Origin of the sequence: Streptacidiphilus sp. EB103A (assembly GCF_041261405.1) — a bacterium.
GTDB lineage: Bacteria > Actinomycetota > Actinomycetes > Streptomycetales > Streptomycetaceae > Streptacidiphilus.
The window spans coordinates 225,337-317,970 of the sequence record NZ_JBGCAQ010000010.1; the positions used below are offsets into that span (position 1 = coordinate 225,337).

Here is a 92,634-nt window from a genome sequence, read left to right on the forward strand (position 1 = left end):
CCTTTCTGGCACAGCTCGGACCGTCTCCGTACCCCGTGGGTGGGACCGGAGCGGCCTCGGCACTCGACTCAGTCACTGCTAGGTCACTGCTACGTCACCGCAAGCGGCGGTTTCTTTGTCCAGTGTACCGGTGCGACTGACACTCATGGGCCTTTGGCGGCCTCTGGCTTCCCCCGTGCCGCACGAAATCCGGGCGGATTGTCTCCTCCACACGCCCGGGGGGCGAGATGGGCTCACATGGGCACTCAGCCGGTCCAGTCGGTGACCCGCCGCTCACCCCCAGGTGTCACCCGGACCCTTGCTCCCCGGGGCCCTCAGCCGACCGTAGGAACGCGTGGGCCCCGCAGGCCCCTGCACCTTGATCAGTTTCACCGTGCCGTGGCCCAGCTCCTCGTTCAGCTTGCGCACCAACTGGGGTGCCAGCAACCGGATCTGAGTCGCCCAGGCAGTGGAACTGCAGCGCACCGACAGCACCCGGTCGTCCTCGGAGTAGTGCTCCGGCTCGCAGTGCGCCGCCAGATCCCGCCCGACGATCTGCGGCCAGCGGCCCATCACCCCGCCCACCGCCGCCGGGGCCTCCCAGCCGCGCTCGGCCACCAGCCGGCTGATCGCGGCGCCCAGCGGCTGGGGGTCGCGCCCGTCCGCGCGCGCGCCGGAGCGCAGCCCGGTCCGCCGGGCCTCCTTCTTCTGCCGCACATTGTCGCCGCGCAGCCGCGCCTGCTCCTTGGCGTTGCGCAGCGCCACCCGGGCCAGGTCCACGCCGGACAGCTGCGGCTCGCCCGCCCCACTGCCTTCTTCGGTCGAATCGCTCACAGCAGACTCACTCTCCCCAGCTTGGGGAAGCAAGCCTACGAGGCATCACCGACATCAGCGGACACCAACGGGTATCAGCGGACACCAGTCGGCATCAGGAGATCCGCTCGACCTCACCGTTCGCGACCGAGTACCGGCTCCCCGCCAGCGCCTCCGGCACGTCCTCCGGCACCGCGGCGGTGACCAGCACCTGCTCGCCGTTGGCCACCAGCTCCGCCAGCCGCTCCCGGCGCCGGGTGTCCAGCTCGGCGAAGACGTCGTCCAGGATCAGCACAGGCTCGCCGCCGTCGGCCCGGAGCAGCTCGTACGAGGCCAGCCGCAGCGCCAGCGCGTACGACCAGGACTCGCCGTGGCTGGCGTAGCCCTTGGCGGGCAGCTCGCCCAGCTGCAGCCCCAGCTCGTCGCGGTGCGGGCCGACCAGGGTCACCCCGCGCTCCAGCTCCTGCTTGCGAGCCACTCCCAGCGCCCCCAGCATCGCCGCGTACAGGGGGTCGCGGCCCCCGCCCAGCGGCACGCCCTCCCCCATCGAGCTGCGGTACTCCAGACGGGTCGGACCACCGCCCGGCGCCAGCTCCTCATAGGCGCTGCGGACCAGCGGCTGCAGCGCGGTGACCAGGTCGAGCCGCTGCGCCAGCAGCTCCGCGCCGGCCCTGGCCAGATGCTCGTCCCAGACGTCCAGGGTCGACAGCTGCGCCTTGGCGCCCGCTCTGCGCGCCATCGCGGCGCTCTTCAGCAGCGCGTTGCGCTGCTTCAGCACCCGCTCGTAGTCCTGGCGCACGCCCGCGAGCCGGGGTGCGCGGGCCACCAGCAGCTCGTCCAGAAAGCGCCTGCGCTCCCCCGGATCGCCCTTCACCAGGCTCAGGTCCTCCGGGGCGAACAGCACGGTCCGCAGCAGGCCGAGGACGTCACGGGGGCGCACGTTGTCGGAGCGGTTGATCCTGGCCCGGTTCGCCCGGCCCGGGTTCAGCTCCAGCTCGACCAGGGTCGGCCGCTGCTCGCGCACCACACTGGCGCGGATCACCGCCCGCTCGGCGCCCAGGCGCACCAGCGGGGCGTCACCGGCGACCCGGTGGCTGGCCAGGGTGGCGACATAGCCGACCGCCTCGACCAGATTGGTCTTGCCCTGGCCGTTGGGCCCGGTGAACGCGGTGACGCCCGGATCGAGCGGAACCTCGACCCGGGCGTAGGAGCGGAAGTCGGCCAACGACAGATGCGCGACGTGCATGCTCTGGACTCGTCAGCCTTCTTCTCGTCAATTCTGCTGTTTACAGGGGGTGTTACTTGCTCTCGACCGCGTGGCCGCCGAACTGGTTGCGCAGTGCGGCGATCATCTTCATCTGCGGGGAGTCGTCCTGCCGCGAGGCGAAGCGGGCGAACAGGCTCGCGGTGATCGCCGGCAGCGGCACGGCGTTGTCGATCGCGGCCTCCACGGTCCAGCGGCCCTCGCCGGAGTCGGCGGCGTAGCCCTTGAGCTTGTCCAGGTGCTCGTCGCTGTCCAGGGCGTTGACGGCCAGGTCCAGCAGCCAGGAGCGGATGACCGTGCCCTCCTGCCAGGACCGGAAGACCTCGCGGACGTCGGTGACGCTGTCCACGGCCTCCAGCAGCTCCCAGCCCTCGGCGTAGGCCTGCATCATGGCGTACTCGATGCCGTTGTGGACCATCTTGGCGAAGTGCCCGGCGCCGATCTTGCCGGCGTGGACGGATCCGAAGTCGCCCTCGGGCTTGAGCGCGTCGAAGATCGGCTGGACCCGGGCGATGTCCTCGTCCTTGCCGCCGTACATCAGGGCGTAGCCGTTCTGCAGGCCCCAGACGCCGCCGGAGACGCCGCAGTCGACGAAGCCGATGCCCTTGGCGGCCAGTTCGGCTCCGTGCTTCTCGTCGTCGGTCCAGCGGGAGTTGCCGCCGTCGACGACGATGTCGCCGGGCTCCAGCAGCTCGCCCAGCTGGTCCACGGTGTCCTGGGTCGGGCCGCCGGCCGGGACCATCACCCATACGACGCGCGGCGCGGGCAGGGCCGCGACCAGGTCCTTGAGGCTGGAGACGTCGGCAAGGTCGGGGTTGCGGTCGTATCCGACCACGGTGTGGCCCGCGCGGCGGATGCGCTCGCGCATGTTTCCGCCCATCTTGCCGAGACCGATGAGTCCGAGCTCCATCGCGAAGTCCTTCGTTTCGAGGTGACTGCACAGCGCGCGGCGCCCTTGCCGCCAGACGTGAGCCTACGCCCGATGCCCTGAGGGCACCGGGCGCAGGGACCCATCCGCGTGAGCTGCCACCTGCCCGCGGGGGTACGGGGGTCGTCCCCCGGGAGGCTGGAGTCAGCCGGACAACCGCACCGGCATGATGAGGTACTTGTACGCCTCGTCGGCCTCGGCGTCCGGCGCGTGCTTTCCGCTGAGCAGCGCGGGCTTGGTCGAGGTGGTGAAGCTCAACTGGGCGACGGCGGCGTCGATGGCCGCCAGGCCGTCCAGCAGGTAGGCCGGGTTGAAGGCGATCGAGATGTCGTCGCCCTCGAGGTCGGCGTCGACCCGCTCGGTGGCCTGGGCGTCGTCGCCGGAGCCGGCCTCCAGGGTGAGCACGCCCTGCTCGAAGCTCAGGCGCACCGGGGTGTTCCGCTCGGCGACCAGCGAGACGCGCTTGACGGCCTCCACGAACGCCGGAGTGGCCACGGTCGCCACCGAGTTGAACTCGGTCGGGAACAGCGCCCGGAACTTGGGGAACTCGCCCTCCAGCAGCCGGGTGGTGGTGCGGCGCCCGGCGCCCTCGAAGCCGATCAGCCCCTCACCCTTGCCGCTGCCCGCCAGGGCGATGCTGACGACGTCGCCGGCGCTGAGGGACTTGGCGGTGTCCAGGAGCGTCTTGGCGGGCACCAGGGCGACCGCGGAGAGGCCCTCCTGCTCGGGCTTCCACATGAGGTCGCGGACGGCGAAGCGGTAGCGGTCGGTGGCGGCCAGGGTGACCCGATCCCCCTCGATCTCCACCCGGACGCCGGTCAGCACCGGCAGGGTGTCGTCGCGCCCGGCGGCGGTGGCCACCTGGGCGACCGCGGCGGCGAATGCCTCGCCGGGGACGGTGCCGGAGACGGTGGGCATCTGCGGCAGCGCGGGGTACTCGTCCACAGGAAGCGTGGGGAGTGTGAATCGCGAGCTGCCGCAGACCACGATGACACGCACACCGTCGGTGGAGATCTCCACAGGCCTGTTGGGAAGCGAACGCGAGATGTCGGCCAGCAGCCGACCGGAGACCAGGACGGTGCCCGGCTCCTCGACGTCCGCCTCGGTCTCGACCCGCGCCGAGACCTCGTAGTCGAAACCGGACAGGCTCAGCTTGCCCTCGTCGGCCGCCAGCAGCAGCCCGGCGAGCACAGGCACCGGAGGCCGTGCCGGGAGGCTGCGCGCGGCCCAGGCCACGGCCTCCGCGAGGACGTCACGCTCGACCCGGAACTTCACCGGTAACCGCCTCCTGTGTGCTGCTTGTTCATCGCGTCTTCGTCATGTCTGCGGGTGGGTCTCGGTTTGAGCCCGTCCCCAGGGTGGGGACCATCCCTGTGGGTGCGGAGTCCGGTGCGAGTGGCCCCGGCCGCTCCCTGTTGCTGAAGACAGTCTGACGCACTCCACCGACAGGCGAGGCAGATGGGGGGAAGACGGCTCGAACCCGTGTCGGGTCGCCGTCATCCACAGATCCAGCGCCCACCTGCTTTTCGATCATCCCCGAGCTCTATACGTGGGGTAGTAGTAGTAGGGGTTGTGGAAACCGTGGATAACCCCATTCCACCCAGCTCAGACCCGCTTTTCTGTCCACATTGGACCTGTGGGGAACCGGTGGAAAAACTACCCGGGCTGTGGACGCAGCACCCTTCCCCCACAGGGCAGTTGAGTTGTCCCCAGGTTTTCCCCAGCTGCGTCCCCAGGATTGTGCCCGGTTCTCCCCAGCCCCTCTGACAACATCGTGTGTCGTCTTTCACTCGGAGAAGTGAAATGTGGATTGATGTTGCCGAACTGTGGACATTGCTGTGGAGAACCCGGCGAAATCTGGGGACAACCGGCCTGGTCCTGGGGACGGCGGGTGGATAACCCTGGCGCCGTGTTGACGGCCCTTCAGTTGTCCACACCCTGTGGACGACATCTTCCCACAAGCCCACAGGCAGGTGAGCTGCGCGGACAGCTCCATGATGGCCCAGCCTGTGGAGGGATTCTGGATAACTCCGCTCTCCCCAGGGTGTGGACGGGGAAAACCCGGCCCTCCTGTGGACCGGGGCTGGTCGGACTGTTCCTGTTCGAATCAGAGGCACTCCCGTACGGGCCGCCGGAGACGGCAGAAGGGCCCCGGAGGCGTCCTCCGGGGCCCTTCTGCGGTGGTTCTACGGCGGCGGTTCTACGGCGCCGGCGCCGCGGTGTCAGCTCTTGATGCGGTTGGTGAGCTCGGTGACCTGGTTGTAGATGGAGCGCCGCTCGGCCATCATCGTGCGGATCTTCCGGTCGGCGTGCATCACCGTGGTGTGGTCCCGGCCGCCGAACTGCGCCCCGATCTTGGGCAGGGACAGATCGGTGAGCTCCCGGCACAGGTACATGGCGATCTGCCGGGCGGTGACCAGGACCCTGCTCCGCGAGGAGCCGCACAGGTCGTCCACGCTCAGACCGAAGTAGGCGGCGGTCTGCTGCATGATGACCTGCGCGGTGATCTCCGGGCCGGCCTCCTCGCCGCCCGGGACCAGGTCCTTGAGCACGATCTCGGCCAACTGCAGGTCCACCGGCGCCCGGTTGAGGCTGGCGAAGGCCGTCACCCGGATCAGCGCGCCCTCCAACTCCCGGATGTTGCGCGAGATCCGGGAGGCGATGAACTCCAACACCTCGGGCGGGGCGTTCAGTTGCTCCTGGAGCGCCTTCTTGCGGAGGATCGCGATCCGGGTCTCCAGCTCGGGCGGCTGGACGTCCGTGGTCAGTCCCCACTCGAAGCGGTTGCGGAGCCGGTCCTCCAGGGTGACCAGCTGCTTGGGCGGCCGGTCGGAGGAGATCACGATCTGCTTGTTGGCGTTGTGCAGGGTGTTGAAGGTGTGGAAGAACTCCTCCTGGGTCGACTCCTTGCTCTGCAGGAACTGGATGTCGTCGACCAGCAGGATGTCCATGTCGCGGTAGCGCTGCCGGAACCCGTCGCCCTTGTCGTCCCGGATCGAGTTGATGAACTCGTTGGTGAACTCCTCCGAGCTCACGTAGCGCACCCGGGTCCCCGGGTAGAGGCTCCGGGCGTAGTGCCCGATGGCGTGCAGCAGATGGGTCTTGCCCAGGCCGGACTCGCCGTAGATGAAGAGCGGGTTGTACGCCTTCGCGGGGGCCTCGGCGACGGCGACGGCGGCCGCGTGGGCGAAGCGGTTGCTGGAGCCGATGACGAACGTCTCGAACAGGTACTTGGGGTTCAGCCGCGCGGCCGGCTCGTCCTTGCGCGGGAGCGCGGGCGCGCCGCTGGAACCGCCGCCGGGACGGTTCCTGGGGTGCTCCGGCGGGGTCGGCTCGGTGCGCAGCGAGGGGAGGTGATCGCCGCCGTCCTCGCGGGACTGCTCGATCTGGTGGCGGGGGTCGCCCTGCCGGGAGTCGTTCTGACGGGGATCGGCGTGCCGGGGGTCGCCGTGGCGGGGGGATCCGTGCCGCGGGTCGCGCTCGTCCCGGCCGTCCCGCCCGCTCTGGGGCTCGTTCGAGTGGCCGGCCAGGGGCGGGAAGGGCTCCTCCGTGGCGCGGTGCTGCCCCCAGGGGCGTTGCTGCGGCGGCTGCTGAGCGGCCGGGGGCCACTCGTCCTCGGGGTCGTGCGGTGCCCGGCCGGGGAACGCGCCCTGGTAGCCGCCGCCGGGTCCGCCGGCCGGGACGCCGTAGTAGTGGCCGCGCTCCTGGTAGGGGGGAACGGGGCGATCGCCGCGGCGGTCGTAGCCGTAGTCGGGGCTGAAGTCGCGCTGCTGGGGATAGGGGTACTCGTCCGGCTGCGGGAGCTGCTGCTCGGACTCGCGAGGCGGCGGGGGCTGCGGCGCCGGGGCGAGCGGGGCGGCGTTGGCGTCGACGATCACGGCGATCCGCATCGGGCGGCCGTACTCCCGGCTCAGCTGCTCGGTGATCGCCGGCAGGAGCCTGCCCTCAAGCACCCCCTTGGCGTAGTCGTTGGGAGTGGCCAGCAGCGCGGTGTCCTGCATCAGGCCCATCGGCTGGGTGCTCCGCAGCCACTGGGCGTCCATGGTCTTGACGTCCTGGTCGTTGCCCAGTCGCTCGACGACCCGCGCCCACACGGTCGCAAGGTCGCTGCTGTTATCAGCCACTGGTGCACGCTTTCTCGTTCCACCGGGGCAGGTGGTGGGGGCCAGGTGGGGAGGACGGGCGGGAGGAGTTTGCCAACGGTAGTCAGCCGGGGGCCCGCATTCAAGTTCTTGTCCACAGGCTGTGTACAGCAGTGTCGCAGACCGGGAGGGGGCGACTGGGCAGGCCAGGTCCGGCGCGGTCTCCGGAACAGGCTGGTTTGACCCGTGGACCGGCTTCCGCGTACCGTAACGAGGTCGAGTTGTCGATGGCCGCTGCCGCATGCCCGCGGAAAATCCGCACACCACGGCGCGCAGCTACGGGCGTCGTGGATCACCGTACATAACGGTTATGGGGATCGCGCGGACGCACGGTGACGGCTAACGACGCCCCGCGACCCTTCGATTCATCCTGGAGTCCCCCCGTGAGCAAGCGCACTTTCCAGCCGAACAACCGTCGTCGTGCGAAGACCCATGGCTTCCGCCTGCGGATGCGCACCCGTGCCGGCCGTGCGATCCTCGCGGCTCGCCGCGAAAAGGGTCGCGCTCGCCTGTCCGCCTGATCTATCAGGTCATGTCGTGCTGCCTTCCGAACATCGGTTGAGGCGGCGCCAGGACTTCGCGACCGCGGTGCGGCGGGGCCGTCGCGCCGGACGACCGCTCCTGGTCGTGCATCTCAGCGAGAGCGGGGATGTCGCGACCGGGGCGCCGTACGGCGAGAGCGACCCCGTGGCCACCACGGACTTGTCGTCAACGGACCCGCACAGCGCCGGGGAGAGCCACTCTCCGGCGCGTGCGGGTTTTGTCGTCAGCAAGGCCGTGGGACCGGCTGTGGTCCGCAACCGTGTGAAGCGTCGCCTGCGTCACCTGATGGCCACGCGTATCGCCGGGCTGCCCGCAGGTAGCCTGATAGTGGTACGCGCGCTGCCCCCTGCCGGGACGGCGGAATTCGCGGACCTGGAACGTGACCTGGATTCCGCACTGCGGAAGCTGTCCACCCCCCGGGGTGGGCGCTCCCGTGGGACCGGTACCGCACCTCCTGATGCATCCTCGCCGATGGGAGCAGGGCAGTGACGTACCTGCTGGTGGCGGCTGTCTGCCTGGCCGGACTTCTGGCGGGCCGATACCTGCTGCTGGGCCTGATCAGGCTCTACCAGTGGACGATCAGCCCGCTGCTGGGGCCGGTCTGCCGCTACCACCCCTCGTGCTCGCGCTACGGGTTCGAGGCGATCAGGGTCCACGGCGCCGTCAAGGGCACGGCCCTGACCGCCTGGCGCATCCTGCGGTGCAATCCGTGGAGTGCGGGCGGCGTCGACTACGTTCCTGCCCGCAAGCACCCCGTCTGGTACCGGCGGATGCTCAACGTTCTGTCCCGGGACATCCCCGTCTCCCCTAAGACCGACGACTTGGGACCCCACACCTCTAGCCGGGCCGATGTGCCGGCTCCCTCGACCAACGCCCAAGGAGCATGACCGTGGGGTTTCTCGACCCGATCCTAGGCCCGCTGTACACAGCCGTCTCGTGGATCATCGTCCAGTTCCACTCGCTGTACAGCCAGGTCTTCACGCCTACCGGCGGCTGGGCCTGGGGTCTGGCGATCGTCTCGCTGGTGATCCTCGTCCGCGCCTGCATGATCCCGCTGACGATCAAGCAGACCAAGTCGATGCGGGCGATGCAGGCGCTGCAGCCCCGTCTGAAGGTCATCCAGGACCGCTACAAGGGTGACCGGCAGAAGCTCGCCGAAGAGCAGATGAAGCTCTACAAGGAGGCGGGCGCCAACCCGGCCTCCAGCTGCCTTCCGCTGCTGATCCAGTCGCCGTTCTTCATGTCGCTGTACGGCGTGCTCAGCAATGTCGCGCACAACAAGCCCGTCGGCGTCATCAAGGGCAACCTGCTGGCCAGCGCCCAGCTGGCGCACATCTTCGGCGCACCGCTGTCGGCCTCGTTCGTGCACTCCACGCTCACCAGCGTCAAGGTCGTCACCGCGATCATGATTCTGACGATGTGCTTCACGCAGTTCCTGACCACGCGCCAGCTCATGACGAAGAACGTCGACCTCACGGTCAAGACGCCGTACATGCAGCAGCAGAAGATGATGATGTACGTCTTCCCGGTCATCTACATCTTCTTCGGCATCAACATGCCGGTCGGCGTGCTGATCTACATGGTCACCTCCAACATGTGGACCCTGGGTCAGCAGCTGGTGATCATCCGGCAGAACCCGACGCCGGGCTCGGTGGCCTTCAAGCAGCGCCAGGATCGGCTGAAGGCCGCGGGCAAGCTGAACGCCGACGGCACCCCGGTCAAGGCCGGGCTGGCCTCGCTGGTGAAGGGCGGCAGTGCCCCGGTCGAGGAGGTTCCCGAGGACACCGCCCCGGTGCGCCGGCAGCAGCCGAAGCGGCAGACCAAGGCGCAGCGCCAGAGCGGCGCCGCGGGCGCCGCTGGGACGGCTCCGGTCGATGCCGTGGTCGAGGCGGCCGAGGCTGAGACAACCGCGAACAGCACGGCGAAGAACGGCACCCCGAAGGCGACCACGCCCAGCAAGCAGACGCCCAGCAAGCAGACGCCCAGCCAGGCCCGCGGGCGGGCCAAGACCGGCGGCGGTGGCGGCGCTGCCGCCGGGCGCACCAACCAGCCGGGCAAGCGCAACCCCCAGCCGGCCGGTCGGCCGAAGAAGAAGTCCTAGGCACGTCCTGGCGACGACTTCCGCACTGATTTCCCCTGTCAGCATCAAAGAACCCAAAAGGAGTCCACCCGTGACGGAAGGAACCGTGGCACCCGTCCCCAGCGACGAGTCGAAGAGTGCCGCGACGGCCACCGACGTGCTCGGCCACCTGGAGCAGGAGGGTGAGATCGCCGCGGACTACCTGGAGGCCCTTCTCGACATCGCGGACCTCGACGGTGACATCGACATGGATGTGGAGGGCGACCGTGCCTCCGTGTCGATCATCGGCGAGGGGCCCGGAGCCGACCGCTCGCTGCTGCGTCTGGTCGGCCAGGACGGCGAGGTGTTGGAGGCTCTGCAGGAGCTGACCCGGCTTGCCGTGCACCGGGAGACCGGGGAGCGCAGCAGGCTGATGCTGGACATCGCCGGGTTCCGGGCGCGCAAGCGAGCCGAGCTGGCCGAGCTCGGTGCTCAGGCGGCCAAGGAGGCCAAGGAGAGCGGTGAGCCGGTGAAGCTGCGGGCGATGACGCCGTTCGAGCGCAAGGTCGTCCATGACGCCGTCGCGGCCGCCGGGCTGCGGAGCGAGTCCGAGGGCGAGGAGCCGCAGCGTCGCGTCGTGGTGCTGCCGGCGTAGTCGGGCTGTTCCACACTGGGACAGGGTGATGTGAACGAGTGACGGCCCCGTCTGCGATGTGCAGACGGGGCCGTGCTGCCGCGGTGAGGGAGAGGTTCGGCAATGTCGGAGGCGGACGGGCGTTTGGTGGCCGAGGAGTTCTCGAGGGAACTCCCGGAAGCCCCTGCGGCGGCGCGGGCGGTGTTCGGGGACCGCTTCGGGCTGGCGGTGCGCTACGCCGAGTTGCTGGCGGACGCGGGGGTGCGGCGTGGGCTCATCGGTCCGCGTGAGGTGCCGCGACTGTGGGAGCGGCATGTGCTGAACTGCGCCGTGCTGGGCGAGCTGCTGCCGCAGGACGCCTCACTGTGCGACGTGGGCTCGGGAGCCGGGCTGCCGGGTATTCCGGTCGCGCTGGCGCGCCCGGACGTTCGGATCACTTTGCTGGAGCCGCTGCTGCGGCGGACCACCTTCCTGGAGGAGGTGGTGAAGGAGCTCGGTCTGGAGAATGTGACGGTGCTGCGGGGGCGGGCCGAGGAGATGGTCGGCAAGCTGGCGGTGGATGTGGTGACCGCGCGCGCGGTCGCTCCGCTGGACCGGCTGGCGGGATGGGGACTGCCGCTGCTGCGCCCCTTCGGGGAGATGCTGGCGCTCAAGGGTGATTCGGCTGCCCAGGAATTGGTGGACCACAAGGGCGCCCTGGTGAAGCTGGGGGCCACCGAGTGGTCGGTGGACGTGGCCGGCGAGGGCGTGGTGGAGACCCCTACCCATGTGGTGCGCGTCAAGGTCGGGGAGAGCCCCGGCGGCGTCCGGGCGGCGACCCGTCGGGCCAGGGCGGCCCGCAAGGGCGGTCGCGCCCCGGGGCAGTCGGCGGGCGGTGCGAGCCGCGGAAGTTCCAAGCGCCGCCGCTAGAATTCGTTCCCAGTGACCTGAAGGGCCCCTGTTTCACGTGAAACAGGGGCCCTTTCTCTTTCCGGAGTGTCGTTCCGTCATATATCACCTATAACGGGCATCGTGTTTCACGTGAAACGTCGCTCTCTGCTTCCCGGGATCCTGAGCCGCAGTCGTGGAGCCGCTCAGTTCAGTCGTCGTTTGGGTGAAGATCGGCTATCAGTGGGCCCAGAAGGGCCACAACCGTCCCCGCATGTCACTGGGCTGCGCGATGATTTCATCGACAGCCGTGACGGAGAGGGGGGCGATCCCTTGCCCAGCGAGACTCACACCGTAGAGGGGCCACTGCCAGGGCCGCGGGTCCGGAGTGGACAGATGGGGACCGCTGTTTCACGTGAAACAGCGACGCATGAAACACTGGCGCCCATGCATCCCATGCAGGAGTCGGAAGCACCGCCGCTGATTGACGACACACCCATCGGACGGGCCGCCCAGGCCGCCGTCGATGCGATGGGACGGGTCGGGGAGGCGCTGCCGCGCCCCGCGGCCACTCGAGTGATGGTGGTCGCCAACCAGAAGGGCGGAGTGGGGAAGACCACCACGACCGTCAATCTAGCGGCCTCTCTGGCCATGCACGGAGCCAGAGTTCTGGTGATCGACCTGGACCCGCAGGGGAACGCCTCCACGGCTCTCGGCATCGACCATCATGCCGACGTCCCTTCGATCTATGACGTCCTGGTCGAGGGCAAGCCGCTCGCCGATGTCGTACAGCCGGTGGTGGATGTGGAGGGCCTCTTCTGCTGCCCGGCTACCATCGACCTGGCCGGCGCGGAGATCGAACTGGTCTCACTGGTGGCCAGGGAGAGCCGGCTGCAGCGCGCCATCGAGGCATATGAACAGCCGCTGGATTATGTGCTGATCGACTGCCCACCGTCGCTGGGCCTGCTGACGGTCAATGCGATGGTGGCCGGCCGCGAGGTGCTCATCCCGATCCAGTGCGAGTACTACGCACTGGAGGGGCTGGGGCAGCTGCTGCGCAATGTGGACTTGGTACGCGCGCACCTCAATCCTCATCTCCATGTGTCCACGATCCTGCTCACCATGTACGACGCCCGCACCCGACTGGCCTCGCAGGTCGCGGACGAGGTCCGCAGCCACTTCGCGGACGAGGTGCTGAGGACCAGCATTCCCCGCTCGGTGCGCGTCTCGGAGGCGCCGAGCTATGGGCAGACTGTTCTCACCTATGACCCCGGGTCGACGGGGGCGCTCTCCTATCTGGAGGCGGCGAAGGAGATCGCGCTGCGCGGGGCCGAGAAGGACCAGCGGGCCGCGGACGAGCGCTTCGCCGCATCGCCGGGGAACCCGGGTGTCTATCAGCAGCAGCCCCGCCGTATGGCGGAGCAGGACAGTGCGGGGCAGGACACTGCGGGACAGGACAGTACAGGACAGCACGCCGCAGGACAGCACGGCACGATGGAGGGGCAGCGGTGAGTGAGCGTCGTAGAGGTCTGGGTCGTGGTCTCGGGGCACTGATCCCGGCGGCCACCGGTCCGGAGAGCAGGCCGGCCCCCGCCGCGATCGGGGGTACCCGGTCTCCGGGCGAGGTTCCCTCGCTGAACGGGGGGACGGAATCCGGCTCGGGTGGTGGGGGGGTCGGCACCCTGGAACGCACCGTCGAGAGCGCTGTTTCACGTGAAACGGCGGTGACGGCCCCTGAGCTTCAGGCGGTGGAGGGGGCGTACTTCGCCGAGATCCCCCTGGATGCGATCACCCCGAACCCGCGCCAGCCGCGCGAAGTCTTCGACGAGGACGCCCTCAAGGAACTGGTCCACTCGATCCAGGAGGTGGGCCTGCTGCAGCCGGTGGTGGTCCGGCAGATGTCTCCGGACCGCTATGAGCTGATCATGGGCGAGCGCCGCTGGCGCGCCTCGCGCAAGGCCGGATTGGAGACCATTCCGGCGATCGTCAGGGCCACCGAGGACGACAAGCTCCTCCTTGACGCTCTGTTGGAGAACCTGCACCGCTCGCAGCTCAACCCGCTGGAAGAGGCGGCGGCCTATGACCAGTTGCTGCGTGACTTCTCCTGCAGCCATGAGGAGCTGGCCGACCGGATCGGACGTTCGCGTCCGCAGGTCTCCAATACGCTGCGTCTGCTCAAGCTCTCGCCCCGGGTTCAGCGCAGGGTCGCAGCGGGTGTGCTGTCCGCGGGCCATGCCCGGGCTCTGCTGGCTCTGGACGACGCCACCGAGCAGGACAAGCTGGCGCATCGCATCAACGCCGAGGGACTCTCGGTGCGTGCGGTGGAGGAGATCGTCAAGCTGATGTCGGAGGAGCGGAACCCCGAGCGTCGTCCGCGGGGCCCTCGGGCCGGAAAGCTGGTGTCCCCCGCCCTCGCCAGTCTGGCGAGTCGGCTCTCCGATCGCTTCGACACCCGGGTGAAGGTCGAGCTGGGCCAGAAGCGCGGAAAGATCGTGGTGGAGTTCGCCTCGGTGGAGGACCTGGACCGCATCCTCGGCTCCTTCGCTCCCGGCGAGGGCCAGCTGCTGAAGCAGGGGATGGACAGCGAGACCGCGGAGCCCGGCGCCTGATTCGGCTGGCACAGCTGCGGAAGGGCCCTTGTTTCACGTGAAACAAGGGCCCTTCTGGTTGCCCGGACCGATGACTACGATGGCGCCGAAGGCTCTCGGCAGCGCTGTCGAGCCCATGGAGGGGCCATGCATGAGCACAGACGAGCGGTGTTCCTGACGGCGGAACTGGTGGCCGGCGTACTCGGCGGCTTTGTCTCCGGGATGATCCTGGACCGGTCCCGACATGGTGCTGCCGGCCCCAATCCCACGCAGCGTGTGGCGGACCTATCGTGGAACCAGGATGCAGTGCGGCTGACGGCCGCCGAGCCCGAAGGTGTGGTGCATGGGACGCAGGCTGGTACCGCTGACTCTCGACTCTCTCGCTGAAGTTCCGCTCAGCTGTCGCTCCTGCGTGTTCTGGGAGCTGGACCCGGTGAACGGGGAAGCCGCGATCAAGGCGGGGCAGGCGGAGTTGGAGAAGGAGTCCTGGATCTCTGCGGTGCTGCTGGAGTGGGGCTCCTGCGGCCGGATCGCCTACGTCGACGACGCACCGGTGGGCTTTGTGCTCTATGCGCCGGCTGCCTATGTCCCCCGGTCGCTGGCCTTTCCCACCAGTCCGCTCTCCCCAGACGCGGTGCAGTTGATCACGGCTCGGATCCTGCCGGACTATCAGGGGCAGGGCATCGGACGCACCCTGGTACAGGCGGTCGCCAAGGATCTGGTGCGGCGCGGCTTCAAGGCGATCGAGGCCTTCGGTGATGCCAGGTGGTCAGGGCCGGGCTGTGTGCTGCCGGCGGACCACCTGCTGGCTGTCGGCTTCAAGACGGTGCGGCCGCATCCGCGCTATCCGCGGCTGCGTCTGGAGCTCCGCTCGGCCATCTCCTGGAAGGGGGAGATGGAGGTGGCCCTGGAGCGGCTGCTCGGCGCCGTCCAGAAGGAGCCCTCACTGCGCCCGCTCTGATGTACCCCGGCGCCCGCGTGAACTGTGTTTCACGTGAAACGGGCGGTGGCTGCGCGACGGCTCAGTTGCTGCGGAGATCGGCGGGCAGGTGCAGGACGCCGGTGGGGGCGTCCTCCTCCGGGGGGAGATAGAGGCGCTGCACGGCCACTGCGATGGCCTCCACGGCCTGCGCGCGCACCTGGGGGGAGACCAGGCGCATGGCGTCCTCGGGATTGGTCAGATAGCCCAGCTCCAGGCGTACCGCGGTCATCCGGGTGGACCGCAGCAGGGTCCAGGTTCGGGCATGGCTGCGGTTGTCGCCGAGGCCGCAGCGGGCGACCAGCTCGCGCTGGAGCAGACCGGCGAACTGCTTGCCGGTGTGAGACCAGCGGCCCCGGCTCTCGTCCCCGTAGTAGTAGCTGGAGGCGCCGGCTGCCTGAGGGTTGTGGTGCCCGTCGAGGTGGAGCGAGAGCATCAGATTGGCATCGGTGGCATTGGCGAACTGGGCGCGCTGGGCCTCGTCCCCGCCTTGCTCCGCATTGCGGGTGAGGTAGGTGCGGACCCCCAGGGCGGTGAGCCTGCCCTCCAGCCGGGTGGCGATGTCCCAGACGATGGCCGCCTCGGTGTGGCCGTGCGCGGTGACCCCAGGGTCGTCGCCGCCGTGGCCGGGATCAATGACGATCACCTTGCCCGGCAGGGCCGCGCCGGAGCGCAGCAGCATCTCGGTCTCCCGCATCACATGAGGTGCGCCGCCGACCACGGTGCGGGCCAGCCGGGCCAGGACGGTGTAGGTGGCGGGGCCCAGGGTGCCGTCAGGATAGATGCCCATATTGCGCTGGAACTCGCTGAGGGCCTGCGCGGTGGTGGCTCCGAAGATTCCGTCGATCCGACCCGGGGTGAAGCCCATGTCGAGCAGCCGCTGCTGGAGCTGGGCGACGTCGTCACCGACCTGGAGGTTGCCGACGACATGGGTGAGGACGCGATCGCCGAGCTGCCAGCGGGCCTCGTTGAGATGCCGATAGGTCTCCGGTCCGACGATGCCGTCGGCGGTGAGTCCGCGCTGCTGCTGGAAGTAGCGCACGGCGGCGTCGACCAGGGTGTCGAAGAGTGAGCTCGCGGAAGGCGGCGAGCTGCCCACGGTGCTGTCCACGGCGGGCAGGAGTCCCAACAGGCCGAGCTTGAACCGGATCTCTGCCACTACCGGTCCGGTGTCACCGAGCTGCCATCGGTAGGCGTGCGTTGGTTGCTGCTGGGTCATGACGTGAGGGTCCCCTCCTCATCGGCTGCCATGATCGTACGCGCCGTTCCGGGTAGTTCGATGCCTTCGGGGCCGACCCCTCGGGGCCCTCGCAAAACCCCCACCGTTTCACGTGAAACATGCGAACGCCGGGACTGCCACGGTGTGGTGGCGGTCCCGGCGTCGGCGTCTGTGGACCTAGGCGAGGAACTCGGCGAGGTCGCGGACCAGAGCGCTCTTGGGCTTGGCGCCGACGATGGTCTTCACGACCTCGCCGCCCTGGTAGACGTTCATAGTGGGGATGGAGAGAACGCCGTAGGTCGCGGGGACATTGGGGTTGGCGTCGATGTCGAGCTTGGCGATGGTGATCTTGTCCGCGTATTCGGCGGCGATCTCCTCGAGCGCGGGGGCGACCTGGCGGCACGGGCCGCACCAGGTGGCCCAGAAGTCGACGAGCACGGGCTTGTCGCTCTTGAGTACCTCGGTCTCGAAGGTGTCGTCGGTCACGGTGATGGTGGCGCCGGCCACGGGGGCTCCTTGGGGGTGCTGGGGTGATGACTGGGTTGGCTCAGTGGTGATTCAGAGGTGGCTCAGACCGCGACTGCGGCGTGGCTCTCGGCGTGCGCGAGGGCGGCCAGGTAGCGCTCGGCGTCCAGGGCGGCGGCACAGCCGGTCCCGGCCGCGGTGATCGCCTGACGGTAGGTGTGGTCGACGACGTCACCGGCGCCGAAGACACCCTCCAGGTTGGTGCGCGTGGAGGGCGCCTGGACCCGCAGGTAGCCCTCGTCGTCCAGCTCCAGCTGGCCCTTGAAGAGCTCGGTGCGCGGGTCGTGGCCGACGGCGATGAACAGTCCGGTGACGGGCAGCTCACGCAGCTCCCCGGTGACGGTGTCGCGGAGCGTGAGTCCGCTCAGCTTGACATCGCCCTGGATCTCGGCAACCTCGCTGTTCCAGGCGAAGCTGATCTTCGGGTCGGCGAAGGCGCGCTCCTGCATGGTCTTGCTGGCGCGGAGCTCGCTGCGGCGGTGCACCACGGTGACCGACTTGGCGAAGCGCGACAGGAAGGTCGCCTCCTCCATGGCCGTGTCCCCGCCGCCGACCACGACGATGTCCTGGTCGCGGAAGAAGAACCCGTCGCAGGTGGCACACCAGGAGACGCCGCGGCCGGACAGCTGGTCCTCGCGGGGCAGTCCGAGCTTGCGGTGCTGGGAACCGGTGGTGACGATGACGGCCTTGGCCCGGTGCACCGTGCCCTCGGAGTCGGTGACGGTCTTGATGTCACCGCTGAGGTCCACCGCGATGATGTCGTCCGGGATCAGCTCGGCGCCGAAGCGCTCGGCCTGACCGCGCATGTTGTCCATCAGCTCCGGGCCCATGATGCCGTCCTGGAAACCGGGGAAGTTCTCCACCTCGGTGGTGTTCATCAGCGCGCCGCCGGCGGAGACCGCACCCTCGAAAACCAGAGGCTTCAGCGAGGCACGTGCCGTGTAGAGCGCGGCCGTGTAGCCGGCCGGGCCGGAGCCGATGATGATCACGTTACGGACGTCGCTCACTGAACATCTCCTGAATCGCTTCGCAAGCCTGGGGCTGACGCGTGGGCGGGTCGCTGCCCACCCCGCTCAACGGTTACCCAGTGTCTCGCATTCCCGGAGGGTTCAGTCGCGCGGCACGGTGCGCTGGAGCAGGACCTGGCCGGGCTGGGCGGGCGTAGCGGTGGCGGCAGTGGCGCAGGAGGAGGCGACCAGATAGACGTCCACGGTGTGAGCCGGGTCTTTGGTGTCGCCGTAGAAGAGGGCGAAGACGGGGATGCCCTGGTAAGTGCCCTGGGCGGAAGCCAGCAACTGTTCGGTGCCGCGGTGTGCCGCCAGAGTGACGCAGTCGGGCACGGCGACGCTCGTCAGGGCCGGGGACTCCTGCGTCTCGGTGGTCCCAGCGGCGGCTTTGGGAGAGTTTGCGGGCAGCAACTGCCGTGCCTGCTCGGCCAGCGTGGCTTCGGTGAAGACCAGGCCTGTCCTGGCGCCGCCCTCGACCTGCCCTGCAGCGTCACGGGGGGCCGAGGCCGCGGTAGAAGTGCCGCTGGAGCTGCTCTGCGGGTGGAGCTGGAGCACTGAGGCGGTGACGACTCCGACGACGGCGAGGGCCGCCAGGCCGAGGGCCGCGCGGCGCAGTCCTCGTGCCGACGGGCGCCGGCGTTTGCGTCCCGGCCCGCGGCTGGCGCCGGAGGGCCCGGACGGGCCGTGTGCGGCGCTGGGGGAGGTCTCGGTGCCACGGGAGCCGCCGAGGGGCCGCGGGGGCGCTGCGACCGTCTCAGGGGCCGCGGCGGGCTCGGTCGAGCTGAGCAGGGCTTCGGCGGCGAGCGCCGCGTCGATGCGAATCGCGATGTCTTCGGGGAGCTGGACCGGCTCGGCCTCTCCGAGCAGCGACCGGATCTCCTCGATGGCCGCGTGCGTGTCCAGGCATTCGGGACAGCCTGCGAGGTGCTCGCTCAGTTCGGCCGCTGCCTCGGCCGGGAGCAGGTCCTCCAGGTAGTCGGAGATGGCCTCGACCGGGGGGTGGCCGGAGGAGGAGTCGAGACCGAAGGGCGGGGTGGCCTGGCTCATGTCGGCTGCTCACCTCCTGCCTCGGGTCGTTGCTTGGCCAGTAGTGGGACGGTCGGTCCCTGGTTCGGGTTCCCTTCCCGTCTGGGTGGTGCGGTACCCGCCCCGCCAGGGGCGTGCGGAAGCACTGATCCGCCCGTCCCCTTCGGATCCTCTGTTTCACGTGAAACATCAGGCGATGCGTCCGGGGCGTGGCTGCGCCGGAGGTGGGCGATCTGGGGGAGCAGCCGGGCCCGGCCGCGGGCGCAGCGGCTCTTCACTGTGCCGACGGGGACGTCGAGGATCAGTGCGGCCTCGGCGACCGGGTAGCCCTGGACGTCGACCAGGACCAGCGCCGCACGCTGCTCCGCCGGGAGCGAGGCGAGTGCGGTGCCCAGCTCGCGGCGCAGCTCTCCGCGCTCCGCCGAGATGTCGGCGCCTTCGCCGTGGCCCAGGAGGTCGTCGGGCGTGGACTGCTCGTCGAGCGGTCGGGTGGGCCGGCTGGCGTTGCGGCGGACCCGGTCCAGGCAGGCGTTGACCACGATCCGGTGCAGCCAGGTGGTCACCGCCGAGCGACCCTGGAAGGTGTGCGCGGACCGGAAGGCGGAGACGAGGGCGTCCTGGAGGGCGTCGGCGGCTTCCTCGCGGTCGCCCAGGGTGCGCAGCGCCACCGCCCAGAGCCGGTCGCGATGGCGCCGGACCAGCTCGCCGAACGCGTCGTGGTCTCCCGCGACATGGCGCGCCAGCAGTTCGGCATCGCTGTCTTCCTGCGGCGTACCGGCCACGTGTGTGCTTCCCCCCTCGGAGATCGGGCACCAGAGTGTCACCCAGGACCGGCTCTGTCAGCCGGAGCGGTGTCATCCGACGATCTGGATCTCCGAGATTCCCCCGCGGTACGCGGCGGAGTTGCTGGGCTCCGGCGGGAGGCTGGTGATGTGGATGAGGATGTAACGGGTGCGGACCGGCGTGGCGAGCAGGGCGCTGTCGAAGGTGGTGCCCACCGTCTTCAGGTTGGCGATCCGCTGGGTGTAGGCGGAGCTGGCGGAGGTGGGCGCGCTGGTGGCGTCGGCGGGCGCCGCCAGGACCTCCAGGGTCTGTCCGGCCACGGGCAGGGTGAGTCTGACCCCGGAGACGCTCTGGGCGCTGCCGAGGTCGACGATGATGCCGCTGCCGTCGGCGCGGCTGCTGAGGTTCCCGAAGTTCGGGTAGTTCTGGTACTCCGAGGTGGTCCAGGCGGTGCTCGCCTTGCCGTCTATGGCCAGCGGTACCTGATCGGCCTGTATCGGCGCGCCGAGCGGGGAGAACTCGGCCGCTCCGGTGATCTTCAGCAGGTGCTGCGCCGCCGAGCTCGACGAGGTCTGGGGCTTCGCGGAGGTGGCGCCGCCGACGCCGGCGTTCACCGGGAGCTGGCTGTTGCCGGTGCCGGGCTTGTCCATCAGGGCCTGGGCGGTCGCCCAGCTGCCTAGGCCGACGGCGGCCAGCAGAACCAGGGAGATGCCCCACTTGAGCGCCTTCCCGGTACGTCCGGGCAGGGCGGGCGGAGGCGTGGGCGGCAGTGGTGCGGTGGGGCGTCGCGGCGGGAGGGGCACCGTGGTGCCCTGGTCCCGGCGGGGGTAGACGGTGGCCGGGTACTCGGGCAGCACCAGCGGTTCGGGCTCGGGCTGCTTGATCCTGGGGAGCTGGGCGATCGCCTTGGCGAGCTCCTGAGGGGACGTCAGCGGCTCCAGGTGGCGCACCGGGTGCTCGCACAGGACCCGGGAGCACAGGTCGGACAGACCCCGGTGGATACCGGCCTTGACCTGCTCGGGCGGCACTACGCCGACTGTCCTGGGGATGCCCTGCAGGCCGTGCCGGTCCTCCGGGTAGGGCCAGCGATGGGTGAGCGAGGCGAAGAGGAGCGTGCCGATGGCCCGGGTGTCGTCGAGTTCGGCCGACGCGCGGTCCTCGGGTACCAGTCCGTGCAGCGCGGCGTCCATGGCCAGGCCGTTGATCCGGTACTGGCCGCTGTCGCTGCGCAGCACGCAGGAGGGCGTGAGCCGCAGGTGCGACATTCCCCTGCGGTGTGCGGCCGCGATGGCGTCGGTGACCTGACGGACCATCTGGTAGGTCTCGTACGCCTCCAGCGGTCCCTCGGCGAGCATGGTGCCGAGGTCGGTGGCGTCCGGGAGCCATTCGCGGATGATGTAGACCAGCTCGCCCTCCTCGACGGCGTCGAGGACCTGGACGAATCGCGGGTCGCCGAGGAGCGCCGCCTGCCGGGCGGCGGCGACGGCGTCCTTGGAGCGCTGGTGGCCCGAGGCGAGCAGATGGATGCCGACGGCGCGGCGCAGCTTCTCGTCGACGGCGCGCCAGCTGGTGAAGACGCCGGCCTGGGTCAGGCACTCCTCCAGCCGGTACCGGTCGGCGATGCGGTCGCCGCTGTGGCGCACCGGGGCGGGCAGCAGCGGAGCCGTCTCGACGGTCGCGGCGGGCTCGATGGTCTCAGTGGGCTCGGCGGCCCCGGCGGGCTCAGCTGAGGATTCGCTGTCCTCCGGGGTTTCCGGGGCTGTCGGGGCTTCCGGGGCCAGTGCGACCGTGGCGTCGTCGCCCGGGGTGTCGGGGACAGTTGTGTCCTCGACACCCTCCTGGTCATCTCCCGCCTGCTGCTCCCCGGATGAGCCGTCGTCAGCGCTGATGTCGCCGACGATCTCCTCCGCGGTGAGTTCGGCTGTCAACTCCGCGGTGGGCTCGGCGGGACAGGCGTCCGCGCTGCTCTCCGCGATCGTCTCGACCGGAGCCTTGCTGCGATCCGCCACCTTCGTCCTGCCTCCCCTGTGCTGTGCCCTCGATCATTCCGGGCCGCGGTCAATTGTGCCAATGCCCGCTCCTCGACTACGACCCACGATCCCCCTCGGAGGTTGCCCCGGGGAGGTGCCCTCTTCGCCAAACTGAGGACGAGTCGGTCTCAGCGGCCCAGTTTTGTGCGAACCATGCCGATCAGACCGGTCAGTTCCTCGATGCGCATCCGCTGGGCGATCACGACGAACAGTCCGATCTGCAGTACTGCGCCGACCACCAGGGCGGCGATGTCCGGGAGCAGGCCCCCGCCGAGGGAGTCGACGATCAGCTTGGAGACCGTGAAGCCGATCGCGGCCGGGATGATGCTGGCGCCGATCAGCCGCCCGTAGGTGCGCTTGCACCTGGGCCCGTCCAGGTCTCCGATCCGGCGCTTCAGACGGGGCAGTGCGACCAGTAGTCCGACCAGGTAGGAGAAGCCGTAGGCGAAGGCCATGCCGGTCACCGCCCAGTCCGCGGGGAGCACCAGGTAGCAGAAGCCGGACAGCAGCGCGTTGCTCGCGGCGACCCAGACGGTGTTGTAGAAGGGTGTCCTGGTGTCCTCGTAGGCGTAGAAGCCGCGCAGCAGGACGTACTGGGCCGAGTAGGGGATCAGTCCGAGTGCGAAGGCGGAGAGCATCCAGCCGATGGAGGCGCCTCCTTGTGAGGAGTTGCCGAAGCCGTAGAGCACCGAGCCGATGACCGGGCCCAGGGAGAGGAACAGGAAGGCGGCGGGAACGATGGCCACCGCCGAGGTGCGCAGCCCGTAGGAGAGGTCGTCGCGGACGGCCGTCGCCTGGCCGTCGGCGGCGGAGCGGGAGATCCTGGGCAGCACCGCGCTCATGACGGAGACGGTGATGACGGCCTGGGGCAGCTGCCAGATCAGCAGGGCGTTGGAGTAGGCGGACAGGCCCGCTCCGTTGCGGCCGGAGGCGTTGCCCGCCGCGGTGGCCAGCTGGGTGACCACCAGGTAGCCGGCCTGGTTGGCGAGCACGAACAGGAAGGTCCACTTGGCGAGTTTCGCGGCGTGGCCGAGGCCGTGGCCGCGCCAGTCGAAGCGGGGGCGGAACCTGAATCCCGCGACCCGCAGGTAGGGGATCATCGACAGGGACTGGACGACGAGGCCGAGCAGGGTGCCGATGCCCAGCAGCCGTACGCCCTCGGGCGAGATGCTGTGCGGGGTGACGCCGGTCTTGGTGAACGAGCCGTACACCCAGGCGTACATGCCGAAGGTGAAGATGACCACGATGTTGTTGAGCACCGGGGTCCACATCATCGCGCCGAACCGGCCGCGGGCGTTGAGGATCTGACCCATCACCACATGGACGCCCATGAAGAAGATGGTGGGCAGGCAGTAGCGGGCGAGAGCGACGGTGACCTCGGCGCTCTGCGGATCCCTCATGATCGACGCGGAGACCAGGCGCACCAGCAGGGGCGCGGCGAGCACGGTGACGAAGACCACGCCGCCGAGCCCGACCACGATCAGTGTCAGCAGCCGGTTGGCGTAGGCCTCGCCGCCGTCCTCGTCGTTCTTCATGCTGCGGACCAGCTGGGGGACGAACACGGCGTTCAGCGCGCCGCCGCCGACCAGGATGTACAGCAGGGTGGGAAGGGTGTTGGCGACGTTGTAGGAGTCGCCCATGATGCCGACGCCGATGGCGAAGGTGATGACCATGGTGCGGATGAAGCCGGTGCCCCGGGAGACCAGGGTGCCGGCCGCCATGATGGCGCTGGAGCCCAGGATGCCGCCGGCCTTGCCGCCCTGCTTTTCGCTGGGCGGGGCGCCGGGCACTCCGGCGACGGCGCCGGGGGGCGGCGGGGCCATGGGGTTGAAGCGCAGCAGCGGGATGGTGCCGGTCGCCTCCGCGTCGCCGCCGCCGGCCTCCCCGTACCAGCCGGGGGCGTAGGAGGCCTGGTCGCTCTCGCGGAAGAGATAGGCGTAGGGGTCGCTGTCGGCGTCCTGATTGCTGCTGTCCTGCTTGCTGCTGTCCTGCTTGCTGCGGGTGGCGTGGGTGAGCAGTTCGTCGACGCCGACCTCGGCGGCGGGCGGCTGGGCGGGCTGCGGCACCGACTGGCCGTAGGCCGGCGAGAAGCCCTGGGGCGGCCCGAAGCCGGGGACGGTGGCCCCGTCGGGCGCCGCGGGACCGCCGTACTGCTGCTGTTGCTGCTCGTACGGCTGCTCGTACTGGGGCGCGCCGTATCCGGGCTGCTGGTAGCCCTGCTGGGGGTAGGGCTGCTGCGGGTACGGGGGTTGGGCGTACTGCTGCTCCTGGACGTACTGCTGCTCCTGGACGTACGGCTGGTCCGGGGCGTAAGGCGGATCCTGGCTGTACTGCTGGTCCTGGGCGTACGGCTGGGCCTGCGGGTACGCCTGCTGCTCCGGATACGGCTGCTGGTTCTGGGGGTACGGATCCTGGGTGTAGGGGTCCTGCCCGTACGGGTCCTGGGCGTAGGGGTCGCGCGCGTAGGTCTCGTCCAAGTAGGGGTCGGTGCCCTGGCTCTGCTGGTCCGGGCCGGGGGCGGCGGGGGGCGTACCTCGGTTGGGGCCGCGTCCACCGCGTCCCTGCTGGGTTCTGCCGTCACGCGGCGCGCTCATGCCACCTCTCCGGATCCTTGGACTAGGCGGCCGGGGGTGACTCGGCCGTCCATGGGGTCCACCCTCTCATCCGGTGGCTCACAGCCAGTGTTTCAGGTTGCGTTTTTCTGATCCTGACGTGCGCCTTTCTCCGGCGCGCCGCCGACGCTGCCGGTGTCCTCGCCGTCGCCCACCGCAGTGTCGTCGTCCTCGTCGACGCCTTCCCCGACCTGGGCGTGCTTACGCTTCGAATACAGTCGGACCCCCGCCAACAGCACCAGCAGCACGCCGCCGGCCACGACGGCGATGACGCCGTTGCGCAGTTGTTTGATGTCGACGGTGAAGACCACTGGGCCGCCATATGCCTTCATGTCCGTGGTGTAGAGCTGGGCGGTCATCTCGACCGGTCCGTTGGCGGTGGCCTTCACCGGGAATCTCAGGGTCTCCACGGTGTCGCCGTTGGCGCGCACGTCCATGAGCCTGACGCTGGGGGTTTCCTTGCCCAGGCTCAGCCGGGTCGGGCTGAAGGAGGTGAGCTCGATCTTCAGGTTGAGGACCGCCTGCGGCAGGTCGTTCTGGACCGTGATGGGGATGGTGGCCGACCCGCTGCCGGACAGGGTGATCGAGTTGTTGGGTTTGGGCAGGATCGAGACCGCGCCGTACAGGTTGTCGAGGTAGGCGGTCGCGTTCTGGCGGTAGGCCGCCCCCTTCGCGGACTCGTCCCGCCACTGGGTGGACACCGACCGCAGCACGGCGGAGCTGAAGGCGGTGCGGATCGGCGCCGAGTTCGACATGATCTTGCCGAGGTCGGTCAGCTTGTCCTGAGTGCCCGTCACCGCGGTCAGGTCGTCGCTGGTGAGCTCGTTCTTCCTGGCGGCGGACGGGTAGTCGGAGACCGACGGCACGGTGGTGCCCGCCTGCGGGGTCGGGGTCGCCGAGGCCACCTCGCCGTACGAGGCGGCCTTGGCCCACTTGGCGGTCACGGCCGCGCCCAGGGAGTTCGCCAGGGTCTGGGCGGTGCTCGCGGTCATGTCGCGCGGCGGCATCACCAGGATGCTGCGCTGGTTGTTCGGCTGCTCCAGGGTGATCGCCAGGGTCTCGGCGAGGAAGCGCTGCTCGGCGAGTACCTGGGCGCTCTGCGTGGACAGGTCGCCGGCGAAGATGTCGGCGATGGTGGCGTCGGCGACCACGGCCGTGGTGCCGTTGCCCAGGGAGCGCGCGGCGTTGGGGGTGTAGATCAGACTGCGGGAGTCCGGCAGGCTGCTGCTGTTGGTGATGATCTGGGTGCTGCCGATGCTGCGGGCCAGCGAGACCACCGAGCTGTCGATGTACCCCTGGTAGGGCCAGGCCACCGTGCGGGAGGCGCTGACCTGGAGCGGATTCAGGCCGACCTGCCCGAGGTCGCTGGTGGCGACCTTCAGGGTGTCCTTGAGGGACTGGGAGTTGCCGCCGTTGTGCGCGATGGAGGCCAGGTCGGGGTCGGCGGCGGGCAGCGAGAGCACCTGCTGGCTGCTCAGGCCGGCCAGGTTGCCCTGCATGGCGCTGAGCCAGCTCTTGGCGGCGTTCTGGCCGGTGCCGGCCGTGGTGCAGTGGCAGGACGAGGTGGCGCCCTTGGTGTCGCCGGCCGAGCCGGCGACCTGGTAGTTCGACTCCATGTCCAGCACGCTGGTGATCAGGTCCGGGTCGATCACCCAGGTCGGCTTGAGGTTGGCGATGCTGGCGCCGCGCGACGCGAGCTGGCCCAGCCGTCCGTCCGCGCCCAGGTCGTCGGCCAGGGTGTCGTCGCTGAGCACGGCCTGGTCCGACGCCTTGGAGTCGCTGTAGGTCTGCGGCTGCACCCGGGGCGTCTCCACGACCGGCCACAGGGTGGCGATCTTCGTGGGCTGGGCTCCGCTGGCTGTGTCGTACAGCGGCAGATAGGTGCGGGCGACGCCCAGCGGGTGCACCGCGGAGCCGGAGGTGCTGCCCTGGGCGTCCACCGCCAGCTCGAACACACCGTGGCTGGAGTTGAGGCCGAGGTCGCTGATCTTCACGGTGAGCGTGAACGGGGCGCTGGTCGCGCCGGGCGCCAGGGTGCCCAGCTTCGGCTGCAGACCGCTCTTGTCCAGCTCCGCCGGGTCCTGGTCGGTGGGGCCGGTGAGCGAGGCCACCGAGGCGATCGCCGAGCGGCTGTCCAGCGCCTGGGTGTCCGCCCACACTCCCACGTGCAGGGAACTGATCGAGGTGCTGCCCCGGTTGGTCACCGTGCCGGTCAGCGTGACGCTGCCGTTGGCCTGGGGCGTCTGCGGGGTGATCGTGTCCAGCGTCACCACGGCCGCGCTGCCGCTGCTCGCCTTCGGGGCGCTGCTGGTGGCGGACGCCAGGACGGCACCGGAGCCGACCGCGTGGACATCGCTGACGGTGTACGGGGCCTGCGCCGCGAACGCGGCGGCCGGCGCCAGGGTGGTGCCGGTGCCCAGCACCAGCCCCGAGGCCAGCGTCACCGCACCCGCCCGGCGCGCCCGCCGCAGTGCTGCCCCGCCGTGGGCCGTGCTCCTGCGCCGACCGTCGCCGCGCCCCGCCTGCCGTGCCGCCACGTCCACGCGCCCTCGCCGTTCTCGTCGCTTACGGTGTCTCGGCCGCTGCCGCCGTCACTGCCCGCTCCCGGGATGCCACCCAGCCCCCCGGCATCGTAACGACGTTGCCTGGCAACGGGTGCAGCAGGACCGTCCAGGCGTGCCCGGATGGCCGCACGCCTTCCTACGCGTTCCTACGAGCTATAACGAGGCGCGGCCGGTGCGTCACGGCACGTACCCTTGTCTGTCGTGCCGTACGACAATGATCCCAGCGATTTCCCCCCGGACGCCGAGCCCCTGGGCGGGGCCGCGCCGGGCGCTCCCGCCGCCGCGCTCAGCGCCGTTCAGCTCTCCGCCGCTCAGCTCTCCGCCGTCAGCGAGGTACTGGGGGCCTACCCGGTCGCCGAGGAGCTGGGACGCCGCTTCCAGCGGGCCGGTTTCCGCCTCGCTCTGGTCGGCGGCTCCGTGCGGGACGCGCTGCTGGGCCGTCTTGGCAACGACCTCGACTTCACCACCGACGCCCGCCCCGAGCAGATCCTGGCGCTGCTGAAGCCGTGGGCGGACGCCATCTGGGACGTCGGCATCGCTTTCGGCACCGTGGGCGCCCGCAAGAAGGCCAGGCCGACGGCCGACCCGGAGCACGGGGAGCTGTTCGACTTCCAGATCGAGATCACCACCTACCGCTCCGAGGCCTACGACCGGGACTCGCGCAAGCCCGAGGTCTCCTACGGCGACACCATCGAGGAGGACCTGGTCCGCCGGGACTTCACGGTGAACGCCATGGCGGTGGCGCTGCCGGAGGTCGCGTTCATCGATCCGCACCACGGCCTGGCCGACCTCGCGGCGAAGGTGCTGCGCACCCCGGGCACCCCCGAGGCGTCGTTCTCCGACGACCCGCTGCGGATGCTGCGGGCCGCCCGCTTCGCCGCGCAGCTGGACTTCGAGGTCGCCCCCGAGGTCGTCACCGCGATGACGGAGATGGCCCGGCGGATCGACATCGTCTCCGCGGAGCGGGTCCAGGCCGAGCTCAACAAACTGCTGCTGTCCGCGCACCCGCGCAAGGGTCTGCTGCTGCTGGTCGACACCGGACTGGCGGAGCGGGTGCTGCCGGAACTGCCCGCGCTGCAGTTGGAGCGCGACGAGCACCACCGCCACAAGGACGTCTACGACCACTCGCTGACCGTGCTGGAGCAGGCGATCGCCCTGGAGGACGAGGGCCCTGACCTGACGCTGCGTCTGGCCGCGCTGCTGCACGACATCGGCAAGCCGCGCACCCGGCGCTTCGAGGACGGCGGCGGGGTCTCCTTCCACCACCACGAGCTGGTCGGCGCGAAGATGACCAAGAAGCGGCTGCGCGATCTCAAGTACTCCAACGAGCTGATCGACGACGTGTCCCGGCTGGTGGAGCTGCATCTGCGGTTCCACGGCTACGGCAGCGGCGAGTGGACCGACTCGGCGGTGCGCCGCTATGTCCGGGACGCCGGTCCGCTGCTCTCCCGGCTGCACAAGCTGACCCGCTCCGACTGCACCACCCGCAACAAGAAGAAGGCCGCCGCGCTCTCGCGCTCCTACGACGGACTGGAGCAGCGCATCGCCGAGCTCCAGGAGAAGGAGGAGCTGGGCGCGATCCGGCCCGACCTCAACGGACACGAGATCATGGCGATCCTGGGCGTGAAGGGGCGGGACGTGGGCGCTGCCTACGACTTCCTGCTGGAACTGCGGCTGGAGCACGGTCCGTTGGGGCCGGAGGCTGCCGAGGCGGCGCTGCGGGAATGGTGGGCCGGCCGGGAGCAGTAGGGGTTTCTTTTTCGCCGGAAAACTGAATTGATACCAACAACAAATGCGTCGCCCATAATCCCGGATTCATGGGTGATGTAACTGTCATGCCCGATTCTCGTTACTCCATTTCGGGGAGGCGCGGAACCTCCCGGAAACGGAGGGAATGCGATGACAGGCGATGACGTCCTCTTGGAATCCCGGACCATGCGCGCGGCCCTCGCCGGGCGGATCGAAGCCCTGGAACGGGTCAAACCCCTGGGCGCGCTCACCCTGCCCAATGGACTGCACCTGCTCACCGAGGCCGTCGCCGACTATTTCGCCGTGCCGACCAGGGCGGTCCACTCGCTGGTGCTCGACCACCGCGAGGAATTGGAGGCGTACGGATATCAGGTGCTGACCGGGCAGCGGCTGACCGCGTTCAAGAATGCCAGCGGAATCCAGTCCAGGGCCCGGCAGCTCGCGCTGTTCAACCGGCGCACCGTGCTCTGCGCCGCCATGCTGCTCAGGGAGAGCGACATCGCCCGGCAGGTGCGTTCCCGGCTGCTGGACCTGGAGGCGGGGGCGCGCTTCCTGCCGGTCGACAACCCGCTGCGGCAGCCGGCCGGCGGGGTGGAGCCGGATCCGGTCGAGGTCGCCTCGACGGCGCTGCGCGCGGTGATCGGCAGCACGGTGGTGCCGTTGCTGAACGCACTGTTGGAGCAGGCCGGCACGCAGGAGCTGGCGCTGGGCGAGGTCCGCTGCCGGCTGGAGCAGCTGGAACTCATGATCGTGGAGGAGGACGGTTCGGCGCGGCTGGGGCGCCGGTTCCACCTGGTGCACGGGGTGGAACCGGCGGCCCCTGAAGACGGTGGCGGCCCGTGAGCCGTCAGTTGGCGACGAAGACGTCCGCGGTCAGGATGACGATGAACAGCAGGACCAGGCAGGCGGGCACCAGGAGCCCCAGCGCCTGGGGGCGTTTGAACAGCGGCAGGCCCGGGTCCAGCTGCTGGGCGCCGGCTGCGGGGGCCGCCTCCGGCAGTGCCTTGATCTTGTTGAAGCCGATGGAGTTGCGGATCAGGGCGATGCTGCTGAAGACCCAGGAGCCGTAGCCCCACCAGCCGCGGACCATGGTCCGCGCGGACATGTCCCGCATCACCGCGGTGCCGCAGGTCCGGCAGAACGGGCCCCGGGTCTTCAGGAACTGCATGACGATGATCATGCCCCGGTGGCCGTGGAAGCTGACGTCGGCAGCGGGGAAGCCGCCGCAGAAGCGGCAGGTCGGCGCGTTGGGGTCGTACTGCTGAGGGACCTGTCCCGGACCCGGCCCGCCGTACGGGGACTGCTGGGGCGGGGCGTAACCCTGCGGCGGCGGTGGGGCGTAGCCCTGCTGGGGCGGAGCGGCGTAGCCCGGTGCGGGCGGCGGGCAGCCCTGTGGCGGTGCATAGCCCTGCGGGGGCGCATAACCCTGGGGCGGTGCGTAGTTCTGGGGCGGTGCGTAGTTCTGGGGTGGTGCGTAGCCCTGGGGCGGCGGTGCGTAACCCTGGGGCGGGGGGACGGCACCGGGCGCGCCGCCGTAGGGGTTGGGCTGCTGGGGGGCCTGTGGCGGCTGCGGGGCATAGGGGTTGCCCGGCTTCGCGTAGGGGTTGCCAGGCATGGGCGGAGGAGGGGAGGCCATAGGGATCCTCTGAGGAGGGAGGGCTGACAGGTATGACAGGGAACGTTGGCACGCTATCCGTCCAGGGAGGCCCACGGGACAGGAGCGGGTGAATCCACAGTGCCGGATGGACTCCTGGTCACCTGTCAGAAGGTACCGGCGTGCCCAGGCAGGGTGAAACCGGCGGTTTGTGGCGCAGCGTCAGCCCGTACCCCACGGCCGCTGCGGCATAGAGCACCGAGGAGCCCAGCACCACCGCCACCGAGCGGCCGCTCGGGGACATCACCAGGGCGGCGACGGCGGCGGCCGCCACCAGCGACGCGTTGAACAGGACGTCGTAGACGGCGAAGACCCGGCCCCGGTAGTCGTCCGCCACCTCGGTCTGCACCACGGTGTCCGTGCTGATCTTGATGCCCTGGGAGACCAGGCCAAGCAGGAAGGCGGCGGTCATGATCGGGACCGGGGCGAAGGACAGGCCCAGCACCGGAGTGAGCACCGCGGCCGCCGCCGCGCAGCCGACCAGCCACTGGGCCACCCCGATCCGCCGGGTCGCCCAGGGGGTCAGCAGCGCGGAGGCGAAGAAGCCGAAGGCGGAGGCGGTCAGTGCCAGCCCCAGCCAGCGGATGCCGGCCGCCTGGTCGTCGGGGGTGGCGAAGGTGTTGCGGCAGAGCATCAGCAGCAGCACCAGCAGCAGCCCGTAGCAGAAGCGGCAGACCGTGACGGCGCCCAGCGCCCATGCGGCCGGGCGGCAGTCGCGGACCAGGTGGCGCAGCCCGGCGAGCAGTCCGCGCAGGGTGGCGGCGACCACGGTCGTCAGCGGCTCCCGGGCCCGACCGGCCCGGCCCCGGTTCGAGAACTGTGGGCCCAGCAGGTCCGGTTCCATGGTGGCGGCCGCCAGGGCGGCGCTGCCGTACCCCAGTGCTGCCAGCACCAGCAGGGAGGCGTTGGCCCCGGGACCGCCGGGGAGGACCAGCCGCACCAGGAATCCGGATCCGCCGCCGACGGTGGTGGCGATGGTGCCCAGCGTGGGCGCGATCGCGTTGGCCCCGATGAGCAGGGCGGCCGGGACGACCTGCGGCAGTGCGGCCGAGAGGCCGGCCAGCACGAACCGGTTGGCGCCGGTGACCAAGAGGGCGGCCGCGAAGAAGACCGGGGTGGGGACGCGCAGCAGGACCAGCACGGCGGTGCCGAGGCAGAGCAGCAGCCGGACCAGGTTCCCGTACAGCAGGATCTGCCGCCGCCGCCAGCGGTCCAGCAGCGGTCCGGCGAACGGGCCGACGACGCAGAACGGCAGCAGCATCACCGCGAAGGCGGAGGCGATGGCTCCCGGGGTGGGCTGGCGTTCCGGCGAGAAGACCACATAGGACGCCAGCGACACCTGGAAGACGCCATCGCTGAGCTGGGAGAGCAGCCGGGTGCGCAGCAGGCGGCGGAAGTCGTGCAGTCGCAGCAGGGCCGCGGCGCGGCCCTGGGGGGCGGGCGCACCGCGGATGATCGACACCTGCACAGCGTGCCACGTCGCGGCGGAGATGTGCATGCTCAAACGCCTGCGGGCGGCCCCCATTCCCGTTCCACGGTTTCACGTGAAACAAGGAGAGGGGACCGCCCGCAGGCTCAGAAGTGAGCGGTCAGCGCTCGACCTCGCCGCGAATGAACTTCTCGACGTTGTCGCGGGCCTCGTCGTCGAAGTACTGGACCGGCGGGCTCTTCATCAGGTAGCTGGACGCAGAGAGGATGGGGCCGCCGATGCCGCGGTCCTTGGCGATCTTCGCGGCCCGGACGGCGTCGATGATGACACCGGCCGAGTTCGGGGAGTCCCAGACCTCGAGCTTGTACTCCAGGTTCAGCGGGACGTCGCCAAAGGCGCGGCCCTCAAGGCGGACGTACGCCCACTTGCGGTCGTCCAGCCAGGCCACGTAGTCGGACGGGCCGATGTGGACGTTCTTGGCGCCCAGGTCGCGGTCCACGATCTGCGAGGTGACGGCCTGCGTCTTGGAGATCTTCTTGGACTCCAGCCGGTCGCGCTCCAGCATGTTCTTGAAGTCCATGTTGCCGCCGACGTTCAGCTGCATGGTGCGCTCCAGCAGGACACCGCGGTCCTCGAAGAGCTTGGCCATCACACGGTGCGTGATGGTCGCGCCGACCTGCGACTTGATGTCGTCGCCGACGATCGGGACGCCGGCCTCGGTGAACTTGTCGGCCCACTCCTTGGTGCCGGCGATGAAGACCGGGAGGGCGTTGACGAAGGCGACCTTGGCGTCGATGGCGCACTGGGCGTAGTGCTTGGCCGCGATCTCCGAGCCGACCGGGAGGTAGCAGACCAGCACGTCGACCTGGCGGTCCTTCAGGACCTGGACGACGTCGACGGGCTCCTCGGAGGATTCCTCGATGGTCTCGCGGTAGTACTTGCCGAGGCCGTCGTTGGTCGGGCCGCGCTGGACCTGGACACCGGTGGTCGGCACGTCGCAGATCTTGATGGTGTTGTTCTCGCTGGCGCCGATGGCGTCCGCGAGGTCCAGCCCGACCTTCTTGGCGTCCACGTCGAACGCGGCGACGAACTCGACGTCGCGGACGTGGTACTCACCGAACTGCACGTGCATAAGTCCCGGCACGCGGCTGTTCGGGTCGGCGTCCTTGTAGTACTCGACGCCCTGGACAAGCGAGGCGGCGCAGTTGCCCACACCTACGATGGCTACGCGAACCGAACTCATTTCGGCTGCTCCCTGTTGTGATCGATTTGGACTGATGTGCTCATCTGAAAAAGATGGTCAGTGCGGTACTTCGGCGGTACATGCAGTGCCACCCGTCAACCCGGTCCGCTCCGGGGTCAGCGCTCCTCGGGGGAGCGCGCCGGGCGGTCGGGGGGCGGAGCGGCATTGGCTGCCGGCCGTTCCCTGCCGTCCGAAATCTGTGGGGCCGTCCCGCCGTTGCGGTTGGCGCGTTCGGTCTCGATGAGCTCGTTGAGCCAGCGGACCTCGCGCTCCACCGACTCCAGGCCATGGCGCTGGAGTTCGAGGGTGTAGCCGTCGAGACGCTCCCGGGTGCGCGCCAGTGAGGTGCGCATCCGTTCCATCCGCTCCTCCAGGCGACTGCGGCGGCCCTCCAGGACCCGCATCCGCACAGCCCGGTCGGTCTGACCGAAGAAGGCGAAATGGACGCCGAAGTGCTCGTCCTCCCAGGCGTCGGGCCCGGAGTCGGCGAGCAGCTCCTCGAAGCGCTGCTTGCCCTCCGGGGTGAGCCGGTAGACGATCTTCGACCGCTTGCCGTTGAGTGCGGTGGCCGGGATGTACTCGGTGCCGGGGTTGTCCTCGACCAGGAAGCCCTGGGCGACGAGCCCCTTGAGGCACGGATAGAGCGTGCCGTAGGAGAAGGCACGGAAGGAACCAAGCAGCACGTTCAGGCGTTTGCGCAGTTCGTAGCCGTGCATCGGGGCATCGTGGAGCAGCCCGAGGACGGCGAACTCAAGGATGCCGGAGCGCCTGCTCACGCTGTCCCTCACCTCTCGGTCGCTGCCACTATGCCGTCTCGATGTATCGAGTCGATACATCGAGACGATAGGCCGCGATCGCCGTTCGGGCAAGAGGCGACTCCGTGAAGGTGATCACAGCGGTGCTTCCGAGGGGCCGTTCCTGGCTGCCGCCTATCCCTCCGCCGTGCGTTCCAGGTGGGGAAGGGCTGAGGCTTTCGTAAGTATCTGCGGGCAGTTTGCCCTGATTGATGGTGACTGCCCGTTTAGCTGCCTTGAACCCCTGCGTACTCTGTCGCCTATGCAGGAAGCCGGGAACCGAAGTGACACCTGTGGCGCCGACGCCGCCCTTGGTGCCGTGCGGCGGCCCCGGCCGGTGCCCCGGGGGACTCGCGCGCAGGCCGGCCGGGCCGCGACGAATCGGAAGTGGACCACCGCCTTCAGGCCGCGCGGCCTGTTCGAGGAGCAGCTGGAAGCATGAGCGAACATCGGCGCAAACAGTCGAATCCGGATGGCGCCCCTTCCGGGCGGCGCGGCCAGCAGCCGCCGCCCGCCAGAGGCGGCCACCCGCAGGGCCAGCCCCAGGGCCAGACGCAGAGCGGCAACGGCTCGGGGCCGGGATCGACCGCGCCGCGCCGGACCGCTCGCCCGCAGGGCCAGCCCGCGCGCAACGGCATGACGGGCCAGCAGCCCCGACTGACCCGCGCCGAGATGCGCAAGGCCGCCCAGGGCAAGGGCCGCAAGGCCGGGGCCGCAGCCCCCGCCGGGCCCCGGCCGAAGCGTTTCATCGACTACCCGCGCTGGGGCAAGGCCGGCGTCCGGCACTGGCTGCCCTCGTTCAAGCAGTTGCTCAGCGGCGCCCTGCTGTTCTTCGCCGTCTCCGTGGGCGTGGTGGGCTACGCCTACGCCAACACCACGGTCCCCCCGATCAACCCGAGCACCCAGCAGCAGAACAACATCTTCTACTGGGCCGACGGCTCGGTGATGGCGACCACCGGCACGGTGAACCGCCAGAACGTCTCGCTGCAGGACGTCCCCGTGAAGGTCCAGGACGACTTCATGGCGGCTGAGGACGAGACCTTCATGACCAACTCGGGCATCGACGCCACCAGCATCCTGCGTGCGGTCAAGAACATGGTGACGGGCGGTCAGATCCAGTCGGGGTCGACCATCACCCAGCAGTGGGTGAAGACCAGCATCCTGTCGAACTCCAACCAGACGGTCTCCCGCAAGTTCAGCGAGATCATGATCTCGATAAAGATCGGGAACGGCCACTACACCAAGAGCCAGGTGATGGAGGGCTACCTCAACAGCAACTACTACGGCCGGGGCGCCAACGGCATCGAGGCCGCGGCCGAGGCCTACTACGGCATCCACGCCTCCCAGCTGAACGTCTCCCAGGGCGCCTTCATCGCCGCAACCGTCAACCAGCCCAGCTTCTACCAGAACGTCACCAGCGACGCCGCGGTCAAGACCGCCGCGGTGAACCGCTGGACCTATGTGCTGGACCGGATGGCCAAGAACGGCTGGCTGACGGCGACCGAGCGGGCCGCGTACACCCCGGCCCAGTTCCCCATGCCGAAGAAGTGGACCCTGAACTCCACGCTGAGCGGCCAGATCGGCTACCTGGTGGCGACGGCCACGAACTACGCCGAGGAGCACACCACTCCCAAGCTGACGGACGCCGACTTCGCCAAGGGCGGCTACCAGGTACACACGACCTTCGACAAGACGCAGACCGCCGAGATGACCACCGCCGTCAACAAGATGACGAGCGCGCACATCGACGCCAAGAAGCGGCCGCAGTACGACACCAACATCCAGACCGGCTCGGCGACGGTCGATCCGGCCACGGGCGCGGTGAAGGCGCTCTACGGCGGCCCGGGTATGGACAAGGGCTACTTCATCAACAACGCCAACACCACCAGCGTCCCGGTGGGCTCGACCTTCAAGCCCATCGTGATGGCGGCGGCCCTGGAGAAGGGCGCGATGCTGACACCGGGCGCCGCGTACTCGGCGATCACCCCGGACAGCAAGTTCAACGGTGACAACGGCATCACCATCAGAACGCAGGCGGGGACGCTGATCACCGACACCGATCCCAAGGACAAGTCACCGGACGGCCTGCTCCATCAGCAGAACGACAACACCAACATGCCGGGGTACGTCACCCTGCGGACCGCGATGGACAACTCGATCAACACCCCGTTCGTCCAGCTCGGCGAGTACGTCGGCTACAGCAACGTCACGGCGATGGCCACCAGCCTGGGGCTGGACAAGAACATCTTCGCGAGCGACACCCCCGGCTTCTTCATCGGCACCTCCACCCCGAGTGCGATCCGGATGGCCAACGTCTATGCGACCTTCGCCGACGGCGGGGTCTACCACGACCCCTACACGGTCAGCAAGGTCACCCAGAACGGGGTCGCCACCGCGGACCAACCGGTGCTGGCCAAGCCCAAGTCGGCGTCGGTGATGTCGGCCTCCACCGCCAACACCATCAACAGCATGCTGCAGGAGGTCGTCCAGAAGGGCACCGCCACCAGCGTGAAGGCGCTGGGCCGCCCGGTGGCCGGCAAGACCGGTACCACCGACTCCTTCAAGTCGGCCTGGTTCATCGGCTACACCCCGCAGCTGTCGACAGCGGTCACGATGTTCCGTGAGGACCCCACCAAGGGGGTCCTGGAGAGCATGCAGGGCAGCGGTGACTCCGGGACCGGCAAGTTCTTCGGTGGCCGGCTGCCCGCCGAAGCCTGGCTGAACTTCATGGAGGCGGCCCTCAACGGCACGCCGACGGTCTCCTTCCCGGCCGCTCCCACGCTGGGCAAGGGCGCCAATGAGTCGGGGGCGCCCTCGCCCTCCGCCTCGGCCAGCAACAGCCCCTCGGCCGCTGCCTCCTCCAGCCAGCCGGCGGTGCAGTCGCAGAGCCCGACGCCGACGGTCTCGCTGTCGCCGACGCTGTCGACCAGCCCCTCCGCGACGAACACCTGCGGCGCGTTCTCATTCGGCTGCACCGGCGGTTCGACCTCGGCCTCGGCCTCGGCGAGCGCGAGCCGCACCAAGCCGGGCCACTCGGCCTCGGCCTCGGCGTCGACTTCGTCGATCTTCGGCGGAGGCTGACCGTCCGCACGGCCGCTCCCCGGTGCCCCAGGACGCCGTCGGCCCCGGTACGAGCCACCCCCGGGTGGCCCGCGCCGGGGCCGGCGGCCGTTCCGGAGCACCCGGTCCGGAAAAACTGGACAGTTAGCCCGTTCCGGGCTCCGGCCCATGTCCAACTGCCGGGTGCCCGGTGCTCGGACAGGAAGGTGCGGCAGGATGTCCGGCATGACGTCGAGCGAGCGTGACGAGGCAGCGGCGCCCGAGCCGGACAGCATCCCCGACAGCGCCTCCGTGCGCGCGGCCGAGCGGGGCACCCTGACGATGCCTGCGCCGCCGCCCGAGGACACCGTGGTAGTGCCCGCCGACGAGGATCCGGTCGCGGCCGCCGGGAGCGAGCTGTTCGGCGGCGCGCCCGGGCGGCGCGCCCTGCTCGGCGTCGGCTGGTGGACGGCGGCCCGGGTCCTGGCGATCTGCACGATCGTCGTCTTCGCCCTCGGGATGGTGCAGAAGATCCCCTGCTACAACACCGGCTGGTTCTACGGGGCGACCGCCCAGTACGACCACGCCTGCTACAGCGACATCCCGCACCTGTTCACCCTGCGCGGCTTCTCCATCGGGAACATCCCCTATCTGGACAAGATCCCCAGCGCGACCCCCGACATGCAGTACCTGGAGTACCCGGTCCTCACCGGGCTGTTCATGTGGCTGGCCGCGTGGCTGACCCCCTCGGGCGGCGGTGACGTGCACCGCGAGCAGGTCTTCTGGCTGCTGAACGCCGGGATGCTGATGGTCTGCGCGGTGATCGCGGTCGTCGCCGTGATGCGCACCCACCGGCGCCGCCCCTGGGACGCGCTGCTGTTCGCGCTGGCGCCGGTGCTGGCGCTGGACTCGACGATCAACTGGGATCTGCTGGCCGTCGCCCTCACCGCCGTCGCCATGGCGCTGTGGGCGGGCAGGCGCACCCTGTGGTGCGGGGTGTTCCTCGGCCTGGCCACCGCGGCCAAGCTCTACCCGGTCTTCCTGCTGGGTCCGCTGCTGGTGCTGTGCTGGCGGGCCGGGCGGATGCGCGCCTTCGGCGAGACGCTGGCCACCGCGGTGGCCGCCTGGCTGGCCGTGGACCTGCCGTTCATGCTGCTCAACTTCAAGGGCTGGGCCACCTTCTACACCTTCAGCCAGACCAGGACCATCGACTACGGCTCGTTCTGGCTGATCCTCAGCCAGAACGGGATCATCAACTGGTCGGTCAACACCGTCAACACGGTGATCACGATGCTGCTGGCGCTGTGCTGCCTCGGTATCGCCTGGCTGGCCCTGGCCGCCCCGCGGCGGCCGCGCTTCGCCCAGCTGGCGTTCCTGATCATCGCGGCGTTCACGGTCACCAACAAGGTCTACTCGCCGCAGTACGTGCTCTGGCTGCTGCCGCTGGCCGCGCTGGCCCGCCCGCGCTGGCGGGACTTCCTGGTGTGGCAGACCTGCGAGGTCCTGTACTTCCTTGCTATTTGGTACAACTTCGCCTACACCTCCAGCTCCGCGCAGAAGGGGCTGCCCACGGACTGGTACCACGGGGCGATCGTTGTCCACATCCTGGGGACGCTCTACCTGTGCGTCATGGTCATCCGCGACATCCTCGTACCGGAGTACGACGTGGTGCGCTGGGACGGCAGTGACGATCCGTCAGGTGGTGTCCTGGACAGGGCAGTTGACATTTTTGCCAACCCCGGGAGGCGCGGCGGCGCGGCCAAGTACCCGGACACCGTGCCGGATTGAGAAAATGCGCCCCTGTGGATAACTCACCCCGCCCCTGTGGACAACGAATTGTCCACAGGGGCGGTCGGCTGTTCGTCAACCTGGCGTCGAAAAGCACCAGTTGGGCGCACGGCCGTGCGATCGTTCGGGAAGGTCCCGAACATCGACCTGACCGCCCGGCCGGGGCTCAGCCCTGGTCCACGATCCGGTCGAAGAGCGTCGTGGTGTGCCGCAGCGTCGCCTTCAGCTCCTCGCCCACCTGCGGGGGCTGGACCTCGCCCGGCAGCCACAGCAGTGAGACCTGCATGTGCGGTGGCTCGGCGAAGGCGACCTTGGAGCCGTTCCAGCTGAACGGGGAGGCCGTGCGGTTGAGGGTGGCCAGGCCGGCCCGGGCCAGGCTCTTGGCGCGCGGGGTGAGGCCGGAGAGGTTCTTCGGGGCCTCCAGGCCCACCCCGTGGGCGGTGCCCCCGGCGACCACCAGCAGATGGCCGTCGCCGGCGGCGCGGTGCTGGCGGTAGCCGAACCGGTCGCCCTTGGCGAGCGCGTGCACGTCCATCACGGTGCCGCGGCTGTCGATCGCCCCGTGGTCGCCGAGCCACAGCTGGGTGCCGATCCTGGGCCGGAAGTGCACGTCCGGGTAGCGGCGCCCCAGCTCGACGACCTCCTCCATGCGGAGGTGGCTGACGAACATCCGCCGCAGCGGCAGCCCGGCCGCCCGCAGCCGGTCCACCCACTGCGCGGTCTCGGCCAGCGGGTCCACGCCCTCGGGCCGGTCCATCGGCAGATGCACGGCGAAGCCCTCGACCCGGACGTCGTCGACGGCCGAACGCAGCTTGGCCAGGTCCTCGGGGAGCACCCCGTGCCGCCGCATGCTGGTCATGCACTCGATGATCACGCGCCCGCCGACCAGGCCGCGTACGCCCTCGATGGTGCCGACGGTGCGGATGACCCGCTGCGGCAGCGGCACCGTGTCCTCGCGGATCCGGTAGGGGGTGAGCACGATCAGGTCCTTGCCGAACCAGTCCTTCAGCTCGGCTGCCTCGTAGGCGGTGCCGACGGCGAGCACGTCGGCACCCATCCGCGCGGCCTCCTCGGCCAGGCGGATGTTGCGGAAGCCGTAGCCGTTGCCCTTGGCGACCGGGACCAGCCCGGGGAAGGCGTCCACGACGGAGCGCTGGTGGGCACGCCAGCGGGGGGTGTCCACGTACAGAGAGAGCGCCATGGGGTGGGGGATACCTTCCGGGGACAGAGGATCGAAAGACAGAGGATCGAACGAGATCGACGAACTGGTCTTCTAACGTCGCTGCATATACATGTCGAGCGCCTTGTGCAGCAGCTTGTTGAGCGGGAAGTCCCACTCGCCCAGGTACTCCGCGGCCTGCCCGCCGGTGCCGACCTTGAACCGGATCAGCCCGAACAGGTGGTCGCTCTCGTCCAGGGTGTCACTGATGCCGCGCAGGTCGTAGACGGTGGCGCCGAGCGCGTAGGCGTCGCGCATCATCCGCCACTGGATCGCGTTGTTGGGCTGGACCTCGCGCTTGTGCACGGTGGAGGCGCCGTAGGAGTACCAGACGTGCTCGCCGACCGTGATCATGGTCGTCCCGGCCAGTGCGTCGCCCTCGTGGTAGGCCAGGTACAGCCGCATCCGGTTCGGGTCCTCGGCGGTCAGGGCCTTCCACTGGCGCTGGAAGTAGGAGAGCGGGCGCGGGATGAACTGGTCGCGCTCGGCCGTCTCCAGATAGAGCTGGTGGAACACCGGCAGGTCGTCGTAGCCGCCCTGGACGATCTCCACCCCGGCCTTCTCGGCCTTCTTGATGTTGCGGCGCCACAGCTGGTTGAAGCCCTTGAGGACGTCGTCCAGCGAGCGGTTGGCCAGCGGCACCTGGTAGACGTAGCGGGGCTGGACGTCGCCGAAGCCGGCGCCGCCGTCCTCGCCCTGCTGCCAGCCCATCCGGCGCAGCCGGTCGGCGGTGTCGATGGCCCGCGGCTCGTACCAGTCGGCCTCGACGTCGCGCAGCCGCTTGGCCTCCTTGCCGGCGATGGCGCTCTTGATCGTCTCGGCCTGCCAGCGGCGGATTATCACCGGCGGGCCCATCTTCACGGTGAAGGCGCCCTGCGACTTGAGGTGGTCCAGCATCGGCTGCAGCCAGCGGTCCAGGTTCGGGTCGAACCAGTCGATGACCGGGCCCTCGGGCAGATAGGCGAGGTAGCGCTTGAGCTTGGGGATCTGACGGTAGAGCACCAGGCCGGCGCCGACGACGGCGCCGCGGTCGTCGAACCAGCCGATGCTCTCGGAGCGCCACTCGCCCTTGACGTCGCCCCAGGAGGGGACCTGCATATGGCTCGCGGAGGGCAGACTCCTGATGAAGGCCAGGTGCTCCTCCCGGCTGATGGTCCTCAGGCGCAGGCTCATATGGGGGTGCTCCTCGGGCTTCAGTTCGCGTCAATCGCGAAGCCTACTGCCCAGGTGGGGCACCCCCATAGGGGCGCTGCTGAGAGTCGGGTCAGTAGAGCCCGCCGTGGGCCAGACCGATGCCGAAGCCGGCCGCGGCCGCGACCCCGGCGCAGACCAGGACGAAGCGTTCCATGGTGGTGACGGAGATGTACTGGCCCACGGCCGCGGTGCCGATGCCGACCAGGCCGGTCCAGGAGGCGACCAGGTGCAGACCGCGGAACATGCAGGTGGCGATGGCGATGGCGGCGAGGATCAGGGTGACCCCGGCCAGGGTGTCCGCCAGTGGATGCGCCTTGCCGTCGCCGGTGTGGAGCCGTGAGCCGGGCCCGTAGGGGGACATCGGCGCGAGCGAGGGCAGCGAAGAGGACGGCTGGTTCTGCTGCGGCTGTGAGGGACCGATCGAATGTGCCATGGGACCCGCCTCCTTGGGGAGGTTGCCTGGACCGTCGGCCGGGGGCGGCCGTACGGCCACGGGTGAGGATGGCGCACTGTAGCGCGCCCCCTACCCGATGTATACAGATTGCGGCGATTCGGGGGTGGATTTCAAGACCCCATTCGGGTGCCTGTAGGCTGGACCGTCTGCACCGGTGTGGCGCGGCTTGTTGCCGCGACCCGTGCGCTGTCGTTGCGGTTCTCCGCCTCGTTGTCAGTGCCGACCACTACTGTTGCGACGCGTTCAAAAACCCTCCTGCCACGGAAAGACCGTGGCCGCTGAGTCCAGAGGAGGTGGGTTCCACATGCGTCATTACGAGGTCATGGTGATCCTCGACCCCGATGTCGAGGAGCGCGCTGTCTCCCCCCTGATCGAGAACTTCCTCAATGTCGTCCGCACCGGCGGCGGCAATGTGGAGAAGGTCGACACCTGGGGTCGTCGTCGTCTGTCGTACGAGATCAACAAGAAGTCCGAGGGCATCTACTCGGTGATCGACCTCAAGGCTGAGCCTGCGGTCGTCAAGGAGCTCGACCGGCAGCTCAACCTGAGCGAGCAGGTCCTCCGCACCAAGGTGCTCCGCCCGGACACCCACTGAGGTTTTTCCCAAGTGCCCCGTTCGTCCGAGCATCAGCTCGGCGGAGCAATGAGGCACTGCACCGCACGGCCGTCCGTACGGCCGGCGCGGTGAGCACTGCTTGAACGGAACCGCTCCCACCGAGAGGTCGTAAACCACCATGGCAGGCGAGACCGTCATCACCCTCGTCGGCAACCTCGTCGACGACCCCGAGCTGCGTTTCACGCCGTCGGGTGCGGCCGTCGCGAAGTTCCGCCTCGCGTCAACCCCCCGCACCTTCGACCGTCAGACGAACGAGTGGAAGGACGGCGAGAGCCTCTTCCTCACGTGCAACGTCTGGCGTCAGCCGGCGGAGAACTGCGCGGAGTCGCTTCAGCGCGGTATGCGCGTCATCGTCCAGGGGCGTCTGCGTCAGCGTACGTACGACACCAAAGAGGGCGAGAAGCGCACCGTCTACGAGGTCGAGGTCGACGAGGTCGGCCCGTCGCTGCGCTCCGCCACCGCGAAGGTCACCAAGGCCCAGCGGACCGGCGGTCAGGGCGGCGGTGGCTTCGGCGGCGGCAACGGCGGCGGCGGTGGCTTCGGCGGCCAGCAGGGCGGCAACGGCGGTGGCTGGGGTTCGCAGAACTCCGGCGGCGGTCAGTCCGCTCCGTCCGACGACCCCTGGGCGTCCAGCGCCCCGGCGGGCGGCGGACAGCAGTCCGGCGGCAGCGGCGGCGGCTGGGGTGCCCCGGCCGGCGGCGGCTTCTCGGACGAGCCTCCGTTCTAGTCCTCATCGGACGACAGCAGTGTGCTGGGCTGCCCTTCCCCGGATGGCAGCCCGCTCAGACTTGATCCCGTGCGACCCGGGCGTCGTTCTCGCAACCGCGAGGGCAACGACCGGATCGTGAACACCAGTTGGAGTACATGATGGCGAAGCCGCCTGTACGCAAGCCGAAGAAGAAGGTTTGCGTTTTCTGCAAGGACAAGATCACCTACGTCGACTACAAGGACACGAACCTGCTTCGCAAGTTCATCTCCGACCGTGGGAAGATCCGCGCCCGCCGGGTCACCGGCAACTGCACCCAGCACCAGCGCGACGTGGCCACGGCTGTGAAGAACAGCCGCGAGGTCGCTCTGCTGCCCTACACCTCGACCGCTCGCTGAATAGGAGGGTGACCGAACAATGAAGATCATCCTCACGAACGAGGTCTCCGGCCTCGGTACCGCCGGCGACATCGTCGAGGTCAAGGACGGATACGCCCGCAACTACCTGGTCCCGCGTGGCTTCGCCATCCGCTGGACCAAGGGCGGCCAGAAGGATGTGGACGCGATCCGTCGCGCCCGCAAGATCCACGAGATCCAGACCCTGGAGCAGGCCAACGAGGTCAAGGCCAAGCTCGAGGCCGTCGCCGTGAAGCTCGCCGTGCGTGCGGGCGACGCGGGCCGGCTCTTCGGCTCGGTGACCCCGAGCGACGTCGTCGAGGCCATCAAGGCCGTCGACGGCCCGCTGGTCGACAAGCGCCGCGTCGAGATCGGTTCGCCGATCAAGACCACCGGTGCCCACCAGGTCACCGTCAAGCTGCACTCCGACGTGGTCGCCAAGATCAACGTCAACGTGGTCGCTGCCTGACGCACGCCGTACCGGGCTCTGCGGTTTCGCCGAGCCCTTGGAAAGGCCGGTCCCCTCTGCGGGGGACCGGCCTTTCCGGCGTTCCCGCGCGTACTCAGAGGCGGACGGCAGTCTTTTGAGTACCGGTTTTGAGTACCGGTCTGAGTAGCTCCACGGATTCCAAGCCCTGCGACGGCCCGCACGATGAAGTGGTACTGACCAGTAACTTATCAGGGAGAGGTCATGGCCATCGAGGTCACCAAGGTGACCGACCGGGCGGCACTGCGGGAGTTCTGCGAACTGCCGCTGCGCCTCCATACGCAGTCCCGCTACGTGCCCGTGCCGGAACGCCGGATCAGGGCCTGGTACGAGGGGACGGGACCGCAGCGTCGCTACGGACCCGTCGACCTCTATCTGGCCCGCGACCGCGGCGGCCGGGTGGTGGGGCGCACCTGCCTGCACCGCAACAGCGCGCTGGACGCCCGGGTCGGACGGCAGGTCCAGCTGTTCGGCCTCACCGAGTTCGCCGACGCGCGCAGCGATCCGGCGCTGGTGGTCGGCGGCGGCGACCCGGCCAAGGAACTGCTGGACCTGGCCGAGCAGGCGGCCACCGTGAGCGGCTGCGACCTGCTGCTCGGCCCGGTCGAGCTGCTGCCGGACCAGTCCCCCGGGGTGCTGGTCTCCGGCTTCGCCGAGCGCGGCTTCAGCGGCGGCGGCTGGAGCCCGGCCTACTACCCGGCCGCCTACGAGCGGCTGGGGTTCAGGCGGCGCTGGCCCGGCCGGACCTGGATCGTCGAGGGCCTGGACGACCCCGGGCGGCTGCGCCCCGAGAAGGCCTTCGTGGTGGACGAGCAGCGGATGCGGGACGAGGAGCTCCGGGTGCACCGGGGGAGCCGGCGCTCGCTGCGGCGGATTCTCCCCGTGCTGCGGCACATCCTCAACGCCTCCGCGGAGCAGGTGGAGCAGCGGACCGAGATCTCCGCCGCGGACTTCGCCGAGCGGGCGGCTGGGCTGAGCCGGGTGCTGGACGAGCGGCTGCCGCTCTACCTGACCAGGGCGGGTGAGCCGGTGGCCTTCCTGCTGGCTGTCCCGGACGTCTCCCCGTTCCTGGTGGCCACCCGGGGGCGGCCCTCGGAGTGGCAGCGGCTGGCGCTGCGCGCGGCGGCGTGGCGCGGGAACCACCCGGACGAGGCGGCGCTGGTCGCCTCGGGCACCCTGCCGCAGTGGCAGGGGCGGGGCTACCTCACCCTGCTGGCGCGCGAGCTCTACCGGGCGCTGGGGGAGGCGGGCTACCGGACCCTGCGCGGCTACCGGGTGCCGGAGGGGGACCGGGCCGCGGAGGCGCCGTACCGGGGGATGGGCGGGAGGCCGCTGCACCGGACGACCTTCTACGAGCGCAGGCTGCGCTAGGAGGGCTCCTGTGTTGGGGTGTGCGCGGGCTGGGCTGGAAGGTGCAGCGGGTTGCGTTCGGGGCACGGGCACGGGCGCAGGCGCAGGCAGAGGCGCAGTCGCAGGGCCTCAGGCCCGTACCGCACCGGTGACCAGCCAGGCCCCGGTGCGGGCCCGCAGGGTCAGGAAGAGCAGCCGGACGGTCATGCACAGGGCGATGGCGCCCCAGAGCGCGACCAGGCTGCCGCTGCCGACGGTCAGCGCGACCGGCGCGTACGCCGCCAGCGTGCCCAGCATGGCCCAGGCCAGGTAGGGGCCGTCGCCGGCGCCCATCAGCACGCCGTCCAGGACGAAGACGACGCCGCACACGGGCTGGGAGGCCGCGGCGATCAGCAGAACGGTGCCGAGCTGCTGCCTGACCGCGGGGTCGTCGGTGAACAGCGGCAGATAGAGGGGGCGCGCGAGCAGCAGCAGCGCGCCCAGCAGGACCCCGGTGCCAATACCCCACTCCACCATCCGCCGGGTCGCGGCGCGGGCTCCCCCGGTGTCGTCGGCGCCCAGGTAGCGGCCGATGATGGCCTGCCCGGCGATGGCGATCGCGTCCAGGGCGAAGGCCAGGAAGTTCCACAGTGACATGGCGATCTGCTGGGAGGCCATCGCCGTGTTGCCGAGCCTGGCGGCGACGGCGGTGGCGATGAGCAGGATGGCGCGCAGGCTGAGCGTGCGTACCAGCAGCGGCGCTCCGGCGGTGGCGCAGGCGCGGATGCCGGGCAGGTCGGGGCGCAGGTCGGCGCGGGTCCTGAGCAGTCCGAGCCGGCGCGCTCCCCTGGCGACGACGGCGAGATAGGTCGCGGCCATGCCCCACTGGGCGATCACCGTGCCGAGGGCGGAGCCGGCGATCCCGAGCCCGGCGCCGTAGACCAGGCCGAGGTTGAGCAGCAGATTGACGGTGAAGCCCGCCACGGCCACCGCCAGCGGGGTGCGGGTGTCCTGGAGACCGCGCAGCACGCCGGTGGCAGCCATGACGATCAGCATGGCGGGGATTCCGGCGGCGCTGATGCGCAGGTAGTCGACGGCGTAGGGGGTGGCGGTGGGGGAGGCGCCGAAGACCCGGATCAGCTCGGGGGCCAGTCCCACGGCCAGGGCGACGACGGGCACGGACAGGAAGACCGCCAGCCAGATGCCGTCGATGCCCTGCCGGACGGCGGCGCTGCGGTCGCCGGAGCCGACCCGGCGGGCGACGGCCGCCGTGGTGGCGTAGGCGAGGAAGACGAAGACCCCCACCAGGGTCGAGAGCAGCGAGGCGGCCACGCCCAGGCCGGCCAGCTGGGCGGTGCCGAGGTGGCCGACGATGGCGGAGTCCGCCATCAGGAACAGCGGTTCGGCGATGAGGGCGCCGAAGGCGGGTACCGCCAGGGTGAGGATCTCCCGGTTGTGCCCGGTCCGGCGGACGGGCGGCGGGGAGAGGGCGGGGGACATCGGTCGCATGGTCCTACCGTACTCATCCACAGGTAATATTCGCATGCCAGTTTCAGGTATTACGCCTGAGTGCTCCGAGTAGCGGTTCGCGCACCCCTGGTCGTGATCTTCATGCTCTGCGTGAAATTTTTCTCCTGCACAAGGGGTGATGGGTGTTATTCCAGGTCAGCGTGTTGACGGTGGAAAGATCTTCGGGTTATCCACAGGTTGTCCCCCGGACCGTGCACAGCTTGGGGTCGGTTCTCCACAGTCCGGGGCCCTTCATCCACATGGCCTGTGGATAACCATCTTGGCCGATGGGCTGATCCCCCCTTAGCGTGAGCGTTCCGCCGACGCGCCGCAGAGGGTGCAGGTGCCCCGGTGTCAGTGGGGTGCCGTATAGAAGAGAGTGACGGCGGGACGGCCGGGCACGGGGCGGAAACATCAGGAGGCGCGGCATGCAGCAGGGACGCGAAGGGGCCTCCGGCGGGGGTGCCCGGTGAGCGACGTGCCGTACGACGACCATGACGAGGTACCGCCCCCGGACGAGGAGTGGCCGCCGCCGCCGAGCCAGAGCCCGGGCGACCGGATGCCTTTCAAGGTCTTCAAGGGGAAGGGCGGCTCCGGCGGCAACCAGGCGGACCGCTCGTCCTACGACAACGCCGGAAGCAAGGGCGACTCGCGCGGCGACTCCGCCGCCTACGAGCGGGTCCCCCCGCAGGACCTCGCGGCCGAGCAGTCGGTGCTGGGTGGCATGCTGCTGTCCAAGGACGCGATCGCCGACGTCGTCGAGGTGCTGAAGCCGGTCGACTACTACCGCCCCGCGCACGAGCTGATCCACAGCGCCATTCTCGACCTCTACGCACGCGGCGAACCGGCCGACCCGATCACCGTCGCCAGCGAACTGGTCAAGCGCGGCGAGATCACCCGCGTCGGCGGCCCCTCCTACCTGCACACCCTGGTCAACTCGGTCCCCACCGCCGCCAACGCCGAGTACTACGCCGAGATCGTCCACGAGCGCGCGGTGCTGCGCCGCCTGGTCGAGGCCGGCACCCGCATCGCGCAGATGGGCTACGCCGCCGAGGGCGACGTCGACGAGATCGTCAACGCCGCCCAGGCCGAGATCTACGCCGTCACCGAGCAGCGCACCAACGAGGACTACGCCCCCCTGGGCGAGATCATGGAGGGTGCCCTCGACGAGATCGAGTCCATCGGCTCCCGCAGCGGCCAGATGTCCGGCGTCCCCACCGGCTTCGCCGACCTGGACTCCCTCACCAACGGCCTGCACCCGGGCCAGATGATCGTCGTGGCGGCGAGGCCCGCGATGGGTAAATGCGTCGTGTCCACGACAGTCATTGTCGAGGCCGACAGCGGCGAGCGCATTACGGTCGAGGATTTTGTACGGCGAGGTCGGGCCGGTGAGCGGCTGACCGTGCACACCCTTCGGGATGACTGGAAGTTGGCCCCGATCAGGCCGTCCGACTTCATCCCGAACGGTCGCCGGGCGACCTTCAAACTTACGACCCAGCTCGGCCGGAGCATCGTGGCCACAGCGAACCATCCCTTCCGCACGCTGCGCGGTTGGGTTTCCCTGGAGGAATTGCGTCCAGGTGATCGCATCGCGGTGGCTCGCTCCTTGCCGTGTCTGCCTTCGGTCGAGTTGCCCAGCTCCCTGGTGGCGCTTACGGGCTACCTTCTGGGAGACGGCTCCCTGACGAGCGCTACGCCGCAGTTGACCGCCTGTTCCGAAGCGATCCGCACGGACGCCGCGCGATGGGCAAAGGACTCCCTGCTTCGGGTGCATCATGCAGTACCTCGGGGATGCAGTGACGCAGACTGCTCCCTCCTCGGTGTCCGCGAGCACGAGCACCCCTCCCGGCTGGGCTTCTCTGCTGCGACGCTGGGACAGAACCCGCTGACGGCCCGGTTGGCGGAATGGGGCCTGATGGGGGCGAGCAGCCACACCAAGTTCGTTCCCGAGGCTTTCTTCCGGCTCCCTGAGCACCAGATCGCCCTCTTCCTGTCCCGTCTCTACGCCACTGATGGCTGGGCCTCGGTTTCCAAGCCTGCGAACCAACCGCAGATCGGCTACTGCTCCGTCAGCAAGCGGCTGGCCGACGATGTCGCTCATCTGCTGCTCCGCCTCGGCATCGTGGCCAAGGTGGTCCGCCGTACCGTCGCCTATCAGGGCGAACGGCGGGTCGCGTTCCAGGTGCTCATCCATGACATCGACCAGATCCGCACGTTCGCGGCGCGGGTCGGCATCTTCTCGAAGGAGCGCCAGGTCGAGGAGGTCCTCGCGGCCTGCGGCGACCGGGTTGGTCAGCCCAACCTCGATCTGATCCCCTCTGAGGTGTGGGACCTGATCAAGGCGGAGAAGGGTGACCGCAGTTGGGCCGAGATCAGCGCCCGCACAGGGCGCTCCCGCACGCACAACTGGCATGTCGGACAGCAGGTCAGTCGCCACCGGCTGCTGGAACTTGCGAAGGCCCTGAACTCTCAGATGCTGGCGGACATTGCCACCTCTGATGTCCAGTGGGACCGGGTCGAATCCGTGGTTCCGGACGGAGAAGCCGAGGTCTACGACCTCACGGTGGACGGTACGCACAACTTCGTCGCCAACGACATCGTCGTCCACAACTCCACGTTGGCTCTGGACTTTGCCCGTTCCTGTTCGGTGAAGCACAAGATTCCGAGCGTTTTCTTCTCCCTGGAAATGGGGCGCAACGAGATCGCCATGCGTCTGCTCTCGGCGGAGGCCAGGGTCGCGCTGCACCATATGCGCTCCGGGAACATGACCGACGAGGACTGGACCCGATTGGCGCGGCGGATGCCGGAGTTGAACGATTCTCCGCTCTTCATCGACGACTCCCCCAACCTGTCGATGATGGAGATCCGGGCCAAGTGCCGGCGGCTGAAGCAGCGCAACGACCTGCGGCTGGTGGTGATCGACTACCTCCAGCTGATGCAGAACGGCGGCTCGCGGCGGCCCGAGAGCCGGCAGCAGGAGGTCTCCGAGATGTCGCGAAACCTCAAGCTGCTCGCCAAGGAGCTCGAGCTGCCAGTCATCGCGCTGTCGCAGCTGAACCGTGGTCCCGAACAGCGAACGGACAAAAGGCCGATGGTTTCAGACCTTCGCGAAAGTGGATCTATCGAACAAGATGCCGACATGGTCATTTTGTTGCATCGCGAGGACGCATATGAAAAGGAATCACCCCGCGCCGGCGAGGCTGACCTGATCGTGGCCAAGCACCGCAACGGGCCCACCGCGACGATCACCGTGGCCTTCCAGGGTCACTACTCCCGCTTCGTGGACATGGCCCAGAGCTGAGCAAGTGGATCCGGGCCAGGCAGGCTGCTTCTCGGAGCACTGGCTAGTTCTTGGCAGCCAGCAGTTGCAGCTCCTGGAATTGCCGCTTGTCGGTGGGCTTCGGCTCGCACAGAACCCGGGCGACCTGGCTCACGCCGACGTCGCGCAGCAGCCCCGTCAGGTGGTCCGGCGACCAACGGTAGGCCGTTACCACCGAGTGGTCGAAGGACTGCGTCGGGATCGCAGGGTCGTCGGTGGCGAAACAGCTGATCAGCAACTGGCCGCCGGGGGCCAGGACCCGGGCAATCTCTGCGACCACGGACGGCAGGTCCTGCGGCGGGGTGTGGATGATCGAGTACCGCGAGAGCACCCCGCTCAGCGCACCGTCCGCGATGTCGAGCGATGCCATCGAGCCCACCTCGAATCGCAGATCCGGGTTGGCCTCCCGGGCCAGCCCGATCATTGCGGGCGACGCGTCGACGCCGAAGGCACGCAGCCCCAACCCCCGCAGATGGGCGGTGACATGCCCCGGCCCGCACCCCAGATCTGCGACCTCGCCGTCACCACCCGCACGCACGGACTCGGCGAACGCGGCGAGCAGTGCCCGCTCCAACGGTCGGTCGAGCAGGGTGTCGGCGAACTGCTGCGCGTAGAGCGCAGCGACGGCGTCGTAGGCGTCGCGGGTGGCGTGGAGGGAGTCGGGTTCGATCATTCGGGGACTGTAGCGGACGCCACTGACACGTTGACGGTGCGCGGATCGACGTGAGCCGCAGCGTATCGGGAAGGTCTGATTGCGTGCCAACATCGTCGGCTGGGGCGGCCGTTGTGGGTGGGTCGGTCACCAGGGCAGCGGGCCGTCGGCGTCGGTGTAGGTGCCGGTGGGGCCGTCCGGGGTGAGCTGGGCCATGCGGACGATGATCTCGGCGCCCTGTTCGACGGTCTGGATGCCGGTGTTGCCGTTGAGGTCCGTCTTGGTGAAGCCGGGCTCGACGGCGTTGATGCGCATGTTCGGGAACGCCTTGGCGTACTGCACGGTGACCATGTTGACGGCGGTCTTGGAGGCCGGGTAGGCGACGCCGGGGTAGGCGTAGGTGGGGGTGTCGGCGGTGGTGACGCGAGTGAGCGAGGCCAGGCCGCTGCTGAGGTTGACGATGACCGGGGCGGCGGAGCGCTGCAGCAGCGGGAGGAACGCGTGGGTGACGCGTACCGTCCCGAAGACGTTGGTTTCGAATGTGCTCCGCATCAGGTCGGCGGTGAGGTCCGCGGCACCGATGATGCCGTTGTCCTCGGCCCGCTCCTCCACGCCGGCGTTGTTGACCAGCACGTCCAGGCCGCCGTCGGCCTCGATGGTCTTCGCCGCCGCGGCGACCGAGGCGTCGTCGGTGATGTCGATGACGACCAGCCGCGCGCCCAACTGCTCGGCGGCGCGACGGCCGCGCTCCGGGTCCCGGCTGCCGATGTACACGGTGTGGCCTGCGGCGATGAGTTGACGGGCGGCCTCGAAGCCGAGCCCCTTGTTCGCTCCGGTGATCAGTGTCGTTGTCATGCCTCCACGATGCTGCGCGGCGATGCCGTCAGCCAGGCGTCCGGTCTTCCTGGGACTGCCAGTACCAGGCACCCGCGGGCGGGGCGGTGCACAGTGGTGGCATGGCGACCACGGAGTTCGGGCGAACGGTGCGGCGCTGGCGTGACCGGGTCCCGCCGGAGGCGGCCGGGCTGCCGGTCGGCGGCCATCGGCGCGCGGCCGGACTGCGCCGGGAGGAGCTGGCGTTGCTGGCCGGGATCTCGGTCGACTATGTCACCCGCCTCGAACAGGGCCGGGCGGCCAACCCGTCGGAGCAGGTCGTGGAAGCGCTGGGGCGGGCGCTGCGACTGAACGGGGACGAGCGTGAGCATCTGTTCCGGGTCGCCGGGCTGGTTGCGCCGGGACGGGGCACGGTGCCCGCCTACATCACGCCCAGCGTGCAGCGGATGCTGGACCGGCTGACCGGGACGCCGGTCGCGGTCTCCGACGCGGCGTGGACGCTGCTGCTGGCCAATCCGCTCTACACCGCGTTGATGGGTGAACGGCACGGCAAGGAGCGCAACGGGGCGTGGCGGAACTTCCTCGGCTCGGGCAGCCGGGTCCGCCACACGCCGGAGTCCCGGCGGGCGTTGGAGACCGCGGTCGTCTCCGACCTGCGTGCGACGGCCGGCCGCTACCCGGCGGACCTGCGTCTGCGGCGCCTGATCGCTGACCTGCGCGGCAACAGCGAGCGGTTCGCCGAGCTGTGGGACTCCGGCGCGGTGGGACACCAGGAGGCGTCGCGCAAGACCATCGACCACCCGCAGGTGGGATCGCTGACGCTGGACTGCGACGTGCTCAGCGTCGCGGGCAGCGATCTGCGGATCATGGTCTACACGGCCGAACCCGGCACCGAGGACGCCGAGCGGCTGGCGCTGCTGGCGGTGATCGGCACGCAGGCACTCGTGAAAGCTGCTGCTGAAGGCCCCACGTGAAACCGCCGGAGTGGGTCAGCCGTCGAGCTCGGCGGCGCGGCGGGTGCGGCGGGCGAAGACGGCCTCGCGGCGTTCGGCGGTCTGGCGGAGCGCGTCCTTGCGGTCGCGCTTGGACAGCCGGTCCAGGTAGAGCCGCCCTTCGAGGTGGTCGGTCTCGTGCTGCAGGCACCGGGCGAAGTAGCCCTTGCCCTCGATGACCAGCGGGTTCCCGTCCTTGTCGAAGCCGCGGGCGGTGGTGCGCGCGGTGCGCGGGACGACCATGTCGGCGCCGGGCACCGAGAGGCAGCCCTCGGCGTCGTCGATCAGCCGGCGGGTGGCCGGGTCGGGCTGGTCCAGGACCGGGTTGGCGATGTGGCCGACATGGCGGACGCCGTCCTCGTCCAGGCAGTCGAAGACGAACAGCCGCAGGTCGACGTCGACCTGGTTGGCGGCCAGTCCCGCGCCCTCGGCGACATGCATGGTCCGGAACATGTCGTCGACCAGCCGGGACAGTTCCGGGCTGCCGAACTCGGCGCCGGTCACCTGGCGGCAGCGCCGCTGCAGGATCTCCTCGCCGACCTCGGTGATCCGCAGCACCGACCCGCGCCGCGCCTCCGGCGGCAGCGCCGGGTAGGAGTCGACCGGCTCGCCCTGGACGCGGACGCGGCGGTCCACCGTGCTGCGGGAGGTGTGCCGGCTGTGGATCAGGGGCGTCTCGGACATCGATTCCTCGCTCGGGGCGTGGGGACGCTTGTGGAGTGCTTTGCAAAGTAGCAGACTTTGCAAAGTGACCGAGGAAGATCTGCGGAACGACGCCGGGGTGCTGCCGCACCATCCGGTGCGCGAGGGGCTGCTTGAACTGCTCGCCGGGGGCGGCACGCTCACCTCCACCGAGGCGGCGGCGCGGCTCGGGTACAGCTCGGGCCTGTGCTCGTTCCATCTGCGGCAGTTGGCACGCTACGGGCTGATCGAGGAGGCCCCGCACAGCGGCGGCCGGGCGCGGCCGTGGCGGCTGCGCGTGGAGGAGCCGGAACCAAAGGCGCTGCCGACTGAGGGCTTCGGTGAGCTGGCGCGCGGGCTGGAGGACGAGAGCTACCAGCGTTGGCTGGACCAGCGGGACCATGCGCCGGAGCAGTGGCAGGGCAGGGACGAGGCGTTCAGCGCCGTCGTCTACCTCACCCCGGAGGAGCTGAACGGGGTGGCCGAGGCGGTGCGGCAGGTGCTGGCCGGTTACCGGCAGCGCGAGCAGCGGCCGGAGAGCCGTCCGGACGGGGCCCTGCCGGTGGCCCTGATCGCCCGGCTGTTCCCGTTGCTGCCCGGTGGGCCGGACAGCAACAGGCCGGACAGCAACGGGTCGGGCGGTGGCGGTACCGGCTGATCAGCCCGTGGGGGAGGCACTGCTGACCGCTGGTCAGGGCAGCAGGACGATCTTTCCGCGGCCGCCGCCCTGCTCGCCGAGCCGGTGGGCGGCGGGGGCGTCCGCCAGCGGGAAGGTGGCGCGGACCGGGGCCGACAGCGTGCCCGCCGCGTGCAGGGCGAGCGCCCGGGCCAGGCCCTCGGTGGCGGTGTCGGCGCTCCCACCGCTGGTGAAGGCGACCCCGAGCGGGCCCGCCTCCTGGGGATCGGCGATGGTGATGACCCGTTCGGGGCCGCCCACCAGCGCCACGGAGTCCGCCAGGACCCCGGCGCCGCTGGTGTGCAGCACCGCGGTCACCGGCTCGCCGGCCGCTGCCTCGCGGACCCGGTCGATCACCCCGTCCCCGTAGCGCACCGGGGTGGCGCCCAGCGAACGCAGCGCCTCCTGGTCCCGCTCCCCCGCCGTGCCGATCACCCGGACGCCGTCCGCGACCGCGAACTGGACGGCCAGGGTGCCGACCGATCCGGCGGCGCCGTGGATCAGCAGGGTCTCCCCCGGCTTCAGGTTCAGCAGCCCCAGGCCCCGTACCGACGTCTCGGCGGCGACCGGAAGTGCCGCCGCGGTCGCCACCGGGAGGTCGGCGGGCCGGGCGGCCAGGGTGGCGGCCTCCGCGAGGGCGTACTCGGCGTAGGCGGCGACAGCCGAACCGAACACCTCGTCGCCGATCTGCCAGGAGTCGACGCCCGGACCGGTGGCGACCACCGTTCCGGCCGCCTCCAGGCCCAGGACGTGCGGGAAGTTCACCGGGAAGACCCCCTGCATGAATCCGCGCCGGATCTTCCAGTCGAGCGGGTTGACGGCCGCGGCGGTGACGCGGAGCAGGACCTGCCCGGGGCCGGGCCGCGGGACGGCCTCCTCGGTGAGCCGCAGTTCGTCGGGTTCGCCGTACGCGCTGAAGGAGACGGCCTTGGCGCTGGTGGGGAGGGTCAGGTCGGACATCGTGATCGCCTTCGTCCTGGGGTAGTGGGGCAGTGGGGTCGTGAAGCGGTGACGCCGTGTGCGGGGCGGGGGTTCCGCTCCCAGGACGAGAGTTCCACGGGACGGCCGGAGCGACGAGCGGAGCGCTTTCCCTAGGACCGGAAATCCTGGGATCCGGTCAGACGGCGGTGCCGACGCCGTTCGGGCGGGACTGACAGCCGGCCGACTGCTCCTCGGCACGGCCCCGGCGGAGCAGGGAGAGAGCCAGCGGGCCGAAGGCGGCGCTGTAGAGCAGGGCGCCGACCGGCATCAGGTCCAGGCTCGCCGCCATGACCAGGGTGCCGAGCAGGACGCAGAGGGGTGCGTGCAGGCCGATGCGGCGGGGGCGGCCGAGGGCGAGTGCGCCGGTGAGCAGGAGCAGTCCGAGGTAGAAGAACGCCGGGACGACCGAGTAGAGCAGCGGGGTGACCCCCGGGTGGCTCTGGAAGTGGTCGTAGCGGGTGTTCATGGCGGCCCGGTCGGCGGAGACGGCCCCCACGTAGAGGTCGACGGCGGCCTGGCCGAGGACCGCGCCGATGCCCAGCAGGCCGAGGACGGTGCCTGCCGTGGCGGTCGCCCGGCGGGCGGGTCCGGAACCGGCGGCAGTCCGACGGAGCGTGAGCATGGCGGGGACGAAACAGAGGAGGCCCAGGACCAGCAGGATGTGGCCTGCCGTCCACCCCGGCCCCGGGCCGTGGTGTCCGTCGAGCAGCCGGACCACCCCGTAGCCGAGCAGCAGCAGCGGTCCGGCCAGGAGGGCGGTGCCTGTGGTGGTCAACTCGCCTGCGGAGATGGAGTTCTGGGTGCTGCTCTGCGTCGTCGGGGTCATGGGGGAAGCATCTCGGGGGCCGCAGCCCGGGCACATCGGTCATGTCCCTGAGCCGCCCCTGAGCCGACCCCGACGCGATACTGGGGTCGTGTACCAGGAAAGGGCGGCGGTCGCGGTGCCCGGCGCGGTGCTGTGGACGCGCTGGACCGGGCCGGACGACGAGCGGTTCAGGGTGCTCCCTGACGGCTGCATGGACCTGCTCTGGATGGGCGGGGTGCTGGCAGTCGCGGGGCCGGACACCGTGGCGCATGTGGGGGAAAGCAGGGCCGGGGACACCATCACGGGTCTGCGGTTCGCCCCGGGGACGGCGGCATCGGTGCTCGGCGTGCCGGCCTGGGAGCTGCGGGACCGCAGGGTCGCCCTGGACGGACTCTGGCCGGACCGGGTGGTCCGGGAACTGACGGAGCGGCTGGGGGCCGCGGCGGATCCAGCTGCGGAACTGGAGGCCGTCGCGGCGCCGCGGCTGCGCGGGGTCGAGCCGGACCGGGTCCGTGCCGGGGTGCTGGACGGCCTGCGGCGCGGGGTGCGGGTGGCCGTGCTGGCGGACGAGTTGGGGTTGAGTGAGCGTCAGTTGCGGCGGCGATGCCTGGAGTTGTTCGGCTACGGGCCCAAGGTGCTGGACCGGGTGCTGCGGCTGGACCGGGCGCTGGCCGCGGCGCGGAGCGGTGCGCCGTTCGCGCTGGTCGCGGCGGACGCGGGCTACGCCGACCAGCCGCATCTGGCCCGGGAGGTGCGGGCGCTGGCCGGCGTGCCGCTGGGGGAACTGCTCGGGGTGGCTTCCTTGGGTCAGGACGGCAGTGGGGCGAAGAGGTCGGTGGGGTTGCCGTCCGGATCCAGGACGACGGCGTAGCGCTGCCCCCAGAAGGCGTCCCAGGGTTCCCGGTGCGAGCGGTAGCCGGCCGCGGTGAGCTCCGCGTACACCTTGTCGACCTCGGCGGGGTCGTCGCAGCGGAAGGCGAGCGCACTGCGATGACCGCCCTGCGGCGGCGTCCAGCCGGGGTCGAGGCTGCGCACGGTCTCGACGGTGTCCCAGGCGACGCGGAACCCGCCGGGCAGCGCGGCCTCGACATGGGGCTCGCCCTCGGCCCCGTCGGGAAGGTCGAGGCCCAGGCGGCGGTAGAAGGCGAGCGCGGCCGCCATGTCGGCGGTGACGATACTGATGAGATCAAGTCGGGGAGTCATACGGCCACGCTAGGCGGCAGGAGCCCCAGCGGTCTTGAACGAATCGGACGCGCCCCAGCCGTGGTCCACGGTGCGGGCGGCGTGGCGGGGCCGGTAGGGGGCGCGGAGCAGTTGGCGGCCGAGTACTGGCATATCGGAGCCCCATCCGGGCCCGGTTGGGGAGGCTGACTCCGCGCAGGGGCAGCGGCTCGAACAGCTTGCTCAGCGGTCGTCCGCGGCGCCGGCTCACCCGTTCGCGCGGGGGAGGCGGCGGGGGCCACCCGATGCGCGCAGGCTGGGGGGACGATCACCCGCAGCGGAGGAGTAGCGCGATGACGCACAGCGAGGCCGGGGACGTCGGCGCTGGAGCCGTGGAGTTGGTGGTGGAGGTCTTCACCGGCCCCGAGGCGTCGTTCTTCAGCACGTCCGCGCTGGTCCACGGCCCGACCGAGGCGCTGCTCGTCGACACCCAGCTGACCCTGAGCGCGGGGCGGGAGCTCGCCGAGTGGGTCGCCGGGCGGACCCGTCGGCTGACGGCGGTGCTGATCACCCACCCGCATCCGGACCACTACTTCGGCACCGAGGAGATCCTCCGGCTCTTTCCCGGGACTCCGGTGTACGCGGTGCCCGAGGTGATCGAGGGAGTCCTCGCCACCGGTCTCGCCAAGGTGGCCGAGTGGCAGCCGGTGTTCGGCGACGACGTCACCTCCTTCCCGGTCGTGCCGGGTCCGCTGCCGGGCCACAGGCTACGGGTGGACGGCGCCGACGTGGACGTGCTGGAGCTGGGCCAGGGCGACTGCTCGGCGAGCAGCGTGGTCCACGTCCCGAGCGCGGACGCGCTGATCGCCGGCGACCTGGTCTACAACGGGACGCACCTCTGGACCGCGGAGACGACGCCCGGGCAGCGCGCCGACTGGATGGCCAACCTGGAGGTGCTGCGCGGCCTGGGCACGGCCAGGGTGGTGGCCGGGCACCGGGCCCCCGGGCAGGACGACGACACCGGGCGGGTACTGGACTTCACCGCCGACTATCTGCGCGCCTTCGACGCCCGCCTGGTGGAGCACCCCCATGACGCGGCGGCGCTGGTGGCCGCGATGAACGCGACCTACGCCGAGCTGACCCTGCCGGTGCTGCTGGAGATCAGTGCGGCCGCCAACACCGCGGGGGAAGCGACGGAGGAAGCGGGGGACGAGGAGTAGGTCGCGCTGGCCTTGACGTCGGCGTCAAGGTCTACCGTCGTGGTCAGTGGCACGGCGGAAGGCGGGGCAGGGAGATGCGGATCGGTGAGCTGGCGCAGCGTGCGGGGACGACGACGCGCACCCTGCGGTACTACGAGTCGCGCGGACTGCTGCCGGCCCGGCGGGCGGTGAACGGCTACCGCGCGTACGGCGAGGAGGACCTGCGGCTGCTGCGGCAGATCAGACTGCTGCAGGACTTCGGATTCGAGCTGGAGGAGACCCGGCCGTTCGTCGACTGCCTGCGCGCGGGACACCCCTCCGGGGATTCCTGTCCGGCCTCGCTGGAGGTCTACCGGCGCAAGCTCGCGGAGATCGACGAGTGCCTGGAGCGTCTGCAGACGGTGCGCGAGCAGGTCCGCGGGCAACTGCTGCGAGCGCAGGTGGGGGCGTCGGCGGAGCACCCGGGCGAACCGCTGTGCGAAGTGAAGCCGAGTGAATGGGTGGAGGGGAACTGAGATGGTCATGAGTACCGATGTGGTGAAAGTTACGGACGAGACGTTCGCGTCCGAAGTCCTGGGATCCGGATTTCCGGTTCTGGTGGACTTCACGGCGGACTGGTGCCCGCCCTGCCGGATGCTGGCGCCGGTGCTGGCGGATGTCGCCAGGGAACAGCAGGGAAGGCTGAAGGTGGTGACGATCGATGTCGACGCCAACCCCGTGACGCAGGCCGCCTACGGGGTGCTCTCGATGCCGACACTGATCGTCTTTCAGGGCGGTGAGCCGGTGAAGTCACTGGTGGGAGCACGTCCCAAGCGCCGGCTGCTGCAGGAGCTCGAGGAGTGGTGCGCCGACTGACGGTGGTTCGGGGGGCGTGTGGGAACTGCGGACGGTAGCGCGTTTGCGTCTCGCGCGCCCCATTCTTCTCACTATTTATGGGATGAGCTGTTTGCTCATGCCACGCTGCGGTTGGCAGGAGGTCTGCCCGCCGCCGCCGCACGAATCGTCGCTGTCGGACTGCGCTGATACGACGGGAGAAGAAACCGAAAGGTGTCGATCGGAAGCGCTCTCAATCGAAACGGCCTGCCGCGAATTCGGCAGCCGAAACAGTCGAAGTCGTCCTCAGGACAGTCACAACCCCCGCTCACGCCGCCCCCGCCTCCTCCCCCGCCGCCGTCGTCTCCGTCTCCTCTGCCGTCCGGGAACCAGGAGGAGCCGGTCGCCCAGGAGGCGATACCCGGGCCGGCGCCGACCCCGGCCGTGGTGGACAACCTGCCCGCGCGCCCTTCCTATGCGCCGATCATCAGGGACGCGCCCGGGCTCAACTGGGTGGGTCCCGGGGACGCCTGGTCCCGGGCCTGGGGTGTCACGGAGCGGCAGCCGTACAGCGCTCCGGTCCTGCCCGCTCCGATCCTGCCGGCGGTGGGGACGTTCGGCGCTGGGTCAGGCCTCCCGGCGATGCCGTCGGCGCCCCCGCTGCTGCTGCCCAACGCCGCCGTGGCGGTGGTACCGCTGGCCGGGCGAGGCCAGGCCGCGGCGTCGGCAGGGCCGACCGCCGACGACATCGCGCTGGTGCGGCGCAGCCTCGGCGTGCTGGAGTCCGTCGCGGACCGGGCCACCGCGCACTTCTACGCGGTGCTGTTCCTGCGCCACCCCGAGTTGCGCGCGCTCTTCCCGGCCGCCATGGACCTGCAGCGCGACCGCCTGTTCCGGGCCCTGCTGGTGGCGGGCCGGGCGGCCGACGAGCCGGCCGCACTGACCGAGTACCTGGACCGGCTGGCCAGGGGGCACCGCAAGTACGGGGTCCGCAACGAGCACTACGGTCCGGTCGGCGAGGCACTGCTGGCGGCGCTGGAACGTTACTGCGGGCGGTACTGGGATCCGGAGACCGAGATCGCCTGGCGCCGGATCTACCGGGTCATCTCCGAGGTGATGATGGCCTCGGCCGAGGCCGACGCCCAGGTCTCACCCGCTTCCTGGCAGGCCGAGGTGGTCGCCGTCGACCGCAGGGCCGGTGAGGTCGCGGTGGTCACCCTGCGCACCGACCAGCGCTACCCCTACCTGGCGGGGCAGTACACGACGCTGGAGGTTCCGTTGTGGCCGCGGGTGTGGCGGCACTACTCGCCGGCCGGCGCCCCGCGCGACGACGGACTGGTGGTGCTGCACGTCAAGGCGGTTCCGGCGGGCTGGGTGAGCAACGCCCTGGTCCATAGGACCAGTCCGGGGGACGTGCTCAGGCTGGGGCCCGCGGCGGGGACGATGCACGTCGACCACGACGGCGACGCTCCGCTGCTGCTGATCGGCGGCGGCACCGGGATCGCCCCGCTCATCGCCATCGTCGAGGCGGTCGCCGAGCACGGCCGGGCGCGCACCGTCGAGGTGTTCTACGGCGCACGGCGGGAGCAGGATCTGTACGCCAGGCAGGAGTTGGAGGCACTGGCCCGGCGGCACCGCTGGCTCGCGGTGCACACCGCGGTGTCCGAGGGACGGCCGGAGGGGGCGGGTTTCTCGGGGTCGCTCCCGGCGGTGGTCGACCGCTACGGGCCGTGGGACGAGTACGAGGCGTTCGTGAGCGGACCGCCGGCGATGATCCGCAGGACCGTCGCGGTGCTGCGTGAGGAGGGGGTGCAGGGCGACCGGATCCACCACGACCTGTCCGACCCGGCGTGACCGGCGCTCTCTTCCTGTTGTGTGCCCCGCTACCGCGGGCCGAGGTCGTCGGCGAGCAGCGCGGTGATGCCCTCGATGTTCGCCGCCAGGTACGCACGCAGCGACGGCGGGACCACGTTCACCGAGGTCACCCCCTCGCGGGTGAAGGGGAGCCGGACCACCTCGTACTCGCCGTTGGGCTCGTCGACCTCGGGGCCGTGGCGCTGCGAGAGGTCGATGGACTCGACCCGGCAGGCGAAGAAGTGCTGGACCTTGACTGCATCTTTCAGGACGCCGTCTTTCAGGACGCCATCCTTCAGGACGCCATCCCCCGGCACCGCGTCGTGCAGGGCGATGCTCACCGTGTCGACGAAGGCCGGCACCACGTTCCCGGCCTTGCCGCCGATCTCCTCGGACAACTCCCGGTGCAGGGCGTCCACCACGGTCGGGTCGGTCGGTTCCACGCCGCCGCCAGGAGTGACCCAGTACGGTGGCCGGCCGGGCTTGGTGCGCTTGATCAGGACGAGTTCGGGGTTCTGCAGGTCACCGTCGAGCAGGATCGCGCGAGCGGTTCGCTTGACCACCGGACGTGGCATGGAGTCCTCCGGGTGTTGCGGCAGTGCGGCGTTCCGTTCCCAGCAGTGTGCCGCGCGGGGCGGTTGGTGAAACAGGGCGTGCACCGCCCCGGTGGCGCCACCCCCGCCGGCCCCTCCGTTCGGCGGGCACGAACCAGCCGTTTGGTCGAGGCAGAAGCGGAGGAAAGAGTGCATGATGTGAAGAAGTCGGACCAACGCGGTAGTTGACCACCGTCATTGCATAAGTATGTCCGGATATATCGCGTGGCGAGGGGGAACGGGAGATGGCGACCGCCGAGTGGCCGAGACTTTCCGGCACCGCGGAGCGTTTGAGTGTGCGGATGGGGCAGGTGATGGAGCAGTTCTCCCCCACCGGGTACAGGCAGGCGCGGGTCGGTACGGCCCCGGACAACGAGAGGTGCTGAGCGATGCACGCAGAGGACGCCGAAAGCGCCCGGAGCCAGGACTTCGGGAGTCACTGCACCGGGCGGCTGGTGATGCGCCTCCAGGTCACCAGTGAGCTCGCCCTCGACGTCGACGTGCGTCTGCGCTACGACCCCGCCGACCCCTACGCCGTCGCGCTCACCTTCCACCTGCCCGGCGACCCACCGGTGCACTGGGTCTTCGCCCGCGAACTGCTGCTGGACGGAATCAGTCGCAGCAGCGGTGAGGGCGACATCGTGATCGAGCCGGTGCCGGGCCCGGACCCGGACTTCCAGGACGTCCGGATCCGGCTGCGCTCCCCTGCGGGAGAGGCGGTGCTCTACTCGCCGGCGCTGCCGCTGATCGCCTTCCTCGGACGCACCGACCGGCTGCTGCCGATGGGCGGCGAGCAGACGGTGAGCGACCTGGACGCCGCGCTGGAGCTCATTCTGAACGGGCACTCCCGCCGCGCGGGCTGAGCCGACCGGTTGCCGGAAGTGCCCGCCGGCGGATGTGGGCGGGTGGCGGCGGGCGTCAGTCCTCGTCGCGGAAGACCATGTGCAGGGCCCAGGCGACAATGCTGATGATCAGCGACCCGAGCAGGGCCGGCACAAAGCCGTCCACATGGAAGTCCAGGCTCAGCTTGCCGGAGGCCCAGGAGGTCAGCCAGAGCATCAGGGCGTTGATCACAAAAGTGATCAGTCCCAGCGTCAGGATGAACAGCGGCAGTGAGAACAGCTTCACGATCGGCTTGATCACAAAGTTCACCACGCCGAAGAGCAGCGCCACCAGGACGACGGTGAGCGTCTTGTGCTGCCAGTCGCCCGAGGTGAGGGTGATGCCGGTGACAATCGCTGTCGCGACCCAGATGGCCGCCGCGTTGATCAGAGTCTTGACTACGAAGCGCAACATGGGGTGATCGTCGCAGGAGTCCGGGCCGCGGCGGAAGCCCCGGCGGTGGAGTGTTGCAGGCTGATACGGACCTGGTACGCGGTGCGGACGTGACGGCCCCGGCTGGTTGAATACCGACAAGCGACCGACCGCTGGGAGTGGGGAATCCGATGCAGGTGTTCCGGATGGACGACCTGGACGCTGAACGCGCCGCCAATGAGGGCGCCTACCTGCGCTTTCTCAACGAACGCCATATGTCAGTGGGCCTGTACGCGCTGGACCAGGGCGCGTTGGACCCGCAGCAGCCGCACAAGCAGGACGAGGTCTACGTCGTCGTCAGCGGGCGGGCCTATCTCACCGTCGGTGACGAGACCACGACCGTGGGCCGCGGATCGGTGGCCTATGTGCCCGCGGGCATGCCGCACCGCTTCCACCACATCAGCGAGGACCTGCGGGTGCTCGTCGTCTTCTCCCCTCCGGAGAGCTGATCCGTGGACCCTGTGCGCTCCGGCTCCTTCAATTTCAGTGACGAACTGTGGCAGGCGTCCGAGTCCACCTACCGGGCGATCCTGGACCACCCCTTCCTGCTCGGGCTCGCCGACGGCACCCTCCCCCGGACGGCCTTCCGTCACTTCGTCGTCCAGGACTCCCACTACCTGCGCGACTACGCCAGGGCACTCGCGGTCTGCGCTGCCAAGGCCCCCACCGAGGCGGACGTCAGGGCCTTCGCCGACGACGCGGTGGGCGCGCTCGCGGCGGAGCAGGAGATGCACGCGGGCTTCATGAACGACTTGGGCCTGGACGGTCCGGGCGCCACGGTGGACGACGCCGGGGTGCTGCCGACCACCCGCGCCTACACCAGCTACCTGCTCGCCACGGTCTACGGCGGCTCCTTCGCCGAGGGTCTGGCGGCGGTGCTCCCCTGCTACTGGATCTACGCCAGGGTGGGCGAGGCACTGCTGCGCACCTCGTCGCCCGATCCCCTCTACGCCCGTTGGATCGAGAGCTACGGCGACGAGGCGTTCCAGGCCGTGGTCCGCCGGGTGCTGAAGCTGACCGACCGGGTCGGCGCCGAGCTCTCGCCGGTCGAACGGCGGCGCGCCGTCGGGCACTTCGCGACGACCTCGCGCTACGAGTGGATGTTCTGGGACGCCGCCTGGCGCGGCGAGCGCTGGCCGGTCTGACCCCGGGAGCCGAGCGCGGACCGGTGACCTGCGGGTAACCCACCCCGACCTGCGGATGACCCTCCCCGGGGCCGACGGTAGGGGGCTTATCCGGGTTCTCTCAGGGGCGCGAAGCGTCCACCGGAGACCCCTGCGGCCGTACGATCGAGTCAACAGGAAGAAGCAATCGGGCCGGTGGCCCCGAGGCCCCGGGACGACAGACCCCGCGGGGGAGGACGGACAACATGAACGAGATCTGGAAGACGCTCCCTGGCTGGATGCGCAACATCGTGGTTCCGGTCATCGTGCTGATCGTGGCGCTGTGGGTGGCGTCCGCCGTGGTGGGAGCGATCTTCGGAGTCATCGGCTTCCTCTTCGGCTGGATCATCAAGGTGATGTTCGTGGTGGCGCTGGGGGCAGTGGTCGTCATCCTGGTGAAGCGGGCGTCGCGCTGACGCCGGTCTGACGTCCTTTCACGAGAGCCCCGTACCGGGATCCGGTACGGGGCTCTCGCGTTGGCGTCTCCGGTGCTAGCGGCGGTGGCGGTGCCGGCCGCCCGCGCCCGCTTCAGCCGAAGTCGTGGCCATGGCCGTGGCCGTGGCCTGTCGCGTGGCTTGGGCCGGAATGGCGGCCGCGGTCACGGGGCGGGTGTTGTGGCTGGCCACGAGCGCGGCGAGGAAGGTGGTCAGCGGTACCGAGGCGATCAGGCCGATGCTGCCGACCAGCGTCCTGACCACCTCCTCGGCGACGATCTCGCTGGTGGCTACGGTCCAGACGCCCCGGTTGGCGATGGTGAACAGCAGCATCAGCGGCAACGCCGCTCCCGCGTAGGCCATGACCAGGGTGTTCACGGTGGAGGCGATGTGGTCGCGGCCGATCCGGATGCCGGCCCGGTAGAGCGCCCGGGTGCCCATGGTGGGGTCGGCGGCCCGCAGTTCCCACACCGACGAGGCCTGAGTGACCGTCACATCGTTGAGCACACCCAGGGATCCGATGATGACACCGGCCAGCAGCAGGCCGGGGAGCTTGATCCCGGTGAAGAGGGAGTGGACCAGGGCGGTCTCGTCCGAGGTGTTGCCGGTGAGATGGGTCAGACCGATGAACACCTCACCCAGCACGCCGATCAGGGCCAGCGACACCAGGGTCCCGATGACCGCGACGGAGGTGCGCGCGGACAGGCCGTGGCACAGGTACAGCGCCATCAGCATGATCGCTCCGCCGCCGACGACTGCGACCCGCAGCGGGTCCTCGCCCTTGAGGATGGCCGGCAGCACGAACAGCGACAGCACGGCAAAGCTGATCCCCAGCGCGACCAGGGCGGCGAGCCCGCGCAGCCGTCCGACCAGCACCACGGCCAGGGCGAAGACCCCGGCGAGGATCGCCATGGGCATCGAGCGGTCGGCGTCGCCGATCGTGTACTGCAGCGCGGCGGGGGCGGTCGGGGAGTAGTCCAGGACCACCTTCTCCCCCGCGCTGTAGACGGCGGTCTGGTCCGGGGTGAGGGTCAGTTGGATGGTCCTGCCGGAGTCCTTGCCGCTGGTGATGGCGACGCTGACCAGCGAGCAGACGTTCTGGGCTGCCGCTGTTGCGGACGTTGTCGACGCGGTGGACGTCGAGCCCGCGTCGCAGGGTGCCGCCTTGGTCGCGGTGACCCGGCCGCTCACCGTGGGCTGGTCGAATCCCAGTCCGGTGGAGGCGTGGGCGGGCAGCCTGCCCGGCCACATCAGCACCATGCCCGCCACCACCGCCACCGCGAACGGGATCAGCACGGCGGCGATGACCGCGCGCAGCCGCCGGGAGGCGGGGCTGGCCGGGCCGTGGTCGTGACTGTGGCCGTGCTCGTGCTCGTGCGGGTGGTCGGCCACGGGAACAGTCCCTTCCGGATGGGCTGTGGCAGTGCACCGTACCGGAAGCGTGTGAGATCTGGCAGCACCGACGCCCCCTGGCCAAGCCGGGGCCCGGCTCGCTACGGTGGGCGGCGTCTAGATTGCAGACGCGGGAGCTCGGAGCACCGGGCTGAGAGGGCGCTGACCGCCGTACGCGGAATTCGTACGGCAGCTGCTTGCGCCGACCGCAGGAACCTGACCGGGTAATGCCGGCGTAGGGAGAAGTGGGTCTGATGACCAGCACGTACGACGCAGAGCAGCAGCATGCCGCTCAGCAGCATTCCGCCCAGGGCCCGTCCAGCACCGGGACCGGCTACCCCACCCCCGCCTGGACCAAGGCCTACCGCCAGGGATCGCGCCCCGACCTGCGTGTTCCCTACCGGGAGGTGCGGCTGGGCAACGGCCGTGCCGTCCCGCTGTACGACACCTCGGGCCCGTACACCGACCCGTCGTTCGAGGCCGACGTCCGGCGCGGGCTGCCGCCGCTCCGGGACGGCTGGATCAGCCAACGCGGTGACACCCAGGACTACCACGGGCGCGAGCCGCGTCCCGAGGACGACGGACTCAGGCACACCGCCCCGCGCGGCGGGCTGGGCCTGGCACGGAGTGGCGAGCTTGCGAGCGCGACCGGGTTGAAGGGGCTCGACGCGGTCTTCCCCGGCCGCCCGCGCCGGCCCCGCCGGGCCCGGGAGGGCACGGCCGTGACCCAGCTCGGCTACGCCCGCCGGGGCGAGGTCACCGCCGAGATGGAGTTCGCGGCGCTGCGGGAGGGGATGGACCCGGAGCTGGTCCGGGAGGAGATCGCGGCCGGCCGCGCCGTCCTGCCGGCCAACGTCAACCACCCCGAGGTCGAGCCGATGCTGATCGGCAGCCGCTTCCTGGTGAAGATCAACGCAAATATCGGCAACTCGGCCGTCACCTCCTCGATCGAGGAGGAGGTCGAGAAGATGTCCTGGGCCACCCGCTGGGGCGCCGACACCGTGATGGACCTCTCCACCGGCCGCAACATCCACACCACCCGGGAGTGGATCCTGCGCAACTCCCCCGTGCCGATCGGCACGGTCCCGCTCTACCAGGCGCTGGAGAAGGTCGACGGCCGGGCCGAGGAACTGAGCTGGGAGGTGTACCGGGACACCGTCGTCGAGCAGTGCGAGCAGGGCGTCGACTACATGACCGTGCACGCCGGAGTGCTGCTGCGCTACGTCCCGCTGACAGCGCGGCGCAAGACCGGGATCGTCTCCCGGGGCGGCTCGATCATGGCGGCCTGGTGCCTGGCGCACCATCAGGAGAACTTCCTCTACACGCACTTCGAGGAGCTCTGCGACATCCTCCGGGCCTACGACGTGACCTACTCGCTGGGGGACGGGCTTCGCCCCGGCTCGATCGCCGACGCCAACGACGAGGCCCAGTTCGCTGAGCTGACGACCCTCGGCGAGCTGGGACGGATCGCGCGCTCGCGGGACGTCCAGGTGATGATCGAGGGGCCGGGCCACGTCCCGATGCACAAGATCCGCGAGAACATGGACCTGCAGAAGGAGCTCTGCGACGACGCGCCCTTCTACACCCTCGGCCCGCTGACCACGGACGTCGCCCCGGGTTACGACCACATCACGTCAGGGATCGGCGCCGCGATGATCGCCTGGTGGGGAACGGCGATGCTCTGCTACGTCACCCCCAAGGAACACCTCGGCCTCCCCGACCGCGACGACGTCAAGACCGGCGTCATCACCTACAAGATCGCCGCCCACGCCGCCGACCTCGCCAAGGGCCACCCCGGCGCCCAGGCCTGGGACGACGCCCTCTCCGACGCCCGCTTCGAGTTCCGCTGGGAGGACCAGTTCAACCTGGCCCTCGACCCCGAAACGGCCCGCGCCTTCCACGACGAGACCCTCCCGGCGGAACCCGCCAAGACGGCGCACTTCTGCTCGATGTGCGGTCCGAAGTTCTGTTCGATGCGGATATCGCACGGCATCAGGGAGAGCTTCGGCGACGAGACCCCGGTGACCGGCGAAGACGAGATCGAAGCCGGGATGCGGGCCAAGGCTGAGGAGTTCACGGCCTCCGGTGGACGGGTGTACCTACCGTTGGCCGACTGACCTCAAACAGCGGAGGAGAGTGACCAAACCGGGTTGGCCGGCCAATGGCTGAGTCAGTCTTCGGTAGGCAGGGGCTTGGGCTTCCTGCGCAGCCAATGGCCTACTGCCCGCCTTGGGCCCCGCACGACGACACGGCCGAAGCTCTTCTTTCCTGCCAGCTCCACTCGAAGCGTGACCGGCGCATGGGGGTCGTGGGCCTGACGGATCCTTAGCTTGCTGAACTCCAGGTTCAGGGCGTCGGCATCGACCACGATGCCCGGCCTGGTGATCAGCGTCAGGGTCTTGCCGCGCATGTCCATGTCGATCCGCAGGGTGTCCTGGGTGATCACTGCCAGCGTGAAGTCGAGCGTCACCTCGCAGAACTCCGTTGCGAGCTCCAGCCGTCGTGGCACTATCCAGCGTCCCACCCGCTCGACCGGGCTGAACTTCTGATCGATTCGGAGTACGTCTTTCACCTCCGCCACGACCGCGCCGCCAGAGGTCGACACAGGCGGCAGGTCGGCGGTGAGGACGGCCAGTTCGCTGACGGTCCGTGCGGACAGGGCGGCCTCCAGGCGCTCGTCCAACTCGGCCCCGGTCAGCCGGCCGTCGCCCGCCGCGACCCGCAGTACGTCGACCACCCGATCCCGGTCCGTGTGGGAGGCCCGCAGCTCGGGCGGCGAGTCGTGGCCGGGGCTCTTTCCAGGGGGCGAGATCTCTCCCGACATAGTTCCCGTCCTGATCCAGTCGAAGGTCGTCGCGCGATGGAGCAGTGGCACGGCTGGGAACTAACGATATATCGCGACTTGGATTCCCGCCAAGGGTGCAGTTCTTGCGAGTGCAGTGAGGTCCTTTGGGGACCTCAGTTGTCACTGAGTTGTCCACAGGCCGCCCGGAGATCGCGGCGGCCTGTGGACAACTGGGTCAGCGGCGTCGGCGGCGCTTGGCTGGGATGGTGCCCAGGCCGAAGCCTGGGAGGAGTTGGGCCATGCCCTGGCGGAGCTCGGCGACGTCCTGGCGCATGGCAGACATGTCGCCGCGCAGCTCGCGGACGTCCTCGCCGACGCGGCAGAGCTGCTCGCTCATCGCGCCGATGACGCGCCCGTGGGCGTCGAGGCGGTGGTCCACCGAGTCGGCCCAGGCGAGCCATCGTCCCTGGTCGGGGGCGGTGTACTGCTCGGGGGTGACGACGTCGGGGTGTGCCTGGAGGTACTCGTACTCGTCCCAGTGCGGGCCGGGGCCGAGCCGTCGCCCGGGTGGCATGCCCCAAGAGGGCGGACCCTGCCGGAGCGTTGCCTCGGTGTCGAGGAGGTAGGTCCGGACCCTGCGGGCGACGGCGCTGTCCCGCAGCAGCATCGCGACGTTGAGGACCGCGCGACGCGGGAACAGGGCCATTGACCTGCTCCGGGATGACTGGAGTCCACAGACTCGCTTAAAGCGAGTCAGTTCCTCACCAACCAGAACGCGGTACCCGTTGGACACGATCTCGTCCCGGTGGTCGACCACCAGGTTGTAGATGACCGTCTCTCCGACCTCGAAGTAGTCGGCGACCATCTTCGTGGTGACGTGCATGTCGTCCGGGAGCAGGACGAGGACCTTGACCCGGTCCAGGGTTTCGGTGCGGTCGGCGACGCTCTCGCGCAGGGCGCGCGATTCGAGCAGGGCGACTTCGGGTGGCATGGCTGTGCCTCCCCCTTCGCTTGGGGTGAATGGAATGGGTGCCCCCATCCCGGGGCTCAGGGCCGTCCCACCCGGACGGTCAAGGGCATGAGTCGCAATCGTCCACAGATCCCATGGGCCGGACCGAACCGGCCAACTCGCTACGTCACCGCTCGCCGTGTCATCCAAGCCATATTGCTCATGCGCACTCTGGGCAACGATCGGATCGTCCTACGGTTACGCCGAGCGAAGGAATTCCCGGCCGTGTGTGCGGGAGGCGGAAGACTTACGGAGTCGGGGGCTGGGCCTGGTGTCCGAGCGGCGGATATTCGGGTCGGGGAGTTGGGCGGGCCGCCTACCCTGTGGGTATGAAGATTGGAATTGTGGGTGCCACGGGCCAGGTCGGGGGCGTTGTACGCCGGATCCTCGAGGAGCGGGACTTCCCGGTGACGGAGCTGCGGCTGTTCGCCTCGGCGCGGTCGGCCGGGAAGGAGCTGCCCTGGAAGGACGGCGTCGTCACGGTGGAGGACGCGGCCACCGCCGACTACGCCGGTCTGGACATCGTGATCTTCTCGGCCGGCGGTGCGACGTCCAAGGAGCTCGCACCCAGGGTTGCTGCGGCCGGCGCCGTGGTGATCGACAACTCCTCCGCCTGGCGCAAGGATCCGCAGGTCCCGCTGGTGGTCTCCGAGGTCAACCCGCATGCCATTGCGGACCGTCCGCTGGGGATCATCGCCAACCCCAACTGCACCACCATGGCCGCCATGCCGGTGCTGCGTCCGCTGCACCAGGAGGCGCAGCTCACCGCTCTGGTGGTGGCCACCTACCAGGCCGTGTCCGGCAGCGGGCTCAGCGGTGTGGCCGAACTGCAGGGCCAGATCGACGCGGTCGGCAGCAAGGCCAGCGCGCTGACGCACGACGGTGCGGCGCTCGAATTCCCCGAGCCCAAGCAGTACGTCCGCCCCATCGCGTTCAACGTCCTGCCGCTGGCGGGCTCGATCGTGGACGACGGCCTCAACGAGACCGACGAGGAGCAGAAGCTCCGCAGCGAGAGCCGGAAGATCCTCGAGATCCCCGACCTCAAGGTGTCCGGGACCTGCGTCCGGGTCCCGGTGTTCAGCGGGCACTCGCTGCAGGTCAACGCCCGTTTCGCGACGCCGATCAGCCCCGAGCGGGCTCGGGAGCTGCTGGCGGACGCGCCCGGTGTGGAGCTCTCGGAGATCCCGACCCCGCTGCAGGCCGCCGGGCAGGACCCCTCCTATGTGGGCCGGATCCGCGCCGACGAGACGGCTGAGAACGGTCTGTCGCTGTTCATCTCCAACGACAACCTGCGCAAGGGTGCGGCGCTGAACGCGGTGCAGATCGCGGAGCTGGTGGCCGCCGAGCTGGCGGCCGAGTAGCTCTCAGGAGGGCTGCTCCTCCTCGGCGTCGTCGGCGTTGGGGAGGAAGCGGCCGCCGGAGCCGGCGCCCGACGCGGAGCTGGAGCCGCTGCCGACCGAGGCCTGGGTCCGTGACGGCGGGACGGTCGGTGCCGGGTGCTCGAAGGGCTGCCGGATCACCTCGAACGTCGGGCTGCTGTATCCCGGGCTGCTGAAGTGGCTCTCGCCGTCGTCGTCGTCCGACTCGAACTCCTCCCCGCGCTGGTTGGTGATCCCCTCGGGTCCGGGGCTGGTGAACCCCGGGCTGGTGAAGTGGGGCTCGCCGCCCTCCTCGGGTTCGACCTCCTCCCCGCGCTCGTTGGTGATCCGCTCCGGTCCGGGGCTGGTGAAGCCGGGGCTGGTGAAGCCCAGCCGCGGGCGGGTGCGGACCAGGCTGACACCGGCCGGGCGCGGCCTCGGTGGGCGCGGGGTGGTGCCCAACTGGGCCAGGAGATAGGGGAGCAGGCCACGCTCCCGTAGTGCGCTGTGCCAGGCCTCGCGAGCCTTGGCGAGCTCCGCGTACAGCTCCGGGTTGCGGCCCTGGGGCGGCGACGCGGCGTCGCGGGCGGCGGTGAGCAGCAGCCCGATGATGTCGGCGGCGATCGCGGCCACGCAGATCACGGCGGCGACCAGCCCGGCGGTGACCAGTGGCTGACCCAGCTTCTGGCCGTCCGCCCGCAGGCCGTAGCCGAGCAGGAGCAGCAGCAGTGCGCTGAATCCGGAGAGGATCGGCAGCAGCACGGCGACCAGTGGAACCAGTCCGGCCCGCTCGGCGGCGATCAGCGCGCTCTCGGGCTCCTGCCACTGTGCCGGGTCGTCGCCGCCCAGGCGTTCCCAGTCCGGGACGGGGGTGGTGCGGCGGGCCTGTTCGCGCAGCTCGACGAAGTAGGAGTACTCGACCGCCGCGGTGCCGGCGACGGTGGCGGAGTCGCGCATGGCCCGGGTGTGCAGTTGTTCGGCGTTGGGTCCCGTGGGCGCGCGGCGGAGGGCTGAGCGGACCTGTTCGTTGTGAAGGAGTTCCTCCAGGATCCGCTCGTAGTCGAGCTTGTCCTCAGCCTGCAGGTACGGAGCGCTGTCCATGTTCTACCCAGCCCTCTTCTCGTCGACCCTGTGCACCCTGCCCGCCGGTTCCGGGTTCACGCGGGATCCGGGAGTCCGGGGGGTCGCCCCCGGAGTAGTGGAGCCGTCTGTTCCCCGAACGCCCCGTCAGCATCCAGGTCTGGAAGGGCGGAGCGGTAGCAGCAGGGACTTCGATGGTAGAGGTCGGCGCGGACCCGTTGACAGTCGGTTTCCGGAATTTCCGGGACAGGTGGGGCACCTGTTGCCGTTGGCACGTGCCGCTGGCATTCCGTCAGTTCGAGCGCGAAACAGTGCCCTACCAGTGCTCGGGCAGTGCCCGGCCCGGACCGCGGGGTCCGTCAGACCAGCGGGAGCCGGGCGATCAGCAGTCGGCCTTCGCCCTCCATGGTGACGCCGCCGTCCATGGCGATGGCGAGGTCGTCCGCGTAGACGTGCGGCCCGGTGACCTGCTTGGCGGGGTGCCCGTCCTCGGTCGGGGTGTCGCCGAGCAGGTAGGGGATGGGGCTGTGGCCGTGGACGATGCGCCGGCCGCCCAGCACGTCCAGGAGTTCGTGCGCCGAGGCCGCGCCGGTGTCGCCGCGGAAGGCGAACCGCTTGGTCATCCGGCGGAAGCAGTCCCACCACTCGTCGCCGTCGCCGCGGTTCAGCACCTCGTGGATGGCGTCGTTGACGGCGTCGACCGAGTCGCCGTACTCCAGGTAGGCGGTGGTGTCGGAGTGCAGCAGCAGGTGGTCGTCCTCGACGGTCATCGCGGGGAGCCTGGTGAGCCAGGCGACATGATGGTCCTCCAGCCGCTCCATGTCGGTCGGTTGTCCGCCGTTGAGGCGCCAGGCGGCGAGGAAGGAGGCGGTGCCGGCGCTGGACTGGACGGCGTTGTCGCCGAAGCGGTCGGCGCCGAGCAGCAGCAGCTCGTGGTTGCCCATCAGCGCGCGGCAGTAGCCGCCCGAGGCGGCGGCCTCGGCGGCGAGCTGCATCACCAGGTCGATCACGCCGATGCCGTCGGGGCCGCGGTCGGTGAAGTCGCCCAGGAACCAGACCCGGGCGCGGCCGGCCGACCAGTGCCCCTCGTCGTCGATGAGCCCTTCGGAGTGCAGCCCGTCGAGGAGCTCCTGCAGATAGCCGTGGATGTCACCGATGACGTAGAGGGGGCCGACCGGCTCCTCGCCCTCGTAGGTCTCCTGGCTCTCGTGCGGTGGGTAGCCGAGCGGCTCGACCAGGGTCGGCGGATGGCCGTGCCCGTGGCCATGGCCGCCATGGCCGTAGAGGTCGGGGCGGGTGCCGGGGACGGCTGCCACCGGCGGCCCGAGCTCCAGGGTCGGCGGGTCGTGCGGGGCCGGGGCCGGCGGTGGCAGCGGTGGGGCCATGGCCGTCGGCGCCGGGTAGACGGCGGGTGCGGGGCTGGGGCCGGGGGTGATGGAGGGGCCGGGGAAGCGCTCCGGTGGTGGGGTGAAGAAGTCGTACGTCGTGGACCCGTCGCCGTTGAGGGGCGCCCCGCCGGGGTGCTCTGGCGTACGGGGGCCTGGGTCCGGCAGGTCAGGCCGGGCGTAGGGGTCCACCGATGTCATTCGCCCATCATAGGAAGCTGCTCTTCGCGGTGTACGCACCTGGGGCGCATCAATCCCGCGAGGCGGGTGGGACGATGCGCCGAAGATGAACGTTTGTCATGGTTTTTCGTCGCTTCGAGGCTCCTTACTCCTCGCCGGGTTCGCGTGGTGCGCTGACTGTGGTGCGGGGAGGACGCCGCTGTGAGGAGCGTCGGACGATCAGTTCGGTGGGCATCAGCTGCCCCTCGGGGGTGTCGGTTCCGGGGACCGGACCGATGCCCTCGATGGCGTCGATGAGCAGGTTCACCACGGTGGTTCCGATCCGCTGCGGCTTCAGCGAGAGCGTGGTGATGGGTGGTTCGGTGGTCGCGTAGACGTCGCTCTCGCTGCAGCAGACCAGGAGCAGGTCCTCGGGGACCCGCAGTCCGTAGCGGCGGGCGGCGGCGAGCAGGTCGGTGCCGTTGGGGTCGAACAGGCCGTACACGGCGTCGGGCCGGTCCGGACGGGCCAGCAGGCGGTCGGCGGCGACGGCCCCCGCGCAGGGGTCGTGCGCCGGGTACTCCTCGTACAGCGGTTCCTGGCCGACCTGGCGGCACCAGCCGAGGTAGGCCTCGGTGCTCAGCCGGGTGTAGGTGTCGGTGCTGGTCCCGGTGAGCAGGCCGATCCGGCGGGCGCCGGCGGAGGCCAGGTGGTCCAGGATCTCCAGGACGGCGCTGGCGTGGTCGTTGTCGACCCAGGCGGTGACCGGGCAGTTGCCCGGTCTGCCGTCGCTGACCACCGGCAGGCCCTGCCGGTAGAGCTCGGCGACCATGGGGTCGTGGTCCGGCGGATCGATGACGACGGTGCCGTCCAGGGCGACATTGCCCCAGACGTCGTGGCGGGAGGTGGCGGGCAGGACCACCAGGGCGTAGCCGCGGGTGAGCGCGGCGGAGGTGGCTGCCCGGGCCATCTCGGCGAAGTAGGCGAACTCGGTGAAGGTGAACGGTTCCTGGCCGTAGGTGGTGACCGTGAGCCCGATCAGGCCGGAGCGCCCGGTACGCAGGGTTCGCGCGGCTGCGGACGGGCGGTAGCCCAGCCGCTCGGCGACCTCGCGCACCTTGCTTCGGGTCTCGTCGGGGAGTCTGCCCTTGCCGTTGAGGGCATCGGAGACGGTGGTGATGGACACCCCCGCCGCGGCGGCGACATCCCTGATTCCGGCACGCTCCATGCGCCGGGCGTGGGTGGGTCGCCGGCCGCTCTGGTTGGCTGCTGCTGCTGTCATGTCTGACCGATCGTATGGCTCATCACCGTTAGTAGATGGGGGTCTGGGATGGTTTGTTGAAGATACGTTTCTCCATGAGCATTTATGCCCTTTGACCTTTCAGGGACGACCAGTTGGGTTCGTATACCTGCGTTTCCTGCATGGACCGGGTGTGTCGCCGAGGAAGTCTCGACGGACACCGGGTGGAACATCTCACTCGCACGGGTGAGATATCGCCGATCGGCTCGTATGGTGATCTCGACCGGGTGCACGGCGAGGGTGCACGGCGTGATGTACGAAGGAAGACCACGTGAGCGAGACTCCACTGCCGCAGCAGGGCCCCCGTCTGCGGGAGGCCCTCCGGGGCATCCCGGCCTACAAGCCCGGCAGGCCGGCCGTCGGCGGCGAGGGCGCGCCCGCGTACAAGCTGTCCTCGAACGAGAACCCGTACCCGCCGCTGCCCGGTGTGCTGGAGTCGGTGGTCGCCGCCGCCGACAGCTTCAACCGCTACCCGGACATGGGCGTCAGCGCGCTCGTCGCGGAGCTCGCCCAGCGGTTCGGCGTCCCCGAGTCGCACATCGCCACCGGCACCGGGTCGGTCGGCGTGGCCCAGTCGCTGCTGCAGGCCACCTCGGGCCCGGGCGACGAGGTCGTCTACGCATGGCGCTCGTTCGAGGCATACCCGATCATCGTCCAGATCAGCGGCGCGACCTCGGTGCAGGTGCCGCTGGCCGAGGGCGACGTGCACGACCTGGACGCCATGCTGGCGGCCGTCACCGAACGCACCCGGCTGATCTTCGTCTGCAACCCCAACAACCCGACCGGGACGGCGGTCCGCGGGGCAGAGTTGGAGCGGTTCCTGGACGCGGTGCCCAGCGACGTCCTGGTGGTGCTGGACGAGGCCTACTGCGAGTTCGTCCGCGACGGCGAGGTGCCGAACGGCATCGACCTCTACCGCGACCGCCCCAATGTCTGCGTGCTGCGCACCTTCTCCAAGGCGTACGGACTGGCCGGCCTACGGGTCGGCTTCGCCATCGCGCACGAGCCGGTCGCGGCGGCGCTGCGGCAGACCGCGGTGCCGTTCGGCGTCAGCCAGCTCGCCCAGGACGCGGCGGTGGCCTCGCTGCGCGCGGAGCGCGAACTGCTGCGACGGGTGGACGCGCTGGTCGACGAGCGCACGCGGGTGGTCGCCGGGCTCACCGACCAGGGCTGGACGGTGCCGGACTCCCAGGCCAACTTCGTCTGGCTACGGCTGGGCGAGCGCACGCTGGAGTTCGCCGCGGCCTGCGAGGCGGCAGGGGTCGTCGTCCGCCCGTTCGCGGGGGAGGGCGTGCGGGTGAGCATCGGGGAGGTCGAGGCGAACGATCTGTTCGTGGAGGCGGCGGGGGTGTTTTGGAAGGGGGTGTAGGTGTCGGGGGAGGCGGGGCGTCGCCGTCGGGAGGCGGGGAGATACGTCACGCGGCCGAGCCCCCGTCCCGACGCCGTCTCCGCCGTGCGCGTTCGCTCCCGGTGACCGCCCCGTCGCCTCCGTGGGGCACGCCGGTCCGTGCGGGGCTGGGGTGGCTCGGCTCCGCCTCGCGGCAACCACGAGGAGCGGGGCGGTTGGTGGGGCGTGCGTTGCCGGGCGGCGCGCCGGTGGTGGCGCTGCAGAAACGTTCATTCGGGCCGGATTACCCCCGCTGGGGGGAGTTACAACCACGCTGGGGTGAATTACACCCATATATGGTTGCTACGCCCCCCAGCGTGGTTGTAACTCCCCCCAGCTAACCCGAATGGGGGACACACTCACCCCGCCCCGCGCCCCCGCCGCACGCTCCGCGCCGGACCCGAGCCGCCCCCGGCCCCTGTCGCGCATGGGGTATCCCCTGCACGAAGTGCTTGGGGAGGGAGCCGCTTCCTTCCGGGCGCGAGCCCGGGAGACGGCGCGCAACACGCCTCACCACACGCTGCCGTTGCAACCGTGGAGCGCCACCCCCGCCCACGGCTAAACGCTCCGCGCCAGAGCGGCTCCGCCCCCACCCCCGCCCAGTTGCCGGCGCGAAGCGCCTTCTTTCCGGGCGGAGCCCGGGAGGCGGCGGGCAAGGTCGCGGCACGGGTGGTGCCGTTGCAGGTGTGGGGCGATCGGCGGCGGCAAGTTTGCGGGTTGGCGGTTAGCAGGGGGCTGTCGGGATGTTAGGGGCTTGCTGGTAGCGGGAGGGCCGGGGGTGTGGCCGAAGGTAAGAATCGGCAGGGCGGGTGCGGGTTTTTGCCCTTGGTTGTCGGTTTTGCGGTTGGAGCTGTTGTCAGCGAACTCCCAGGAACTGTCCAGCTGATCGCTGGCAAGCACGGCCAGAGTCCCGGCCATGAAGGCGCTTCCACGACGGCGCAGGGCCGTCCTGCTCAACTCCCTGCTCGCGGTGGGTCTGCTGGCCGGGGCCGGGGCTGCCTACGCAGCCGTCGGGACCTCCTCCTCCAGCAGCAAGGCGAGCAGCAGCACCAGCACGACGGCGACCGTGGCGAAGGGGACCGTGCTGGCGACGGTCTCGGGCTCGGGGAGCCTGGTGTCGCCCACGGACGCCGGTGACAGTTTCATCACTGGTGGCACGGTCACCAAGGTCTATGTGCAGGCCGGTGACAAGGTGACCAAGGGCGAGGTACTGGCCAAGGTCGATCCCACCAATGCAGACGCGACGCTGACCCAGGCCAAGGCGGCGCTGGTGTCGGCCAAGGCCGATCTGGTCTCCGCCGAGGCGGGTACGACGACCACGACGACGGTCGCCAACACGTCGAACTCCTCCAGTGGTTCCAGCAGTTCGGGCGGGTCGACCGGGTCCAGCGGTAGCAGCTCCGGCGGGTCCAGTGGTACGACGACCAGCACGGCGACGCCCACGGCGACGGCCACCGCCACCACCAAGACCACCACCACCGTCAGCGCCAGCGCCGTGGCTTCGGCGAAGTCCGCGGTGACCTCCGCGGAGAACGCCGTCACCGCTGCTCAGACCGCGGTGGACGGCACCGTGCTGAAGGCGAGCGTCGGCGGCACCGTGGCCTCGGTGAGCAACAAGGTCGGCGACACGGTCTCCAGCTCCGGCTCCAGTACCGGTACCACCTCGACGTCCAGCAGCAGCTCGACCACTCCGACCGGCTTCGTGGTGATCACCAACCCGAGCGGGATGGAGGTCACCGCGGACTTCTCCGAGACCGACGCGCTCAAGCTGAAGAAGAACCAGGGCGCGACGGTCACGCTCAACGCCGAGAGCAGCACCATCCTGAACGCCAAGGTCGTCTCGGTCAGTTCGCTCCCGGTCAGTTCCTCCTCCACCAGCGGCAGTTCCAGCAGCGCGGTGGAGTACGAGGCGGTGCTGAAGATCACCAGTGACACCAGCGGCCTGCGCACCGGCCTCTCGGCCACGGTCGCGGTCGCCACCGGTGAGGCCGACAACGCGCTGTACCTGCCGACGGCGGCGGTGACCGGTACCGGGACGACCCGGACGGTCCAGCTGATCAACGCCGACGGCAGCACCACGACGACGTCGGTGACCGTGGGCGTCGAGGGCACCAGCGGTATCCAGATCGTCAGCGGGCTGACCGAGGGTCAGAAGGTCAAGGAGACCACCGTCTCGCAGTCCAGCAACAACGGCTTCCCGGGTGGCGGCGGTGCCGGCGGCGGGTTCGGCGGGGGTGCGGCCGGCGGCGGTGGCGCCCGCCCGGGCGGTGGCAACTGATGGCGCCCCGGTACTCGGCCCTGGCCAGGCGGACGAAGGCCGACAAGGCCTCCGCCGCCCTGGCCGAGGCGGACGCGCCGAAGGTGCGGCCGCCGGTCATCGCGGTGCGCCGACTGGTCAAGTCGTACGGCTTCGGCGACGCCGCGGTGCACGCGCTGCGCGGCCCGGAGGACCACGAGGGCAACCCCCAGGGCGTCGATCTGACGATCAGTGAGGGCGATTTCGTCGCCATCATGGGCAGTTCGGGGTCGGGCAAGTCGACATTGATGAACATCCTCGGCTGCCTGGACGTCCCGACCTCCGGGCGGTACCTGCTGGACGGGATCGACGTCGGCTACCTGGACGAGCACCAGTTGTCGCTGGTGCGGAACCGCAAGATCGGGTTCATCTTCCAGTCGTTCAACCTGGTTCCGCGCACCACCGCGGTCGCCCAGGTCGAACTCCCGCTCGCCTATGCGGGGGTGCGCAAGTCGGAGCGCCGGCGTCGGGCGATGGCGGCGCTGACCCTGGTGGGGCTGGCGGACCGGGCGGACCACCGTCCCAACGAGCTCTCCGGCGGGCAGCAGCAGCGGGTCGCGGTGGCCCGTGCCCTGGTGACCAGTCCGGCGATGCTGCTGGCGGACGAGCCGACCGGGAACCTGGACAGCCGCAGCACCGACGACGTGCTGGCCATCGTCGACCGGCTGAACGCGGCGGGCCGGACGGTCGTGTTGATCACGCACGAGGACGAGGTGGCCCGGCACGCCAAGCGGGTGGTCCGGCTGGTCGACGGCCAGATCTACGAGGACATCCGGCAGGCCCCTGTGCACGGTCAGCCGCCCGCGCTGCTCGACCCGGTCGAGTTCGCCGCACACACCCTGCATGTCCAGAACGTCAGGGCCAACGCGGTCGGAGGCGCCCGGTGAACCCCTTCCAGACCCTGCGCTTCGCCCTCGGCGGCCTCGCTGCGAACAAGATCCGTTCGCTGCTGACCATGCTCGGCGTGCTGATCGGCGTGGCGGCGGTGATTCTGCTGCTGGCGGTGGGCAACGGCTCCTCGGCGGCGGTCAAGGCGTCGATCACCGCGCTCGGCGCCAACTCGCTGACCATCACCTCGGGCACCGGGAACAGCAGCACCTCCACGGCGACCAGCACCAAGCCGCTGAGCGTCTCGGACGCCACGGCGCTGGCCGACACCACCAAGGCTCCGGACATCAAGAGCGTCGCGCCCGAGGTCAGCACCTCGGGGACGGCGATCTACCAGGGCCTCTCGCACTCGGTCAGCTCCATCATCGGCACCTACACCGGGTACTTCGAGGCGACCAACAGCAAGGTCGACAAGGGCGACTACTTCAGCAACGACGACATCCTGAACGACCGCAAGGTCGCGGTGATCGGCTCCACCACCGCCACCGACCTGTTCGGGACGGTCGACCCGGTGGGCAAGACCATCACCATCGGCAGCACCCCGTTCAAGGTGGTCGGGGTGCTGGCCACCAAGGGCAGCACCGGCCTGACCTCGTCGGACGACGTGGTGGTCGCGCCGCTGACCACCGTCCAGAACGCCTTCACCGGCTTCGGCTCGCTGACCCAGATCGTGGTGGAGGCGACCTCCTCGTCCGCCATCACGGCGGCCACCAGCGAGATCAGCACCATCATGATGAACCAGCACGGCATCACCAGCGCCAGCGCGGCCGACTTCCAGATCAGCAGCGCGACCTCGCTGCTGAGCACCCAGGCGTCGACCAACAAGACCTTCACGGTGCTGCTGGGTGCGGTGGCGGCGATCTCACTGCTGGTCGGCGGGATCGGGATCACCAACATCATGCTGGTCACGGTCACCGAGCGGACCCGGGAGATCGGCATCCGCAAGGCCATCGGCGCGCCCAAGGGCGTCATCCTGTCGCAGTTCCTCGCCGAGGCCGTGCTGTTGTCGGTGCTCGGTGCCGGGCTCGGGGTGATCGTGGCGCTGATCGGGACGAACTTCAAGATCGACAGCATCAAGCCGGTGATCATGCCGGCCTCGGTCTGGGGCTCGTTCGGGATCTCCGTCGCCATCGGCCTGTTCTTCGGCAGCTACCCGGCCAACCGGGCGGCGAGCCTGCGGCCCATCGAGGCGTTGCGCCATGAGTGACGGCACGAAGGACAGCACGAAGGACGGCGCGAGCGGCGCCGTGAACGACAGGCCCCATCACGGAGAGAGGACACCGACCATGGCCGCGAAGCAGTCCGAGGATCTCGTCACCACGGCCCGGGTGCCGGTGGTCAATCTTCCGGTGCCCTACGAGTCCGGCGCCGCGGTGCCGGCGCTGATCGGCGGCGAGGATCCCGAGGCGATCCTCGCCGAGCCCCCCGACAGCCGCGACATCAGCGCGGAGCTGGCCGAACCCCCGCGCCGCAAGCTGCCGTTGCTCAGCATGCTGCTGTTCGCCGGCATGATCGCCGGACTGGGCTTCGCCGGCGGCGCGTACTACGAGAAGCAGAACGGGACCAGCACCGCGGCCGGCGCGGCGATCTCCCGCACCGGCGCCGCCCCCGGCGGCTTCAGCGCCGAGGGCGGTGCCGGCGGAGGGTTCGGCGGCGGGGCCCCGGGCGGCACCGGTACCACGGGCGGCGGCACCGGCTCGTCCACGAACTCGACGTCCGGCACGGTGAAGCTGGTGGACGGCAGCACCGTCTACCTGACCACCAGCTCCGGCAGCGTGATCAAGGTGACCACCAAGAGCTCGACCAAGGTGACCACGACCAAGACCGGCAAGACCACCGATCTGACCCCCGGTCAGACCGTGACCGTCGAGGGCACCACGGACAGTTCGGGCAGCGTCGCGGCGACCACGGTCACCGAGGCCGCCCCCAGCACATCGGGGTGAGGGCGGGCTTGGGATGAAGGCCGGCGTCAGGTGGTCGGGCTGGGGGAGGGGCTGCCGCTCCTGGTCGGCAGCAGCACCTTGCAGGTGTTGTAGGCGGCGGCGGTCTTGGGGTCGGCGGTGTTCAGCGCGCGGGTACCGCCGGTCGCGGGGACCGTCACGCCGTGGTCCTTCATGCAGCTGGTGAACGCCGCCATATCGGTGCTGTTGAAGCCTCCGCCCCCGCCGCCGAAGCCGGCGGCCCCGCTCGGACGGACCGAGGCGCATGCCTGCATCGCGGCCTGCATGCTGGGGTTGGCCGAGGCGCCGCCGAAGCCGCCGCCGAATCCTCCGCTGGGACGGACGCCGCTGGGCCTGGCCCCGCTCGGACGGGCGCTTCCCCCGGGGCCTCCGGGGCGGCCGCTGGGCAGGGTGACACCGTGCTGGGCCAGGCAGTTCCGGTAGGCCGAGTTCTGGGAGCTGCCCGAGGCCGATGAGTTCGGCTGGGCCGTGGTGGCCGTGCCGGACGAGGAGGAGCAGCCGGACAGCACCAGAGCGCCGAGGCTCAGGACTCCGGCTGCCGCGAGGGCGCGAGGGTGGAGTGCGGTCATGTCGCCAGACAGAACCGTACCGGGGTGGAGGATCCCTGGACGCCGTCTGGCAATTGCCTGTGAGTGGCAGTATCGCTGAGGGCGTTGGCAGTCGGCTGGACGGCGGCTATGCGTTGTATATCAACGTATGGGCGGCGCCGGGCCGAGCGCGGCGTACAGGGAACTCCCAGAACGCTCGCAGGGCACGACAGGGCGACCGGGCCAGTCTGTGCGCCATGAAGGTGCTCCCACGACGGCGCAAAGCCGTCCTGTTGAACTCCGTCCTCGCCCTGGTGCTGGTCACCGGGGCCGGGGCCGCGTACGCGACCGTGAACAGCGGCAGTAGCAGCACCGCCAAGAGCACGACCCGGACAGCCACCGTCCAGCAGGGAACGGTGACCGCCACGGTGTCCGGCTCGGGCTCGCTGACCTCGCCGACCGATGCCGGTGTGAATTTCACCACCGGCGGCACGCTTACCGAGGTGGACGTCACCGCAGGTCAGAAGGTCACCGCTGGGCAGGTCCTGGCGAAGGTCGACCCGACCACGGCGAACGAGACACTGACGTCGGCCCAGGCCCAGCTGACCTCCGCGCAGGCCAACCTGACCGCAGTGGAGAACGGTACGGCCACCAGCAGCGGCAACGGCGGCAGCTCCTCCGGCGGCAGCAGCTCGACCGGTGGCAGCACCGGCAGCTCGACCGGCGGCAGCACCACCGGCTACACCAGTTCGGGCGGCAGCAGCTCCGGCGGCAGCAGTTCGACCGGTGGCAGTACCGGTTCCACCGGTACCTCGCACAGCGCCAGTCCCACGCCCAGCCCGTCGGCCTCGGCCAGGCCGAGCGCGTCGGCGAGCCCCTCCGCCAGTGCCTCGGCGTCGGCCTCCGCGTCGAAGACGTCCGCATCGAAGACATCGGCCGCGAGCGTCCAGGACGCCGGCTATGTCACCGCCGCCACCGCGAGCGCCACGCCCACGATCGACCCGGCGCAGCTGGCCTCGGCCGAGCAGCAGGTCACCACGGCGACCAACGCCGTCGCCACCGCCCAGCGCGCGGTGGACGGCACGGTGCTGAAGGCGCCGGTCAGCGGCACCGTCGCCTCGGTCACCGGCAAGGTCGGCGACACCGTCTCCGGCACCTCCGGCTCCGGATCGGGTTCGGGGGGCGGCAGCAGTTCGACCTCCAGCAGCTCCTCCTCGTCCCTCAGCGGTTTCGTCGTGATCACCAACCCCACCGGGATGGAGGTCTCGGCGGACTTCTCCGAGTCGGACGCCCTGAAGCTGAAGTCCGGCCAGTCCGCCAGCGTCACCCTGAACGCGCAGAGCGGCACCACGCTCACCGCCAAGCTGCTCTCCATCAGCTCACTGCCGGTGAGCAGTTCCAGCAGCAGCGGCGGGGGCGGGAGTTCCAGCTCCGCGGTGCAGTACGCGGCGCTGCTGTCGATCACCAGCGACACCTCGAACCTGCGCACCGGTCTCAGCGCCAGCGTGCAGGTGACCACCGGCTCGGCCCAGAACGCGCTGTGGGTGCCGACGACCGCGGTCACCGGCACCGGCGCCAACAGCACGGTGACCGTCGTCAACGCGAACGGGACGACCACCCGTACTCCGGTGACCGTGGGCATCCAGGGCGACACCCAGGTGCAGATCACCAGCGGCGTCCAGGCCGGTCAGACGGTGCAGCTGACCGTGGTGTCCACCAGCGGCAGCAACGGCTTCCCGGGCGGCGGCTTCCCCGGCGGCGCCGGTGGTGCGGGCCGGACCCGGACCGGCGGCGGCGCAGCGGGCGGCCTCGGCGGTGTGGGATGAGACTCCGCAGCAGGCCGCGGCAGCCCCCTCCGGACGCGCTGCCGGCCCCCCGCGGCCCGGTGCCGATCCTCGCGGTGCGCAAGCTGGTCAAGACCTACGGCCAGGGTGACGCAGCGGTGCACGCCCTGGCGGGTCCGCGGGACGCCGACGGGGTGGAGCAGGGCGTCGATCTGACGGTCTATCAGGGTGATTTCGTTGCGATCATGGGCAGTTCTGGTTCAGGAAAGTCGACCCTGATGAACATCCTGGGCTGCCTGGACGCTCCCACGACCGGGCGGTACCTGCTGGACGGGATCGACGTCGGCTACCTGGACGAGCATCAGCTGTCACTGGTGCGGAACCGCAAGATCGGGTTCATCTTCCAGTCGTTCAATCTGGTTCCGCGCACCACCGCGGTCGCCCAGGTCGAACTCCCGCTCGCCTACGCGGGGGTGAGGGCGGCCGAGCGTCGCCGCCGGGCGATGGCGGCGCTGACCCTGGTGGGGCTGGCGGACCGGGCGGACCACCGTCCCAACGAGCTCTCCGGCGGCCAGCAGCAGCGCGTCGCCGTCGCCCGCGCCCTGGTCACCGGACCGGCGATGCTGCTGGCGGACGAGCCGACCGGGAACCTGGACAGCCGCAGCACCGACGACGTCCTGGGCATCGTCGACCGGCTGAACGCCGCTGGCCGCACCATCGTCCTGATCACCCACGAGGACGAGGTGGCCCGGCACGCCAAGCGGGTGATCCGGCTGGTCGACGGCCAGATCTACGAGGACATCCGGCAGGCGCCGCTGCAGGGCCTGCCCCCCGCGCTGCTCGACCCGGTCGAGTTCGCCTCGCACACCCTGCACATCGGACATGTACGAGCCCATGCGAACGGAGGCGACGACCGATGAACCCCTTCCAGACCCTGCGCTTCGCCTTCGGCGGCCTGGCCGCCAACAAGGTCCGCTCCGGCCTGACCATGCTGGGGGTGCTGATCGGCGTCGCCGCGGTCATCCTGCTGCTGGCCGTCGGCAACGGCTCCTCGCAGGCGGTCGCGGCCTCCATCCAGGCCCTCGGAACCAACGCCCTGACGGTCAGCTCAGGTTCCAGTTCGAGCACCTCCACCGCGACCACGATCAAGCCGCTCACCGTGGACGACGCCCGGGCGCTGGCCGACACCAGCCAGGCTCCGGACATCAAAGGCGTCGCACCCGAGGTCAGCACCTCGCAGACGGCGATCTACCAGGGCACCTCGCACACCGTCAGCTCCGTGGTCGGCACCTACCCCGCCTACTTCGAGGCGTCCAACAGCAAGGTCAGCAAGGGCGACTACTTCAGCAACGACGATGTGCTGAACTCCCGCAAGGTCGCCGTGATCGGGTCGACCACCGCCACCGATCTGTTCGGCACGGCCAGCCCGATCGGCAAGGTGATCACGCTGGGGGGCACCCCGTTCACCGTGGTCGGTGAACTGGCCACCAAGGGCGGCACCGGCTTCCAGGACCCGGACGACACGATCATCGCCCCGCTGCCGACCGTCCAGAACGCCTTCACCGGGTTCAGCGGCTCGCTCAGCCAGATCCTGATCGAGGCGACCACGGCGGACGCGACCACCCCCGCCCAGAACGAGATCACCACGATCCTGATGGGCCAGCACGGCATCACCAGCGCCAGCGCCGTGGACTTCCGGATCAGCAGCCAGACCTCGCTGCTGAGCACCCGTACCTCCACCAATCAGACCTTCACGGTGCTGCTGGGGGCGGTGGCGGCGATCTCGCTGCTGGTCGGCGGGATCGGGATCACCAACATCATGCTGGTCACGGTCACCGAGCGGACCCGGGAGATCGGCATCCGCAAGGCCATCGGCGCGCCCAAGGGCGTCATCCTGTCCCAGTTCCTCGCCGAGTCGACCCTGCTCTCCATGGTCGGCGGCGGACTCGGCGTGGCCACCGCGCTGATCGGGGCACATTTCAAGATCGTCGGCATCAAGCCGGTGGTGATCCCGTCCTCGGTGTACGGGGCCTTCGGCATCGCCGTCGCCATCGGCCTGTTCTTCGGCAGCTACCCGGCCAGCCGGGCGGCGAGCCTGCGCCCGATCGAGGCGTTGCGTCATGAGTGACCGTCACACATCTGAGGGGACAACGGACATGGCCGGACGACACGGCGAACTCGTGAAGGCGAACGACTCGTTCGTCCCCGGCCTGCGCGAGGAGGAACCCACCCAGGTGCTCGACGTGGTGGCCGGTTCCGAGCTCAGTCCGGGACTCAGCCCGGAGGAGATCCTGGCCGAACCGCCGGACGCCCGCGACATCGCCGGCGAGCTGGCCGCTCCGCCGCGCCGCAAGCTGCCCTGGCTGACCCTGCTGCTGGCCGGCGGGGTGATCGCCGCCGCCGGCTTCGTGGGCGGCGCGATGGTCGAGAAGAACGTCAAGCCCGCCGCCACGACCGCGGCGGCCGGCGGTTTCGCCGGGTTCACCCGCGGCGGGGCCGGCGCCGCGGCGGCGGGCGGGACCGGGGCAGGGGCAGCCGCCGGGGCCGGTGGTGGCGCCACCACCGGCACGGTCAAGCTGGTCGACGGCAGCACCGTCTACCTCACCGACTCCTCCGGCACTATCGTGAAGATCACCACCGGCAGCTCCACCAAGGTCACCCTCTCCAGCACCGGCAAGGTCAGCGACCTCAAGGCGGGCCAGACGGTCACTGTCCGGGGCACCACCGACTCCTCCGGCAATGTCGCCGCGACCACCGTCAGCGAGGGTGCGGCCACCGCGGCGGGCGGCTTCGGCGCGGGCGGATTCGGCGGTGGCACCGCCGGCGGCTGAGGATCTTTAGCCGTTCCTCATGCACGCCCCTTACCGTGCACACTGCGACCGTTTGGGAACCACCCCCCTCACCCTCCGTCACACCTGTCAGGGGACGCATATGGACAGCACCGAAGCCAGTCTCCTGGTCGTCGACGACGAACCGAACATCCGGGAGCTGCTCTCGGCCTCACTCCGCTTCGCGGGCTTCAACGTCTCCTCCGCCGCCTCCGGCGCCGAGGCCGTGGCGGCTGTCGCCAGGCAGCGGCCCGACCTGGTGCTGCTGGACGTGATGCTGCCGGACATGGACGGCTTCGCCGTGGTCCGGCGGCTCCGGGACGAGCAGCCGGGCACCCCGGCCGGGCGCGGCGGTGAGCGCGACCGGATCCCGGTGATCTTCCTCACCGCCAAGGACGGCGTCGACGACAAGATCAGCGGACTGACGGCGGGCGGCGACGACTACGTCACCAAGCCCTTCAGCCTGGAGGAGCTGATCGCCAGGATCCGTGCCATCCTCCGCCGCACCGGCGGCCCGGCCGACGCGGGCCGGCTGGTCGTGGCCGACCTGGAGCTCGACCCGGTCGGCCACCAGGTGGTCCGCGGCGGCCTCCCGGTCTCGCTCTCGCCGACCGAGTTCAAGCTGCTGGAATACCTGATGAGCAACACCGGCCGGGTGGTGTCCAAGATGCAGATCCTGGACCACGTCTGGGCCTACGACTTCGGCGGGGACCTCAGCATCGTCGAGTCCTACATCTCCTACCTGCGGCGCAAGGTCGACTCCGGCGCCAACGGCAACCCCAAGCTGATCCACACCGTCCGGGGAATCGGCTATGTCCTTCGTCGTCCGCCTGCTTGACCGGGCGCGCGGCGCCGTCGGACGACGGCTGTCGCTGCGCGGCCGGCTGCTGGTGCTCGCGGTCGCCCTGGTCACCCTCGGCCTCGCGGTCAGCGACACCCTGGTGATCACCACCGTCCGGTACCAGCTGGTGCAGCGGGTCGACGACCAGATGCGCCGGGTGGCGGCGCCGAACCTGGAGCGCTCCTGGGCGCCCCCGCAGGGCCGTGCCAACGCGGGGAGCAACCTGCCCAGCCGGTTCGTGATCACGATCCGTGAGCCCAACGGCAGCTACCGCCCGTTCACGGACCAGCTGGTGACCTCCACCGACCCCGTCCCCAATCTGCCGGCGCTGACCGAGAGCCAGGTGACCGCACGTCTGGGCAAGGCGTTCACGGTCCCCAGCGACCACGGCGGCGGCAGCTGGCGGGTGCTCATGCTCCAGCGCAAGCAGGACGGCGTCACCGTCACGGTGGTGGTCGCCTCCTCGCTGGACGACACCGACGCCACGGTGGCCAAGTTCGACGAGGGCTTCCTCGCCATCGGCGCCGCGGTCGTGCTGCTGATCGGCCTGGCCGGCTGGTTCGCGGTCCGGCGCGGGCTCAAGCCGCTGCGCCGGATCGAGGCCACGGCCACCGAGATCGCCACCGGCCAGACCCTCTCGCACCGGATGCCGGAGGGCTCCCAGCGCACCGAGGTCGGCCGACTGGCCGGCTCGCTCAACTCCATGCTGGCCCAGATCGAATCGGCCTTCGCGGCCCGCGCCGCCTCCGAGGACCGGATGCGGCGTTTCGTCGCCGACGCCTCCCACGAGCTGCGCACGCCCCTCGCCGGGATCCGCGGCTTCGCCGAGCTCTACCGGATGGGCGCGCTGAGCGAGGAGGCCGACATCAAGCGCACCATGGCCAGGATCGAGAGCGAGGCGCTGCGGATGGGCGGCCTGGTCGAGGACCTGCTCACGCTCGCCCGGCTGGACGAGCAGCGCCCGCTGGAGCTGGCGCCGATGGACCTGCGCACCCTGGCCGCCGACGCTCTGCACGACACCACCGCGCTCGACCCCACCCGCCCGGTCGCGCTCACCGGCCCGGGCGGAGGCACCGCCCCCACCGCCGCCCTGGTCCTGGGCGACGAGGCCCGGCTCCGCCAGGTGGTCACCAACCTGGTCGGCAACGCCGTCAAGCACACCCCGCCGGGCACCCCGGTGCGGATCGGCGTCGGCACCGTCGAGGGCCAGGGCGTCATCGAGGTAGCCGACCACGGCCCCGGCCTGACCTCCGAGCAGGCCGCACGGGTTTTCGAGCGCTTCTACCGGGTCGACTCCTCCCGCAGCCGTCAGGACGGCGGCGGCGCCGGCCTCGGCCTGGCCATCGTCTCCGCGCTCACCACCGCCCATCACGGCCAGGTCGACCTGATCACCACCCCCGGCGAGGGCGCCGTCTTCCGCGTCAGCATCCCCGCGGCGCGCTGAGGGGGGACCCCCCTGCAAGGCCTCTGACCGGGTAGGTCATAATACTTTGTGAATGTGTTCACGTTCACAAGGGAACGATCGCGTCGTGCCTGCGCTCGAACAAGAACAGAAGATGCATAACTAGGCATGACGATCGTTCAGAACGACCCGAGGAGGCACCGAAGTGGAGCTGGCCCTGGCCCACGAGACGATGGCGCGCTGGCAGTTCGGCATCACCACCGTGTACCACTTCCTCTTCGTCCCGCTGACGATCAGTCTGGCCTTCCTCACCGCAGGACTGCAGACCGCCTGGGTCCGCACCAACAAGGCCAAGTACTTCAAGGCCACCAAGTTCTGGGGCAAGCTGCTGCTGATCAACCTCGCCCTCGGGGTGGCCACCGGGATCGTCCAGGAGTTCCAGTTCGGGATGAACTGGTCGGCCTACTCCAAGTTCGTCGGCGACATCTTCGGGGCGCCGCTGGCGATGGAGGCGCTGCTCGCCTTCTTCTTCGAGTCCACCTTCATCGGCCTGTGGATCTTCGGCTGGGAGCGCCTGCCGAGGAGGATCCACCTCGGCTGCATCTGGATGGTGGCCATCGGCACCGCCCTCTCCGCCTACTTCATCCTGGCCGCCAACTCCTGGATGCAGCACCCGGTGGGCTACACCGTCGGCGCCAACGGCCGGGCCCAGCTGACCGACATCGGAAAGGTGCTGTTCCAGGAGACGACGCTGGTGGTGGTCTTCCACACGCTCACCGCCGCCTTCCTGACCGGCGGGGCGTTCATGGTCGGCATCGCCGCCTACCAGCTGCGGCGGCAGCACCGCAGCCAGGAGACCGACACCGCCAAGATCGGCGCCATGCGCGCCAGCCTCCGGCTGGGCCTGGTGATCACCGTGATCTTCGGCATCGGCACCGCGGTCAGCGGTGACTCCCTGGGCAAGGTGATGTTCCGTCAGCAGCCGATGAAGATGGCCGCGGCCGAAGCCCTCTGGGACACCCAGAAGCCGGCCCCCTTCTCGATCTTCGCCTACGGCAACGTCAACCAGGGCCGGAACACCATAGAGCTCTCCGTCCCCGGCCTGCTCTCCTTCCTGGCCACCAGCAACTTCCACGACGCCGTCCCCGGCATCAACGACATCCAGGCCCAGGAGAAGGCCAAGTACGGCGCCAAGGCCGCCAGCTACGAGCCCAACATCCCGACCGCCTTCTGGGGCTTCCGCTGGATGATCGGCTTCGGGATGACCTCCTTCGCCATCGCCGCCGCCGGCCTCTGGCTGACCCGCAAGCGCTTCTGGCTCGCCCCCGAACACCGCCGCGGCGAAACCGAGTTGCCCCTCCTGATGCTGACGAGGAACCGAGAGCTCGGCCCCTTCCTCAACACCTGGGCCTGGCGGCTCGCGATCCTCACCATGGGCTTCCCGCTGATCGCCAACTCCTGGGGCTGGATCTTCACCGAGACCGGCCGTCAGCCCTGGGCCGTCTACGGCCTGATGACCACCGCCGAGGCGGTCTCCCCCACCGTCTCCATCGGCGAGCAGATCACCTCGCTGACCGTCTTCACCCTCCTCTACGCCGTCCTGGCGGTGATCGAGATCCGACTGATGGTCACCTACGCCAAGGCCGGACCCACCGACGAGGAGCCCCCGAGCGAGGACCCCACCCTCCGAGGCCCGTCCGGCGACGCCGACCAGCCCCTCGCCTTCGCGTACTGAGGAGAACCATGCAACTCCACGACGTCTGGTTCGTGCTGATCGCCGTCCTCTGGACCGGCTACTTCTTCCTGGAGGGCTTCGACTTCGGGGTCGGCATCCTGACCAAGCTGCTGGCCCGCGACGAGCCCGAGCGCCGGGTCCTCATCAACACCATCGGCCCGGTCTGGGACGGCAACGAGGTCTGGCTGCTCACCGCCGGCGGCGCCACCTTCGCGGCCTTCCCTGCCTGGTACGCCACCCTGTTCAGCGGCTTCTATCTGCCGCTGCTGGCCATCCTGGTCTGCCTGATCGTCCGGGTGCTGGCCTTCGAGTACCGGGCCAAGCGCAGCGACCCGCAGTGGAAGCGCAACTGGGAGCACGCCATCTTCTGGACCTCGCTGCTCCCCGCTTTCCTCTGGGGCGTGGCCTTCGCCAACATCGTCCACGGCGTGAAGATCAACGCCGCCGGCGACTACGCCGGCAATGCCCTGGACCTGCTCAACCCCTACGCCCTCCTCGGCGGGCTGGTGACCCTCTCCCTCTTCACTTTCCACGGCGCCGTCTTCGTCGCCCTGAAGACCGTCGGCGACATCCGTACCCGCGCCCGCACCCTGGCTCGCACCCTCGGCCTGGTCACCGCGGCGCTGGCCCTCGCCTTCCTGATCTGGACCCAGACCTCCAGCGGCGACGCCTGGTCCCTCGCCGCCGCAGTGATCGCCGTCGTCGCCCTGATCGCCGCGCTCGCCTTCAACCAACTGGGCCGCGAGGGCTGGGCGTTCATCTTCTCCGGCGTCACCATCGTCGCGGCGGTGGCGATGCTCTTCCTCGCGCTCTTCCCGGACGTCATGCCCTCCAGCCTCAACCCGGCCTGGTCGCTCACCGTCTCCAACGCGTCGTCCTCGCACTACACCCTCAAGGTGATGACCTGGGTCGCCGGGATCATGACGCCGGTCGTCCTCATCTACCAGAGCTGGACCTACTGGGTGTTCCGCAAGCGCATCGGCGTCCGCAACATCCCCGCCCACTGAGGTAGCCATGAAGCCCGTCGACCCCCGCCTGCTCCGTCACGCCAGGACGACCAGGACCTTCCTCCTGCTCTCCACGGCTCTCGGCACCCTCAACGCCGTCCTGGTCATCGCCCAGGCCATGCTCATCGCCGACATCGTGGTCGAGGCGTTCCAACACAGCAAGAGCCTCACCGCCCTCACTGCCCCCCTCCTGGCCCTCGCCGCCGTGGCCGCGGCCCGAGGCCTGACCTCCTGGGCCACCGAGACCGCCGCCCACCGGGCCTCCGCCGCGGTCAAGTCCGAGCTCAGATCCCAGCTCCTGACCCGCGCCACCGCCCTCGGCCCCGACTGGCTGACCCGGCAACGCAGCGGAGAGCTGGTCACCCTCGCCACCCGCGGCATCGACGCCCTGGACGACTACTTCGCCCGCTACCTGCCCCAGCTCGCGCTCGCGGTCGTCGTCCCGATCGCCGTCATCACCCGCATCCTCCTTGCCGACTGGCTCTCGGCCCTGATCATCGTGCTCACCCTGCCCCTCATCCCGGTCTTCATGGTGCTCATCGGCCTGGCCACCCAGTCCCGGATGGACCGCCAGTGGCGCACCCTGGGCCGGCTCTCGCACCACTTCCTGGACGTCGTCGAGGGCCTCCCCACCCTCAAGGTCTTCGGCCGCGCCAAAGCACAGGTGGCCTCGATCCGCCGCACCACCGACGACTACCGCCAGGCCACCCTGCGCACCCTGCGGATCGCCTTCATCTCCTCCTTCGCCCTGGAACTGCTCTCCACCATCTCGGTCGCCCTGGTCGCCGTCGGTATCGGCACCCGCCTGGTCGACGGCAGCCTCGACCTCCGCACCGGCCTGCTGATCCTGGTCCTCGCTCCCGAGGCCTACCTGCCGATCCGTCAGGTAGGCACCCACTACCACGCCAGCGTCGAGGGCCTGGCCGCCGCCCAGCAGATCTTCGCCGTCCTGGAAACCGAGCTCCCCACCCCCGGCACCCTCCCCACCCCGCCCCACCCCACCATCGAACTGCGCGACGTCACCGTCCCCCACGCCCCGGCCGTCCAGTCCCTGAACCTGACCATCGAACCCGGCCGAACCCTGGCCGTCACCGGCCCCTCAGGAGCAGGAAAGACCACCCTTCTCTCCCTCCTCCTGGGCTTCACCACCCCCGCCACCGGCGCCATCACCATCAACGGCGCGCCCCTGACCAGCCACGACTGGCACAAGCACATCGCCTGGGTCCCCCAGCACCCCTACTTCTTCGCCGGCACCATCGCCGACAACGTCCGCCTCGCCCGTCCCGAGGCCACCGACGCGGAACTCGCCACCGCACTTCAACACGCCCACGCGCACGAGTTCGTCAACGCCCTCCCCCTGGGCGCAGCCACGCTCCTCGGCGAACACGGCTCCGGCCTCTCCGCGGGCCAGCGCCAACGCCTGGCCCTGGCCCGCGCCTTCCTCGCCGACCGCCCGGTGCTGCTCCTGGACGAGCCCACCGCCAACCTCGACACCGCCACCGAACAGGCCGTCGTCGACGCCATTCGCGACCTGACCCGCGACCGCACCGTCATCCTCACCGCCCACCGCCCGGCCCTACTCGCCCTCGCCGACCGCACCATCAACCTGACCACGGCGCCGCCTGTCCTTTCTCCCCCCACGCCACGGGAGGGGGTGGGACGGGGCGGGGTGGTCGCGGCAGGGGCCGTCAAAGCGAAGAACGAGTCAGCGGCGCTCAAAGGCGGAAACACGCTTACCGACTCGTTCTGGAGCAGGCCCCAGAGCGACCGCCCCCCCCCCCCCCCCCCCCCCCCCCCCCCCCCCCCCCCCCCCCCCCGCCCCCCCCCCCCCCCCCCCCCCCCCCCCCCCCCCCCCCCCCCCCCCCCCCCCCC

82 protein-coding genes and 1 riboswitch are annotated in these 92,634 nt (G+C 70.1%); of the genes, 46 read left to right on the plus strand and 36 right to left on the minus strand.

Going from position 1 to position 92,634, the window contains the following annotated elements:
• Positions 1-273: 273 nt before the first annotated feature.
• The 5 genes from ABH941_RS18610 to dnaA form a co-directional block, all read right to left on the minus strand.
• Positions 274-813, minus strand: a complete 540-nt coding sequence (locus ABH941_RS18610; protein WP_134002602.1) for a DUF721 domain-containing protein — start codon at positions 811-813, stop codon at positions 274-276.
• 94 nt (positions 814-907) lie between these two features.
• Positions 908-2,038: a DNA replication/repair protein RecF gene (gene recF / locus ABH941_RS18615; RefSeq protein ID WP_370130473.1), complete on the minus strand. Its 1,131-nt coding sequence runs from the start codon at positions 2,036-2,038 to the stop codon at positions 908-910.
• 52 nt (positions 2,039-2,090) lie between these two features.
• Positions 2,091-2,966, minus strand: a complete 876-nt coding sequence (gnd, locus tag ABH941_RS18620) for a phosphogluconate dehydrogenase (NAD(+)-dependent, decarboxylating) (RefSeq protein WP_134002606.1) — start codon at positions 2,964-2,966, stop codon at positions 2,091-2,093.
• Positions 2,967-3,128: 162 nt separating this feature from the next.
• Positions 3,129-4,259 (minus strand): DNA polymerase III subunit beta, encoded by a 1,131-nt coding sequence (gene dnaN, locus ABH941_RS18625; protein WP_134002608.1) that lies wholly within the window; start codon positions 4,257-4,259, stop codon positions 3,129-3,131.
• A gap of 947 nt (positions 4,260-5,206) precedes the next feature.
• Positions 5,207-7,108 carry a chromosomal replication initiator protein DnaA gene (gene dnaA, locus ABH941_RS18630; protein WP_370130474.1) on the minus strand — a complete coding sequence of 634 codons (1,902 nt, stop codon included), beginning with the start codon at positions 7,106-7,108 and terminating at the stop codon, positions 5,207-5,209.
• 401 nt (positions 7,109-7,509) lie between these two features.
• On the opposite strand from dnaA, the gene rpmH reads away from it, so the two are divergent.
• The 9 genes from rpmH (at position 7,510) to ABH941_RS18675 (ending at position 14,778) form a co-directional block, all read left to right on the plus strand.
• Positions 7,510-7,647 carry a 50S ribosomal protein L34 gene (rpmH, locus tag ABH941_RS18635; RefSeq protein WP_034089364.1) on the plus strand — a complete coding sequence of 46 codons (138 nt, stop codon included), beginning with the start codon at positions 7,510-7,512 and terminating at the stop codon, positions 7,645-7,647.
• A 16-nt stretch (positions 7,648-7,663) separates the two neighbouring features.
• Positions 7,664-8,158: a ribonuclease P protein component gene (gene rnpA / locus ABH941_RS18640; RefSeq protein WP_370130475.1), complete on the plus strand. Its 495-nt coding sequence runs from the start codon at positions 7,664-7,666 to the stop codon at positions 8,156-8,158.
• A 38-nt stretch (positions 8,159-8,196) separates the two neighbouring features.
• Positions 8,197-8,556, plus strand: a complete 360-nt coding sequence (gene yidD, locus ABH941_RS18645; RefSeq protein ID WP_370130557.1) for a membrane protein insertion efficiency factor YidD — start codon at positions 8,197-8,199, stop codon at positions 8,554-8,556.
• Positions 8,553-9,770 (plus strand): membrane protein insertase YidC, encoded by a 1,218-nt coding sequence (gene yidC, locus ABH941_RS18650; protein ID WP_370130477.1) that lies wholly within the window; start codon positions 8,553-8,555, stop codon positions 9,768-9,770. Before yidD ends, yidC begins: the two co-directional genes overlap by 4 nt.
• Positions 9,771-9,840: 70 nt before the next feature.
• Positions 9,841-10,383 (plus strand): protein jag, encoded by a 543-nt coding sequence (locus ABH941_RS18655; RefSeq protein ID WP_370130478.1) that lies wholly within the window; start codon positions 9,841-9,843, stop codon positions 10,381-10,383.
• 102 nt (positions 10,384-10,485) lie between these two features.
• Positions 10,486-11,271, plus strand: coding sequence for a 16S rRNA (guanine(527)-N(7))-methyltransferase RsmG (rsmG, locus tag ABH941_RS18660; protein WP_370130480.1), 786 nt, complete (start codon positions 10,486-10,488; stop codon positions 11,269-11,271).
• A 441-nt stretch (positions 11,272-11,712) separates the two neighbouring features.
• Positions 11,713-12,741: a ParA family protein gene (locus tag ABH941_RS18665; protein ID WP_370130558.1), complete on the plus strand. Its 1,029-nt coding sequence runs from the start codon at positions 11,713-11,715 to the stop codon at positions 12,739-12,741.
• Positions 12,738-13,838 (plus strand): ParB/RepB/Spo0J family partition protein, encoded by a 1,101-nt coding sequence (locus ABH941_RS18670; protein ID WP_370130481.1) that lies wholly within the window; start codon positions 12,738-12,740, stop codon positions 13,836-13,838. The genes ABH941_RS18665 and ABH941_RS18670 overlap by 4 nt, the downstream gene beginning before the upstream one ends.
• A gap of 322 nt (positions 13,839-14,160) precedes the next feature.
• Complete coding sequence (locus tag ABH941_RS18675; RefSeq protein ID WP_134002622.1) at positions 14,161-14,778, plus strand: GNAT family N-acetyltransferase; 618 nt, start codon at positions 14,161-14,163, stop codon at positions 14,776-14,778.
• Between the two features lie 61 nt (positions 14,779-14,839).
• On the opposite strand, the gene ABH941_RS18680 is transcribed toward ABH941_RS18675, so the two are convergent.
• The 8 genes from ABH941_RS18680 to ABH941_RS18715 form a co-directional block, all read right to left on the minus strand.
• The gene (locus ABH941_RS18680; protein ID WP_370130482.1) at positions 14,840-16,015 is read right to left on the minus strand and encodes an N-acetylmuramoyl-L-alanine amidase; all 1,176 of its coding nucleotides are present in this window, start codon (positions 16,013-16,015) and stop codon (positions 14,840-14,842) included.
• Positions 16,016-16,192: 177 nt separating this feature from the next.
• The gene (gene trxA / locus ABH941_RS18685; RefSeq protein WP_042408273.1) at positions 16,193-16,522 is read right to left on the minus strand and encodes a thioredoxin; all 330 of its coding nucleotides are present in this window, start codon (positions 16,520-16,522) and stop codon (positions 16,193-16,195) included.
• Positions 16,523-16,584: 62 nt separating this feature from the next.
• The gene (trxB, locus tag ABH941_RS18690) at positions 16,585-17,547 is read right to left on the minus strand and encodes a thioredoxin-disulfide reductase (protein WP_370130483.1); all 963 of its coding nucleotides are present in this window, start codon (positions 17,545-17,547) and stop codon (positions 16,585-16,587) included.
• A 102-nt stretch (positions 17,548-17,649) separates the two neighbouring features.
• Positions 17,650-18,594 (minus strand): zf-HC2 domain-containing protein, encoded by a 945-nt coding sequence (locus ABH941_RS18695; protein ID WP_370130484.1) that lies wholly within the window; start codon positions 18,592-18,594, stop codon positions 17,650-17,652.
• Entirely contained in the window at positions 18,591-19,355 is a 765-nt protein-coding gene (sigM, locus tag ABH941_RS18700) for an RNA polymerase sigma factor SigM (RefSeq protein WP_370130485.1), read from the minus strand. The genes ABH941_RS18695 and sigM overlap by 4 nt, the downstream gene beginning before the upstream one ends.
• Positions 19,356-19,427: 72 nt before the next feature.
• The gene (locus ABH941_RS18705; RefSeq protein ID WP_370130487.1) at positions 19,428-21,365 is read right to left on the minus strand and encodes a serine/threonine protein kinase; all 1,938 of its coding nucleotides are present in this window, start codon (positions 21,363-21,365) and stop codon (positions 19,428-19,430) included.
• 149 nt (positions 21,366-21,514) lie between these two features.
• Entirely contained in the window at positions 21,515-23,980 is a 2,466-nt protein-coding gene (gene murJ / locus ABH941_RS18710) for a murein biosynthesis integral membrane protein MurJ (RefSeq protein ID WP_370130488.1), read from the minus strand.
• 92 nt (positions 23,981-24,072) lie between these two features.
• Positions 24,073-26,535, minus strand: coding sequence for a DUF6049 family protein (locus ABH941_RS18715; protein WP_370130489.1), 2,463 nt, complete (start codon positions 26,533-26,535; stop codon positions 24,073-24,075).
• A 363-nt stretch (positions 26,536-26,898) separates the two neighbouring features.
• Between ABH941_RS18715 and ABH941_RS18720 the strand changes: the two genes are divergently transcribed.
• Complete coding sequence (locus tag ABH941_RS18720; RefSeq protein WP_370130559.1) at positions 26,899-28,311, plus strand: CCA tRNA nucleotidyltransferase; 1,413 nt, start codon at positions 26,899-26,901, stop codon at positions 28,309-28,311.
• A 150-nt stretch (positions 28,312-28,461) separates the two neighbouring features.
• The gene (locus ABH941_RS18725; protein ID WP_370130490.1) at positions 28,462-29,154 is read left to right on the plus strand and encodes a restriction endonuclease; all 693 of its coding nucleotides are present in this window, start codon (positions 28,462-28,464) and stop codon (positions 29,152-29,154) included.
• A 4-nt stretch (positions 29,155-29,158) separates the two neighbouring features.
• Here ABH941_RS18725 and ABH941_RS18730 read toward each other — a convergent pair whose 3' ends face one another.
• From ABH941_RS18730 to ABH941_RS18745, 4 genes are all read right to left on the minus strand, one after another.
• Positions 29,159-29,926: a hypothetical protein gene (locus ABH941_RS18730; protein ID WP_370130491.1), complete on the minus strand. Its 768-nt coding sequence runs from the start codon at positions 29,924-29,926 to the stop codon at positions 29,159-29,161.
• Positions 29,927-30,065: 139 nt separating this feature from the next.
• Positions 30,066-31,427, minus strand: coding sequence for an MFS transporter (locus ABH941_RS18735; protein WP_370130492.1), 1,362 nt, complete (start codon positions 31,425-31,427; stop codon positions 30,066-30,068).
• 127 nt (positions 31,428-31,554) lie between these two features.
• Complete coding sequence (locus ABH941_RS18740; protein ID WP_370130493.1) at positions 31,555-32,637, minus strand: inositol-3-phosphate synthase; 1,083 nt, start codon at positions 32,635-32,637, stop codon at positions 31,555-31,557.
• Between the two features lie 116 nt (positions 32,638-32,753).
• Positions 32,754-33,413: a PadR family transcriptional regulator gene (locus tag ABH941_RS18745; protein ID WP_370130494.1), complete on the minus strand. Its 660-nt coding sequence runs from the start codon at positions 33,411-33,413 to the stop codon at positions 32,754-32,756.
• 456 nt (positions 33,414-33,869) lie between these two features.
• Between ABH941_RS18745 and ABH941_RS18750 the strand changes: the two genes are divergently transcribed.
• Together ABH941_RS18750 and ABH941_RS18755 are read left to right on the plus strand one after the other, a co-directional pair.
• Positions 33,870-36,512 (plus strand): transglycosylase domain-containing protein, encoded by a 2,643-nt coding sequence (locus ABH941_RS18750; RefSeq protein ID WP_370130495.1) that lies wholly within the window; start codon positions 33,870-33,872, stop codon positions 36,510-36,512.
• Positions 36,513-36,812: 300 nt separating this feature from the next.
• On the plus strand, positions 36,813-38,258 hold the full coding sequence (locus tag ABH941_RS18755; protein WP_370130560.1) for a glycosyltransferase family 87 protein: 1,446 nt from the start codon (positions 36,813-36,815) through the stop codon (positions 38,256-38,258).
• Positions 38,259-38,424: 166 nt separating this feature from the next.
• Here the strand turns inward: ABH941_RS18755 and ABH941_RS18760 are convergent, their stop codons facing one another.
• The 3 genes from ABH941_RS18760 to ABH941_RS18770 all read right to left on the minus strand — a co-directional run bounded on the left by ABH941_RS18760 (position 38,425) and on the right by ABH941_RS18770 (position 41,104).
• Positions 38,425-39,459 (minus strand): alanine racemase, encoded by a 1,035-nt coding sequence (locus ABH941_RS18760; protein WP_370130496.1) that lies wholly within the window; start codon positions 39,457-39,459, stop codon positions 38,425-38,427.
• A gap of 72 nt (positions 39,460-39,531) precedes the next feature.
• The gene (locus tag ABH941_RS18765; protein ID WP_370130497.1) at positions 39,532-40,650 is read right to left on the minus strand and encodes a lipid II:glycine glycyltransferase FemX; all 1,119 of its coding nucleotides are present in this window, start codon (positions 40,648-40,650) and stop codon (positions 39,532-39,534) included.
• A gap of 91 nt (positions 40,651-40,741) precedes the next feature.
• Positions 40,742-41,104 (minus strand): hypothetical protein, encoded by a 363-nt coding sequence (locus ABH941_RS18770; RefSeq protein ID WP_370130499.1) that lies wholly within the window; start codon positions 41,102-41,104, stop codon positions 40,742-40,744.
• Between the two features lie 325 nt (positions 41,105-41,429).
• On the opposite strand from ABH941_RS18770, the gene rpsF reads away from it, so the two are divergent.
• From rpsF to ABH941_RS18795, 5 genes are all read left to right on the plus strand, one after another.
• The gene (gene rpsF / locus ABH941_RS18775) at positions 41,430-41,720 is read left to right on the plus strand and encodes a 30S ribosomal protein S6 (protein ID WP_030254742.1); all 291 of its coding nucleotides are present in this window, start codon (positions 41,430-41,432) and stop codon (positions 41,718-41,720) included.
• A 139-nt stretch (positions 41,721-41,859) separates the two neighbouring features.
• Positions 41,860-42,468: a single-stranded DNA-binding protein gene (locus ABH941_RS18780; RefSeq protein ID WP_370130500.1), complete on the plus strand. Its 609-nt coding sequence runs from the start codon at positions 41,860-41,862 to the stop codon at positions 42,466-42,468.
• A 140-nt stretch (positions 42,469-42,608) separates the two neighbouring features.
• On the plus strand, positions 42,609-42,845 hold the full coding sequence (gene rpsR, locus ABH941_RS18785; protein ID WP_030254746.1) for a 30S ribosomal protein S18: 237 nt from the start codon (positions 42,609-42,611) through the stop codon (positions 42,843-42,845).
• A 19-nt stretch (positions 42,846-42,864) separates the two neighbouring features.
• The gene (rplI, locus tag ABH941_RS18790; RefSeq protein WP_134002658.1) at positions 42,865-43,311 is read left to right on the plus strand and encodes a 50S ribosomal protein L9; all 447 of its coding nucleotides are present in this window, start codon (positions 42,865-42,867) and stop codon (positions 43,309-43,311) included.
• Positions 43,312-43,533: 222 nt separating this feature from the next.
• On the plus strand, positions 43,534-44,700 hold the full coding sequence (locus tag ABH941_RS18795; protein WP_370130501.1) for a hypothetical protein: 1,167 nt from the start codon (positions 43,534-43,536) through the stop codon (positions 44,698-44,700).
• A 108-nt stretch (positions 44,701-44,808) separates the two neighbouring features.
• Here ABH941_RS18795 and ABH941_RS18800 read toward each other — a convergent pair whose 3' ends face one another.
• A complete protein-coding gene (locus ABH941_RS18800) occupies positions 44,809-46,158 on the minus strand; it encodes an MATE family efflux transporter (protein WP_370130561.1) in 1,350 nt (449 codons plus the stop codon).
• 568 nt (positions 46,159-46,726) lie between these two features.
• Between ABH941_RS18800 and dnaB the strand changes: the two genes are divergently transcribed.
• Positions 46,727-49,468 (plus strand): replicative DNA helicase, encoded by a 2,742-nt coding sequence (gene dnaB, locus ABH941_RS18805; RefSeq protein WP_370130563.1) that lies wholly within the window; start codon positions 46,727-46,729, stop codon positions 49,466-49,468.
• A gap of 43 nt (positions 49,469-49,511) precedes the next feature.
• Here dnaB and ABH941_RS18810 read toward each other — a convergent pair whose 3' ends face one another.
• Both ABH941_RS18810 and ABH941_RS18815 read right to left on the minus strand, forming a co-directional pair.
• A complete protein-coding gene (locus tag ABH941_RS18810; protein WP_370130502.1) occupies positions 49,512-50,159 on the minus strand; it encodes a class I SAM-dependent methyltransferase in 648 nt (215 codons plus the stop codon).
• A gap of 126 nt (positions 50,160-50,285) precedes the next feature.
• The gene (locus ABH941_RS18815; RefSeq protein WP_370130503.1) at positions 50,286-50,993 is read right to left on the minus strand and encodes an SDR family NAD(P)-dependent oxidoreductase; all 708 of its coding nucleotides are present in this window, start codon (positions 50,991-50,993) and stop codon (positions 50,286-50,288) included.
• A 101-nt stretch (positions 50,994-51,094) separates the two neighbouring features.
• On the opposite strand from ABH941_RS18815, the gene ABH941_RS18820 reads away from it, so the two are divergent.
• Positions 51,095-51,946 carry a helix-turn-helix transcriptional regulator gene (locus ABH941_RS18820; RefSeq protein WP_370130504.1) on the plus strand — a complete coding sequence of 284 codons (852 nt, stop codon included), beginning with the start codon at positions 51,095-51,097 and terminating at the stop codon, positions 51,944-51,946.
• A gap of 15 nt (positions 51,947-51,961) precedes the next feature.
• On the opposite strand, the gene def is transcribed toward ABH941_RS18820, so the two are convergent.
• The gene (gene def / locus ABH941_RS18825; protein ID WP_370130505.1) at positions 51,962-52,648 is read right to left on the minus strand and encodes a peptide deformylase; all 687 of its coding nucleotides are present in this window, start codon (positions 52,646-52,648) and stop codon (positions 51,962-51,964) included.
• A gap of 64 nt (positions 52,649-52,712) precedes the next feature.
• On the opposite strand from def, the gene ABH941_RS18830 reads away from it, so the two are divergent.
• Positions 52,713-53,303: a helix-turn-helix domain-containing protein gene (locus ABH941_RS18830; RefSeq protein ID WP_370130506.1), complete on the plus strand. Its 591-nt coding sequence runs from the start codon at positions 52,713-52,715 to the stop codon at positions 53,301-53,303.
• A gap of 33 nt (positions 53,304-53,336) precedes the next feature.
• Here the strand turns inward: ABH941_RS18830 and ABH941_RS18835 are convergent, their stop codons facing one another.
• Together ABH941_RS18835 and ABH941_RS18840 are read right to left on the minus strand one after the other, a co-directional pair.
• A complete protein-coding gene (locus ABH941_RS18835; protein ID WP_370130507.1) occupies positions 53,337-54,281 on the minus strand; it encodes an NADP-dependent oxidoreductase in 945 nt (314 codons plus the stop codon).
• Positions 54,282-54,438: 157 nt separating this feature from the next.
• On the minus strand, positions 54,439-55,128 hold the full coding sequence (locus tag ABH941_RS18840) for a hypothetical protein (RefSeq protein ID WP_370130508.1): 690 nt from the start codon (positions 55,126-55,128) through the stop codon (positions 54,439-54,441).
• 88 nt (positions 55,129-55,216) lie between these two features.
• Here ABH941_RS18840 and ABH941_RS18845 point away from each other — a divergent pair, with 88 nt between their 5' ends.
• A complete protein-coding gene (locus ABH941_RS18845; RefSeq protein ID WP_370130509.1) occupies positions 55,217-55,978 on the plus strand; it encodes a helix-turn-helix domain-containing protein in 762 nt (253 codons plus the stop codon).
• Here the strand turns inward: ABH941_RS18845 and ABH941_RS18850 are convergent.
• Entirely contained in the window at positions 55,915-56,310 is a 396-nt protein-coding gene (locus tag ABH941_RS18850) for a VOC family protein (protein ID WP_370130510.1), read from the minus strand. The two genes, ABH941_RS18845 and ABH941_RS18850, sit on opposite strands and share 64 nt — an antisense overlap.
• Before the next feature lie 311 nt (positions 56,311-56,621).
• On the opposite strand from ABH941_RS18850, the gene ABH941_RS18855 reads away from it, so the two are divergent.
• From ABH941_RS18855 to ABH941_RS18870, 4 genes are all read left to right on the plus strand, one after another.
• Positions 56,622-57,488, plus strand: a complete 867-nt coding sequence (locus tag ABH941_RS18855; protein WP_370130511.1) for an MBL fold metallo-hydrolase — start codon at positions 56,622-56,624, stop codon at positions 57,486-57,488.
• 74 nt (positions 57,489-57,562) lie between these two features.
• Complete coding sequence (locus ABH941_RS18860; protein WP_370130512.1) at positions 57,563-57,982, plus strand: MerR family transcriptional regulator; 420 nt, start codon at positions 57,563-57,565, stop codon at positions 57,980-57,982.
• Position 57,983: 1 nt separating this feature from the next.
• Positions 57,984-58,322, plus strand: coding sequence for a thioredoxin (gene trxA / locus ABH941_RS18865; RefSeq protein WP_370130513.1), 339 nt, complete (start codon positions 57,984-57,986; stop codon positions 58,320-58,322).
• 405 nt (positions 58,323-58,727) lie between these two features.
• A complete protein-coding gene (locus ABH941_RS18870) occupies positions 58,728-60,134 on the plus strand; it encodes a globin domain-containing protein (protein WP_370130514.1) in 1,407 nt (468 codons plus the stop codon).
• Between the two features lie 29 nt (positions 60,135-60,163).
• Here ABH941_RS18870 and ABH941_RS18875 read toward each other — a convergent pair whose 3' ends face one another.
• Positions 60,164-60,709: an NUDIX domain-containing protein gene (locus tag ABH941_RS18875; RefSeq protein WP_370130515.1), complete on the minus strand. Its 546-nt coding sequence runs from the start codon at positions 60,707-60,709 to the stop codon at positions 60,164-60,166.
• A gap of 476 nt (positions 60,710-61,185) precedes the next feature.
• On the opposite strand from ABH941_RS18875, the gene ABH941_RS18880 reads away from it, so the two are divergent.
• Positions 61,186-61,590 (plus strand): SsgA family sporulation/cell division regulator, encoded by a 405-nt coding sequence (locus ABH941_RS18880; protein ID WP_370130564.1) that lies wholly within the window; start codon positions 61,186-61,188, stop codon positions 61,588-61,590.
• Between the two features lie 55 nt (positions 61,591-61,645).
• Here the strand turns inward: ABH941_RS18880 and ABH941_RS18885 are convergent, their stop codons facing one another.
• The gene (locus tag ABH941_RS18885; protein ID WP_370130516.1) at positions 61,646-62,023 is read right to left on the minus strand and encodes a phage holin family protein; all 378 of its coding nucleotides are present in this window, start codon (positions 62,021-62,023) and stop codon (positions 61,646-61,648) included.
• A gap of 149 nt (positions 62,024-62,172) precedes the next feature.
• Between ABH941_RS18885 and ABH941_RS18890 the strand changes: the two genes are divergently transcribed.
• From ABH941_RS18890 to ABH941_RS18900, 3 genes are all read left to right on the plus strand, one after another.
• Complete coding sequence (locus tag ABH941_RS18890) at positions 62,173-62,490, plus strand: cupin domain-containing protein (protein WP_134002690.1); 318 nt, start codon at positions 62,173-62,175, stop codon at positions 62,488-62,490.
• Positions 62,491-62,493: 3 nt separating this feature from the next.
• Entirely contained in the window at positions 62,494-63,186 is a 693-nt protein-coding gene (tenA, locus tag ABH941_RS18895) for a thiaminase II (RefSeq protein WP_370130517.1), read from the plus strand.
• A gap of 224 nt (positions 63,187-63,410) precedes the next feature.
• On the plus strand, positions 63,411-63,620 hold the full coding sequence (locus ABH941_RS18900; RefSeq protein WP_134002692.1) for a hypothetical protein: 210 nt from the start codon (positions 63,411-63,413) through the stop codon (positions 63,618-63,620).
• A gap of 75 nt (positions 63,621-63,695) precedes the next feature.
• Here ABH941_RS18900 and ABH941_RS18905 read toward each other — a convergent pair whose 3' ends face one another.
• Positions 63,696-65,030 carry a YibE/F family protein gene (locus ABH941_RS18905; protein WP_370130519.1) on the minus strand — a complete coding sequence of 445 codons (1,335 nt, stop codon included), beginning with the start codon at positions 65,028-65,030 and terminating at the stop codon, positions 63,696-63,698.
• Positions 65,031-65,150: 120 nt separating this feature from the next.
• A riboswitch (TPP riboswitch) is annotated at positions 65,151-65,290 on the plus strand.
• Between ABH941_RS18905 and thiC the strand changes: the two genes are divergently transcribed.
• Positions 65,285-67,147: a phosphomethylpyrimidine synthase ThiC gene (thiC, locus tag ABH941_RS18910; RefSeq protein ID WP_370130520.1), complete on the plus strand. Its 1,863-nt coding sequence runs from the start codon at positions 65,285-65,287 to the stop codon at positions 67,145-67,147. It overlaps the preceding riboswitch by 6 nt.
• Before the next feature lie 53 nt (positions 67,148-67,200).
• On the opposite strand, the gene ABH941_RS18915 is transcribed toward thiC, so the two are convergent.
• Positions 67,201-67,854 (minus strand): DUF1707 domain-containing protein, encoded by a 654-nt coding sequence (locus ABH941_RS18915; protein WP_370130521.1) that lies wholly within the window; start codon positions 67,852-67,854, stop codon positions 67,201-67,203.
• Positions 67,855-68,050: 196 nt separating this feature from the next.
• Positions 68,051-68,806 carry a hypothetical protein gene (locus ABH941_RS18920; RefSeq protein WP_370130522.1) on the minus strand — a complete coding sequence of 252 codons (756 nt, stop codon included), beginning with the start codon at positions 68,804-68,806 and terminating at the stop codon, positions 68,051-68,053.
• Positions 68,807-69,153: 347 nt separating this feature from the next.
• On the opposite strand from ABH941_RS18920, the gene ABH941_RS18925 reads away from it, so the two are divergent.
• Positions 69,154-70,185: an aspartate-semialdehyde dehydrogenase gene (locus ABH941_RS18925; RefSeq protein ID WP_370130523.1), complete on the plus strand. Its 1,032-nt coding sequence runs from the start codon at positions 69,154-69,156 to the stop codon at positions 70,183-70,185.
• A gap of 3 nt (positions 70,186-70,188) precedes the next feature.
• Here the strand turns inward: ABH941_RS18925 and ABH941_RS18930 are convergent, their stop codons facing one another.
• The 3 genes from ABH941_RS18930 to ABH941_RS18940 form a co-directional block, all read right to left on the minus strand.
• Positions 70,189-71,283, minus strand: a complete 1,095-nt coding sequence (locus ABH941_RS18930; protein ID WP_370130524.1) for a hypothetical protein — start codon at positions 71,281-71,283, stop codon at positions 70,189-70,191.
• A gap of 338 nt (positions 71,284-71,621) precedes the next feature.
• Positions 71,622-72,848: a metallophosphoesterase gene (locus ABH941_RS18935; RefSeq protein ID WP_370130525.1), complete on the minus strand. Its 1,227-nt coding sequence runs from the start codon at positions 72,846-72,848 to the stop codon at positions 71,622-71,624.
• A gap of 124 nt (positions 72,849-72,972) precedes the next feature.
• Positions 72,973-74,088: a LacI family DNA-binding transcriptional regulator gene (locus tag ABH941_RS18940; protein WP_370130526.1), complete on the minus strand. Its 1,116-nt coding sequence runs from the start codon at positions 74,086-74,088 to the stop codon at positions 72,973-72,975.
• Positions 74,089-74,392: 304 nt separating this feature from the next.
• Between ABH941_RS18940 and hisC the strand changes: the two genes are divergently transcribed.
• The 5 genes from hisC to ABH941_RS18965 all read left to right on the plus strand — a co-directional run bounded on the left by hisC (position 74,393) and on the right by ABH941_RS18965 (position 80,620).
• Positions 74,393-75,475 carry a histidinol-phosphate transaminase gene (gene hisC / locus ABH941_RS18945; RefSeq protein WP_370130565.1) on the plus strand — a complete coding sequence of 361 codons (1,083 nt, stop codon included), beginning with the start codon at positions 74,393-74,395 and terminating at the stop codon, positions 75,473-75,475.
• Between the two features lie 934 nt (positions 75,476-76,409).
• Positions 76,410-77,771, plus strand: coding sequence for an efflux RND transporter periplasmic adaptor subunit (locus tag ABH941_RS18950; RefSeq protein ID WP_370130527.1), 1,362 nt, complete (start codon positions 76,410-76,412; stop codon positions 77,769-77,771).
• Positions 77,771-78,676 (plus strand): ABC transporter ATP-binding protein, encoded by a 906-nt coding sequence (locus ABH941_RS18955; protein WP_370130528.1) that lies wholly within the window; start codon positions 77,771-77,773, stop codon positions 78,674-78,676. The genes ABH941_RS18950 and ABH941_RS18955 overlap by 1 nt, the downstream gene beginning before the upstream one ends.
• The gene (locus tag ABH941_RS18960) at positions 78,673-79,884 is read left to right on the plus strand and encodes an ABC transporter permease (protein WP_134002711.1); all 1,212 of its coding nucleotides are present in this window, start codon (positions 78,673-78,675) and stop codon (positions 79,882-79,884) included. Before ABH941_RS18955 ends, ABH941_RS18960 begins: the two co-directional genes overlap by 4 nt.
• Before the next feature lie 79 nt (positions 79,885-79,963).
• Positions 79,964-80,620 carry a hypothetical protein gene (locus tag ABH941_RS18965; protein ID WP_370130529.1) on the plus strand — a complete coding sequence of 219 codons (657 nt, stop codon included), beginning with the start codon at positions 79,964-79,966 and terminating at the stop codon, positions 80,618-80,620.
• Between the two features lie 26 nt (positions 80,621-80,646).
• On the opposite strand, the gene ABH941_RS18970 is transcribed toward ABH941_RS18965, so the two are convergent.
• Positions 80,647-81,207: a hypothetical protein gene (locus ABH941_RS18970; RefSeq protein ID WP_370130530.1), complete on the minus strand. Its 561-nt coding sequence runs from the start codon at positions 81,205-81,207 to the stop codon at positions 80,647-80,649.
• 215 nt (positions 81,208-81,422) lie between these two features.
• Between ABH941_RS18970 and ABH941_RS18975 the strand changes: the two genes are divergently transcribed.
• From ABH941_RS18975 to cydD, 9 genes are all read left to right on the plus strand, one after another.
• Positions 81,423-82,991: an efflux RND transporter periplasmic adaptor subunit gene (locus ABH941_RS18975; RefSeq protein ID WP_370130531.1), complete on the plus strand. Its 1,569-nt coding sequence runs from the start codon at positions 81,423-81,425 to the stop codon at positions 82,989-82,991.
• The gene (locus ABH941_RS18980) at positions 82,988-83,869 is read left to right on the plus strand and encodes an ABC transporter ATP-binding protein (protein WP_370130532.1); all 882 of its coding nucleotides are present in this window, start codon (positions 82,988-82,990) and stop codon (positions 83,867-83,869) included. The genes ABH941_RS18975 and ABH941_RS18980 overlap by 4 nt, the downstream gene beginning before the upstream one ends.
• Positions 83,866-85,077 (plus strand): ABC transporter permease, encoded by a 1,212-nt coding sequence (locus tag ABH941_RS18985; RefSeq protein WP_134002721.1) that lies wholly within the window; start codon positions 83,866-83,868, stop codon positions 85,075-85,077. Before ABH941_RS18980 ends, ABH941_RS18985 begins: the two co-directional genes overlap by 4 nt.
• A gap of 28 nt (positions 85,078-85,105) precedes the next feature.
• A complete protein-coding gene (locus tag ABH941_RS18990) occupies positions 85,106-85,780 on the plus strand; it encodes a hypothetical protein (protein WP_370130533.1) in 675 nt (224 codons plus the stop codon).
• Positions 85,781-85,880: 100 nt separating this feature from the next.
• Positions 85,881-86,615, plus strand: a complete 735-nt coding sequence (locus tag ABH941_RS18995) for a response regulator transcription factor (RefSeq protein WP_370130535.1) — start codon at positions 85,881-85,883, stop codon at positions 86,613-86,615.
• A complete protein-coding gene (locus ABH941_RS19000; RefSeq protein ID WP_370130536.1) occupies positions 86,590-88,062 on the plus strand; it encodes a sensor histidine kinase in 1,473 nt (490 codons plus the stop codon). The genes ABH941_RS18995 and ABH941_RS19000 overlap by 26 nt, the downstream gene beginning before the upstream one ends.
• Positions 88,063-88,225: 163 nt before the next feature.
• On the plus strand, positions 88,226-89,755 hold the full coding sequence (locus tag ABH941_RS19005) for a cytochrome ubiquinol oxidase subunit I (protein WP_370130537.1): 1,530 nt from the start codon (positions 88,226-88,228) through the stop codon (positions 89,753-89,755).
• Between the two features lie 8 nt (positions 89,756-89,763).
• Positions 89,764-90,762, plus strand: coding sequence for a cytochrome d ubiquinol oxidase subunit II (gene cydB, locus ABH941_RS19010; protein ID WP_370130538.1), 999 nt, complete (start codon positions 89,764-89,766; stop codon positions 90,760-90,762).
• Between the two features lie 7 nt (positions 90,763-90,769).
• On the plus strand, positions 90,770-92,634 hold a 1,865-nt coding region (gene cydD / locus ABH941_RS19015; RefSeq protein WP_370130539.1), incomplete at its 3' end, for a thiol reductant ABC exporter subunit CydD.

Excerpts from the sequence above, each read along its gene's own strand:
- recF (WP_370130473.1), bottom strand. The coding sequence starts at position 2,038 with ATGCACGTCGCGCATCTGTCGTTGGCCGACTTCCGCTCCTACGCCCGG.
- gnd (WP_134002606.1), bottom strand. The coding sequence starts at position 2,966 with ATGGAGCTCGGACTCATCGGTCTCGGCAAGATGGGCGGAAACATGCGC.
- yidC (WP_370130477.1), top strand. The coding sequence starts at position 8,553 with ATGACCGTGGGGTTTCTCGACCCGATCCTAGGCCCGCTGTACACAGCC.
- rsmG (WP_370130480.1), top strand. The coding sequence starts at position 10,486 with ATGTCGGAGGCGGACGGGCGTTTGGTGGCCGAGGAGTTCTCGAGGGAA.
- ABH941_RS18675 (WP_134002622.1), top strand. The coding sequence starts at position 14,161 with ATGGGACGCAGGCTGGTACCGCTGACTCTCGACTCTCTCGCTGAAGTT.
- ABH941_RS18680 (WP_370130482.1), bottom strand. The coding sequence starts at position 16,015 with ATGACCCAGCAGCAACCAACGCACGCCTACCGATGGCAGCTCGGTGAC.
- ABH941_RS18695 (WP_370130484.1), bottom strand. The coding sequence starts at position 18,594 with ATGAGCCAGGCCACCCCGCCCTTCGGTCTCGACTCCTCCTCCGGCCAC.
- murJ (WP_370130488.1), bottom strand. The coding sequence starts at position 23,980 with ATGAGCGCGCCGCGTGACGGCAGAACCCAGCAGGGACGCGGTGGACGC.
- ABH941_RS18725 (WP_370130490.1), top strand. The coding sequence starts at position 28,462 with ATGACAGGCGATGACGTCCTCTTGGAATCCCGGACCATGCGCGCGGCC.
- ABH941_RS18730 (WP_370130491.1), bottom strand. The coding sequence starts at position 29,926 with ATGCCTGGCAACCCCTACGCGAAGCCGGGCAACCCCTATGCCCCGCAG.
- ABH941_RS18740 (WP_370130493.1), bottom strand. The coding sequence starts at position 32,637 with ATGAGTTCGGTTCGCGTAGCCATCGTAGGTGTGGGCAACTGCGCCGCC.
- ABH941_RS18750 (WP_370130495.1), top strand. The coding sequence starts at position 33,870 with ATGAGCGAACATCGGCGCAAACAGTCGAATCCGGATGGCGCCCCTTCC.
- ABH941_RS18755 (WP_370130560.1), top strand. The coding sequence starts at position 36,813 with ATGCCTGCGCCGCCGCCCGAGGACACCGTGGTAGTGCCCGCCGACGAG.
- ABH941_RS18760 (WP_370130496.1), bottom strand. The coding sequence starts at position 39,459 with ATGGCGCTCTCTCTGTACGTGGACACCCCCCGCTGGCGTGCCCACCAG.
- ABH941_RS18765 (WP_370130497.1), bottom strand. The coding sequence starts at position 40,650 with ATGAGCCTGCGCCTGAGGACCATCAGCCGGGAGGAGCACCTGGCCTTC.
- ABH941_RS18770 (WP_370130499.1), bottom strand. The coding sequence starts at position 41,104 with ATGGCACATTCGATCGGTCCCTCACAGCCGCAGCAGAACCAGCCGTCC.
- rpsF (WP_030254742.1), top strand. The coding sequence starts at position 41,430 with ATGCGTCATTACGAGGTCATGGTGATCCTCGACCCCGATGTCGAGGAG.
- ABH941_RS18780 (WP_370130500.1), top strand. The coding sequence starts at position 41,860 with ATGGCAGGCGAGACCGTCATCACCCTCGTCGGCAACCTCGTCGACGAC.
- rpsR (WP_030254746.1), top strand. The coding sequence starts at position 42,609 with ATGGCGAAGCCGCCTGTACGCAAGCCGAAGAAGAAGGTTTGCGTTTTC.
- rplI (WP_134002658.1), top strand. The coding sequence starts at position 42,865 with ATGAAGATCATCCTCACGAACGAGGTCTCCGGCCTCGGTACCGCCGGC.
- ABH941_RS18795 (WP_370130501.1), top strand. The coding sequence starts at position 43,534 with ATGGCCATCGAGGTCACCAAGGTGACCGACCGGGCGGCACTGCGGGAG.
- ABH941_RS18800 (WP_370130561.1), bottom strand. The coding sequence starts at position 46,158 with ATGTCCCCCGCCCTCTCCCCGCCGCCCGTCCGCCGGACCGGGCACAAC.
- dnaB (WP_370130563.1), top strand. The coding sequence starts at position 46,727 with ATGCCTTTCAAGGTCTTCAAGGGGAAGGGCGGCTCCGGCGGCAACCAG.
- ABH941_RS18810 (WP_370130502.1), bottom strand. The coding sequence starts at position 50,159 with ATGATCGAACCCGACTCCCTCCACGCCACCCGCGACGCCTACGACGCC.
- ABH941_RS18815 (WP_370130503.1), bottom strand. The coding sequence starts at position 50,993 with ATGACAACGACACTGATCACCGGAGCGAACAAGGGGCTCGGCTTCGAG.
- ABH941_RS18820 (WP_370130504.1), top strand. The coding sequence starts at position 51,095 with ATGGCGACCACGGAGTTCGGGCGAACGGTGCGGCGCTGGCGTGACCGG.
- def (WP_370130505.1), bottom strand. The coding sequence starts at position 52,648 with ATGTCCGAGACGCCCCTGATCCACAGCCGGCACACCTCCCGCAGCACG.
- ABH941_RS18835 (WP_370130507.1), bottom strand. The coding sequence starts at position 54,281 with ATGTCCGACCTGACCCTCCCCACCAGCGCCAAGGCCGTCTCCTTCAGC.
- ABH941_RS18840 (WP_370130508.1), bottom strand. The coding sequence starts at position 55,128 with ATGACCCCGACGACGCAGAGCAGCACCCAGAACTCCATCTCCGCAGGC.
- ABH941_RS18850 (WP_370130510.1), bottom strand. The coding sequence starts at position 56,310 with ATGACTCCCCGACTTGATCTCATCAGTATCGTCACCGCCGACATGGCG.
- ABH941_RS18855 (WP_370130511.1), top strand. The coding sequence starts at position 56,622 with ATGACGCACAGCGAGGCCGGGGACGTCGGCGCTGGAGCCGTGGAGTTG.
- ABH941_RS18860 (WP_370130512.1), top strand. The coding sequence starts at position 57,563 with ATGCGGATCGGTGAGCTGGCGCAGCGTGCGGGGACGACGACGCGCACC.
- trxA (WP_370130513.1), top strand. The coding sequence starts at position 57,984 with ATGGTCATGAGTACCGATGTGGTGAAAGTTACGGACGAGACGTTCGCG.
- ABH941_RS18875 (WP_370130515.1), bottom strand. The coding sequence starts at position 60,709 with ATGCCACGTCCGGTGGTCAAGCGAACCGCTCGCGCGATCCTGCTCGAC.
- ABH941_RS18880 (WP_370130564.1), top strand. The coding sequence starts at position 61,186 with ATGCGCCTCCAGGTCACCAGTGAGCTCGCCCTCGACGTCGACGTGCGT.
- ABH941_RS18885 (WP_370130516.1), bottom strand. The coding sequence starts at position 62,023 with ATGTTGCGCTTCGTAGTCAAGACTCTGATCAACGCGGCGGCCATCTGG.
- ABH941_RS18890 (WP_134002690.1), top strand. The coding sequence starts at position 62,173 with ATGCAGGTGTTCCGGATGGACGACCTGGACGCTGAACGCGCCGCCAAT.
- ABH941_RS18900 (WP_134002692.1), top strand. The coding sequence starts at position 63,411 with ATGAACGAGATCTGGAAGACGCTCCCTGGCTGGATGCGCAACATCGTG.
- thiC (WP_370130520.1), top strand. The coding sequence starts at position 65,285 with ATGACCAGCACGTACGACGCAGAGCAGCAGCATGCCGCTCAGCAGCAT.
- ABH941_RS18915 (WP_370130521.1), bottom strand. The coding sequence starts at position 67,854 with ATGTCGGGAGAGATCTCGCCCCCTGGAAAGAGCCCCGGCCACGACTCG.
- ABH941_RS18920 (WP_370130522.1), bottom strand. The coding sequence starts at position 68,806 with ATGCCACCCGAAGTCGCCCTGCTCGAATCGCGCGCCCTGCGCGAGAGC.
- ABH941_RS18925 (WP_370130523.1), top strand. The coding sequence starts at position 69,154 with ATGAAGATTGGAATTGTGGGTGCCACGGGCCAGGTCGGGGGCGTTGTA.
- ABH941_RS18930 (WP_370130524.1), bottom strand. The coding sequence starts at position 71,283 with ATGGACAGCGCTCCGTACCTGCAGGCTGAGGACAAGCTCGACTACGAG.
- ABH941_RS18935 (WP_370130525.1), bottom strand. The coding sequence starts at position 72,848 with ATGACATCGGTGGACCCCTACGCCCGGCCTGACCTGCCGGACCCAGGC.
- ABH941_RS18940 (WP_370130526.1), bottom strand. The coding sequence starts at position 74,088 with ATGACAGCAGCAGCAGCCAACCAGAGCGGCCGGCGACCCACCCACGCC.
- ABH941_RS18950 (WP_370130527.1), top strand. The coding sequence starts at position 76,410 with ATGAAGGCGCTTCCACGACGGCGCAGGGCCGTCCTGCTCAACTCCCTG.
- ABH941_RS18955 (WP_370130528.1), top strand. The coding sequence starts at position 77,771 with ATGGCGCCCCGGTACTCGGCCCTGGCCAGGCGGACGAAGGCCGACAAG.
- ABH941_RS18965 (WP_370130529.1), top strand. The coding sequence starts at position 79,964 with ATGGCCGCGAAGCAGTCCGAGGATCTCGTCACCACGGCCCGGGTGCCG.
- ABH941_RS18970 (WP_370130530.1), bottom strand. The coding sequence starts at position 81,207 with ATGACCGCACTCCACCCTCGCGCCCTCGCGGCAGCCGGAGTCCTGAGC.
- ABH941_RS18975 (WP_370130531.1), top strand. The coding sequence starts at position 81,423 with ATGAAGGTGCTCCCACGACGGCGCAAAGCCGTCCTGTTGAACTCCGTC.
- ABH941_RS18980 (WP_370130532.1), top strand. The coding sequence starts at position 82,988 with ATGAGACTCCGCAGCAGGCCGCGGCAGCCCCCTCCGGACGCGCTGCCG.
- ABH941_RS18985 (WP_134002721.1), top strand. The coding sequence starts at position 83,866 with ATGAACCCCTTCCAGACCCTGCGCTTCGCCTTCGGCGGCCTGGCCGCC.
- ABH941_RS18990 (WP_370130533.1), top strand. The coding sequence starts at position 85,106 with ATGGCCGGACGACACGGCGAACTCGTGAAGGCGAACGACTCGTTCGTC.
- ABH941_RS18995 (WP_370130535.1), top strand. The coding sequence starts at position 85,881 with ATGGACAGCACCGAAGCCAGTCTCCTGGTCGTCGACGACGAACCGAAC.
- ABH941_RS19000 (WP_370130536.1), top strand. The coding sequence starts at position 86,590 with ATGTCCTTCGTCGTCCGCCTGCTTGACCGGGCGCGCGGCGCCGTCGGA.
- cydB (WP_370130538.1), top strand. The coding sequence starts at position 89,764 with ATGCAACTCCACGACGTCTGGTTCGTGCTGATCGCCGTCCTCTGGACC.